The 114,199-nt window shown below is 73.7% G+C and carries 96 protein-coding genes (2 of these 96 running past the window's edge); 35 read left to right on the top strand and 61 right to left on the bottom strand.

What is annotated here, in order from left to right:
* The 3 genes from ACYP53_RS12305 to ACYP53_RS12295 all read left to right on the top strand — a co-directional run.
* Positions 1-1,071 carry the 3' portion of a sensor histidine kinase gene (locus tag ACYP53_RS12305; protein WP_189916155.1) on the top strand. 477 nt of this gene lie to the left of the window's left edge, so 1,071 of the gene's 1,548 nt are visible here — the last part of the coding sequence; its start codon lies off the left edge, out of view; it ends in the stop codon at positions 1,069-1,071.
* Entirely contained in the window at positions 1,068-1,388 is a 321-nt protein-coding gene (locus tag ACYP53_RS12300; protein ID WP_459647388.1) for a hypothetical protein, read from the top strand. The genes ACYP53_RS12305 and ACYP53_RS12300 overlap by 4 nt, the downstream gene beginning before the upstream one ends.
* A 164-nt stretch (positions 1,389-1,552) precedes the next feature.
* Positions 1,553-2,107, top strand: a complete 555-nt coding sequence (locus ACYP53_RS12295; RefSeq protein WP_459647387.1) for a VanZ family protein — start codon at positions 1,553-1,555, stop codon at positions 2,105-2,107.
* Here ACYP53_RS12295 and ACYP53_RS12290 read toward each other — a convergent pair.
* Positions 2,077-2,751 carry a PhzF family phenazine biosynthesis protein gene (locus ACYP53_RS12290; RefSeq protein WP_189916152.1) on the bottom strand — a complete coding sequence of 225 codons (675 nt, stop codon included), beginning with the start codon at positions 2,749-2,751 and terminating at the stop codon, positions 2,077-2,079. The two genes, ACYP53_RS12295 and ACYP53_RS12290, sit on opposite strands and share 31 nt — an antisense overlap.
* A gap of 147 nt (positions 2,752-2,898) precedes the next feature.
* Between ACYP53_RS12290 and ACYP53_RS12285 the strand changes: the two genes are divergently transcribed.
* Positions 2,899-3,459, top strand: coding sequence for a hypothetical protein (locus ACYP53_RS12285; protein ID WP_189916151.1), 561 nt, complete (start codon positions 2,899-2,901; stop codon positions 3,457-3,459).
* A gap of 100 nt (positions 3,460-3,559) precedes the next feature.
* On the opposite strand, the gene ACYP53_RS12280 is transcribed toward ACYP53_RS12285, so the two are convergent.
* Positions 3,560-4,924, bottom strand: coding sequence for a hypothetical protein (locus ACYP53_RS12280; protein ID WP_459647386.1), 1,365 nt, complete (start codon positions 4,922-4,924; stop codon positions 3,560-3,562).
* Between the two features lie 449 nt (positions 4,925-5,373).
* Here ACYP53_RS12280 and ACYP53_RS12275 point away from each other — a divergent pair, with 449 nt between their 5' ends.
* On the top strand, positions 5,374-5,559 hold the full coding sequence (locus ACYP53_RS12275; protein ID WP_189916149.1) for a PspC domain-containing protein: 186 nt from the start codon (positions 5,374-5,376) through the stop codon (positions 5,557-5,559).
* Positions 5,560-5,645: 86 nt separating this feature from the next.
* Here the strand turns inward: ACYP53_RS12275 and ACYP53_RS12270 are convergent, their stop codons facing one another.
* The 3 genes from ACYP53_RS12270 to ACYP53_RS12260 all read right to left on the bottom strand — a co-directional run bounded on the left by ACYP53_RS12270 (position 5,646) and on the right by ACYP53_RS12260 (position 8,500).
* On the bottom strand, positions 5,646-6,014 hold the full coding sequence (locus tag ACYP53_RS12270; RefSeq protein ID WP_229928580.1) for an ATP-binding protein: 369 nt from the start codon (positions 6,012-6,014) through the stop codon (positions 5,646-5,648).
* A 224-nt stretch (positions 6,015-6,238) separates the two neighbouring features.
* A complete protein-coding gene (locus ACYP53_RS12265) occupies positions 6,239-7,396 on the bottom strand; it encodes an adenosine deaminase (RefSeq protein WP_189916148.1) in 1,158 nt (385 codons plus the stop codon).
* 135 nt (positions 7,397-7,531) lie between these two features.
* Positions 7,532-8,500: a LysR family transcriptional regulator gene (locus ACYP53_RS12260; protein WP_459647385.1), complete on the bottom strand. Its 969-nt coding sequence runs from the start codon at positions 8,498-8,500 to the stop codon at positions 7,532-7,534.
* A 92-nt stretch (positions 8,501-8,592) separates the two neighbouring features.
* Here ACYP53_RS12260 and ACYP53_RS12255 point away from each other — a divergent pair, with 92 nt between their 5' ends.
* Complete coding sequence (locus ACYP53_RS12255; RefSeq protein WP_459647384.1) at positions 8,593-9,876, top strand: MFS transporter; 1,284 nt, start codon at positions 8,593-8,595, stop codon at positions 9,874-9,876.
* Between the two features lie 42 nt (positions 9,877-9,918).
* Positions 9,919-10,473, top strand: a complete 555-nt coding sequence (locus tag ACYP53_RS12250; protein ID WP_459647383.1) for a Uma2 family endonuclease — start codon at positions 9,919-9,921, stop codon at positions 10,471-10,473.
* Positions 10,474-10,500: 27 nt separating this feature from the next.
* Here the strand turns inward: ACYP53_RS12250 and ACYP53_RS12245 are convergent, their stop codons facing one another.
* The 8 genes from ACYP53_RS12245 to ACYP53_RS12210 all read right to left on the bottom strand — a co-directional run bounded on the left by ACYP53_RS12245 (position 10,501) and on the right by ACYP53_RS12210 (position 21,056).
* Positions 10,501-11,778, bottom strand: coding sequence for a thymidine phosphorylase (locus ACYP53_RS12245; RefSeq protein WP_189916144.1), 1,278 nt, complete (start codon positions 11,776-11,778; stop codon positions 10,501-10,503).
* Positions 11,779-11,949: 171 nt separating this feature from the next.
* A complete protein-coding gene (locus ACYP53_RS12240; protein ID WP_268256565.1) occupies positions 11,950-12,342 on the bottom strand; it encodes a cytidine deaminase in 393 nt (130 codons plus the stop codon).
* Complete coding sequence (locus ACYP53_RS12235) at positions 12,339-13,631, bottom strand: ABC transporter permease (RefSeq protein ID WP_459647382.1); 1,293 nt, start codon at positions 13,629-13,631, stop codon at positions 12,339-12,341. The genes ACYP53_RS12240 and ACYP53_RS12235 overlap by 4 nt, the downstream gene beginning before the upstream one ends.
* On the bottom strand, positions 13,628-14,791 hold the full coding sequence (locus tag ACYP53_RS12230) for an ABC transporter permease (RefSeq protein ID WP_459647381.1): 1,164 nt from the start codon (positions 14,789-14,791) through the stop codon (positions 13,628-13,630). Before ACYP53_RS12230 ends, ACYP53_RS12235 begins: the two co-directional genes overlap by 4 nt.
* Positions 14,792-14,795: 4 nt before the next feature.
* The gene (locus ACYP53_RS12225; protein ID WP_459647380.1) at positions 14,796-16,376 is read right to left on the bottom strand and encodes an ABC transporter ATP-binding protein; all 1,581 of its coding nucleotides are present in this window, start codon (positions 16,374-16,376) and stop codon (positions 14,796-14,798) included.
* Positions 16,377-16,668: 292 nt separating this feature from the next.
* On the bottom strand, positions 16,669-17,730 hold the full coding sequence (locus ACYP53_RS12220; protein ID WP_189916141.1) for a BMP family lipoprotein: 1,062 nt from the start codon (positions 17,728-17,730) through the stop codon (positions 16,669-16,671).
* 258 nt (positions 17,731-17,988) lie between these two features.
* Complete coding sequence (locus ACYP53_RS12215; protein ID WP_189916140.1) at positions 17,989-19,254, bottom strand: amidohydrolase; 1,266 nt, start codon at positions 19,252-19,254, stop codon at positions 17,989-17,991.
* A gap of 212 nt (positions 19,255-19,466) precedes the next feature.
* Entirely contained in the window at positions 19,467-21,056 is a 1,590-nt protein-coding gene (locus tag ACYP53_RS12210) for an acyl-CoA mutase large subunit family protein (RefSeq protein ID WP_459647379.1), read from the bottom strand.
* A 121-nt stretch (positions 21,057-21,177) separates the two neighbouring features.
* Between ACYP53_RS12210 and ACYP53_RS12205 the strand changes: the two genes are divergently transcribed.
* The 8 genes from ACYP53_RS12205 to ACYP53_RS12170 all read left to right on the top strand — a co-directional run bounded on the left by ACYP53_RS12205 (position 21,178) and on the right by ACYP53_RS12170 (position 29,735).
* On the top strand, positions 21,178-21,918 hold the full coding sequence (locus ACYP53_RS12205) for an SDR family oxidoreductase (RefSeq protein ID WP_189916138.1): 741 nt from the start codon (positions 21,178-21,180) through the stop codon (positions 21,916-21,918).
* Between the two features lie 66 nt (positions 21,919-21,984).
* On the top strand, positions 21,985-23,646 hold the full coding sequence (locus ACYP53_RS12200) for an alpha/beta hydrolase (protein ID WP_459647378.1): 1,662 nt from the start codon (positions 21,985-21,987) through the stop codon (positions 23,644-23,646).
* Positions 23,647-23,967: 321 nt separating this feature from the next.
* Positions 23,968-24,453, top strand: a complete 486-nt coding sequence (locus tag ACYP53_RS12195; RefSeq protein WP_033332396.1) for a 2-oxo-4-hydroxy-4-carboxy-5-ureidoimidazoline decarboxylase — start codon at positions 23,968-23,970, stop codon at positions 24,451-24,453.
* Between the two features lie 298 nt (positions 24,454-24,751).
* Positions 24,752-25,132 carry a succinate dehydrogenase, cytochrome b556 subunit gene (gene sdhC, locus ACYP53_RS12190; RefSeq protein ID WP_189916136.1) on the top strand — a complete coding sequence of 127 codons (381 nt, stop codon included), beginning with the start codon at positions 24,752-24,754 and terminating at the stop codon, positions 25,130-25,132.
* 8 nt (positions 25,133-25,140) lie between these two features.
* Entirely contained in the window at positions 25,141-25,632 is a 492-nt protein-coding gene (gene sdhD / locus ACYP53_RS12185) for a succinate dehydrogenase, hydrophobic membrane anchor protein (RefSeq protein ID WP_189916135.1), read from the top strand.
* 51 nt (positions 25,633-25,683) lie between these two features.
* A complete protein-coding gene (sdhA, locus tag ACYP53_RS12180) occupies positions 25,684-27,426 on the top strand; it encodes a succinate dehydrogenase flavoprotein subunit (protein ID WP_189916134.1) in 1,743 nt (580 codons plus the stop codon).
* On the top strand, positions 27,426-28,199 hold the full coding sequence (locus tag ACYP53_RS12175; protein ID WP_189916133.1) for a succinate dehydrogenase iron-sulfur subunit: 774 nt from the start codon (positions 27,426-27,428) through the stop codon (positions 28,197-28,199). The genes sdhA and ACYP53_RS12175 overlap by 1 nt, the downstream gene beginning before the upstream one ends.
* 345 nt (positions 28,200-28,544) lie before the next feature.
* Complete coding sequence (locus ACYP53_RS12170; RefSeq protein WP_387959312.1) at positions 28,545-29,735, top strand: IS110 family RNA-guided transposase; 1,191 nt, start codon at positions 28,545-28,547, stop codon at positions 29,733-29,735.
* 8 nt (positions 29,736-29,743) lie between these two features.
* Here the strand turns inward: ACYP53_RS12170 and ACYP53_RS12165 are convergent, their stop codons facing one another.
* Positions 29,744-30,001 carry an SCO4848 family membrane protein gene (locus ACYP53_RS12165; protein WP_459647377.1) on the bottom strand — a complete coding sequence of 86 codons (258 nt, stop codon included), beginning with the start codon at positions 29,999-30,001 and terminating at the stop codon, positions 29,744-29,746.
* Positions 30,002-30,143: 142 nt separating this feature from the next.
* On the opposite strand from ACYP53_RS12165, the gene ACYP53_RS12160 reads away from it, so the two are divergent.
* Entirely contained in the window at positions 30,144-31,346 is a 1,203-nt protein-coding gene (locus ACYP53_RS12160) for a D-alanyl-D-alanine carboxypeptidase family protein (RefSeq protein WP_459647376.1), read from the top strand.
* A 27-nt stretch (positions 31,347-31,373) separates the two neighbouring features.
* On the opposite strand, the gene ACYP53_RS12155 is transcribed toward ACYP53_RS12160, so the two are convergent.
* Positions 31,374-32,372 (bottom strand): YihY/virulence factor BrkB family protein, encoded by a 999-nt coding sequence (locus ACYP53_RS12155; RefSeq protein ID WP_189916130.1) that lies wholly within the window; start codon positions 32,370-32,372, stop codon positions 31,374-31,376.
* A 132-nt stretch (positions 32,373-32,504) separates the two neighbouring features.
* Positions 32,505-33,503 carry a glycosyltransferase family 2 protein gene (locus tag ACYP53_RS12150; RefSeq protein ID WP_189916129.1) on the bottom strand — a complete coding sequence of 333 codons (999 nt, stop codon included), beginning with the start codon at positions 33,501-33,503 and terminating at the stop codon, positions 32,505-32,507.
* Positions 33,504-33,639: 136 nt separating this feature from the next.
* Here ACYP53_RS12150 and ACYP53_RS12145 point away from each other — a divergent pair, with 136 nt between their 5' ends.
* A complete protein-coding gene (locus tag ACYP53_RS12145; RefSeq protein ID WP_189916128.1) occupies positions 33,640-37,212 on the top strand; it encodes a bifunctional glycosyltransferase/CDP-glycerol:glycerophosphate glycerophosphotransferase in 3,573 nt (1,190 codons plus the stop codon).
* Between the two features lie 229 nt (positions 37,213-37,441).
* On the top strand, positions 37,442-39,967 hold the full coding sequence (locus tag ACYP53_RS12140) for a CDP-glycerol glycerophosphotransferase family protein (RefSeq protein WP_459647375.1): 2,526 nt from the start codon (positions 37,442-37,444) through the stop codon (positions 39,965-39,967).
* On the opposite strand, the gene ACYP53_RS12135 is transcribed toward ACYP53_RS12140, so the two are convergent.
* The 6 genes from ACYP53_RS12135 to ACYP53_RS12110 all read right to left on the bottom strand — a co-directional run bounded on the left by ACYP53_RS12135 (position 39,952) and on the right by ACYP53_RS12110 (position 45,569).
* A complete protein-coding gene (locus tag ACYP53_RS12135) occupies positions 39,952-40,440 on the bottom strand; it encodes a 2'-5' RNA ligase family protein (RefSeq protein ID WP_229928578.1) in 489 nt (162 codons plus the stop codon). The two genes, ACYP53_RS12140 and ACYP53_RS12135, sit on opposite strands and share 16 nt — an antisense overlap.
* Positions 40,441-40,487: 47 nt before the next feature.
* Positions 40,488-41,483, bottom strand: coding sequence for a tryptophan--tRNA ligase (gene trpS / locus ACYP53_RS12130; protein WP_189916244.1), 996 nt, complete (start codon positions 41,481-41,483; stop codon positions 40,488-40,490).
* Between the two features lie 75 nt (positions 41,484-41,558).
* Positions 41,559-42,884: a hemolysin family protein gene (locus ACYP53_RS12125; protein WP_189916126.1), complete on the bottom strand. Its 1,326-nt coding sequence runs from the start codon at positions 42,882-42,884 to the stop codon at positions 41,559-41,561.
* 112 nt (positions 42,885-42,996) lie between these two features.
* Positions 42,997-43,989, bottom strand: coding sequence for a malate dehydrogenase (locus ACYP53_RS12120; protein ID WP_189916125.1), 993 nt, complete (start codon positions 43,987-43,989; stop codon positions 42,997-42,999).
* Positions 43,990-44,269: 280 nt separating this feature from the next.
* The gene (locus ACYP53_RS12115; protein WP_459647374.1) at positions 44,270-44,695 is read right to left on the bottom strand and encodes a DUF3017 domain-containing protein; all 426 of its coding nucleotides are present in this window, start codon (positions 44,693-44,695) and stop codon (positions 44,270-44,272) included.
* Positions 44,696-44,714: 19 nt separating this feature from the next.
* Positions 44,715-45,569, bottom strand: a complete 855-nt coding sequence (locus tag ACYP53_RS12110; protein WP_189916123.1) for a bifunctional methylenetetrahydrofolate dehydrogenase/methenyltetrahydrofolate cyclohydrolase — start codon at positions 45,567-45,569, stop codon at positions 44,715-44,717.
* Between the two features lie 548 nt (positions 45,570-46,117).
* On the opposite strand from ACYP53_RS12110, the gene ACYP53_RS12105 reads away from it, so the two are divergent.
* Positions 46,118-46,720, top strand: coding sequence for a hypothetical protein (locus ACYP53_RS12105; RefSeq protein ID WP_189916122.1), 603 nt, complete (start codon positions 46,118-46,120; stop codon positions 46,718-46,720).
* Between the two features lie 119 nt (positions 46,721-46,839).
* On the opposite strand, the gene purH is transcribed toward ACYP53_RS12105, so the two are convergent.
* Together purH and purN are read right to left on the bottom strand one after the other, a co-directional pair.
* Complete coding sequence (gene purH / locus ACYP53_RS12100; RefSeq protein ID WP_459647373.1) at positions 46,840-48,417, bottom strand: bifunctional phosphoribosylaminoimidazolecarboxamide formyltransferase/IMP cyclohydrolase; 1,578 nt, start codon at positions 48,415-48,417, stop codon at positions 46,840-46,842.
* Positions 48,414-49,073 carry a phosphoribosylglycinamide formyltransferase gene (purN, locus tag ACYP53_RS12095; RefSeq protein ID WP_189916120.1) on the bottom strand — a complete coding sequence of 220 codons (660 nt, stop codon included), beginning with the start codon at positions 49,071-49,073 and terminating at the stop codon, positions 48,414-48,416. Before purN ends, purH begins: the two co-directional genes overlap by 4 nt.
* Before the next feature lie 561 nt (positions 49,074-49,634).
* On the opposite strand from purN, the gene ACYP53_RS12090 reads away from it, so the two are divergent.
* Positions 49,635-50,318 (top strand): hypothetical protein, encoded by a 684-nt coding sequence (locus tag ACYP53_RS12090; RefSeq protein ID WP_459647372.1) that lies wholly within the window; start codon positions 49,635-49,637, stop codon positions 50,316-50,318.
* 37 nt (positions 50,319-50,355) lie between these two features.
* Here the strand turns inward: ACYP53_RS12090 and ACYP53_RS12085 are convergent, their stop codons facing one another.
* Positions 50,356-51,864: a cell division protein PerM gene (locus ACYP53_RS12085; RefSeq protein ID WP_189916118.1), complete on the bottom strand. Its 1,509-nt coding sequence runs from the start codon at positions 51,862-51,864 to the stop codon at positions 50,356-50,358.
* Between the two features lie 132 nt (positions 51,865-51,996).
* Between ACYP53_RS12085 and ACYP53_RS12080 the strand changes: the two genes are divergently transcribed.
* Positions 51,997-54,321, top strand: a complete 2,325-nt coding sequence (locus tag ACYP53_RS12080) for a LuxR C-terminal-related transcriptional regulator (RefSeq protein WP_459647371.1) — start codon at positions 51,997-51,999, stop codon at positions 54,319-54,321.
* Between the two features lie 61 nt (positions 54,322-54,382).
* Here the strand turns inward: ACYP53_RS12080 and sucD are convergent, their stop codons facing one another.
* The 5 genes from sucD to ACYP53_RS12055 form a co-directional block, all read right to left on the bottom strand.
* Positions 54,383-55,273, bottom strand: a complete 891-nt coding sequence (gene sucD / locus ACYP53_RS12075) for a succinate--CoA ligase subunit alpha (RefSeq protein ID WP_189916116.1) — start codon at positions 55,271-55,273, stop codon at positions 54,383-54,385.
* 19 nt (positions 55,274-55,292) lie between these two features.
* On the bottom strand, positions 55,293-56,465 hold the full coding sequence (sucC, locus tag ACYP53_RS12070; protein WP_189916115.1) for an ADP-forming succinate--CoA ligase subunit beta: 1,173 nt from the start codon (positions 56,463-56,465) through the stop codon (positions 55,293-55,295).
* A gap of 304 nt (positions 56,466-56,769) precedes the next feature.
* A complete protein-coding gene (locus ACYP53_RS12065; protein ID WP_459647370.1) occupies positions 56,770-57,936 on the bottom strand; it encodes a VWA domain-containing protein in 1,167 nt (388 codons plus the stop codon).
* A gap of 39 nt (positions 57,937-57,975) precedes the next feature.
* Positions 57,976-60,438, bottom strand: a complete 2,463-nt coding sequence (locus ACYP53_RS12060; RefSeq protein ID WP_459647369.1) for a DUF5682 family protein — start codon at positions 60,436-60,438, stop codon at positions 57,976-57,978.
* A 141-nt stretch (positions 60,439-60,579) separates the two neighbouring features.
* Positions 60,580-61,662: an ATP-binding protein gene (locus ACYP53_RS12055; protein ID WP_189916112.1), complete on the bottom strand. Its 1,083-nt coding sequence runs from the start codon at positions 61,660-61,662 to the stop codon at positions 60,580-60,582.
* Positions 61,663-61,842: 180 nt separating this feature from the next.
* Here ACYP53_RS12055 and ACYP53_RS12050 point away from each other — a divergent pair, with 180 nt between their 5' ends.
* On the top strand, positions 61,843-63,141 hold the full coding sequence (locus ACYP53_RS12050) for an SWIM zinc finger family protein (protein WP_459647368.1): 1,299 nt from the start codon (positions 61,843-61,845) through the stop codon (positions 63,139-63,141).
* Between the two features lie 87 nt (positions 63,142-63,228).
* On the top strand, positions 63,229-64,827 hold the full coding sequence (locus ACYP53_RS12045; protein WP_459647367.1) for a DUF5691 domain-containing protein: 1,599 nt from the start codon (positions 63,229-63,231) through the stop codon (positions 64,825-64,827).
* A 106-nt stretch (positions 64,828-64,933) separates the two neighbouring features.
* On the opposite strand, the gene ACYP53_RS12040 is transcribed toward ACYP53_RS12045, so the two are convergent.
* On the bottom strand, positions 64,934-65,338 hold the full coding sequence (locus ACYP53_RS12040; protein WP_189916109.1) for a cobalamin B12-binding domain-containing protein: 405 nt from the start codon (positions 65,336-65,338) through the stop codon (positions 64,934-64,936).
* A gap of 324 nt (positions 65,339-65,662) precedes the next feature.
* Here ACYP53_RS12040 and ACYP53_RS12035 point away from each other — a divergent pair, with 324 nt between their 5' ends.
* Positions 65,663-66,457 (top strand): M23 family metallopeptidase, encoded by a 795-nt coding sequence (locus ACYP53_RS12035; RefSeq protein ID WP_459647366.1) that lies wholly within the window; start codon positions 65,663-65,665, stop codon positions 66,455-66,457.
* 58 nt (positions 66,458-66,515) lie between these two features.
* On the opposite strand, the gene pcrA is transcribed toward ACYP53_RS12035, so the two are convergent.
* The 3 genes from pcrA to ACYP53_RS12020 all read right to left on the bottom strand — a co-directional run bounded on the left by pcrA (position 66,516) and on the right by ACYP53_RS12020 (position 71,346).
* Positions 66,516-69,164: a DNA helicase PcrA gene (gene pcrA, locus ACYP53_RS12030; protein WP_189916107.1), complete on the bottom strand. Its 2,649-nt coding sequence runs from the start codon at positions 69,162-69,164 to the stop codon at positions 66,516-66,518.
* Positions 69,165-69,272: 108 nt separating this feature from the next.
* A complete protein-coding gene (locus ACYP53_RS12025; protein WP_229928577.1) occupies positions 69,273-69,977 on the bottom strand; it encodes a LuxR C-terminal-related transcriptional regulator in 705 nt (234 codons plus the stop codon).
* Entirely contained in the window at positions 69,970-71,346 is a 1,377-nt protein-coding gene (locus ACYP53_RS12020) for an ATP-binding protein (protein WP_459647970.1), read from the bottom strand. The genes ACYP53_RS12025 and ACYP53_RS12020 overlap by 8 nt, the downstream gene beginning before the upstream one ends.
* A gap of 218 nt (positions 71,347-71,564) precedes the next feature.
* Between ACYP53_RS12020 and ACYP53_RS12015 the strand changes: the two genes are divergently transcribed.
* Together ACYP53_RS12015 and ACYP53_RS12010 are read left to right on the top strand one after the other, a co-directional pair.
* Positions 71,565-73,013, top strand: a complete 1,449-nt coding sequence (locus ACYP53_RS12015; RefSeq protein ID WP_459647365.1) for a PspC domain-containing protein — start codon at positions 71,565-71,567, stop codon at positions 73,011-73,013.
* On the top strand, positions 73,010-73,219 hold the full coding sequence (locus ACYP53_RS12010) for a hypothetical protein (RefSeq protein ID WP_189916104.1): 210 nt from the start codon (positions 73,010-73,012) through the stop codon (positions 73,217-73,219). Before ACYP53_RS12015 ends, ACYP53_RS12010 begins: the two co-directional genes overlap by 4 nt.
* 33 nt (positions 73,220-73,252) lie before the next feature.
* Here ACYP53_RS12010 and ACYP53_RS12005 read toward each other — a convergent pair whose 3' ends face one another.
* The 7 genes from ACYP53_RS12005 to ACYP53_RS11975 all read right to left on the bottom strand — a co-directional run bounded on the left by ACYP53_RS12005 (position 73,253) and on the right by ACYP53_RS11975 (position 85,983).
* Positions 73,253-74,287 (bottom strand): Rieske 2Fe-2S domain-containing protein, encoded by a 1,035-nt coding sequence (locus ACYP53_RS12005; RefSeq protein WP_189916103.1) that lies wholly within the window; start codon positions 74,285-74,287, stop codon positions 73,253-73,255.
* Positions 74,288-74,511: 224 nt separating this feature from the next.
* Complete coding sequence (gene guaA, locus ACYP53_RS12000; protein WP_189916102.1) at positions 74,512-76,107, bottom strand: glutamine-hydrolyzing GMP synthase; 1,596 nt, start codon at positions 76,105-76,107, stop codon at positions 74,512-74,514.
* Positions 76,108-77,113: 1,006 nt separating this feature from the next.
* Positions 77,114-78,799 (bottom strand): hypothetical protein, encoded by a 1,686-nt coding sequence (locus tag ACYP53_RS11995; RefSeq protein WP_459647364.1) that lies wholly within the window; start codon positions 78,797-78,799, stop codon positions 77,114-77,116.
* Positions 78,800-79,192: 393 nt separating this feature from the next.
* The gene (locus ACYP53_RS11990) at positions 79,193-80,983 is read right to left on the bottom strand and encodes a GMC family oxidoreductase (protein WP_189916100.1); all 1,791 of its coding nucleotides are present in this window, start codon (positions 80,981-80,983) and stop codon (positions 79,193-79,195) included.
* 143 nt (positions 80,984-81,126) lie between these two features.
* On the bottom strand, positions 81,127-82,758 hold the full coding sequence (locus tag ACYP53_RS11985) for a succinic semialdehyde dehydrogenase (RefSeq protein WP_189916099.1): 1,632 nt from the start codon (positions 82,756-82,758) through the stop codon (positions 81,127-81,129).
* A 102-nt stretch (positions 82,759-82,860) separates the two neighbouring features.
* On the bottom strand, positions 82,861-84,675 hold the full coding sequence (locus ACYP53_RS11980; RefSeq protein WP_459647363.1) for a serine/threonine-protein kinase: 1,815 nt from the start codon (positions 84,673-84,675) through the stop codon (positions 82,861-82,863).
* 162 nt (positions 84,676-84,837) lie between these two features.
* Positions 84,838-85,983 (bottom strand): protein kinase family protein, encoded by a 1,146-nt coding sequence (locus ACYP53_RS11975; RefSeq protein ID WP_459647362.1) that lies wholly within the window; start codon positions 85,981-85,983, stop codon positions 84,838-84,840.
* A 57-nt stretch (positions 85,984-86,040) separates the two neighbouring features.
* Between ACYP53_RS11975 and ACYP53_RS11970 the strand changes: the two genes are divergently transcribed.
* Positions 86,041-86,589, top strand: coding sequence for an SHOCT domain-containing protein (locus tag ACYP53_RS11970; RefSeq protein WP_459647361.1), 549 nt, complete (start codon positions 86,041-86,043; stop codon positions 86,587-86,589).
* A 25-nt stretch (positions 86,590-86,614) separates the two neighbouring features.
* Here the strand turns inward: ACYP53_RS11970 and ACYP53_RS11965 are convergent, their stop codons facing one another.
* Positions 86,615-88,621: a serine/threonine-protein kinase gene (locus ACYP53_RS11965; protein WP_459647360.1), complete on the bottom strand. Its 2,007-nt coding sequence runs from the start codon at positions 88,619-88,621 to the stop codon at positions 86,615-86,617.
* Between the two features lie 252 nt (positions 88,622-88,873).
* Here ACYP53_RS11965 and ACYP53_RS11960 point away from each other — a divergent pair, with 252 nt between their 5' ends.
* A complete protein-coding gene (locus ACYP53_RS11960; protein ID WP_189916094.1) occupies positions 88,874-89,437 on the top strand; it encodes a hypothetical protein in 564 nt (187 codons plus the stop codon).
* A gap of 82 nt (positions 89,438-89,519) precedes the next feature.
* Here the strand turns inward: ACYP53_RS11960 and ACYP53_RS11955 are convergent, their stop codons facing one another.
* The 4 genes from ACYP53_RS11955 to ACYP53_RS11940 all read right to left on the bottom strand — a co-directional run bounded on the left by ACYP53_RS11955 (position 89,520) and on the right by ACYP53_RS11940 (position 94,238).
* Positions 89,520-90,647 (bottom strand): GuaB3 family IMP dehydrogenase-related protein, encoded by a 1,128-nt coding sequence (locus ACYP53_RS11955; protein WP_189916093.1) that lies wholly within the window; start codon positions 90,645-90,647, stop codon positions 89,520-89,522.
* A gap of 146 nt (positions 90,648-90,793) precedes the next feature.
* Positions 90,794-92,296 (bottom strand): IMP dehydrogenase, encoded by a 1,503-nt coding sequence (gene guaB / locus ACYP53_RS11950; protein ID WP_189916092.1) that lies wholly within the window; start codon positions 92,294-92,296, stop codon positions 90,794-90,796.
* A gap of 287 nt (positions 92,297-92,583) precedes the next feature.
* Positions 92,584-93,294, bottom strand: coding sequence for an RNA polymerase sigma factor ShbA (shbA, locus tag ACYP53_RS11945; protein ID WP_189916091.1), 711 nt, complete (start codon positions 93,292-93,294; stop codon positions 92,584-92,586).
* A 332-nt stretch (positions 93,295-93,626) separates the two neighbouring features.
* On the bottom strand, positions 93,627-94,238 hold the full coding sequence (locus tag ACYP53_RS11940) for a response regulator transcription factor (RefSeq protein ID WP_014136228.1): 612 nt from the start codon (positions 94,236-94,238) through the stop codon (positions 93,627-93,629).
* Between the two features lie 563 nt (positions 94,239-94,801).
* Between ACYP53_RS11940 and ACYP53_RS11935 the strand changes: the two genes are divergently transcribed.
* Entirely contained in the window at positions 94,802-95,128 is a 327-nt protein-coding gene (locus ACYP53_RS11935) for a WhiB family transcriptional regulator (RefSeq protein ID WP_189916090.1), read from the top strand.
* A gap of 84 nt (positions 95,129-95,212) precedes the next feature.
* On the opposite strand, the gene ACYP53_RS11930 is transcribed toward ACYP53_RS11935, so the two are convergent.
* The 3 genes from ACYP53_RS11930 to groES all read right to left on the bottom strand — a co-directional run bounded on the left by ACYP53_RS11930 (position 95,213) and on the right by groES (position 98,449).
* Positions 95,213-96,211, bottom strand: a complete 999-nt coding sequence (locus ACYP53_RS11930; RefSeq protein ID WP_189916089.1) for a LysR family transcriptional regulator — start codon at positions 96,209-96,211, stop codon at positions 95,213-95,215.
* Positions 96,212-96,397: 186 nt separating this feature from the next.
* A complete protein-coding gene (gene groL / locus ACYP53_RS11925) occupies positions 96,398-98,026 on the bottom strand; it encodes a chaperonin GroEL (RefSeq protein ID WP_189916088.1) in 1,629 nt (542 codons plus the stop codon).
* 117 nt (positions 98,027-98,143) lie between these two features.
* A complete protein-coding gene (gene groES / locus ACYP53_RS11920) occupies positions 98,144-98,449 on the bottom strand; it encodes a co-chaperone GroES (RefSeq protein WP_014136232.1) in 306 nt (101 codons plus the stop codon).
* A gap of 248 nt (positions 98,450-98,697) precedes the next feature.
* Between groES and ACYP53_RS11915 the strand changes: the two genes are divergently transcribed.
* The 3 genes from ACYP53_RS11915 to ACYP53_RS11905 are packed head-to-tail and all read left to right on the top strand — an operon-like array spanning position 98,698 to position 100,558.
* Positions 98,698-99,009, top strand: coding sequence for a hypothetical protein (locus ACYP53_RS11915; RefSeq protein WP_189916087.1), 312 nt, complete (start codon positions 98,698-98,700; stop codon positions 99,007-99,009).
* The gene (locus ACYP53_RS11910) at positions 99,006-99,332 is read left to right on the top strand and encodes a hypothetical protein (protein WP_189916086.1); all 327 of its coding nucleotides are present in this window, start codon (positions 99,006-99,008) and stop codon (positions 99,330-99,332) included. Before ACYP53_RS11915 ends, ACYP53_RS11910 begins: the two co-directional genes overlap by 4 nt.
* A gap of 50 nt (positions 99,333-99,382) precedes the next feature.
* The gene (locus tag ACYP53_RS11905; RefSeq protein WP_189916085.1) at positions 99,383-100,558 is read left to right on the top strand and encodes a class I SAM-dependent methyltransferase; all 1,176 of its coding nucleotides are present in this window, start codon (positions 99,383-99,385) and stop codon (positions 100,556-100,558) included.
* Between the two features lie 14 nt (positions 100,559-100,572).
* Here the strand turns inward: ACYP53_RS11905 and ACYP53_RS11900 are convergent, their stop codons facing one another.
* From ACYP53_RS11900 to tsaB, 5 genes are read right to left on the bottom strand one after another with little or no spacing between them, the layout of a single operon-like run.
* A complete protein-coding gene (locus ACYP53_RS11900; protein ID WP_459647359.1) occupies positions 100,573-101,493 on the bottom strand; it encodes a polysaccharide deacetylase family protein in 921 nt (306 codons plus the stop codon).
* A gap of 38 nt (positions 101,494-101,531) precedes the next feature.
* The gene (locus ACYP53_RS11895) at positions 101,532-101,834 is read right to left on the bottom strand and encodes a hypothetical protein (protein ID WP_189916084.1); all 303 of its coding nucleotides are present in this window, start codon (positions 101,832-101,834) and stop codon (positions 101,532-101,534) included.
* Positions 101,831-102,931, bottom strand: a complete 1,101-nt coding sequence (gene tsaD, locus ACYP53_RS11890) for a tRNA (adenosine(37)-N6)-threonylcarbamoyltransferase complex transferase subunit TsaD (protein ID WP_189916083.1) — start codon at positions 102,929-102,931, stop codon at positions 101,831-101,833. The genes ACYP53_RS11895 and tsaD overlap by 4 nt, the downstream gene beginning before the upstream one ends.
* A complete protein-coding gene (gene rimI / locus ACYP53_RS11885; protein WP_189916241.1) occupies positions 102,924-103,412 on the bottom strand; it encodes a ribosomal protein S18-alanine N-acetyltransferase in 489 nt (162 codons plus the stop codon). The genes tsaD and rimI overlap by 8 nt, the downstream gene beginning before the upstream one ends.
* Before the next feature lie 23 nt (positions 103,413-103,435).
* The gene (gene tsaB, locus ACYP53_RS11880; RefSeq protein WP_189916082.1) at positions 103,436-104,110 is read right to left on the bottom strand and encodes a tRNA (adenosine(37)-N6)-threonylcarbamoyltransferase complex dimerization subunit type 1 TsaB; all 675 of its coding nucleotides are present in this window, start codon (positions 104,108-104,110) and stop codon (positions 103,436-103,438) included.
* A gap of 152 nt (positions 104,111-104,262) precedes the next feature.
* Here tsaB and ACYP53_RS11875 point away from each other — a divergent pair, with 152 nt between their 5' ends.
* Entirely contained in the window at positions 104,263-104,850 is a 588-nt protein-coding gene (locus ACYP53_RS11875; protein ID WP_189916240.1) for a hypothetical protein, read from the top strand.
* Between the two features lie 7 nt (positions 104,851-104,857).
* Here ACYP53_RS11875 and ACYP53_RS11870 read toward each other — a convergent pair whose 3' ends face one another.
* From ACYP53_RS11870 to ACYP53_RS11850, 5 genes are all read right to left on the bottom strand, one after another.
* On the bottom strand, positions 104,858-105,052 hold the full coding sequence (locus ACYP53_RS11870; protein WP_189916254.1) for a hypothetical protein: 195 nt from the start codon (positions 105,050-105,052) through the stop codon (positions 104,858-104,860).
* A 183-nt stretch (positions 105,053-105,235) separates the two neighbouring features.
* Positions 105,236-105,733: a tRNA (adenosine(37)-N6)-threonylcarbamoyltransferase complex ATPase subunit type 1 TsaE gene (tsaE, locus tag ACYP53_RS11865; RefSeq protein ID WP_189916081.1), complete on the bottom strand. Its 498-nt coding sequence runs from the start codon at positions 105,731-105,733 to the stop codon at positions 105,236-105,238.
* Between the two features lie 109 nt (positions 105,734-105,842).
* A complete protein-coding gene (locus ACYP53_RS11860; RefSeq protein ID WP_459647358.1) occupies positions 105,843-107,135 on the bottom strand; it encodes an alpha/beta fold hydrolase in 1,293 nt (430 codons plus the stop codon).
* Positions 107,132-108,331 carry an alanine racemase gene (gene alr, locus ACYP53_RS11855; RefSeq protein WP_459647357.1) on the bottom strand — a complete coding sequence of 400 codons (1,200 nt, stop codon included), beginning with the start codon at positions 108,329-108,331 and terminating at the stop codon, positions 107,132-107,134. Before alr ends, ACYP53_RS11860 begins: the two co-directional genes overlap by 4 nt.
* A 187-nt stretch (positions 108,332-108,518) precedes the next feature.
* The gene (locus ACYP53_RS11850; protein ID WP_459647356.1) at positions 108,519-109,994 is read right to left on the bottom strand and encodes an NAD(P)H-hydrate dehydratase; all 1,476 of its coding nucleotides are present in this window, start codon (positions 109,992-109,994) and stop codon (positions 108,519-108,521) included.
* A gap of 170 nt (positions 109,995-110,164) precedes the next feature.
* On the opposite strand from ACYP53_RS11850, the gene ACYP53_RS11845 reads away from it, so the two are divergent.
* The gene (locus ACYP53_RS11845; protein ID WP_308437565.1) at positions 110,165-110,722 is read left to right on the top strand and encodes a Uma2 family endonuclease; all 558 of its coding nucleotides are present in this window, start codon (positions 110,165-110,167) and stop codon (positions 110,720-110,722) included.
* Between the two features lie 41 nt (positions 110,723-110,763).
* On the opposite strand, the gene glmS is transcribed toward ACYP53_RS11845, so the two are convergent.
* On the bottom strand, positions 110,764-112,620 hold the full coding sequence (glmS, locus tag ACYP53_RS11840) for a glutamine--fructose-6-phosphate transaminase (isomerizing) (protein WP_189916077.1): 1,857 nt from the start codon (positions 112,618-112,620) through the stop codon (positions 110,764-110,766).
* Between the two features lie 99 nt (positions 112,621-112,719).
* Between glmS and coaA the strand changes: the two genes are divergently transcribed.
* Positions 112,720-113,715, top strand: a complete 996-nt coding sequence (gene coaA, locus ACYP53_RS11835) for a type I pantothenate kinase (RefSeq protein ID WP_189916076.1) — start codon at positions 112,720-112,722, stop codon at positions 113,713-113,715.
* A 76-nt stretch (positions 113,716-113,791) separates the two neighbouring features.
* Here coaA and glmM read toward each other — a convergent pair whose 3' ends face one another.
* Positions 113,792-114,199: the final stretch of a phosphoglucosamine mutase gene (gene glmM / locus ACYP53_RS11830; protein ID WP_189916075.1), read on the bottom strand. Its footprint extends 957 nt past the window's final position; only the last 408 of its 1,365 coding nucleotides appear in the window; its start codon lies beyond the right edge, outside the window — the gene reads right to left on this strand; its stop codon occupies positions 113,792-113,794.

The raw sequence follows: 114,199 nt of genomic DNA, 5'->3' as shown, positions 1-114,199 counted from the left end.
CGGCCGTTCGTGATCGGCGGCACCAAGGTGGTGCCGGGCGGCCCGACGGCGTACATGTTCAAGTCGCTGGAGAACGAGCGGGCCGACCTCAACACCCTGGGCTGGTCGCTGGCCATCGCCACCCTGCTCGCGCTGATCGGTTCGGCGCTGCTCGCCCAGGCCGCCTCGGCCACCGTGCTGCGGCCGGTCAAGCGGCTCGGCGACGCCGCCCGGCGGCTCGGCGAGGGCCACCTGGACACCCGGCTCGAAGTCGACGGCTCGGACGAACTCGCCGACCTGGCGCGGACCTTCAACCGCACCGCCGAGCAGCTGCACGAGCAGGTCGAGGAGCTGAGCGCGCGCGAGGCGCAGAGCCGGCGGTTCGTCGCCGACATGTCGCACGAGCTGCGCACCCCGCTGACCGCGATGACGGCGGTCACCGACATCCTGGAGGACGAGGCCGAGTCGCTGGACCCGATGATCGAGCCGGCCGTCCGGCTGGTGGTCAGCGAGACCCGGCGGCTGTCCGACCTGGTCGAGAACCTGATGGAGGTGACCCGCTTCGACGCGGGCACCGCCAAGCTGGTCGCCGACGAGGTGGACGTCGCCGACCTGATCATGTCCTGCATCGACGGCCGGGCCTGGTACGACGCCGTCGAACTGGACGCCCCGCGCGGGGTCCTCGCCGTGGTCGACCCGCGCCGGCTCGACGTGGTCTTCGCCAACCTGATCGGCAACGCGCTCAAGCACGGCGGCTCGCCGGTGCGGGTGAAGGTCCGGCAGACCGGGGAGTCGGTCGTGATCGAGGTCTCCGACAGCGGCCCGGGCATCCCCGAGGACGTGCTGCCGCACGTCTTCGACCGGTTCTACAAGGCGGACCGGGGGCGGGCCCGCTCGGAAGGCAGCGGTCTGGGCCTGTCCATCGCGATGGCCAACGCGCAGATACACGGGGGGACGATCACGGCGGCGAACGGGGAGGTCGGCGCGGTGTTCACCCTGACGCTGCCGCTGACCCCGCCGCCTCCGCCGTCCGCGGGCGTGGCCGAGGGCGGCCCCGCGCGCGACGCCGCCGAGGACAAGGACGCCACGTGACCGCCCCCACCCGCACCACCCTGCGCCGCGCCGCCGGCGTGCTGTTCCTGCTCGCGCTGGCCTCCGGCTGCGGCATCCGGCCGACCGCCGTACCGGTCGACGCGGGCGCCCCGGCCAGCCGCACGGCCTGCCCGACCACCCCGCACATACCGACGGCCCTGGTCACCCCGCCCGGCCCCGCACCGCTGGTGACCCCGGCCCGCGGCGCCGTCAAGGGCACCGCGAGCCCGAGCCCCTCGCCCACCCCGGTGACACCGGGCAGCCCGCCGCCGGACAACGTCTTCGGCGCGGTGCCGACGGCCGCCCCCTGCAAGTAGCCCGGGCCGGCGCGGGGAGCGCCGGGGGCGCGGCCTGGAATGTTCACGCCCGGCGTGGAACCGCCGCGCCACCGGCTCACGTCCTTCCCCCCGTGCAGCGAGATGGCACCAGGACACGCGACGAGCGTTCCGGCGCGGGGACCGAGAGCAGCCCGGCGGCGGTCGTGCACCGATCCCTCCGGTCTGCCGGACTGGCGGGCCTGGCCTGCCACCTGGCGCTGGTGCTCTGGCTGGTCCTGAGACCGCTGCCGGTGGCCTGGGTGTACGACGCCAACCTGACCCCGTTCGCCTCGCTCCGCTCCTCCAGCGCCTGGCAGGTGTTCGGCGAGTTCCTGCTGCTGGCCCCGCTCGGCGTCCTCCTGCCGCTGGCCGGCGGCCGCCTCCGGGCCCCCTGGCTGCCGTCCTTCCTGCGCACCACCGGCGTGTCCGCGCTGCTGGCGACCGGGCTGGAGTTCCTCTCCTCCTGGACGCCCGGGCACGTCCTCAACGTGGACCACATACTGTTCGCCGTGATCGGCGTGGGCGGCGCCCACCTGGCCCTGGTCCCCGGCCTGCGGCACCTGCTGCGGGAGCGGCGGCCGCGGGCCCCCCGGGCGGCCGTGCCGGGCGTCCCGCCGGTGTCCGCCCTCGCCCCGGTGTCCGCCGTCGCCAGGGTGGCGGCCGTCGCGCCCGCCGCCCGCCCGCGCGCCTACGCGGAGCCGACGCCGCCCGGACGCTGAGCCGGCCCCGGCACCACCCGGCCGCCGACCTCGATCAGCCCGCCCGGGCGCGGCCCGGTCAGCAGCAGCGAGCCGCGGCCCTGCGTGACGGTCAGCGCCCGCCCGAGCCGCGCGGTCAGCAACAGGGCGGCCGCACCGGTCGCCTCGTCCTCGTCGATGCCGTCCCCCCGCCCGGGGAAGCCCCGCGCCCGGACGGTGCCCGCCGCCTCGTCCTGCCAGGCCCAGGCGTAGACCCACTCCCCGGGCGGCGGCACCTCCAGCGCCTCCACCTCGGCCGCCGAGCCGTACTCCCGCAGCGTCCGCGGCGGGGCCCACTCCGGCCGGGCCTCGATCAGCGTCAGCCCGTCCGCGCGCCGTACGCCCACCACGCCGGCGGCCGTGACCAGCCGGTCCACGCCGAGCAGCCAGGCCGCGCCCACGCACGGGTGGCCGGCGAAGGGCAGGCGCAGCGTCGGGGTGTAGATGTCGATCTCCCCGCGCTCCGGGTCGTCGACGAACACCGTCTCGCTGAAGCCGAGTTCGCCCGCGATCCACTGCCGGTCCGCGCGCTCGGGCACGGCGGCGCCGTCGCGCACGACGCCGAGCTCGTTCCCGTACCGCCCGTCAGGCCCGCAAAAGACCCGCAGCACCTCATAATCAGTCATTTCCCACCTCGTCAATTGCCGCGGCGGCAGAGCGCAACGACACCGTGATGTAAAGGCGACGACGGATGTCGGCCGTCTCCAGTACTGTGCGCTCTCGTCCCCGAAACGGTTCTGCCGTTGTTTCTTCCCTCTCACAGGAAACCCCCCTTGAACAATCTCGATTTCAGCGCCGAACCGCTCTTCTCCTGGTACGCCGTCCTGCTGGCGGTCAGCGGCGTGCTCATGCTGGGCCTCGGCGCCGTCGCCGGCGGACTGAAGGTCGGCCTGCGGATCCTCAACGTCGTGGTCGGCCTCGGTTTCCTGGGGTACGCCTACTACCTCGTGTTCGTCTTCGAGGGCGGCACGTACTACATCTTCTTCAAGGTGTTCATCCTGCCGGTCGCGATCATCGTCGGCTCGGTGAAGGCGCTCGTGGAGCGCAGCAACGCCAAGCAGCTGCCGGCCCCGCAGGCCGCCGCGTTCGACCCCAACGCCCCGCAGGCGCCGTACAACCCGAACGCGCCGTACAACCCCAACGCCCCGCAGGCGCCGTACCAGCCGGGCGCGCCCGTCCCGCCGGCCGCGCCCCAGGCGGCGCCGCCCGTGCCGCCGCAGGGCGCCGCGGCCTACCAGCCGGCCGTCCCGCCGCAGCCGGTGGCGGACAACCCGTACGCGCAGCCCGCGCCGCCGGCCCAGCCCGGGCAGCCGCAGCCGCCGCAGGCGGGCTGACGGCAGGGCCCAGGCCCGCGCCCGCCGTACGAACGCCGGAAGGCCCGTCCGTCACCCGCTCACGCAGCGGGGACGGACGGGCCTTCCGGCGTGTCCGGGCTCAGATGTGCTTGCGGCGGCGCGCCACGACCAGCGTGCCCACGCCGAGGGCGATCGCGACCGCGCCGGTGATCGCCATCGGCTCCGAGGCGGAGCCGCCGCCGGTGGAGGCCAGCCGGGGGCCCGCTGCCGGGGCCTGGGCCGGGGCAGGGGCGGCGACCACCGGCATGCCGATCGCCACCGGGCTGGGCTCCGCGCTGGTGGCTTGGGTGACCGGGACCACCGGGGCGATGGACGGCCGGGCGGTGGTCGGCGTCGGGGCGGCCGGGGAGGTGGGGGCCGGCGGGGCGGTGGTCGCCGCGGCCTCGATCGTGAAGCCGGCCTTCGGGCTGGACGCCTCGGCGCCGCTCTCGCCGGCGCCGGGCAGGCTGCCCGCCAGCGCCGCCAGGGACTGGGCGCCGGCCGGGGCGTCCTTGGTGAAGGACAGCCGGACGTCGATCGTGCGGGTCTCGCCCTTCGCCAGGAGGATCACGTCGGTGCTCTTGTCGCCGGTCCGCAGCCCGTAGTAGAGCCAGCCCGGGTGCTCCGAGTTGCCGCCGGGGGTGCCCTCCAGCCACTCCCCGCCGACCATCCGGAAGTCGAACCTGACGGCTTCGGAGGGGAGTTCGGTGGCTCCCTGGAACACGATCGCGGGCAGGATCCGGAGGTCCCGGCCGCTGTTGTTCACGAAGACCAGCTTGAACGGCTTCGGCTCGCCGCCCGCGGTGAAGGCGGCGGGCAGTCCGTCGAGCCTGGCGTCGGGGGTGGCGGCGGGCGTGGGGGCCGGGGTGGTCGGCGCGACCGCCGGGGTGATGACCAGGTCCGGGTAGCCGCTCAGCGCGGTGGAGACGCGCTGTTCCGGCGGCAGCGTGGGGTCCGAGACGACGGCGGTGAAGCCCGGCGTCACCCGCCCGGCCGGGGCGTCGGCGGCGACGGTGAGCCGGAGCCGGTAGACGGCCTCGGCACCGGCCGCCAGGTGCGGCACGGCGGGCCGGCCGAGCTCCCAGACGCCGCCGACGCTCGCGGCGTTCACCTTGGCGTCCTGCCACTGCGTACCGCCGGGCGCCTGGTACTCCAGCTTGAACTGGCTCTGCTTGGTGCCGGTGCCGGTGTCCGCGATGACGAAGGTGGCCGCCGCCACGTCCACCGGGTGGTCGGCGGTGTTCTTGAGCGTCCCGGTGAACTCCACCGGCGCGCCGCCCGCCTTCACGGTGCCGGGCAGGCCCGCGAGCGCGACCGTGACCGGCGAGGGCTGGGCCTGGCCGCCCTGGGGCGTCGCGACGGCCCCCGAGGCGGCGGAGACGGCAGGGGCCTCGACGACGGCCACACCGGAGGCCAGTGTGACGGCGGCGGTCGCGGCCAGGAATCTGCGATGCCGAGTGCGCAATTTCAACCCCACGAGAGAATTCGGACAGAGCCCAACGGAACGTGAAATCGCTTGCGAGAGAGGCCATTTCCTGGCGATGGCGCGCCGATGTTCTGCCCCCCGACCAACAGCGACTGCGGCATCATACCGAGCCGTTTCCACGTGCCCGTGACGGGAGGGTGGCGGCCTTCGTCCCGGGCGCCGCGGGCGATCGTCCTCAGGGTGACCCTGAGGGGGACCCCGACGTCCGGCTACGCCTCCCCGGTGACCCGTCGGGGTACGGAATCACCTGGCGGGCGGAGGATTCCGGGGCGTCGACGGCGGAGTATGGACGTACGCCCGCCGGACCGGCCGGACCGGGCCGCCACCGTGCGGACAGATCAGGAGACCATCATGAGCGAGCGAAGCGAGCGAGTCGTCAGAAGGCTCGCATGGGCGAATGCCCCTGCCGAGCGCAGCGAGGTGGGAGCATGAGCGCGCGCCTCGCCCGTCCCCGCCGCAACCGCGTCATCGCCGGCGTCTGCGCCGGGATCGCCGAGCGTTTCGGCCTGACCCCGTGGACTGTCCGGCTGATCTTCCTGCTCTCCTGCCTGCTGCCCGGCCCGCAGTTCCTGCTCTACCTCGCCCTCTGGCTGCTCCTCCCCCAGGAGCCGTGAGCTGCGGAGGGCGCCATGACGACGGGCCGCCCGCCCCCGGTTCATCCCGGGGGCGGGCGGCCCGTCGTGGTGCCGCTTGCCGCTGATCAGCCACCCAGGCCGGGCAGGGGCAGCGCGCCGGTGAGCCCGCCGATCGGGGTCTTGTCGAGACCCGGAACGCTCGGGACGGCGCCGCGCTGCTGGGTGACGCCGGCGACCGGGGCCGCCTCGACCGGGGCGGCGTGACCGACGCTCGGGGCGAGGGTGCCCAGCGTGCCGGTGACCTTGTCGCCGCCGGGCAGCTTGGCCGCGGTGTCGGTGACCGCCCCGGTCACCGCGGGGTTCGTCACCGCGCCGGTGGGCAGCCCGAGGCCGCCGGCCGCCGGGGCGGCGTCGGCGGAGGCGGTGCCGGCGCCGACCGCCGCGATGGCGATGCCGAGCGCCGCGGTGCCTGCGGCCTTGAGAGCCTGCTTCATGGTTCGTCCCCTTGGGTCCTCGTCGGTGGCCGGCCACGTGCGCGGGAGCGACGGCCGGGCGGCCGCCATCGCGCCTGGTCGGTAATGACTGGCACACCGTAGTGAGCCGGTCGCGTGAGAACCAAAGGCCGTTCACTCACTGGAGTGAGTAGTCGGATGAACGCCAACTTCCGTAGCAGAGTTGGACGTTCATCCGACCGCCGGGAACGTGTTCGCCCGGCGGCTCAGTTGCCGCCGGTGCCCGCGCTGAACAGCCACTCCGCCTTCAGCTCGGCGTAGCCCGGCTTGATCACGTCGTTGATCATCGCCAGCCGCTCGTCGAACGGCAGGAACGCGGACTTCATCGCGTTCACCGTGAACCACTCCAGGTCCGCCAGCGTGTAGCCGAAGGCCTCCACCACGTGGCCGAACTCCTGGCTCATGCTGGTGCCGCTCATCAGCCGGTTGTCGGTGTTCACGGTGATCCGGAACTTCAGCCGGCTGAGCAGGCCGATCGGGTGCTCGGCGTACGAAGTGGCCGCACCGGTCTGGATGTTGGAGGTGGGGCACATCTCCAGCGGGATGCGCTTGTCGCGCACGTACGCGGCCAGCCGGCCGAGCTGGACCGAGCCGTCCTCGCCCACCGTGATGTCGTCGACGATCCGCACGCCGTGGCCGAGCCGGTCGGCGCCGCAGCACTGCAGGGCCTCCCAGATCGACGGCAGGCCGAAGGCCTCGCCGGCGTGGATGGTGAAGTGGTTGTTCTCGCCCTTGAGGTAGTCGAAGGCGGCCTGGTGGCGGGTGGGGGGGTAGCCCGCCTCGGCGCCCGCGATGTCGAAGCCGACGACGCCCTGGTCGCGGTGGCGGTTGGCCAGCTCCGCGATCTCCTGCGAGCGGGCGGCGTGCCGCATCGCGGTGATCAGCGTGCCGATGCGGATCCGGTGGCCGGCCGCGCGGGCGTTGGCCTCGCCGAGCCGGAAGCCCTCCTGGACGGCCTCGACGACCTCGTCCAGGGTCAGGCCGGCCTCCAGGTGCTGCTCGGGGGCGTAGCGGACCTCGGCGTACACGACGCCGTCGGCGGCCAGGTCCTCGGCGCAGTCGGCGGCGACCTTGATCAGGGCCTCACGGGTCTGCATCACGGCGCAGGTGTGCGCGAAGGTCTCCAGGTAGCGGACCAGCGACCCGGAGTCGGCGGCCTCGCGGAACCACTCGCCGAGCTCCTTGGGGTCGGTGGTGGGGAGGCCCTGGTAGCCGACGGCGGCGGCCAGCTCGACCACGGTCTCCGGGCGCAGTCCGCCGTCGAGGTGGTCGTGCAGCAGGACCTTCGGTGCGCGGCGGATCTGGTCGGCGGTGGGAATGCGCGGGCCGGTGCCCGCGGTGGTGACGGGGATCTGCTTCTCCATTGCGGAAATATAGCCCCTACGCGCGTAGACCGACCACCGGGCACAGGGCCGGATGGTCCAAACTCCACCCCGGATTCCACCTCCCGGGCCATACGATCCGCCAAACGGCCGCCCGTGCCGCCCGTGCCGCCCGGATCAGTCGTGCTGGAGCAGCCGGCCGCGCCGGGACAGCACGAAGTCCCGGAACGCCGCCGCCGGCGGGGTCAGCGGCCGCCCCGCCGCCCAGGCCAGCCCGACCGCCCGCCGGGTGCGCGGCGCCGTCACCTCCAGCTCCACCACCCCCGGCCGGGGCACCAGGGCCGGCGGCAGCAGCGCCACCCCCAGCCCGGCCGCCACCAGCCCGCGCAGCGTCTCCGCCTCCTCGCCCTCGAACGCCAGCCGCGGCACGAACCCGGCCTCCGCGCAGAAGCCGTCCGTGATCACCCGCAGCCCGTACCCCTGCTCCAGCCCGACGAACGGCTCCTCGGCCACCTCCGCCAGCCGGATCCGCCGCCGCCCGGCCAGCCGGTGGTCCGCCGGGACGACCAGGTGCAGACGCTGCTCCTCCAGCGGGCGGGCCACGAACGCCGGATCGTCCGGCGGCGGCGCCACCAGGCAGAGGTCCAACTCGCCCGCCCGCAGCCGCTCCAGCATCGCCGCGCCGTAGTCCTGCACCAGCTGGAACCGCACCCTCGGGTGCGCCGCGCGGAACCCCCGCAGCAGCGCCGGCACCGCGTCCGGCCCCATCGTGTGCAGGAAGCCGAAGGCCACCAGCCCCACCTCCGGGTCCGCCTCCGCCCGGGCCGCCCGCGCGCCGCGCTCGACCTCCGCCAGCGCCCGCTCCACCGAGGCCAGCAGCAGCCGCCCCGCCCTGGTCAGCCGGACCGTACGGCCCTGACGGGCCAGCAGGTCCACCCCCAGCTCCTCCTCCAGCCGGGCCACCGCGCGCGACAGCGTCGGCTGCGGCACCCCGAGCACCGCGGCCGCCTGCGTCACGTGCTCGAGCCGGGCCACCGCGGCGAACTGCGCCAGCCGCGGCGCCAGCAGGACGGCCGGCTCCTCCGGCCCCAACTCGGCCGCCCGGTAAGGCTGGTCCCCGCCGTCCGCCGGTTCCGTACCCGCCATTCCGCCACCACCTCGACTCATACGCCAGTGCATCGATCATCCCCACTTCATGCATTGGACGCATCAACGGGGGCAGGCCTACGGTCGACGCCATGCAGCCCTCCAGTACCAGGGCATCCGTCCCCGCCCCGGATGCCGCCGCCACCGATCCCGCCGGCCGCCCCGCCGAGGACGACCGCCACCGCCCCGGCCGGCCCGGCTTCCGCCGCGCCAACCTCGCGCTGTTCGCCGCCGGGGTCGCCACCTTCGTCCTGCTCTACTCCACCCAGGGCCTGCTGCCGGTCCTCTCGGCCGACCTCGACCTCACCCCCGGCCAGGCCAGCTGGACGGCCTCCGCCGCCACCCTCGGACTCGCCCTCGGCCTGCTCCCCGCCAGCGCGCTCTCCGACCGGTCCGGCCGCACCGCGGTGATGACGGCCTCCACCCTCGCCGCCTCCGTCCTCGCCCTCGCCCTGCCCCTCGCCCCGGACCTGACCACCCTCGTCGTGCTGCGGGTCGTCCAGGGCGCCGCCCTCGCCGGGCTCCCGGCCACCGCCATGGCCTACCTCGCCGAGGAGGTCCACCCCAGCGCGCTGGCCTCCGCGATGGGCCTGTACGTGGCCGGCAACAGCATCGGCGGCATGGGCGGCCGGCTGCTCTCCGGCTGGACCGCCGCCGCCCTCGGCTGGCGCTGGGGCCTCGCCGCCTCCGCCGCCCTCGCGCTGCTCGCCACGCTCGTCTTCCGGCTGCTGATCCCCGCCGCCCGGCACTTCACCCCCGCCCCGGTGGACCCCCGCGCCCTCACCCGCACCGTCGGACGGCACCTGCGCAACCCGCTGCTGGTCCGGCTGTACGCGCTCGGGCTGCTCTTCATGGCCGTGTTCGGCGCGGTCTACAACACCGTCGGGTACCGGCTGATCTCCGCGCCGTTCCACCTGCCGGAGTCGGTCGCCGCCTCGATCTTCGTGGTCTACCTGGTCGGCACCGGCACCTCCGCCGCGGCCGGACGCCTCTCCGCCCGCCTCGGCCGCCGCGGCGCCCTCTACGTCGCCATCGGGGTGACCTCGGCCGGCCTGCTGCTCTCCCTCGCCGGGTCCCTGGCCTGCGCCCTGCTCGGCCTGGTCCTGATCACCGCCGGCTTCTTCGCCGGCCACGCCACCGCCTCCGCCGCGGTCGGCCGCACCGCCACCGAGGGCCGCGCCCAGGCCTCCGCCCTCTACCTGATCGCCTACTACCTCGGCAACAGCCTCGGCGGCACCCTCGGCGCCGACGCCTACCACGCCACCGGCTGGCCCGGCGCCGCCACCGTCGGCCTCACCGCCATGACCCTCGCCGCCGGAGTCACCCTCTACGCCACCCACCGCGCCCATGCCACGGCGCAACGGACGGTCACCTGAAGCTGACATCGCGTGTCAGGCCCCGCCGATACACTCCGGAACATGAGCATCGATCCTGCTGTGTACGCCCGGCTGCGCGAGATCGCGGAACAGCTACCGCAGGTGCCGGGCATAGGGAAGGTCGAGATCGCCGATGGCGAGATCGTCATGATGATGTCGCCGGTGAAGCGCCACGAGCTCGCGGTCATCCGCCTGGCCCGGCAGCTCAACTCCCAATTGCCCCAGACTCATCCCGGCTACATCGCCCACGGCGGCGCGGACTTGGAGGACGTCGGCCTCGGCCGCCTCCGGAACCCGGACCTGATGGTGTTCCCCGAGGCGGATCTGGACGACGACAAGCCCGCCCTCCTACCCCACGAGATCCTCCTGGTCGTGGAGATCGTCTCCAAGTCCAATCCCGAGAACGACTACCACGGCAAGGTCCGCGACTACTCGGCCATGGGTATTCCGATGTATCTCCTCGTCGACCCCCGCAAGGGCACCGGAATCATCCACGACGGCCCTGGCTACACCTCCCGCGAGAAGTTCAAGTTCGGCGACACGATCACCGTCGGGCCCTGGACCCTCGACACCGGCGTCCTGCGGACGTACGCCTGAGCGCACGTCCGCAGGAGCCGGGCGTGATCAGGCGATGCGGTCCAGCACGATCGGGTTCGGGGTGAACGCCGTGCCGGCCGGGGCGACGGTGATGCCGCCGGCGAGGGCCTCGATGGCGTAGTCGTAGCGCTCGGGGGTGTCGGTGTGGAGGGTCAGCAGGGGCTGGCCGGCCACCACGGTGTCGCCGGGCTTGGCGTGCATCTCGACGCCGGCGCCGGCCTGGACCGGGTCCTCCTTACGGGCGCGGCCGGCGCCCAGGCGCCAGGCGCAGACGCCGACGGCGTAGGCGTCGAGCTCGGTGAGCACGCCGGAGGCGGGCGCGGGGATGACGTGCTGCTCGCGGGCGACCGGGAGCGGGGCGTCGACGTCGCCGCCCTGGGCGGCGATCATGCGGCGCCAGTGGTCCATCGCGGAGCCGTCGCGCAGCGCGTCCGCCGGGTCCTTGCCGTGCACGCCGGCCGCGGCGAGCATCTCGCGGGCCAGCGCGAGGGTGAGCTCGACGACGTCGGCGGGGCCGCCGCCGGCCAGCACCTCGACGGACTCCCGGACCTCCAGCGCGTTGCCGGCGGTGAGGCCGAGCGGGGTGGACATGTCGGTGAGCAGTGCGACGGTGTTGACCCCGGCGGTGGTGCCGAGGCCGACCATGGTGCGGGCGAGCTCGCGGGCGTCGTCGAGGTTCTTCATGAACGCGCCGGAGCCGACCTTGACGTCGAGGACGAGCGCGCCGGTGCCCTCGGCGATCTTCTTGGACATGATCGAGGAGGCGATCAGCGGGATGGCCTCGACGGTGCCGGTGACGTCGCGCAGCGCGTACAGCTTCTTGTCGGCGGGCGCCAGGCCGTCGCCGGCCGCGCAGATGACCGCGCCGGCGCCGCGCAGGACGTCCATCATCTCGTCGTTGGAGAGCAGGGCGCGCCAGCCGGGGATGGACTCCAGCTTGTCCAGGGTGCCGCCGGTGTGGCCGAGGCCGCGGCCGGAGAGCTGCGGGACGGCGGCGCCGCAGGCGGCGACCAGCGGGGCGAGCGGGAGGGTGATCTTGTCGCCGACGCCGCCGGTGGAGTGCTTGTCGCTGGTGGGCAGCGGCAGCGAGGAGAAGTCCATCCGGACGCCGGAGCGGATCATGGCGTCGGTCCAGCGGCTGATCTCGCGCGGCTTCATGCCGTTCAGCAGGATCGCCATGGCCAGCGCGGACATCTGCTCGTCGGCGACCTCGCCGCGGGTGTAGGCGTCGATGACCCAGTCGATCTGAGCGTCGCTCAGCTCTCCGCGGTCGCGCTTGGTCCTGATGACGGAGATGGCGTCCATGCGTGCTCCCAGTGGGGTTTCCAAAAACGTGAAATGCAGCGTGAAATGCGTAGAGTGCCGCGAGATGACCGGGTTCCGGCCCACTCGCGACACTCTACGCGCGTAACAAATGCAGATGCTAGGGCCCATCGGGTGGATCGACGCGCCCGGCCCGAGTCACCCGATGGGCCCTTACAGCCGCTCCGGCCCGAACGCCTCGGGCAGGACCTCGCTCATCGGCTTCACGCCGGAGGCCAGGTCGACCAGCAGCTCGGGCCCGCCGTGCTCGTACAGCAGCTGGCGGCAGCGCCCGCACGGCATCAGCAGCTCACCGGCGCCGTCCACGCAGGTGAACGCGGTCAGCCGCCCGCCGCCGGTGGCGTGCAGCGCGGACACCAGCCCGCACTCGGCGCACAGCGCGAGGCCGTACGAGGCGTTCTCGACGTTGCAGCCGGTGACCACCCGTCCGTCGTCCACCAGCGCGGCCGCGCCGACCGGGAACTTGCTGTACGGGGCGTACGCGTGGCCCATCGCCTCGCGCGCCGCCTCGCGCAGCCGCTCCCAGTCGATCACGGGGGCCGTCACTTGCCCTGGCCCTTGCGGTAGATCTGACCGTCCGCCTTGGGCATCCGCAGCCGCTGCGAGGCCAGCGAGAGCACCACCAGGGTGATCAGGTACGGCGTGGCGACGATCAGCGGACGCTGCACCTCGTCGGTCAGCGAGTACCAGGCGATCAGGCCGCCGGCGACGACGAAGGAGATCACCGTCGAGGTGTACTTGCGCCGGTACAGGTGCCACAGGGCGAGCAGGATCATCGCGATACCGACGATCAGGATCAGCACGTGCACCGACTCCGGGTCGCGCAGCTGGAGGCTGTCGGTGAAGCCGAACAGGCCGGCGCCCATGGCGAGACCGCCGGGCATCCAGTTGCCGAAGATCATCGCGGCGAGGCCGATGAAGCCGCGGCCCAGGGTCTGGCCGTCCTTGTAGAAGTGCGCGGCGACCAGCGAGAGGTACGCGCCGCCGAGGCCCGCGAAGGCGCCGGAGGCGATGACCGCCAGGTACTTGTACTTGTAGACGTTGACGCCCAGCGACTCGGCGGCGGTCGGGTTCTCACCGCAGGAGCGCAGCCGCAGGCCGAACACCGTGCGCCAGAGCGCGAAGTAGCTGACCACGATCAGCGCGCCCGCCAGGAGCACGACCACCGAGATGTTGGTGACCAGGCCGCCGAGCACGCCCGCGATGTCCGAGACCAGGAACCAGTGGTGGTTCTCGATGCTCTTCAGGCCCGAGGACAGCCCGGGGATGGTGATGTACGGCAGCGGATCCGCCGGCGGGGACTGGTTCGCCCCGGCACCGGCCGAGATGTAGTCCTTGTAGTAGATCCGGTTGACGTACGCGCAGATGCCGGGGATCAGCAGGTTGATGCCGACGCCGGAGACGATGTGGTCGACGCCGAAGGTGACGGTGACGACCGCGTGCAGCAGACCGCCGAGCGCGCCGCCGAGCATGCCGGCCAGCAGGCCGACCCACGGGTTGACCAGGTAACCGGCCCAGGCACCGCAGAAGGTGCCGGCGACCATCATGCCTTCGAGACCGATGTTGACCACACCGGCCCGCTCGGACCAGAGACCGCCGAGGCCGGCCATGCCGATCGGCACGGCGGCGCTGAGCGCGGCGGTGACCTGACCGGAGGAGGTCAGCGAGTGGTTGCCGGTGGCCATGCCCACGGCGGAGAACAGGACCAGGGCGCCCGCGATCAGGAGCAGGACCACCGGCCAGGACAGCTTGCGGTTCTTCGCAGGCTTGCCCGATGGCTCTCCTACCGGGAAGACGATCCTCTTCCAGTAGTCGGCCGTGAAGTTCTGGCTCATGCCGCAACCTCCTTGTTGCTGGCCGCGGCGGCCTGGGCGGCGAGCTGGGCGCCGACCTTCTGCTGCTGGCGCTTCAGGCCGTAGCGGCGCACCAGCTCGTACGCGACGACGACGCAGATGACGATGGTGCCCTGCATGACCGCGACGATCTCGGACGGGAAGCCGCCCTGCAGCGGGAGCTGCGAACCGGTGGCGTCCAGGAAGGCGAACAGCACGGCCGCGAAGACCATGCCGAACGGGCTGTTGCGGCCCAGCAGGGCGATCGAGATGCCCAGGAAGCCCAGGCCGGGCTGGAAGCTCTGGCCGTAGTTGAAGGAGTTCTGCATCAGCTCGGGCAGGCCGATCAGACCGGCGATCGCGCCGGAGACGGCCATCGAGATGATCACCATCTTCTTGACGTTCACGCCGGACGCGGTCGCGGCGGACTCCGAGCGGCCGGTGGCGCGCAGGTCGAAGCCGAAGCGGGTGCGGGTCAGGGTGAACTGGAAGACCACGCCGACCAGGATGGCGATGAAGATGAAGCCCCAGAGCGGGCCGCCGGCCGTGTCGAGCGCGAAGAAGTGGCTGGACTCCGAGAGCGGCGCGGTCTGGATCGAGTTGCTGGTGCCGCTCACCTTCGGCGCGAAGATGCCCGGGACGAGCAGCAGGCCGACGATCGCGACCGCGATCGAGTTCAGCATGATGGTCGCGATGACCTCGCTGACGCCGCGGTAGACCTTCAGCAGACCGGCGATGCTCGCGTACAGGCCGCCGACCAGCATGGCGGTGACCAGCAGCAGCGGGATCTGGATGAACGACGGCAGGTCGACCTGCCCGCCGACGTAGGCCGCGAACAGCGCCGCGACCTTGTACTGGCCCTCGACGCCGATGTTGAACAGGTTCATCCGGAACCCGAACGCGGCGGCCGCGGCGGCCAGGTAGTACGTGGTGGACCGGTTGAGGATGTTCACCTGGCCGTCCGACTTGGTGGCGTACGTGATCATCACGTTCCACGCGTCGAACGGGTTCTTGCCCGAGGTCGCCAGCAGGACGGAGCAGATCGCGACGGAGAGCACGACCGCGAGCACCGGCGCCGCCAGTGCGAGCACGATCCGCTCGCCGCTGATCCGCTGCGCGAGGCCGGGCTTGGCGGCCTTGGCGGCGGGGTTGGGACTGGTCATGTGGCTACTCCCCCGCCTGCGAGTCGTCGGCGGTGTCGGTGGGCGGGTGCTCGGCCTCGGCCTCGGTGCCCTCGGCGGCGACGGCCTGCGCCTCGGCGACGGCCTCCGGCTCGGACTCGATGTGGCCGCTGGCCGCACCGGTCATCGCGGTGCCCAGGTCCTCGGCGGTCACGGTGGCCGGGTCTGCGTCGGCGACCAGGCGGCCGCGGTAGATGACCCGGATGGTGTCGGAGAGCCCGATCAGCTCGTCCAGGTCGGCGGAGATCAGCAGGACGGCCAGGCCGGCCCGCTGGGCGACCCGGATGTGCTCCCAGATCTGGGCCTGCGCGCCGACGTCGACGCCGCGGGTGGGGTGCGCGGCGATCAGCAGCTTGGGCTGGTGGCTCATCTCGCGGCCGATGATCAGCTTCTGCTGGTTGCCGCCGGAGAGGGAGGCCGCGGTGACCTCGATGCCGGGGGTGCGGACGTCGAACTCCTCGACGATCCGCAGGGTGTCCGTCCGGGCCGCGCCGGGGTCGAGCAGCACGCCCTTGGAGTTGGGCTCCTCGGTGACGTGGCCGAGGATGCGGTTCTCCCAGAGCGGGGCCTCCAGCAGCAGGCCGTGCTTGTGGCGGTCCTCGGGGATGTACCCGATGCCGGCCTCGCGGCGGGCCCGGGTGAGGGTGCCGGAGAGGTCCTTGCCGTCCAGGGTGACGGTGCCGCCGTCCAGCGGCAGCATGCCCATGATGGCCTCGACCAGCTCGGCCTGACCGTTGCCCTCGACACCCGCGATGCCGAGGATCTCGCCCTTGTGGATGCGCAGCGAGATGTCGTCCAGGACGACGCGCTCGATGCCCTCGGCGTCGGTCTTGGCGATCCGCAGGTCCTTGACGTCGAGCATCTCGGTCGCGGTGACGGTCGACTCGCGGCTCTCCGGGGAGGGCAGCTCGGCGCCGACCATCATCTCAGCGAGCTGGCGGGCGGTGACGGCCTTCGGGTCGGCGTCGCCCACCGTGGTGCCGCGCCGGATGACGCTGATCGCGTCGGCGACCGCCAGCACCTCGTGCAGCTTGTGCGAGATGAAGATGACCGTGACGCCCTCGGACTTGAGCTCGCGCAGGTTGTCGAACAGCGCGTCGACCTCCTGCGGGACGAGGACGGCCGTGGGCTCGTCGAGGATCAGGATCTTGGCGCCGCGGTACAGCACCTTGAGGATCTCGACGCGCTGGCGGTCGGCGACGCCGAGGTCCTCGACCAGGGCGTCCGGGCGGACGCCCAGGCCGTACTGGTCGGAGATCTCCTTGATCTTCGCCTTCGCCTTGGCGCCGATGCCGTGGATCTTCTCGCCGCCGAGGACGACGTTCTCCAGCACCGTGAGGTTGTCGGCCAGCATGAAGTGCTGGTGCACCATGCCGATGCCGCGCGAGATCGCGTCGCCGGGGGTGTTGAACTCGCACTGCTCGCCGTTGATCGCGATGGTGCCCTCGTCCGGCTTCTGCATGCCGTAGAGGATCTTCATCAGCGTCGACTTTCCGGCGCCGTTCTCGCCCATCAGGGCGTGCACGGTGCCGGTGCGGACGGTGAGGTTGATGTCGTGGTTGGCCACGACACCGGGGAAGCGCTTGGTGATGCCGCGCAGTTCGACGGCCGGTGTCGCCGTCCCCGCGCTGGGGGTTCCGTCCTTGCGCAGGGGGACGGGGTCGGATGCGGTGATGGCGGTCTCCTGGTGGTCTGGAGGCGCGTCGTTGCGCTCGGAGGGCCAAGGGGGGAAACGGGGAGACGGAACGGGGCCCGGGGGTACGCCTTGAGCGCACCCTGCCGGGCCCCTCCCGTGAACTGTGTCGATCATCGCGCTGCCGGGCAGGCGGCAGGCGCTGTCGCGTCCGAGACGCGCGGTCCTACTGGACCGGCGCGGTCGGGATGGTGGTGGCGCCGCTCTTGATGGCGTCGGCGGCGGCCTTCAGCTTGTCCTGGATGTCGTCGATCTTGCCACCGGTGGTGGCGAGCGAGACACCGTCGGCCTTCAGGTCGAAGAGCTTGATGCCGGTGAAGGCGCTGCCCTTCTTGACCGAGTCGATGTACGCGAAGACCGCGTTGTCGACGTTCTTGACCATCGAGGTCATGATGCTGTTCTTGTACTTCGCCAGGGCCGGCTGGCTGGCCTGGTCGGAGTCGACACCGATGGCCAGGGCGCCCTGCTTGTTGGCGACGGCCTCGATGGCGCCGTTGCCGGAGGAGCCGGCGGCGGTGTAGATGATGTCCGCGCCCTTGTCGAGCTGGCCCTGCGCGGCCTCCTTGCCCTTGTCGGGCGAGTTGAAGCCGGTGAAGTCCGGAGGCGTGGTCAGGTAGGTGGTCTCGACCACGATGTTCGGGTCGACGGACTTCACACCCGCCTTGTAACCGGCCTCGAACTTCTTGATCAGCTCGGACTGCACACCGCCGATGAAGCCGACGTGCTTGGCCTTCGACTTGTTGGCGGCGGCAACACCGGCCAGGTACGAACCCTCCTGCTCGGCGAAGAGCAGCGAGGTGACGTTGGACGGCTGGTCCTTGTCGTTCGAGTCGATGATCGCGAACTTGACGTTCGGGTTGTCCTTGGCGACCTTGTTGACCGCCGGCTGGTAGACGAAGCCGACCGCGATGATGGTCTTGTAGCCGGCGTCGACCAGGTTCTTGAGGCGGGTCTCCTTGTCGGCCTCGGCCTCACCGGACTTGGCCTCGGCCTCGGTCACCGAGGCGCCCAGGTCGGACTTGGCCTTGTCGAGACCACGCGCGGCGGAGTCGTTGAACGACTGGTCGCCGCGGCCACCGATGTCGTAGGCCATGCCGACCTTGAGCGAGCCGTCGCCCGAGGCGGAAGAAGAGGTGTTGTCGGTGCTCTTTGCGCCGCAAGCGGCGAGCGAGGCCATGCCCAGGGAACCCGAGAGCACAACCGCGGCGAGCTTCATTGAACGGCGCAAGGGAGTTTCTCCTTCTGACACGCAACCGTTTGGCGTGGTCGGACGCCACCGTAACGCGCGTAGAACACGGTTGTGTTACGGGGTGCCAGAGCATTCGGGTTGTTATCAAACCGTGGTCTGAAGCCTGTCCCGAGGCTCTACACCCCTGCACGGATGGTGGTCCGAGGTTGGTTCGGCCCAGTTTACGGAACCGCCACCGAACCCCGAATCCGACAAACCGCCCACGTGTCGGCTCCCCGACCCGTGGGCGGCGCCCGGTCAGTCGCCTTCCACCTCCAGGGCCAGCGCCGCGAACAGCTCGGTGCCGATGCCGATCGCCCGCTCGTCCACGTCGAACCGGCCCTGGTGCAGGTCGCGCACGGCGGTGTCGCCGGGGGCGCGGACACCCAGCCGGGCCAGCGCGCCCGGGGCGTGCTCCAGGTACCAGGAGAAGTCCTCGCCGCCCAGGCTCTGCTCGGTGCCCTCCACGACCGTCGCGGGCTCGTGTCGATCGGTCAGCCCGAACCGGGCGTGCATCGCCGCGTCCAGCAGCGCGACCGAGACCGCCTCGTTGACCACCGGCGGCACGCCGCGGTGGTAGTCCAGCGTCCACTTGGCCCGGTAGGTCTCGGCGAGCTTGGCGATCAGCTCGTGCAGCAGGTCCGGCGCCTCCCGCCAGCCGTCCAGCTCCAGGCAGCGGACGGTGCCCTCCAGCTCGGCGTGCTGCGGGATGACGTTGGGCGCGGAGCCGGAGGCGATCCGGCCCCAGACCAGGCTGACGCCCCAGCGCGGGTCCATCCGGCGGGCGAGCGCGCCGGGGAGCTCGGCGGCCATCCGGGCCACCGCGGTCACCAGGTCGGTGGTCAGGTGCGGGCGGGCGGTGTGCCCGCCGGGGCCGTCCAGGTGCAGCACCAGGCGGTCGCAGGCCGAGGTGATCGCGCCGGTGCGCAGGGCGATCCGGCCGACCTCCACCTTCGGGTCGCAGTGCACCGCGAAGATCCGGCCCACGCCGTCCATCCCGCCGGCCTTGATCACGTCCAGCGCGCCGCCGGGCATGACCTCCTCGGCCGGCTGGAAGACCAGCCGGACCGGGCGGCGCAGCTCGCCGCTGCGGGCGGCCTCGGCCAGCACCAGGCCGGTGCCGAGCACCACCGAGGTGTGCACGTCGTGCCCGCAGGCGTGGGCCCGGCCGGGGACGGTCGAGCGGTACGGCACGTCGGTCTTGGCGTCGTCGATGGGCAGCGCGTCGATGTCGGCGCGGAAGGCCAGGAACTCGGCGCCCGGGGCGGTGCCGGCCGGGACGATGTCGACGATCAGCCCGGTGCCGCCGGGCAGCACCCGGGGTTCGAGGCCGGCGGCGACCAGCCGGTCGCGCAGCAACCCGGTGGTGCGGAACTCCTGGCGGCCCAGCTCCGGATGCCGGTGCAGATCACGGCGGAAGGCGATCAGCTCGGGCTCCAGCCCCCTGACCCGGTCGCGCAGTTCGACAACGGGGCGTGCGGCGGCGAGGGTGGCGCCCGGCTGAGCGGGCTCAGGACGGTTCATCTCCCCAATCGTAGGCCTGTTGGGGGGATTTGGCCCGACTTCCGGAAAATCAGTCCCCGGATGGGCGCATACCGGCCGGACAGGTGGGTATGACATCTCGTTTCAGCCGCCTTCCCCGGATTGCTTGCCCTGTGCAACGATCACCCGGGCCGGCGGTCACGGCCGCCATCGCCTTGACGACTCCCGGCCGTTGACGGCCGTTCAGGCGAATCTCAGAAGCGCTCCACCGGGACGTACGTCCCCCACACCTCCCGCAGCGCGTCGCACACCTCGCCGACGGTCGCCCGGGCGGCCAGCGCCTCCTTCATCGGGTACAGCACGTTCTCCGGCCCCTCGGCCGTCCGGCGCAACGCGTCCAGCGTCCGGGTGACGGCGCCGGCCGAGCGCTCGGCCCGCAGCCGGGCCAGCCGGTCGGCCTGCTGCCGTTCGACCGCCGGGTCCACCCGCAGCGGCCGGTACGGCTCCTCCGTGTCCGACCGGAAGCGGTTGACGCCGACCACGGTCCGCTCGCCGGAGTCGGTCTCCTGCTGGACCCGGTAGGCGGTGCGTTCGATCTCGCCCTTCTGGAAGCCCCGTTCGATCGCGGCCACCGCGCCGCCCTGGTCCTCGATCCGGTCCATCAGCGCCAGGACGGCGGCCTCCACCTCGTCGGTGAGCGACTCGACGGCGTACGAACCCGCGAACGGATCGACGGTGGCGGTCACGTCGGTCTCGTGGGCGAGCACCTGCTGGGTCCGCAGGGCGAGCCGGGCGGCCTTCTCGGTGGGCAGGGCGATCGCCTCGTCGTAGCTGTTCGTGTGCAGCGACTGGGTCCCGCCGAACACCGCGGCGAGCGCCTGCAGGGTGACCCTGGCCAGGTTGACCTCGGGCTGCTGCGCGGTGAGCTGCACCCCGGCGGTCTGGGTGTGGAAGCGCAGCATCTGCGAGCGGGGATCCTCCGCACCGAAGCCATCGCGCATGACTCTGGCCCAAATCCTGCGCGCGGCACGGAACTTGGCCACTTCCTCCAGAAGCGTCGTGCGGGCCACGAAGAAGAACGAGAGCCGCGGCGCGAAGTCGTCCACGGCCATCCCGGCGGCGATCGCGGTGCGGACGTAGGCGATGCCGTTGGCCAGGGTGAAGGCGATCTCCTGCGCGGGACCGGCCCCGGCCTCGGCCATGTGGTAGCCGGAGACGGAGATGGTGTTCCAGCGCGGCATCTCGGCCCGGCAGTACCGGAACACGTCGGCGACCAGCCGCAGCGAGGGCTGCGGCGGGAAGATGTACGTGCCGCGGGCGATGTACTCCTTCAGCACGTCGTTCTGGACCGTCCCGGTGAGCGCCGCCGGCGCCACCCCCTGGGCCTCGCCGACCAGCCGGTAGAGGAGCAGGAGCGGCGCGGCCGGCGCGTTGATCGTCATCGAGGTGGAGACCTCGCCGAGCGGGATGCCGTCGAACAGCACCGCCATGTCCTCGACGCTGTCCACCGCCACCCCCACCCTGCCGACCTCCCCGGCCGCGAGCGGGGCGTCCGAGTCGTGGCCCATCTGGGTGGGCAGGTCGAAGGCGACCGACAGGCCGGTGCCGCCGCCCGCGATCAGCTGCCGGTAGCGGGCGTTGGACTCGGCGGCGGTGCCGAAGCCCGCGTACTGGCGCATCGTCCAGAGCCGGCCGGTGTACATGGTCGGGTGGACGCCCCGGGTGAAGGGGTACTCCCCCGGCCGCCCCAGCCGGACCGCCGGGTCCCAGCCGGCCGGATCCCCGGGGCCGTACAGCGGCTCGACGTCGAATCCCGACTCGGCCCGGCGGGGCGCGGCGGCCATGGGTCCCTCCACGGGGTCGGCGGGCACTGGTCCTCGCGCTCCAGGGTCCCGGCCCGCCCGCCGGGACGCCGAGGCGGTTGAGATGATCGGGTGAACGACCGATGAGCCCCAGGGAGTGGCAATGACCGAGCAGAAGGTGGCCGTGGTCACCGGTGCCAGCAGCGGAATCGGCGCGGCTACCGCCCGCCGGCTGGCGGCCGAGGGCTTCGACGTGGTGCTGACCGCCCGCCGCACCGAGCGGATCGAGGCACTGGCCAAGGAGATCGGCGGCCGCGCCCACACCGTGGACGTCACCGACCGGGCCGCCGTGGACGCCTTCGCCGCCGAGGTCGGCCGGGTGGACGTCCTGGTGAACAACGCCGGCGGCGCGATCGGCGCCGAGACGGTGGAGCACGGCGACCCGGCCGACTGGCGGGCGATGTACGAGGTGAACGTGCTCGGCGTGCTGCACATGACGCAGGCGCTGCTGCCGGCCCTGCGGGCCACCGGCGACGGCACGGTGCTGGTGCTCTCCTCGACCGCCGCGCTGACCGCGTACGAGGGCGGCGGCGGCTACGTCGCCGCCAAGCACGCCGCGCACACCATCGCGGCGACGCTGCGGCTGGAGCTGTGCGGGGAGCCGATCCGGGTGATCGAGATCGCGCCCGGGATGGTGAAGTCCGAGGGCTTCGCGATCACCCGCTTCCGCGGCGACGAGTCCAAGGCGGCCGCCGTGTACGCGGGCGTGGCCGAGCCGCTGACCGCCGAGGACATCGCGGACACCGTGGCGTGGACGGTCACCCGGCCGTCGCACGTGAACATCGACCTGCTGGTGGTCCGCCCCCGGGCGCAGGCCGCCAACCACAAGGTCCACCGCGGCTGATCCGGGCCGGCGGGCGGGCCGGGGGCGATGATCGAACGCGTCACCACCCAGTGGTACACACGTGCGATGAGAACCTTCCGGGCCGCCCGCCCACGAGTCCTGCTGACCGCGGTGGCGGCGGGCACCCTCCTCCTCACCGCCGCCTGCGACGGCGCCGCCCAGCCCGCCCAGGACCGGGCCGCCGGCACCTCCGCGCCCGCCGCCGCGAGCTCCGCGGCCACCCCGGCGCCGACCGCCCCGGCCACCGCCAAGGCCACCGGCGAGGCCGACCCGGCTCTCAAGCCCTTCTACGGCCAGCAGATCGCCTGGGCCGCCTGCCCGGCCGACCCCAAGGCCGCGAAGATCAAGATCGACACCTCCGAGCTGCAGTGCGGCAAGCTGCACGTCCCGCTCGACTACGCCAACCCGGCCACCGACGCGATCGACCTCGCGCTGATCAAGTACCCGGCCGCCAAGCCGAGCCAGCGGGTCGGCTCGCTGATGGTCAACCCCGGCGGTCCCGGCGGCTCCGGCATCGAGATGGTCGAGTACGGCGCCAAGGACTTCATCGGCACCCTGCACAACCGCTTCGACGTGATCGGCTTCGACCCGCGCGGCACCGGCCAGAGCGCCCCGATCGTCTGCTACGACGACAAGCAGCACGACGCCGCCGAGCAGGAGGACGAGCCGCTGGACCCGGCCGAGCGCAAGGCCGCCCACGTCAAGCAGTCCACCGACCACGCCGCCGCCTGCCAGGCCAGGTCCGGCCGGCTGCTGCCCTTCGTCGGCACCCGCAACACCGCCCGCGACCTCGACGTGCTGCGCGCCGTCGTGGGCGACAAGAAGCTCAACTACCTGGGCATCTCCTACGGCACCTACCTCGGCGCCCTCTACGCCGAGGAGTTCCCGAAGAACACCGGCCGACTGGTCCTGGACGGCGCCGTCGACCCCGCCCAGGACACCCTGGACCACGGCGTCGACCAGCAGGTCGGCTTCGAGAAGTCCTTCGAGCGCTTCGCCGCCGACTGCGTGGAGAACCACGCCGCCGAGTGCCCGCTCGGCAAGGACAAGGCCACGGCCGCCAAGAAGGCCGCCGACTTCCTCGACGGCCTCCACGACAACCCGCTGACCGCCAAGGACGGCCGCAAGCTCGGCCGCGACCTGGCCTGGACCGGAACCATCCAGATGCTCTACGGCGACGAGAAGTCCTCCTGGCAGTACCTGCGGGTCGGCCTCGGCATGGCGATGCAGATGAAGCGCGCCGACCTGCTGCTGGCCTTCGCCGACGACTACAACGGCCGCGACGAGAACGGCCACTACAGCCCGATGGAGGAGGCCAACGGCGCGATCGGCTGCGCCGACGCCGCCCGCCCCGCCCCCACCCCCGAGCACGCCAAGGCCGCGGTGGACCGGCTGCTCGCCGAGGCGCCGCTGCTCTCCAGGGGCGTCACGGTGGACGACTACAGCGAGCCCGGCTGCGCCTACTGGCCGTTCAAGACGCAGGAGAAGCCGCACCCGATCCGGGCCGAGGGCAGCGCCCCGATCCTGGTGGTCGGCTCCACCGGCGACCCGGCCACCCCGTACGCCTCCGCCGAGTCGCTGGCCAAGGGCTTCGCGAACGCCACCCTGCTCACCCGGGTCGGCGAGGGACACGGCGCCTTCGGCAAGGGCAACACCTGCATCGACCGGGCCCTGGAGGACTACCTGACCGAGGGCACCATGCCGGCCACGGGCACCCGCTGCGACTGAGCCGACCGCCGGGCCGGGCGCCGAGCCGACCTGGGCCGATTAGCAGAAGAAGGTGGGGAGGGCGCTGACACGCAGGTGTCAACGTCACAACTTGATAGCTCGTCCGGATGAATTCGGCGCGCGCCCTCCCTAACTGATGACGGCTCAACTACCTTGGAGACGCTGCCCCACCGGCGCCGAGCGCCCCGCCGCAGCCCCATACTTCACGTGCTTCACCACCCCACATCACCGGCACCTTCCCGCCCTCACGAGGAGGACCCGCTGGCCAGCGACATCCCGTCACAGCGGCTCGACGTCAGAACAGAGCCGACCCTCCTCGGGTTGCACCGCTTCAACGAAGCCGACGCCGGCGCCGCCGAGGAGGCCCTGCTGGCCTGCTGCGGCAGTCACCGCTGGGCCCTGCGGCTCACCGCGCACCGGCCGTACCCCGACATAGAGTCCCTGCTGGCCGCCGCCAGCGAGGCCTCCTACGACCTCCGCCCGGCCGACCTCGCCGAGGCGCTGGCGGACGAGAGCTGGATGCCGCAGCCGCTGCTCGGCATGCGCGCTCCCGGCAGCCAGGCCGCGCACACCGCCCTGCGGGCGGCGCACGCCGCGTACGAGGCCCGGTTCGGCCACGTGTTCGTGGTCTGCCTGGAGGGCGTCGCCCCGGAGGAGATGCTCGACACCGTGCTCTCCTCCATCCGCACCCGGCTGGCCAACGACCCGGACGAGGAGCGGCTGATCGCGGCCGACGAACTCCGCCGGATCGCCCTCACCCGACTGGAGCACCTGGTCGCCACCCACTCGGAGGCCGGGGCGCACTGACCCCGCGTCGCGCGCCCACGCCGTCCGAGTGAACGAGTCGCCCGTACGGGTGAGGCCGACCCGCCGCGCCCCGCACCCTCCGGTGCGGGGCGCGGTCATTTGCTCACCCAGAGTGACCTGATCCGCCCCGGTTCCCGCCGCACTAGGCCAGAAGTGCCTGATTGATCACACCTGGGGCCCCCGGAGGCGGCACGCGAGAAGGCGTCGATAGGATGCTCGCGGCCGGTGGACCGTACCCGGCCGGGCTGACCGACACCGAAGCCGGCCGAGCCCCCAATCGCTTCCGGAGGGTTTTTCCGTGCCGGCTGGAACGCTGTACCGCGGCCGGGAAGGCATGTGGAGCTGGGTGGCTCATCGAGTCACCGGCGTCCTCATCTTCTTCTTCCTGTTCGCCCACGTCCTTGACACCGCCCTCGTCCGAGTGTCGCCGGAGTCCTACGACACCGTCATCCAGACGTACAAGACTCCTCTCGTGAACCTGATGGAGTACGGCCTCGTGGCCGCCATCCTGTTCCACGCGCTGAACGGCCTGCGGGTCGTCGCGGTGGACTTCTGGTCCAAGGGCCCGAAGTACCAGAAGCAGATGCTCTGGACCGTCGTCGGCGTCTGGGTCCTCCTGATGGCCGGCTCCTTCTACGGGATCCTGCAGCACACGCTGATCTCCTGGTTCGGGAAGTGAGTCGAGACATGACCACGGAATACTCCGACGCCATCGTCGTGCCGTCGAAGCAGGCGCACACCGGCAAGGGCCTCGGCACCGGCAACCCGGCCGACGCGTTCGTCATCGAGCCGCCGCGCAAGCGGACGGCCAAGACCCCGCGCCGCACCCGCACCAACTTCGAGATGCTGGCCTGGCTCTTCATGCGCCTGTCCGGTGTCGTCCTGGTCGCCCTGATCCTCGGCCACCTGATCATCATGCTGATCCTCGACGGTGGCGTCTCCAAGATCGGCTTCGCCTTCGTGGCCGGCCGCTGGGCCTCGCCGTTCTGGCAGGGCTGGGACCTCCTGATGCTGTGGCTCGCCATGCTGCACGGCGCCAACGGCATGCGTCAGGTCATCAACGACTACGCCGAGAAGGACTCGACCCGGCTCTGGCTCAAGGGGCTCATGGGTACCGCCACGGTCTTCACCGTGCTGCTGGGCACCCTGGTGATCTTCACCTTCGACCCCAACATCTGAGCCGCGAGCACCATCGACCATCGGCAGAGGCCAGAGGCGAGTTAACCCCCCATGCAGATTCACCAGTACGACACCGTCATCGTCGGCGCCGGCGGCGCCGGCATGCGCGCGGCCATCGAGTCCACGCAGCGCAGCCGCACCGCCGTCCTGACCAAGCTCTACCCCACCCGGTCCCACACCGGCGCGGCCCAGGGCGGCATGTGCGCCGCCCTCGCCAACGTCGAGGAGGACAACTGGGAGTGGCACACCTTCGACACGGTCAAGGGCGGTGACTACCTGGTCGACCAGGACGCCGCCGAGATCATGTGCAAGGAGGCCATCGACGCCGTCCTCGACCTGGAGAAGATGGGCCTGCCCTTCTCCCGCACCGAGCAGGGCCGCATCGACCAGCGCCGCTTCGGCGGTCACTCCCGCAACCACGGCGAGGCCCCGGTCCGCCGCTCGTGCTACGCGGCCGACCGCACCGGCCACATGATCCTCCAGACGCTGTTCCAGAACTGCGTCAAGCACGGCGTCGAGTTCTTCAACGAGTTCTACGTCCTCGACCTGCTGATCAACGAGGGCAAGACCGCCGGCGTCGTCGCCTACGAGCTGGCCACCGGCGAGATCCACGTCTTCCAGGCCAAGTCGGTCGTGTTCGCCTCCGGCGGCACCGGCAAGATGTTCAAGGTCTCCTCGAACGCCCACACCCTCACCGGTGACGGCCAGGCGGTGGCCTACCGCCGCGGCCTGCCCCTGGAGGACATGGAGTTCTTCCAGTTCCACCCGACGGGCATCTGGCGCATGGGCATCCTGCTCACCGAGGGCGCCCGCGGCGAGGGCGGCATCCTGCGCAACAAGGACGGCGAGCGCTTCATGGAGCGCTACGCCCCCGTCATGAAGGACCTCGCGTCCCGTGACGTCTGCTCCCGCGCGATCTACACCGAGATCCGCGAAGGCCGCGGCTGCGGTCCGGACGGCGACCACGTCTACCTGGACCTCACCCACCTGCCGCCGGAGCAGCTGGACGCCAAGCTCCCGGACATCACCGAGTTCGCGCGCACCTACCTCGGCATCGAGCCCTACACGGACCCGATCCCGATCCAGCCCACCGCGCACTACGCCATGGGCGGCATCCCGACCAACGTCGAGGGTGAGGTCCTGCGCAACAACACGGACATCGTCCCGGGCCTGTACGCGGCCGGCGAGGTCGCCTGCGTGTCCGTACACGGCGCCAACCGCCTGGGCACCAACTCGCTCCTGGACATCAACGTGTTCGGCAAGCGCGCGGGCATCGCCGCCGCCGACTACGCCAACGCCAACGAGTTCGTGGAGCTGCCGGAGAACCCGGAGCGGCTCGTCCAGGACATGGTCGACCAGCTGCGCGAGTCCACCGGCACCGAGTCCGTGGGGCAGATCCGCAAGGAGCTGCAGGAGACCATGGACGCCAACGCGATGGTGTACCGCACCGGCGCCACCCTGAAGCAGGCGGTCGAGGACATCGCCGCACTGCGGGCGCGCTTCAAGAACGTCTCCATCCAGGACAAGGGCTTCCGCTACAACACGGACCTCCTGGAGGCCATCGAGCTGGGCAACCTGCTCGACCTGGCCGAGGTGCTCGCCGTCTCCGCGCTGGCCCGCGAGGAGTCCCGCGGCGGCCACTACCGCGAGGACTTCCCGACCCGTGACGACGTGAAGTTCATGCAGCACACCATGGCGTACCAGGAGGTCGCCGCCGACGGCAGCACCTCCATCCGCCTCGACTACAAGCCGGTCGTCACGACCCGCTACCAGCCGATGGAGCGTAAGTACTGATGAGCACTCCGACCATGGAGAAGCACTCGGCCGCTCTGGACGCGGCCGAGGCCGGCGGTACCCAGCTGATCACCGTCACCTTCCGGATCCGCCGGTTCAACCCGGAGGAGCACCCGGACCCGGTGTGGGTCGACTACCAGCTGGAGATGGACCCGAAGGAGCGCGTCCTGGACGCGCTCAACAAGATCAAGTGGGAGCAGGACGGCACCCTCACCTACCGCCGTTCCTGCGCCCACGGCATCTGCGGCTCCGACGCCATGCGGATCAACGGCCGCAACCGGCTGGCGTGCAAGACCCTGATCAAGGACGTCGACCCGGAGAAGCCGATCACGATCGAGGCCATCAAGGGCCTCACGGTCCTCAAGGACCTGGTCGTGGACATGGACCCGTTCTTCCAGGCGTACAAGGACGTCATGCCGTTCCTCATCACCAAGGGGAACGAGCCGACCCGCGAGCGCCTGCAGTCCGCCGAGGACCGCGAGCGCTTCGACGACACCACCAAGTGCATCCTGTGCGCCGCGTGCACGTCGTCCTGCCCGGTCTTCTGGAACGACGGCCAGTACTTCGGCCCGGCCGCCATCGTCAACGCGCACCGCTTCATCTTCGACTCGCGCGACGAGGGTGCCGAGCAGCGCCTGGAGATCCTCAACGACCGCGAGGGCGTGTGGCGCTGCCGCACCACCTTCAACTGCTCCGAGGCCTGCCCCCGTGGCATCGAGGTCACCAAGGCGATCCAGGAAGTGAAGCGGGCGCTGGTCACCCGCCGCTTCTGACCCCCGCCTGACAGCCCGAAGGCCCCCGCCCGATCCTCGGATCGGCCGGGGGCCTTCGGCGTCGCCCGGACTTGCCAGGGGGGACTGACAGGGGCAACGGGATTCAGTCGGTCCTACGTTGTTGATGGGTTGGACGGGCCAGTCGTATGGTCCTGAGGCCCAGAGACGCCGGGTATGGCTTTCAGTCGGTTGCCCTCGATGGTTCCGGTCACCTGGCCGCCCGGCGCCTCACGACGACTCGGCCGCTGATTAGGAGCTGCGAGCCCCTCGGGTGCATCGCTGAGTAGGACCACGCTGGCGAGGTCGTCCGGAGCACTGAGCACGAGCGAGCGACCGGAGGAACAGGTGGCCCAGATCTGGGCGGGCACGGACATCGGCAAGACCCACCACCACTGCGTGGTGCTGGACGCCGAGGGTAGACGGCTGCTGTCGCGCCGGGTGCTGAACGATGAGCCGGAGCTGATGGCCCTGCTCGCCGACGTCCTCGCCCTGGACGAGGACGTGGTCTGGGCAGTGGACGTCGCAGACGGCATGGCCGCCCTGTGGATCAACATCCTGCTCGGCCACGGCCAGCAGCTCGTCTACATACCCGGCCTGGCGGTCAACCGGGCCTCGGCCGGCTACCGGGGCACCGGCAAGACCGACGCCAAGGACGCGACCGTCATCGCCGACCAGGCCCGCATGCGCCGCGACCTCACGGTGCTGCGGCCGGACGACGAGCACGCCGTCGAACTGCGGATCCTCACCGGCCGGCGAGCCGACCTGAGCGCCGACCGCACCCGCCGGATCAACCGCCTGCGCGGCCAACTCACCGGCATCTTCCCCGCGTTGGAGCGATCCCTCGACCTGGACAACCTGGGGCCGCTGATCCTGCTGACCGGCTACCAGACGCCCGCCGCGCTGCGGCGCGCCGGCCGCACCCGGCTGACGACCTGGCTCCGCAACCGCAAGGTCCGCGGCGCCGAGGCCCTGGCCCAGACCGCCACGGAGGCCGCCGAGCGCCAGCACACCACCGTCCCCGGGGAGAAGATCGCCGCACAGGTGATCCACACCCTGGCCAAGGAGGTGATGGGCCTCAACGAGCAGATCGCCGAGATCGACAAGCTCATTGCGGCCCGGTTTCGCGAACACGACCTCGCCGAGGTGATCGCCAGCATGCCCGGCATCGGCCCGCTGCTGGGCGCGGAGTTCCTGGCCGCCACCGCCGGCGACATGAGCCGGTACGGCAGCCCGGACCGCCTGGCCAGCCTGGCCGGAGTCGCGCCGGTCCCGCGCGACTCCGGCCACGTCAGCGGCAACCTGCACCGGCCACGGCGCTACCACCGCGGCCTGCAACGCGTGTTCTACACCTCCGCGCTGATCAGCATCCGCAGCTGCGAGGCATCCCGCCGCTTCTACGAACGCAAGCGCGCCGAGGGCAAGCGCCACACCCAGGCCGTGCTCGCGCTGGCCCGCCGACGAGTGAATGTCCTGTGGGCCCTGATCCGTGACGGACGGTGCTACCAAGGCGACCTCCCAGTCACATCAGCGGCTTGACAACAGCATTAGGAGGTGGCCGGGGTGCGGCGGGTGGCGCGTAGGCCGCGGAGGCCGATGGTGCCGACGGCGATGCCGAGGGCGAAGGAGGTGACGGCGAGCAGGAGGTGGACCCAGAAGAAGGCGGTGGGCTGGGAGTGGTCGCCGTTGGTGAAGGCCTGGCCGCCGGAGTCCTTCCACAGGTTCTTGACGAAGGTGGTCCAGATGATCATCGACCAGACCCCGAAGGCGGTCAGGAACCAGGAGGTGCGGCGGCTGAGCTTCATGGGTGGTCCTCGGCGGGGGGTGTGAAGGCGGTGTGCGTCCCCAGTATGCGCGGGCCGCCGATCGGCGTACGGCGGGCCCCTCCTGCGGAGGACGGGCCCGGTGCGGCGGACGGCCGGGGCCGGGAATGGGTACGGTCTGCTGGTGCCCACACCCCGTCACACGTTCGCCCGCCTGTGCGCCGCGGTCACCGCGGCCCTCCCGCTCCTGCTCGTCGCCCCGACGGCGGTCGCGGCCCCGCGGCAGCCGCCGCCGACCGCGGTCGGCGGCGAGCGGCTGGGGAGCCCCGGGGTCCAGGTCGCCCCGCTGGCGGGAGCCCCGGCACTGCCGACGGACCTCACCGGCCAGTCCTGGATAGTCTCCGACGCGATGTCAGGTGAGGTGCTGGCGGCCTACAACCCGCACCTCAGGCTGCCTCCGGCCAGCACCCTGAAGATCCTCTTCGCGGACACGGTGCTGCCCAAGTTCGACCGCAACGCGGTGCACCGGGTCGCCGACGAGGAGATCCAGGGGATCGGTCCGGGCAGCAGCCTGGTCGGCATCAAGGAGAACCTGGAGTACCGGGTCGAGGACCTGTGGCGCGGGGTGTTCCTGAGCTCGGGCAACGACGCGGTGCACGTCCTGGCGCACATGAACGGCGGCGTCCCGCAGACCGTCGCCGAGATGCAGGCCCGCGCCGAGGCGCTGCAGGCGAGGGACACCAAGGTGGTCTCCCCGGACGGCTACGACATGGACGGCCAGCTCTCCTCGGCCTACGACCTGTCGCTGTTCGCCCGGGCCGGCCTGCGCAACGCGGACTTCCGGATGTACTGCGCCACCCGGGACGCGATGTTCCCGGGCGCGGTCGACAAGAACACCGGCCAGCGCGGCAGCTTCGGCATCGCCAACACCGACCGGCTGCTGGGCAAGTACCCGGGCCTGATCGGGGTGAAGAACGGCACCACCACCAACGCCGGCTCGACCTTCGTCGGCGCCGCCGAGCGCGACGGGCGCACCCTGCTGGTCACGGTGATGCACCCGACGAGCTACCAGAAGGTGTACGACGAGACGGCGGCCCTGCTGGACTGGGGCTTCGCCGCGGCCGGGAAGGTCCAGCCGGTGGGCAGGCTGGTCGACGAGGTCGCGGGCGGCGAGGCCGAGCCGACCGGGCAGGCCGGTGGCGCGGCGGGGACGCCCGCACCGCCGCCGCACCCCTCCCCCGCCACGGCCGGGCCCGCCGCGGCGCCCGCCGCCGGGGGCGACGGGGACGACGGGCTGGGGCCCGTCGGCTGGTCGGCGGTCGTGCTGGCCGGCGGCGGGGCCGGAGCGGGCGCGCTGGTCCTGCGGCGGCGCCGTTCGGCCGGCTGACCGCCGGTCGAGCGGGCGGGCCCGGCCTCAGTCCTGGGGCCGGGCCCCGCCGTTCCCGGCCTTGCCGTCGGCCTTCGGCGCGGCCTTCCCCGTAGCCTCCGCGGCCGCCTGCTCGGCCAGCGCCTCCGCCTTGTCGGCCGCCTCCAGCAGCGCCCGTCCGTGCGCCCTGGTCCGCTCCCGGGCGGCCGCCGGGTCGGCCGTCGCCGTCCAGGCCACGCAGTACATCAGCAGCCGGCAGACGAAGTTGATCCACAGCAGCAGCGCCACCGGCGTGGCGAAGGCCCCGTACAGGCTGCGCCCGGCGACCGAGCCGAGGTAGGAGGCGAGCAGGACCTTCAGCAGTTCGAAGCCGACGGCGCCGATCAGCGCGCCCCGCAGGACGTCCCGGCGGCGCTGGCCGGTGATCCCGGGGAACGGCGCCAGCAGGTAGGCGAAGAGCAGGGTGTCGCACCCTATGGCGATCAGCACGCCGACCCCGGTCAACAGGTAGCCGCTGCCGAGGCCGATCGCGTCGGCAATCCGTCCGGCCAGGGTCGTCCCGGCGGCGGAGGCGCCGAGCGAGAACAGCGACACCAGGCCGAGGCCGCCCAGCACCACGACGTCCCAGGCCTTGCGCAGCACCGGGTTGCCGTCCTCCTGGGGCAGCTGCCACAGGTCCCGGATCGAGGTGCGCATGGTGTCCACCCAGCCGAGGCCGGAGACCAGCAGCAGCGCCCCGCCGACCAGCCCGACCGCGCCCGCGCTGGACACCAGGGAGGGCAGGTTCAGCGCGTCCGAGAGGCCCGGCAGCTGGTCGGAGATGCGTTTCTGGAGGTCGTTCACCTGGCTGTCGCTGAGGGCCGCGACGGCGACCGCCAGGCCGACGGTGAGCAGCGGGAACAGGGCCAGGAAGCCGAAGAAGGTGACGGCGCCGGCCAGCCGGTTGCCGCGGGCGGCGCTGAAGTACTCGTACACCCGGTACGGGCGGCTGCGCAGCACCCGGGAGACGAGCGGGCCGATGACCGGGAGGCGGGTCAGGAAGTCCACCCGACCGGTTATACCGGCCCGTCCCCCGAACGGCCGTCAGGCGCGGGCCGTTCGCGCCGGATCCGGCCCGCCGGATCCGGCCCGCGGGACCCTGCTCGCGGGCCCCTGCTCGCGGCCTCCGAAGGACCGGGTTCAGCGCTTGACGAGGCGGCGGGCCTTCGCGAGGGCGCGGACGGCCTGGTAGGCGCCGTAGCGGCCGTGGCTGAGGAGTTCGGTGCGCACGCCGTCCACGCCGGCCGGCGGGCGGTAGCCGGCCGGGCGCAGCCGGGCGCAGTGCGCGGCGGCGCGGCGGAAGTACTCGCGGCGGTCGCCGGGCGGGACCCGGCCGGGCTTGGAGACCACGGTGTTGAGGTGGTGCAGCATCCGTCCGTAGACGACCGGGCGCCAGCGGTCCAGGTCGGGGCGGCCGTCGAGGAAGGCGAAGACCAGGTCGTACTGGTCGAAGACGTCGAAGTGCTTGCGGCTGGCGGTGGCCAGGATGTTGCCGCCCTCCTGGCGCTGGCGGTAGTGCACGCCGACCCGGTCGAGCAGGGTGATCCGGGCGGCGGCGAGCAGCGCCGGGTACGTCCAGGGGGTGTCCTCGTAGTAGCCGGCCGGGAAGACCAGCCGCTGCTCGGTGACGAAGTCGCGGCGGTAGGCCTTGTTCCAGACGACCTGGAGGAGGTCGAGCAGGTCGGGGCGGGCGGTGAGGTCGAACACGTCCGGGGAGTCGGCGCCGAAGACGTGCGCGGAGGCGGCCCGGGTGATCCGCCCGTCGACGTAGGTGCGGGCGTAGTCGTAGACCAGGACGTCCGGGTCGCCGGTGGCGGCGAGCCGCCGGTCGACGGCGTCGAGCAGGCCGGGGGTGAGGGTGTCGTCGCTGTCGAGGAAGACCACGTAGTCGCCGGTGGCGACCTCCAGGCCGGCGTTGCGGGCCCGGCCGAGGCCGACGTTCTCCGGCAGGTGCAGCACCCGGACCCGGGGGTCGGCGGCGGCGGCCTCGTCGAGCATCGCGCCGCAGCCGTCCGGGGAGCGGTCGTCCACCGCGATCAGTTCGAGGTCCGGGCCGTCCTGGCGGAGCACCGAGTCGAGGCACTCGGCGAGGTAGTCCTGGACCTTGTACACGGGGACGATGACGCTGAAGCGGGGCACCCGGCCCAGCGTAGTGGCCCCGGGGGCGGCCTCCGGCCCGGAGGTAGGATCGGGTCGCACGTACGCACCGATACGAAGTGCGGTCAGGCCCCCACCGGGCTGCCACGCTCCTTCCCCAGAAAGGCCTGCGTAGCCGATGGCTCCCCGCCTCTCCATCGTCGTTCCGATCTACAACGTCGAGCGTTATCTCGTCGAGTGCCTCGACTCGATCGCCGCCCAGACCTTCACGGACTTCGAGTGCGTCATGGTCGACGACGGTTCGAAGGACGACAGCGCGGCCCTCGCCGAGGCGTACGCGGCCAAGGACTCGCGCTTCCGGCTGGTGCGCCAGGTGAACAAGGGCCTCGGCGCGGCCCGCAACACCGGCATCCGGCACATCGACCCGGACGCCGAGTTCCTGTGCTTCGTGGACAGCGACGACTCGATGCCGCCCAGCGCGTACGAGCTGATGATCAACACGCTGGACGAGACCGGCTCGGACTTCTGCACCGGCAACGTGCTGCGCTTCCGCGCCGTGGGCTACTACCAGTCCGGCGGCCACGTGAAGCCGTTCAAGGAGACCAAGCTCAAGACCCACATCACCGAGATCCCGGCGCTGGTCACCGACCGCACCGCCTGGAACAAGGTGTACCGCCGCTCGTTCTTCGACGCCGCCGGCATCCTGTACCCCGAGGGCATCCTGTACGAGGACGCGCCGGTCAGCGTGCCGCACCACTACCTGGCCAAGAGCGTGGACGTGCTCTCCGAGCCGATCTACCACTGGCGCGAGCGCGAGGTCGGCGAGATGTCGATCACGCAGATGCGCACCAACCCGAAGGGCCTGGTCGACCGGGTCACCTCGGTCGAGCTGGTCCGCGGCTGGCTGAAGAAGCAGACCGAGCCGCGCTTCGCCCAGTACCTGCGCTCCTACGACGAGAACACCCTCGTCGAGGAGATCCCGATGTTCTTCTGGTCCGTCGTGGACGGCGACAAGGAGTACCGGGCCGCCTACGTCCAGAGCGTCAGCCGGCTGCTCCGGGCGATCGGCCCCGAGCAGGTCCGCAAGCTGCGCGCGCCGCTGCGGCTGAAGTACCACCTGACCCTGGCGGGCCGGGTGGACGAGCTGGTCGAGCAGATCAAGTACGAGGGCGAGAGCGGCGGCGGCGTCCAGGCCCGCGGCGTGCTGCGCCCGTACGCCGACTACCCGTTCCTGCGCGGCGGGCGCAAGAGCGTGCCGGCCGGCGTGCTCAAGCTGGACAACTCGCTGGTCATGCGCAGCCGGCTGTACGAGAGCGCCTGGGTGGGCGGGAAGCTGCAGCTGACCGGGCACGCGTACCCGGAGCAGCTGGGCGCGGCCAACAAGCACGACATGGTCCGCACCCTGGTGCTGCGCGAGACCAAGGGCCGCCGGGTGATCGCGGTGCCGATGCGGACCACGTACAGCCCCGAGGCCACCGCGAGCTGCAACCACGACCTGTACAGCTGCGACTGGTCCGGCTTCAGCGTCTCCGTCGACCCGAAGAAGCTCAAGCACCGCGGTCAGTGGAAGGACGGGCACTGGCGCGTCCTGGTGGCCGGTGCCGGCAAGGGCGGGGTGTACAAGGGCCGGATCTCGGCCGGCTGGAGCGACACCGCGCACTACGTGCCGGCGCAGTGGGTCGAGCCGGACGTGCGGATCGTGCCGTGGGTCCGGGACAACTTCCTCTACCTGCGGGTGGAGACGGTCAAGGCCCGGGTGACCGGCCTGGCGGCGCACGCCGGCCGGGTGGAGGTCTCGGGCGCGGCCCGCTCCGGCCCGAGCTTCGCCGGGGCCCGGCTGCGGCTCACCCACGTCGAGTCGGACCGCGAGGTGACCGTCCCGCTGGAGCTGGGCGCGCCGGTCGGCTCGCTGCAGCCATTCACCGCGTCCTTCTCGATCGACGAGCTGACCGCCGTCCGCGAGGCCTGGGCCGAGCTGGACCCGGTCGCCGACGACCGTGCCCGGGACCGCTGGGACACCGCGCTGGTGCTGGCCGACGCCAGTGTCGTCTCGCTGGCCTGGGACGAGCGCAACGCGCCCGAGCAGCTGCACCTGCCGCTGAACCCGCAGGCCCCGGCCGCCGAGCGGCGGGCGCTCTACTCCAAGCCCTCCCCCAGCGGTTTCCTGCAGTTCTCCGACCAGCTGCTGCAGCCGCTGGTGGACGAGGTGTCCTCGCGCGGCGCCGACGGCTTCCTGCTCAGCGGCTCGTTCCCGCTGGCCGGTGCGCACCGCTGGGAGCTGGTGGTCCGCCACAACTGGCGCGAGGAGGAGCACGTCTACCCGGTGGAGATCACGGACGGCCGGTTCCGCACCGCGCTGCCCGCCGTGCCGACGGCCACGTTCGCCGGCCGGGTGCCGTTCGCCAAGGGCACCTGGGACGTCTTCTTCCGCCAGGTCGGCGGGCCGGCCGAGAAGCTGGCCGACGCCTCCGTGCAGGTCTCCCCGGCCTGCTTCGGCGCGCTGCCGCTGGAGGTGGAGTCCCGCGGCAAGCGCATCGTGCTGGAGCGGCGCCACCACGACGGCCTCTCGCTGGAGTCGCACGCGGCGCTGCTGCCCGAGGAGCGCTCCGGCTTCCGCCAGCGCCAGCTGCGCACCGCCGACTACCCGGCCGCCCGCCGGCTGCCGGTGCGCGACACGGTGCTGTACAACGCCGGCAACGGCAGCATGTACGCCGACTCGCCGCGCGCCGTCCACGAGGAGCTGGTCCGCCGCGGTCTGGCGCTGGACCACCTGTGGGGCAGCGACGACATGCAGGTCGAGCTGCCGCAGAGCGCGACGGCGATCCGGCTCTGGAGCCCGGAGTGGTTCGAGGCGCTGGCCACCGCCAAGTACATCGTGACCAGCACCCACCTGCCCGACTTCTTCGTCCGCCGCCCCGGCCAGGTGGTGGTGCAGACCTGGCAGGGCACCCCGCTGAAGCAGGTCGGCTTCGACTTCGAGAAGGTCTGGTTCACCGACTCCAACTACCTCAAGGGCCTGGCCCGGGAGGTCCCGAACTGGAGCCTGCTGGTGGCGGGCAACCGCTGGTCGGCCCCGGTGCTGCGGCGCGCCTTCGACTTCAAGGGCGAGATCCTGGAGAGCGGTTCGCCCCGCAACGACCTGCTGTTCGCGGCGGACCGGGAGAAGACCGCCGAGCAGGTCCGGGAGCGGCTCGGCCTGCCCGAGGGCAAGAAGGTCGTGCTCTACGCGCCGACCTGGCGCGAGGACCGGCGCCGGCCGAACGGCGGCTACCAGATCGACCTGCGGATCGACCTGGAGGCGGCCAAGGCCGCGCTCGGCGACGACCAGGTGCTGCTGGTGCGCCGGCACAACGTGATGTGCGGCCAGATCCCGGGCGCCGGCAACGGCTACGTCTGGGACGTCGGCAGCTACCCCGACATGGCGGAACTGCTGCTGATCGCCGACGTGCTGGTGACGGACTATTCGGCGAGCGTGTTCGACTTCGCGTCGACCGGAAAGCCGATGCTGTTCTTCACCCACGACCTGGAGCACTACCGGGACAACCTGCGCGGTTTCAGCCTCGATTTCGAGGCGGAGGCGCCCGGCCCGCTGCTGGCCACCTCCGAGGAGCTGGTCGCCGCGCTCGGCCGGGTGGACGAGGTCGCGGCGGAGCACGCGGACAAGGCCGCCGCGTTCCGCGAGGCCTACTGCGACCTGGACGACGGCAAGGCCGCCGCGCGGGTGGTCGACGCGATGCTCCGCAAGGAGTAGTCGCCGCGAGCGGTAGACGGGGCGCCCGACACCACCGGTGTCGGGCGCCCTTTCGCGTCCGGCCGTTTTCGAGGCCCGCCCGAATCGAAAAAGAATCGAATATCGCGGGAATCATCGAACCGGAGTTCCCCGGAATCAATTGACCGGGCAATTCGAAAAAGCGTTCAGTTGACCTTGGTGCCATTTCTGGATGGGATATGAATTTCCATTCCGAAGGGCTCCGATCACCATGCCTGTGCTCACCCGGCTCGTCCTGCCGCACGCCGCGCCCCGGGTGACCACCGACCGGCCCGAGGCCGACGAGGACGTGCTGTTCGGGCTGCTGCGCGCCCGGTGGTACGGCCGCGGCCTGGAGCTCACCGGCTTCGCCCGCCCCCGGGGCGTGGACACCGGCCGCCCCGGCTCCGCCTGGACCTGGCTGACCCTGCGCCACGAGGACGGCGCCGGGCCCCCGCTGCACCTGCGCTCCCGGCCCCGCCGGATGCCCGAGGTCACCGACGACAGCGCCCAGCCCGAGCACAACCACGACTGGTCCGGCTTCACCGCCCTGCTGGAGCCCGGACGGCTGCGCCGCGAGGGCCGGTGGCTGCTCGGCGACTGGCGGATCGAGACCACCCTCTTCACCCGCCCGCGCGCCACCCGGCTGCGCCGCCAGTACGGCGCCCTCGCCCCGCACTGGTGCGGCTCCGGCGAGTACCCCCCGGCCCACTGGGTGGACCGCGACGTGCGCCTGCGGCCGTACTTCGAGGACGGCCGGCTGCGGGTACGGCTGGAGCGCCCGGCCGTACGGATCACCCGGGCCGCCCGCACCCCCGGCGGCCTCGACCTGGGCGGCACCGCCGACACCTGCCCGGCCGGCACCGTCCTGCGGCTGCGCCACCGGCAGAGCCCGGCGGTGATCGAACGCCCGCTCACCCGCGGCGGCGACACCTTCACCGCCCACCTGCCGTACCGGCCGTTCACCGCCGGCGGCCGCGGCCGCGGCGGACTGGAGCACTGGGACGCCGAACTGCTGCGCCCCGACGGCGGGACCGACCAGCTCTGCCTCGACGAACGCGGCGGCCCGGTGACCGGCCAGCACCCGCTGCCCGGCGCCCCGGACCGGGTGCTCTACCTCAAGCACCTCGACGACGGCCGCCTCCAGGTCTGTGTCCAGCCCGCGGCCGGCCTGGTCGACCGGATCGCCGTCCGCGCCGACGGCTTCGAGCTGTCCGGCCACTGCCCGGCCCCGGCCGCGGACCGGCTGGACCTGGTGCTGCGGCACGACCGCACCGCGAGCGAGGTCCGCACCCCGGTCGAGACCGGCCCGGACGGCCGCTTCCTGGCCCGGATCCCCGCCACCCGCACCGGCTCGGACGGCGCCGCGCTGCCGCTGCGCAAGGGCCTCTGGGAGGCCGCGCTGGAACCGGCCGACGGCACCGGCCCCGGCCGGCCGCTGCTCGCCGCCCCCGCCGCGCTGCCCGCCGTCCCGGCCGCCACCACGGCCGGCGGCAAGCAGGTGCTGCTGCAGCGCCGCTGGCACGACACCCTGCTGGTGGACTCCACCCCGGTGCTCGGCGCGGGCGAGCGCAGCGCCTGGGCGCAGCACCGCCAGCGCACCGAGCGCTACCCGGCCGCCCGCCGCGAACCGCTCTGCGAGGCGGTGCTGTACGACGTGTTCGGCGGCCGCGGCTACGCCGACTCGCCGCGCGCGGTGCACGCCGAACTGGCGCGCCGCAGAACGCCGTTGGAGCACCTGTGGGCGGTCGACGACGCCCAGGCCGAGCTGCCGGCCGGGGTCACCCCGGTGCGGGTGTGGAGCCCGGAGTGGTACCGGGCGCTGGCCACCTGCCGGTACCTGGTCGGCAACACGCACTTCCCGGACTTCCTGACCCGCCGCCCCGGCCAGGTCGTGGTGCAGACCTGGCACGGCTCACTGCTGAAGCGGATCGCCCACGACGTCCCGAACCCCTGGCTGGCCGACCGCGGCTACCTGGAGGCGCTCGACCGGGAGACCCCGCAGTGGAGCCTGCTGCTCTCCCCCAGCCCGTTCGCCACCCCGATCCTGCGGCGGGCCTTCCGCTACCGCGGCGAGGTGCTGGAGTCCGGCTACCCGCGCAACGACGTGCTCGCCCGCCCGGACGGACGGACCGCCGCGGCCGTGCGCCGCCGGCTCGGCATCCCCGCCGGCAAGCGGATCGTGCTGTACGCGCCGACCTGGCGCGAGGACCAGCAGCGCGGCGACGGCGACGGCTTCCGGCTCGACCTGCGGCTGGACCTCGACCACGCCCGGCGCCTGCTCGGCGCCGACCACGTGCTGCTCGTCCGCCCGCACGCGCACGTGCGCGAGCCCCTCACGGGCGCCGGCGACGGCTTCGTGTACGACTGCGGGGACTACCCCGACCCCCAGGAGCTGCTGCTGGTCGCGGACGTCCTGGTGACCGACTACTCGTCGATCATGTTCGACTTCGCGATCACCGGCCGCCCGGTGTACTTCTTCACCTACGACCTGGAGCACTACCGCGACACCCTGCGCGGCTTCTACTTCGACTTCGAGTCCGACGCCCCCGGCCCGCTGGTGCCGACCTCCGCCGAACTGCTCGGCGCGCTGCGCGAACTCGCCGACGGCGGAGCCCGGTTGCCGTCCGGGTACGCCGCGCGCTACCGGCGCTTCCGGGCCGAGCACTGCGCGCTGGACGACGGCGGAGCGGCCCGCCGGGTGGTCGACCGGATGCTCGCACTGGGGCGCGCCGCCGTCCTTCAGCAGAAGGAGTAGCTCCGCCAGGGCCGCCAGACCTCGTCGGCGTCGAACCGGGAGATGCCGAAGCCCGGCACCACGAAGGACGCCCGGAAGCCGCGCGCCTGCTCGTACGCCTGGTCCAGCACGTCGTCCGGCAGGCCGTGGGCGACCGTCACGTGCGGGTGGTACGGGAAGGCCAGTTCGCGGGCCAGCGGGCCGGAGCGGACGTCCGCCTCCAGCAGCCGGCACTCCTGCGCGCCCTCCTCGACCCGGACGTACACCACCGGGGAGACCGGGCGGAAGGTCCCGCCGCCGCGCAGCAGCATCCGGAACGGCCGGTGCGCGGCCGCCACCGCCGCCAGGTGCTCCTCGATCTTCGGCAGCAGCTCGGCCGGCACCTCGGTCGGCGGCAGCAGGGTGACGTGCGTCGGTATCGACCGGGCCTGCGGGTCGCCGTGCCCGGCCCGGGCGTCCTGGATCGCCGTCCCGTACGGCTCCGGGACGCTCACGGACACGCCGATGGTGAGGAGCTCCCCCGGCAGGTGTGCGAGGGGCGTCACCGCTTGGCGGCCGGGAGGAAGCCGATCCGGTCGTACACCGTCTCCAGCGTCACCGACGCCACCTCGCGGGCCTTGTCGGCGCCGATCGCCAGCACCCGGTCCAGCTCGGCCGGGTCGTCCAGGAAGGTGCGGGTGCGCTCCTGGAAGGGCGTCACCCACTCGGTGAACAGCTCGGCCAGCTCGGTCTTCAGGGCGCCGTACATCTTGCCCTCGAAGTGCGCGACCAGGTCCTCGACCGACCGGCCGCTGAGCGCGGAGTGGATGCGCAGCAGGTTGGAGACGCCCGGCTTCCCCTCCTCGTCGTAGGACACGACGGTGCCGGTGTCGGTGACGGCGCTCTTGAACTTCTTGGCGCTGGCCTTCGGCTCGTCCAGCAGGCTCACCAGGCCCTTGGGCGAGGAGGCCGACTTGCTCATCTTGACGGCCGGGTCCTGGAGGTCCTGGATCTTCGCCGTCTCCTTGAGGATGTACGGCTTCGGCACCGTGAAGGTCGGGCTGTAGCGGGTGTTGAAGCGCTCGGCGATGTCGCGGGTGATCTCCACGTGCTGGCGCTGGTCCTCGCCGACCGGGACGGCGTCCGCCTGGTAGAGCAGGATGTCCGCGATCTGCAGGATCGGGTAGGTGAACAGGCCGACCGTGGTGCTGTCGGCTCCGTACCGGGAGGACTTGTCCTTGAACTGGGTCATCCGGGCGGCCTCGCCGAAGCCGGTGAGGCAGTTCATCACCCAGGCGAGCTGCGCGTGCTCGGGCACGTGCGACTGGACGAAGAGGGTGCAGTGGTCGGGGTCCAGGCCGGCGCCGAGCAGCTGGGCGGCGGAGATCCGGGTGTTCTCGCGCAGCGTCGCCGGGTCCTGCGGCACCGTGATCGCGTGCAGGTCGACGACCATGTAGAAGGCGTCGTTCTCCTTCTGCAGGTCGACCCACTGGCGCACCGCGCCGAGGTAGTTGCCGAGGTGGAACGAGCCGGAGGTGGGCTGGATGCCGGAGAGCACCCGGGGACGCTCCTTGACCGGACCGGTGACCGCTGCGTTGACCATGCGGGCCATTCTTCCAGTTCCACCGGTCGCTCAGGAAACGTCCGCCCCCGGAGGCTCGGCCAGTGTGACGGCACTCACCCTCACCCGGGCGATCCGCCGGCCCTCCACCTTGGCCACCGTCAGCAGCACCACGCCGTCGCCCTCCAGCGGCACCCGCACCTGGTCGCCGTCCCGGGGCAGCCGGCCGAGCGAGGCGACCAGGCAGCCGGCCACCGTCTCGTACGGGCCCTCGGGCAGGGTGACGCCGGTCTCCTCGGCGAAGTCCCCGAGGTTGAGCAGGCCGTCCAGCTCCACGCCGCCGCCGGCCAGCCGGCGGGTGGGCGCGGTCTCCGGCCGGTCGTACTCGTCCCGGATCTCCCCGATCACCTCCTCGACCAGGTCCTCCAGGGTGACGATCCCGGCGGTGCCGCCGTACTCGTCCACCACGATGGCCAGGTGGTGGCCCTCGCGGCGCATCTCGCCCATCGCCTCCAGCACCAGTTTGGTGCCGGGCAGCAGCTTGACCGGGCGGGCCAGGTCGCGGGCCTTGGCGGCCTGTTCGCCGCGCGCGCCGTACAGGTCGCGGACGTGCACGAAGCCGACCACCGCGTCCGCGCTGCCCTCGACCACCGGGTAGCGCGAGTGCGGGGAGGTGTCGGCCTGGTGCCGTACGGCGGCCAGCGGGCGCTCGGCGTCCAGGAAGGTCACCTCGGTGCGCGGGACCATCACCTCGCGCAGCTGGCGCTCCCCGGCGGCGAACACGTCGGCGATCATCGTCCGTTCGTCGCTGCCGAGTTCGGTGTTGGCGGCGACCAGGCCGCGCAGCTCCTCGGAGCTCATCGAGCCCCGGCCGGCCGTCGGATCGCCGCCGAGCAGCCGGACCATCAGGTTGGTGGAGTGGCCGAGCAGCCAGATCACCGGGCGCAGCACGACCGACATCACGTCCACCACCGGGGCGGAAGTCACCGCGATGGACTCGGCGCGCTGCAGGCCGATCCGCTTGGGGGTCAGCTCGCCGAGCACCAGCGACACGTAGCTGATCACCAGGGTGAGGCCGACCAGCGCGACCGCGTCGGCCATCCCCTCGGTCAGGCCGGCCCGGACGAACAGCGGGGCGACCTTCCCGGCCAGGGTGTCCGCGCCGAAGGCGGCGGAGAGGAAGCCCATGCAGGTCACGCCGACCTGGACGGCGGCCAGGAAGCGGTTGGGGTCGGCGGCCAGGTGCGCGGCCCGGGCCGAACGCCGGGTGCCGCGTGCCTCCAGTGTCCGGATCTGGCCCTCGCGCAGCGAGATCAGCGAGATCTCGGCGACGTTGAACAGCCCGCCCAGCAGGATGAAGACGAGGACGAGCGCGGCGTCCCCGAGGGTTTCGTTCACAGCGGGCCAGTGTAGGGCGGCCGGTGCCCGGCGGCGGGCCCCTGTGGCCGGACACGGCGGCGGCCCGCCGCCCCGGGGGAGGGGTGACGGGCCGCCGGAGTGCTCAGCGGGCTCAGATGAGGCCCAGCTCCTGCACCGCGTCGCGCTCCTCGGTCAGCTCCTTGACCGAGGCGTCGATGCGGCCGCGGGAGAAGTCGGAGATCTCCAGGCCCTGGACGATCGAGAACTCGCCGTCCTTGGTGGTGACCGGGAAGGAGGAGATCAGGCCGGCCGGGACGCCGTAGGAGCCGTCGGAGACGACGCCCATCGAGGTCCAGTCGCCCTCGGCGGTGCCGTTGACCCAGGTGTGCACGTGGTCGATGGCGGCGTTGGCGGCCGAGGCGGCCGAGGAGGCGCCACGGGCCTCGATGATGGCGGCGCCGCGCTTGGCGACGGTCGGGATGAACTCGTCCGCCAGCCAGGCCTGGTCGCTGCCGATGGCCTCGAAGGCCGGCTTGCCGGCGATCTCGGCCTGGAAGATGTCCGGGTACTGGGTCGCGGAGTGGTTGCCCCAGATGGTGACGCGCTTGATGTCGGAGACCAGGGCGCCGGTCTTGGCGGACAGCTGGCCGACGGCGCGGTTGTGGTCCAGGCGGGTCATCGCGGTGAAGCGCTCGGCCGGGACGTCCGGGGCGTTGCGCTGGGCGATCAGGGCGTTGGTGTTGGCCGGGTTGCCGACGACCAGGACCTTGATGTCGTCCGCGGCGTGGTCGTTGATCGCCTTGCCCTGCGGGCCGAAGATGCCGCCGTTGGCCTGCAGCAGGTCGCCGCGCTCCATGCCGGCGGTGCGCGGACGGGCGCCGACCAGCAGCGCGACGTTGGCGCCGTCGAAGGCCACGTTCGGGTTGTCGGTGATCGTGATGTCACGCAGCAGCGGGAAGGCGCAGTCGACGAGCTCCATGGCGGTGCCCTCGGCGGCCTTGAGGCCCTGCGGGATCTCCAGGAGGCGCAGGTTCACCGGCACGTCGGCACCGAGCAGGTGGCCCGAGGCGATGCGGAAGAGCAGCGCGTAGCCGATCTGGCCGGCCGCTCCGGTGATGGTGACGTTGACGGGGGTGCGAGTCATTTCTACCTTCTCCAGCAAATCGCCAGGTGCCCCAGGCACACCGGCGCACTGGAGCCGAGGATGGTCTCTCGACATCGAGAGACCCGCGTCAGGTTATCGCAAAGGGAAGCGTACGCCGCGTGTGCGGGCGTGGCTGATGCGTCACAGCGCTGATGCGCCACATCGCTGATGCGCCACGGAGCCGACGCGTCGCAGGGCGGATGTGTCGCGGGAACGCCGCGGCCCCCGCCCGGTGCCCCGGAGCGCGGGGGTCGGGCGGGGGCCGCGGCGTTCGGGCCGGTCAGTGCTTGGGCCGGCCCATCAGCTGGCCGATGTTGTCGAGCAGCGGGATCTGCAGCCACGGGTTCGGCTGCGCGACCAGGGTCAGCAGCACGATCGAGGCTCCCAGGAAGGTCAGCACGATCACGTCGGTGAAGCGGCTGCGCACCGCCAGCATCCCGACCTCGGGCAGCACCAGGCGCAGCACCGCGCCCAGCAGCACACCGCCGCCGAGGATCAGCAGCCCGTACTTGAAGCCGTCCTTGAAGTCGGCGAACCACGTGACCGCGAGTCCGGCGCCGACCACCAGCAGGACCAGCGTTATCGGCCACTGCCGGACCGGCAGGGCGTGCTCGCGCCCGAGGGCCGCGGCCGAGCCCTCGGGCGGCAGGGTGCCGGTGGTCTTGACCGGCCTGCGCCGGGTCCGCGCCGGTCGCGGTTCAGTCATGCTCGCCGTCCCTGGGGTGTCAGATGCCGGCGCGGCGCTCGGCCGCCTCGACGATGTTGTTGAGCAGCATCGCGCGGGTCATCGGGCCCACGCCGCCGGGGTTGGGGGAGATCCAGCCGGCCACCTCGGCCACGCCCGGGTGGACGTCGCCGACGATCTTGCCCTCGCTGCGGCTGACGCCCACGTCCAGCACCGCCGCGCCCGGCTTGACGTCCTCCGGCTTCACCAGGTGCGGCACGCCGGCGGCGGCCACGATGATGTCGGCCTTGCGCAGGTGGGAGCTCAGGTCCCGGGTGCCGGTGTGGCACAGGGTCACCGTGGCGTTCTCGGACCGGCGGGTCAGCAGCAGGCCGATCGAACGGCCGACGGTGATGCCGCGGCCGACCACGACCACCTCGGCGCCGTCGATCTCGACGTCGTGGCGGCGCAGCAGCTCGACGATGCCCAGCGGGGTGCAGGGCAGCGGGCCCTCGATGCCGAGGGCGAGCCGGCCGAGCGAGGTCGGGTGCAGGCCGTCGGCGTCCTTGTCCGGGTCCATCAGCTCCAGGACCGGGTTCTGGTCCAGGCCCTTGGGCAGCGGCAGCTGGACGATGTAGCCGGTGCAGGTCGGGTCGGCGTTGAGCTCGCGGACGACGTTCTCGACGTCCTCCTGGGTGGCGGTGGCGGGCAGCTCGCGCTGGATCGAGGCGATGCCGACCTCGGCGCAGTCCTTGTGCTTGCCGTTCACGTACCAGCGGCTGCCCGGGTCGTCGCCGACCAGGACGGTGCCGAGGCCGGGCGTGACGCCCTTCGCCTTGAGGGCCGCCACGCGGGCGGCGAGTTCGGACTTGATCGCGGCGGCGGTGGCCTTGCCATCGAGAATCTGGGCAGTCATGACACCATTCTCCCGGATCGCGACCGGTCGCCGTACCACGGCCGGACGGGTGGCCGGACAGGTGGCCGGGCAGATGACCGGGCGGGTGGCCGGGCAGGCGACGGTGCGGGTGGCCGGGCAGGTGACCGGACGGGCACGAAGGTCCGCCGGACGTTGCGGTTGCGCCACAGTCTTGGCCCGGCCCGCGGAACCGGCTGGACACGGCGCCGCCGTCCGGATCACGATAAGCGGGCATCTCCGCCGCGACCGGCCCGGTGACGGGCCGACGGATCCCGCGGCGGTGCGTACCCGGGGGAAAGAGCCAGTGAGTCGACCACAGCAGTCCGAGCAGCCCGAACACCGCGGCGCCGTCCCGCCCGCGTCGGGCCCGTCGACGGTCCCGCTCCTCCGGTCCTCACCACGTCGCTGAGCCGACGGCGCCCGGCACCGCCGCCGGGCCGTCACCCCGCTCCGCTACCGTCCCGTCCGGTCGGCGACCCGACTCACCGACCGACACCGGGCCGCCCGCCGTCCCGTCCCCGCGTCCCCGTAACTGCCCGGAGGCATCCATGAGTTACCCGCCCGACCCGAACAACCCGTACGGCCAGCCGCCGGCCGCCCCCGGCTACGGCTACCCGCAGCAGGCCCCGCCGGCCGCGTACGGCTACCCGCAGCAGGCCCCGGTCTACGGCTACGCGCCGGCCGTGCCGCCGTCCATGCCGGGCCTGGTGACGACCGCGCGGGTGCTGCTGTTCGTGGTGGGCGGCGTGCAGGTGATCCTCGCGATCGCCTACCTGATCGGCGCCGCGGCCGCCAAGGACGCCAGCACCACCCTCAGCAGGACCACCACCAGCGACAACCCGTTCAGCGCGATCGGCGACGCCGCCGCGGGCATCGCGGTGGTCTTCGCGATCCTGTTCGCGCTGGCCGCCGCGCTCTCCATCACGCTGGGCGCGAAGTTCGGCAAGGGCGGCAACAGCGTCCGCATCACCACCATCGTCTACGGCTCGATCGCCTCGCTGCTGGGCCTGCTGATCCTGATCGGCGGGATCAACGTCGGCAGCGCCGCGCTGCTGGTCTTCGGCCTGCTGTGGCTGGCGATCTGCATCATCTGGATCAGCGCCATGTGCGTCCGGGACGGCGTCAACTGGTTCAACCGGCCGAGGTACTGACCGGCCCGCGCGACGCGCGAGAGCGGCCCGGCCCCTCCTCGGAGGGGCCGGGCCGCTCTGTCATGCCGTCACGCCGTCAGCGGGCCCGGCGGGCCCGTCCGGTCACGGCCGGACGCGGCTCAGTGGAAGAAGTGCCGCGCGCCGGTGAAGTACATGGTCACGCCGGCCTCGGCGGCCGCCGCGACGACCTCCTCGTCACGGATCGAACCGCCGGGCTGGACGATGGCCTTGACGCCGGCCGCGATCAGGATCGCCGGGCCGTCCGCGAACGGGAAGAAGGCGTCCGAGGCCGCGTACGCGCCCTTGGCCCGCTCGCCGGCCCGCTCGACCGCGAGCTTGCAGGAGTCGACCCGGTTGACCTGGCCCATGCCGACGCCGACCGAGGCGCCGTCCTTGGCCAGCAGGATCGCGTTGGACTTGACGGCCCGGCAGGCCCGCCAGGCGAAGGCCAGCTCGGCCAGCTCGGCCGCGGAGAGCGCCTCACCGGTGGCGAGCGTCCAGTTCGCCGGGTCGTCGCCCTCGGCGTGCACCCGGTCGGTCTCCTGCAGCAGCACGCCGCCGGAGATCGGGCGGACCTCCTGGCGGTTGGCCGGGGCCTCGGGGGCGAGCAGCACCCGCAGGTTCTTCTTGCGGGTCAGCACCTCCAGAGCGCCGTCCTCGTAACCCGGGGCCACGACGACCTCGGTGAAGATCGGGGCGATCTGCTCGGCCAGCTCGACGGTGACCGGGCGGTTGACCGCGATCACGCCGCCGTACGCGGAGACCGGGTCGCACTCGTGCGCCTTGCGGTGCGCCTCGGCGACGTCGGCGCCGGTCCCGATGCCGCACGGGTTGGCGTGCTTGATGATCGCGACGGCCGGCTCGGCGTGGTCGTACGCGGCACGGCGGGCGGCGTCGGTGTCGACGTAGTTGTTGTACGACATCTCCTTGCCGTGCAGCTGCTGCGCGCCGGCCAGGCCGCCGGTGCCGTCGCTGTACAGCGCGGCGCCCTGGTGCGGGTTCTCGCCGTAGCGCAGCACGTTCTGCCGCTCCCAGGTCGAGCCCAGGAACTCCGGGAACCGCTCGTCGCTGGGGGCGTAGCCGGCCTCGAACCAGGAGGCGACGGCCACGTCGTAGGCGGCGGTGTGGGCGAACGCGGCACCGGCCAGGCGCTTGCGGGTGGCCAGGTCGAAGCCGCCGTCCTGCACGGCCTGCAGCACGTCGGCGTAGCGGGCCGGGTCGACCACGACGGCCACCGAGGGGTGGTTCTTGGCGGCGGCGCGCACCATGCTCGGGCCGCCGATGTCGATCTGCTCGACGCACTCGTCCGGGGTGGCGCCCGAGGCGACGGTGGCCTTGAACGGGTAGAGGTTCACCACGACCAGGTCGAAGGGCTCGACGCCCAGCTCGGCCAGCTGCGCGCGGTGCGACTCCAGCCGCAGGTCGGCCAGCACTCCGGCGTGCACGCGCGGGTGCAGGGTCTTCACCCGCCCGTCCAGGCACTCCGGGAAGCCGGTGAGCTCGGAGACCTCGGTCACCGGGACGGCGGCGGCGGCGATCCGGCCCGCGGTGGAACCGGTGGAGACGATGGCGACCCCGGCGGCGTGCAGGCCCTGGGCCAGCTCCTCCAGACCGGTCTTGTCGTACACGCTGATCAGCGCACGACGGATCGGACGGATGTTCTCGGAGACAGGGGGGGTGGTGGAGCTGGCACTCATGCCGGGATCCATACCTTTCGGTCCTCGATGCGGTGACCCTCGCGGGCCAGCCGGCCCACGACGTCGACGAGCAGCTTGCGCTCGACAGTCTTGATGCGCTCGTGCAGCGCGTCGCCGCCATCGGCGTGGTCGGCGTCGACGACCTCGACGACGCCCTGCGCGATGATCGGCCCGGTGTCCACGCCGGCGTCGACCAGGTGGACGGTGCAGCCGGTGACCTTCACGCCGTACGCGAGCGCGTCGGTGACGCCGTGGGCGCCGGGGAAGGCGGGCAGCAGTGCGGGGTGGGTGTTGACGATCCGCCCGGCGAAGGCGGTGATGAACTCGGGGCCGAGGATCTTCATGAAACCGGCCGTGACGACCAGGTCCGGCTCGTACTCGGCGACGGAGGCGGTCAGCGCGCGGTCCCAGGCGGCCCGGTCCGGGAAGTCCTTCACCCGGTGGACGAAGCTCGGCAGGCCGGCCTTCGCGGCGCGCTCCAGGCCGGCGATCGCGTCCCGGTCCGCGCCGACGGCGAGGATCTCGGCGCCGTACGCCTCGTCCGCGACGGCGTCGATCAGCGCCTGCAGGTTGGTGCCGGAGCCGGAGACCAGCACCACCAGGCGGGCCGGTCCGGACGTACGGGGCGGGAAGTGCTGGGCGGGGGCGGCGGCCACTGCGCGATTCTCCGTAGGTCGGGCGCCGTGCGCTGGTACGTCCACCGGTGGTGGGGCCACTACGAACGGCAGGTCGAGCGAGGGGGAACACCAGGAGAACCCGCCGCGACGCGGGCCCCGGGGAACCGATGTGAGCTGCTGACCGTCACCACGATAACGGCTGGTCGGAGGGCCTCCGCACCCTCCTGGCGGCGCTACGCGCGTAGTTGAGACGGGGATCTCCCCGGCCCCGGCACCCGGGTCGCTCCCGGCCGACCGGACCCGACCGGCCCGGAGCCCGGGCCGCCGGTGGAGCGACGGACGGCTGCGGGATCATTGGAGGGCGCGGGCGACCGCGCCGACCGCCAGGCCCCCGGGCCGGGCTCCCCCGGAGCCGCGGCCGATGACTGACCGAGGACTGACGAAGGACCTTCCGAGGCCCGACCCGGGCCCGCACGGACGACCGGCCGACGGACGCCCGACGGGCCTGCCGGGCGACGACGGACGCCCCCGACCGACGAACCGACGACCGACCGACCAGACCGACCAGACCGACCGGACCGACGAGGATTGGCTGAACCCATGAGCAGCGGCGACGACACCGACGAGCGCAACCCCTTCGCGCCGCCGCCGGCGGACGCCCCGGACCAGCCGTGGCAGCCGCGCAGCCCCTGGACCGGCGAGGGCCAGGACGGCGGCGGTCACGGTGGCGGCGGTCAGGGCGGCGGCCCGGGTGGCGAGCGCCCGCAGCTCCCGCCGCCGTGGGGCTCCGGCCAGGGCGACGGCAACCCCGGCCAGCGGCCGCCGGCCCCGCAGCCGCCCCGGCTCGACCCCGCGAACCCGGCCCACCGCCGGGCCCGCAACGCGGCGCTGGCCGGGCCGTTCGCCCTGGTCTGCCTGTTCACCGGCTTCCACTGGATCGCCCTGCTGGTCGGACTGCTGGGCATCGTCTGGGGCATCGGCGCCCTGCGGAGCCCGAAGGGCACCCCGGCGGCGACCGCCGCCGCGGCGGGGCCGTTCGGTCCGGTCGGCCCGGCCGGGCCGGTCCCGATGGCCCCGGCGCCCAACCCGCTCACCCCGGCCGCACTCGCCGGCATCCTGACCGGCGCGATGACCGTCGTCGTCGCCATGTCGGTGATCGGCCTCAACTACCACTACCGCGACTACGTCACCTGCGTGCGGGACTCGCTGACCACGGTCGGCGCCGAGAACTGCGACCGGTACGCACCGCGGTGGTACGTGGACTTCACCGGCAACACCGAGTAGCCGCGGGCGGGCGAGCGAGCGGTCGGGGGCGCGGCCGTCAGTCGGCCGGGCCCCCGTTCAGGCCCCCGTTCAGGCCCTCGTCCAAGCCCTCGTCCGGGTCCGAGGCCCCGGCGGCCGGCCCCGACAGCCGCAGCACCAGGGCGTACGTCCGGGCGCGCAGCCCCAGCGCACCCCGGCGCGCCCGCCACGCGAGCCGGGCGTACGCGCCCTGCCCGGCCGCCGGGCCCCGGTCCGCCGGCTGAAGGCCCGCCGGCTGCTGCTCCGCCGCCGTTCGCTCCGCCGCCTGCCGAGCCGCCGCGCCGAGCACCTGATGCCGCACCAGCAGCGCGCCCGGCACCGCCACCAGCACCACCCAGGCCGCCGCCGCCAGGCCCGTCCACCACGGCACCGGCCCCAGCCGGACCATCCGCCCGCCCGCCAGCGCCCCACCGGACAGCCAGCCCGACAGCACCGCCGCCGCCCCGACCACCAGGGCCGTCGCCACCGCGGCCGCCACCGTCGCGGCCGGCGGCCACGGCTCGGGCCGGTCCTCGACCCCGCCGTCCGGACCCCGCAACCCCGCCGCCGCACGGCCCAGCAGCACCGCCGGCACCACCCCGGCCAGCAACGGCAGCACCAGCACCGCCCATCGCCAGCCGCCCGGCCCGTCGGCCGGCAGCAGGGCGAACAACGGGAAGTCCGGCACCGGCCCCAGCGCCGTCCCGGCCGGGGACACCACCGTCCCGGCCCCCACCGCGAACCCCGGCCCCAGCGCGTACGCCGCACCCCACACCAGCGCGTTCGGCAGCAGCACCAGCGAGAGCAGCGACAACCCCAGCAGCGCGGCGGGCCCGCCCCCGAGCAGCGCCATCCCGCGCCCGCCGCCGGCCACCGCGTCCAGCACCGCCGACACCGCCACCAGCACCCCGCCCGCCGCGACCAGCCCGGCCCCGGCCGCCGACGCCGCCGCCCGCACCACCGGCGCGGCACCGTCCGGACGGTACGGCGGCGGGAGCCGGTCCAGCAGGGAACCGGCGACCGGGGTGGCCCCGGTGCCGGCCGAGCGGACCCCGGCCGCCGTCGCCAGGGCGGCCACCAGCGCCACCACCAGGACGTCCCACACCACCCGGCTGCGGAACAGCCCGGCACCCGCGCAGTGCAACGCCACCACGACCGCCACCGCGCAGTACCCCGCCCACAACGCCACCGGACCGCCCCAGCGCGACCGCAGCCCGCGCCGCGCCGCCACCCCGGCACCCGCCCGGTGGAGCCGCACCACGGCCAGGGCGCCGAGCAGCAACGGAGTGACCGTCAGCGGGGCGTCCGCCTCCCCGCGCAGCACCGGCGCACCGTGCCCGAGCAGCCACAACACCCCCGCCAACCGGGTGGCGGCCGCCGCGCCGTCGTCCGCGTCCGGGGTCACCACCCAGAGCCCGAGCACCGGCACCCCGACCACCGCCAAGCCGACCAGCGCCGTCCGCACCCCCGCCAACAGGTCGGCCAGCGCGGGGCGTCCGCCCAGTTCTCCCGGCGCCTCCAGGATCGGACGGCCCATCAGCTGCGTCATGCGCCTCATGGTGCCAAGGCGACTCGCCATGCTCCGTGAAGCGGCAAACCGCCGCCGTGTCCCAGATTATTGGCTTATGCGCATTTTCAGACCCTGCCCCCAAGCCGCCGGCGCCCCGGCCCGGAGCGTCTGATGACCACGCCGCCCACCGCCGACTCCCCCACCCCCGAGCGCCACCGCGGGCCTGACCGCGGTGGCCAGGACACGGCCCGCCTCCTGCGGAAGCTGACCCCCCGTGAGGCCCAGACCCTCGCCCACCTCGCCGCCGGCCACGACCTCCCCCGCACCGCCGCCGCCCTCGGCGTCACCCCCACCACGGCCCGCAGCTACCTGCTGCGCGCCATGCGGAAGCTCGGCGCCCCCACCCAGGCCGAGGCCATCACCCTCGCCGCAGGCGCCCTCCCCGACGTCCCGGCCGCCCTCGGCCCCACGAACTTCGCCGGCCTCACCCCCTCCTCCCTCGGCCCGGCGACCAGGGCAGGCGGCGACGGCGAGGCCGCCGACACCACCACCGCCGACCAGCGGGAAGGCGCCACCCCGGCCGCCGAGCCGGGCGCCGGCACCCGCCGCGGCCCAACGGCGCGCCGCACCCGAGAAGAGCGCGAGGACCCGGCGCACACGCCCGCGCGCGAAGACCCACCCGCCCTCGCACCAGGGGCCGACCCGGCCGCCGACGCCGCACGAGGGCCCCGCCCGGCCCGGGACCAGCGCACCGGCCCGACGCACCCTGCCCCGGCCCCGCCGACCGCCGACGGGCACGGGCCCTCCGGTGCCGGGCCGGACCAGAGCGAGGCGGAACACGACAGCGCGGCACCCGACCCCCTGGCTGTCCAGGCTCGGGAGGGTCAGCGGCCACAGGCCACCGCGTCCGAGGACACCCGCCCCCCTTCTGCATCGGGCAACCGGCAGCCCCCGGCGGCCGCCGCGCGTACGACCTCATCGCCCGCACCAGCCGCCGACGAGCGGAGCGGGCCCGACCCGGCCGACACCGCGAAGCGCGCCGACGCCGTGCAGGAGCCCCCGGCCGCCACAGCCCCGACGAACCACCAGCCCTCGGCCCCTCTCCACCCCGCCTCGGCGGCGGGCGATCGGCAGCCCCCGGCCGCCGATCGGCGGAGCCAGGCGGGCCCCGGGGGTGCCGAAAGGCGTGGCGGCGGGGCCGGGGACGCCCGAGCCTCCACCATGGCGAAGGGGTCGCGGCGCCCCTCCGGGGTGGCGTCGGCCGGCTCGGGCGGGCCCGGTGACGGGGTGTCCCCGGCCGGGGCCCCGCGTCCCGGCACGGCGAGCGGAGAGCGGCAGCACCCCGCGGGTACGGAAGGGCACGGCGAGATGACGCAGACGGCTCCGGTCGCAGCATCCGCGGGCGGGCGTGCCCGGACGGCCCCGGCCGTGTCCCCGCCACCCGCCGGGCACGGGTCCGTACCCGCCGCCCGTCCGGTGCCGGGTTTCGAGGAGCTGTACGAGACCGCGCACACCCGTCTGGTCCAGCAGGTGTTCCTGCTGACCGCCTGTCGGCACCGGGCGGTGCACTGCGTGCGGCGGGCGTTCGGGGAGGCGCGGCGGGGGTGGCCGGCGGCGGCCGGGTCGGGGGACCCGGAGGGGTGGGTGCGGGTGCGGGCGTGCGAGTTGGCGTTGTCGCCGTGGCACCGGGGCGGCCCGCGGCGGGCGCACGCGTGGGGTCTGCCGCACCGGCGGATCAAGGTGCGGCCGGCGGACGAGTCGCAGGCGGTGCTGCCGGACCACGACCGGCTGACCGACCGGGACCGGGCGCTGTTGAAGGCGCTGAGGCGGCTGTCGCGGCCGCAGCGCCGGGCGCTGGTGCTGCACGACGGGCTGGGGCTGCCAGCGGCGGCGATCGCGGTGGAGGTGGAGTCGACCCTGGCGGCCGCCGAGGGGCGGGTGTGGACGGCCCGGGCGGCGCTGGCGCAGTGGGTGCCGGACCTGGTGGGCCCGGATCCGGCGGCGCCGGGGTTCGCGGACGGGCTGAGCCGGTTGCTGCACCGGGCGGCGGTGCGCGGGTGTCCGGAGCCGCACCGGTCGCCGGTGCCGGTGCTGCGGGCCCGGCACCGGTTGTGGACGGCGAGCCGGACGGGCGCGGCGGCGCTGCTGACGGTGGCGGTGGGCGGGGCGACGCTGGCGACGTTGGCGGGGGTGCGGCCCGCGGTGCTGTTCCGGCCGCCGGCCCCGCCGGCGCCTTCGCTCTGCCTGCCCGCCGCCGAGGTGGCGGAGCCCGGGGTGCCGTTGTTGCCGGGCGGGGTGCCGAACGGCATCAGCAGCCTGTGGTGCAGTCCGGCGCCGGGGCTGGAGGCGGTGCTGGTGGAGCCGCACGCGCAGGCGGCGGCCCGCTGGGGGCTGCCGGGGTCGGCCCGGGGCGCGGACGCCCCGCCGCCGCAGGGGCCGTCGGCCTGTCCGTTGTGGGCGCCGCGGCCGTGCGCGACGGGGCCGAGGACGCGCTGAACGCGGCGAGCGCCCCCGCCCGGGGAGGGCGGGGGCGCTCGTCACGCGCTGAACGCGGGGATCAGGCCTGGGCGGCGATGATCTCGCGGGCCAGGCGGGCGGTCTCGGACGGCGTCTTGCCGACCTTGACACCGGCGGCCTCGAGGGCCTCCTTCTTCGCCTGGGCGGTGCCCGAGGAGCCGGAGACGATGGCGCCGGCGTGGCCCATGGTCTTGCCCTCGGGGGCGGTGAAGCCCGCGACGTAGCCGACGACCGGCTTGGTGACGTGCTCGGCGATGAAGGCCGCGGCACGCTCCTCGGCGTCGCCACCGATCTCACCGATCATGACGATGATCTCGGTGTCCGGGTCCTCCTGGAACGCCTTGAGGGCGTCGATGTGGGTGGTGCCGATGACCGGGTCACCGCCGATGCCCACGGCCGAGGAGAAGCCGATGTCGCGCAGCTCGTACATGAGCTGGTAGGTCAGGGTGCCCGACTTCGAGACCAGGCCGATCTTGCCGGAGCTGGTGATGTCGGCCGGGATGATGCCGGCGTTCGACTGTCCGGGGCTGATCAGGCCGGGGCAGTTCGGGCCGATGATGCGGGTCTTGTTGCCCTTGGCACCGGCGTACGCCCAGAAGGCGGCGGTGTCGTGCACCGGGACGCCCTCGGTGATGACGACGGCCAGGCCGATCTCGGCGTCGATGGCCTCGACGACGGCGGCCTTGGTGAAGGCCGGCGGCACGAAGAGGACCGAGACGTCGGCGCCGGTCTTCTCCATCGCCTCGGCGACGGAGCCGAAGACCGGGATCTCGGTGCCGTCGACGTCGACCGTGGTACCGGCCTTGCGCGGGTTGACACCGCCGACGATCTGGGTGCCGGAGGCGAGCATGCGGCGGGTGTGCTTCATGCCCTCCGCGCCGGTCATGCCCTGGACGATGACCTTGCTGTCCTTGGTAAGGAAGATAGCCATGGTGTGAAAGTCCCCTTCCTTACTTGTTGGCCAGCTCGGCGGCGCGGTCAGCGGCGCCGTCCATGGTGTCCACGCGCTGGACCAGCGGGTGGTTGGCGTCGTCGAGGATCTTGCGACCCAGCTCCGCGTTGTTGCCGTCCAGGCGGACGACCAGCGGCTTGGTGACGTTCTCGCCCTTGCTCTCCAGGAGCGCGAGGGCCTGCACGATGCCGTTGGCGACCGCGTCGCACGCGGTGATGCCGCCGAAGACGTTGACGAAGACCGACTTGACGTCGGGGTCGCCCAGGATGATCTCCAGGCCGTTCGCCATGACCTCGGCGGAGGCGCCGCCGCCGATGTCGAGGAAGTTGGCGGGCTTGACGCCGCCGTGGTTCTCACCGGCGTAGGCGACCACGTCGAGGGTGCTCATGACGAGGCCCGCGCCGTTGCCGATGATGCCGACCTGGCCGTCGAGCTTGACGTAGTTCAGGCCCTTGGCCTTGGCGGCGGCCTCGAGCGGGTTGGCCGCGGCCTTGTCCTCCAGGGCCTCGTGCTCCGGCTGGCGGAACTCGGCGTTCTCGTCCAGGGAGACCTTGCCGTCGAGCGCGATGATCTTGCCGTCACCGGACTTGATCAGCGGGTTGACCTCGACGAGGAGGGCATCCTCCTTGATGAAGACGGTCCACAGCTTCTGCAGGACCTCGGCGACCTGGTCGGCGACCTCGGCCGGGAACTTCGCCGCGGCGACGATCTCGGCGGCCTTCTCCGGGGTGCAGCCCTCGTTGGCGTCGACCGGGATCTTGGCGAGCGCCTCGGGGTTCTGCTCGGCGACGACCTCGATCTCCACGCCGCCCTCGACGCTGGCCATGGCCAGGAAGGTGCGGTTGGTGCGGTCCAGCAGGAACGAGACGTAGTACTCGTCCTTGATGTCCGCGGTCTGGGCCAGCATCACCTTGTGAACGGTGTGGCCCTTGATGTCCATACCGAGGATCGCCTCGGCCTTGGCGACGGCGTCGGCCGGGTCGGCGGCGAGCTTGACGCCGCCGGCCTTGCCACGGCCGCCGACCTTCACCTGAGCCTTGACGACGGCGCGTCCGCCGAAGCGCTCGGCGATGGCGCGAGCGGCTTCGGGGGTCTCGATGACATCACCGTCAAGCACGGGCACGCCGTGCTTGGCGAAGAGGTCCCTCGCCTGGTACTCGAACAGGTCCACGTGTGTTCGTCCTTGTTCGTGGTCGCGGATTGTGTCTCTACGAGCGTGCCACGGCAGGATCTTCGCTGCGGGTCGTCGGGGCGGTGCGGGTACGCAGAGGTACGGCCTTGCGGCCCACACAGCCACGGGCGCACACGTCAATCAACACGCGCGTCACGTCCGTCTGGCAGGTTATCCCCGTGGGACGGGAGTCTTTCGCCCGGGGCCTGCCCGTCTTGGGTGAGAACCGTCACAGACAGGCCGGAGTGTCCCGGTGAACGCCCCGTCCACCGATCGGGTGGATTCGCCTGTACGGGTGAGGCCGTCACAGCCCCGGCTCCGGCACCGGGATCGGACGCTTCTCGATGGCGGCCGCCATGATCCCGGGGAAGGCGTCCGGGGTGCAGGCGAAGGCCGGCGCGCCGAGGGCGGCCAGCGCGGCGGCGTGCGCGTGGTCGTAGGCGGGAGCGCCTTCGTCGGAGAGCGCGAGCAGGGCGATGAACTGGACCCCGGCCGCCTTCATCGCGGCGACCCGCTTGAGCATGCCGTCCCGGATGCCCCCTTCGTAGAGGTCGCTGATCAGCACGACGACGGTCTCGGACGGGCGGGTGATCTTCGACTGGCAGTAGGCCAGCGCGCGGTTGATGTCGGTGCCGCCGCCCAGCTGCGTGGCGAACAGGACGTCGACCGGGTCGGTCAGCTGCTCGGTGAGGTCGACCACCGAGGTGTCGAAGACGACCAGCCGGGTGTCCAGGGTGCGCATCGAGGCGAGCACCGCGCCGAAGACCGCCGAGTGCACGACCGAGGGCGCCATCGAGCCGGACTGGTCGATGCAGAGGATGACGTCCTTCTTCACCGCGCGCTGGGCGCGGGCGTAGCCGACCAGCCGCTCGGGGACGACGGTGCCGTGCTCCGGCAGGTAGTTCTTCAGGTTGGCCCGGATCGTGCGGTCCCAGTCGATGTCGCGGTGCCGGGGGCGATTGACCTTGGCGCTGCGGTCGAGGGCGCCGCCGAGGGTGGCCCGGGTGCGGTCGGCGAGCCGGCGCTCCAGGTCGGCGACCACCTTGCCGACCACGGTCCGGGCGGTCTCCCGGGTGGTCTCCGGCAGCGCGTGCTTGAGCGAGAGCAGGGTGCCGACCAGGTGGACGTCCGGTTCGACGGCCTCCAGCATCTCCGGCTCCAGCAACAGCCGGTCCAGGCCGAGCCGGGTGATCGCGTCCTGCTGCATCAGCTGGACGACGGTGGACGGGAAGTAGGTGCGGATGTCGCCCAGCCAGCGGGCCACCTGCGGGGCCGAGCCGCCCAGCCCGGCGCCGCGGCGGCCGCCGCGGCCCGCCCGGGCGCCCTCCTCGGGCGCGCCGCGGTAGAGCGCGGCGAGGGCGCCGTCCATCGCGGCGTCCCGGCCGCGCAGGGGGTGGCCGGTGCCGTCGGCCTCGCCGCCGAGCACCAGCCGCCACCGGCGCAGCCGTTCGTCGGTCGTGGGCGCTGCCATCTCGTCCTCCTTCAGGGGTCGGCCGGGTCGGCCGGGGTGTCAGGTGTCGCGGCCGGCGGGCTGCCGGGGGATCCGCGGGCGGACGCCGAGCAGCAGGGCCACCACGGGAACGGCGGCGTCGGCGCGGTCCCGGTCCAGTTCGCCGGCCGGGGCGAGGTCCGCCGGGGGTTCGCCGAGCGGGCCGGCCGCGACCCGGCCGCCGATGGTGGTGCGCACACCCGCTTCCAGGGCGGCGAAGGTGCGGCGCAGCAGCGGCAGGACGTCGGTGAAGACCTCGCCGCTCACCCCGGTCAGCCACTCGTCGAGCAGGGCGAGCAGCCGGGGGTCGTGCAGCAGCAGGGCGCCGCCGCCGGTGAGGAAGCCCTCGACCCAGCCGGCCGCGTCCGCCGGGGCGCTGGCGACGGACAGGACCAGCCGCAGTCGGCGGCCGGCCTCCTCGGAGTCGAGCCGGCCCTCGTCCAGCAGCAGTCGGACGGCCCGGCCGCGGAGCAGGCCGGGGGCGCCGGTGGCCGGTCCGCCGGACGGCTCGCGGGCGGCCAGCGAGCGCAGGGCGGCGGCCCAGCGGCCGGTCAGGCCGTCGGGGTCGTACGGATCGTCCCGGTCGGCCTGGCCGTGTTGGCCGTGTTGGCCGGCTTGGTGATCCGGGCCGTCTTGGCCGTTTTGGCCGTCTGGGCCGTCTCGGTGGTCCGGGCCGTCCGGGCTCCAGGCCCGCGGCGCGGCGGAGGTCAGCAGCCCGATCGCGCCGTGCACCTCGTCGAGGCGGGCGCGCATCGCCGTCGCGCCCTCCGCGTCCAGGCCGACGCAGGCGGACGGCAGTCCGACGCAGACCCGCTCGGCCAGGCCCGCCGCCGCCTCGGCGAGCGCGCCGTGGTCGGTGCCGCGCACATCGCCGTAGCGCAGCGCGCGGACCAGGGCGGGCAGCGCGCCCGCGAGGTGCGCGACGTCGGTGTCCAGGGCCGCGCAGTCGGCGAGCACCCGCATCACGGCGGGCAGCGCGCCGGACAGCCCGGCCAGCAGGCAGGACTCCACCAGGCCGGTCAGCTCGGCGAGTTCGACGGCCGCGCGGGCGGTGCCGACGGCCTTGTTGCCGGCCGCCTCCTCGACCGTGGTGCCCCACTGGGCGGCCTCGGCGATCCGGACCGCGAACTCCGGCTGCCAGCACAGCCGCCAGCTCTCCCGGAAGGTGCCGGTCGAGGTGACCGTGGAGCGGGCGGGCACGCCCCAGTCCACGCCCAGCAGCCGAAGCCGGTGCAGCAGCCGGGAGCGGGCCGCGTCGTTCTCCTTGCGCAGGTCGAGGTCGACCTCCTTCGGCGCGGCCTCGGGCTTGAGCCGCAGCGAGCGCTGCAGCCGGGCGAGGTCGCGCTGCAGCGGCACCGCCGGTGCGGTGTCCGGGACCTCGCCGAGCTGGTCGCCGACCACCAGGCGGTCCCGGACGAGCTCCAGGGCGACGTCCGAGCCCTCGCAGAGCACCGCGCGCACGGCGTCCAGGGTCTCGGTCAGCCCGGCGAGCGGGCGGCCGCGCATCACCGCCAGGGTCTCGGCGAGGCGCACCGCCTCGATCACGTGGGCGGAGGAGACCGGGTGGTCCTCGGCGCGCAGCAGGTCGGCGGCCCGGGTGAGCCAGCGCGGCACCGGGTCGCCGTCGGTGGTGAACAGGTGGTGGTACCAGCCGGGGGACTCCACGCCCGCGCCGTAGCCGGTGGCCTGGGAGAGCCTGCGGTGCGTCCACGGCACCCAGGTGATGTCCGTCCGGACCTTCTTCGGCAGCCCGGCGAGCAGCGCCCGGTCGTGCGCGACGGTGGGCATCGTCTCCAGCGCGGGGACGTGGAAGGCCCCGCAGACCACGGCGATCCGCTCGTGCCCGGCCCGGCGGGCGGCGCGGATCTGCTGGCGCATGTACGCCTCGCGCAGCAGGTCCCGGCGGGACTCGCCGAGGCCCTCGGCGCGCAGCGCGCCCATCGCCTCGGCGACGGCGGCGAACGGCGCCAGCGCGTCGGTGCCGGGCGCGCGGTGCTCGACCACGTCCTCCCACCAGCGCTCCGGGTCGTCGTGCCCGGCCGCCTCGGCGAGCAGCGCCACCGGGTCGGCGGGCGGCGCGGCCGGGCCGTCGTGGCCGGCGCCGTCCTCGGCAGCGGCGTCCGCGGCGTCGTCGACGTCGACGTCGACGTCGGGCGCTGGCGCGAAGCCGTACCCGGCGGGCAGGTCGATGAAGCGCACCGGCAGGTCGTGCGCCACGGCGTGCCGGATCGCCACCCACTCCGGGGAGAACTCGGCGTACGGCCAGAAGGCCGCCTTCGCCGGGTCGTCCACCGCGTGGGCGAGCAGCGCGACCGGCGGCACCAGGTCCTTCTCGGCGGCCAGGTGGACGATGCCGTCGGCCTCCGGCGGGCCCTCGATCAGCACCGCGTCCGGCCGCCACCGCGCCAGTGCGGCGGCCACCGCCCGGGCCGAGCCGGGGCCGTGGTGGCGGATGCCGAGCAGGGCGACCTCACCGGCGCTCATGCCCCCACCTCGCTACGCTCGGCGGGCGCTTCGCGCAAGCGGCACCCCTGGACCGTTCGCTCGCTCCGCTCGCTCATGCCCCCACCTCCCCGCGCCCGGCCGGCGCTCCGCGCAACCGGCCGCTCCCGACGGTCCGCTCGCTCATGCGCCCGCCTCGCGGGCGGCCCGGTAGAAGTCCTTCCAGCCGTCGCGCTCGCGCACCACCCCTTCGACGTACTCGCGCCAGACCGCCCGGTCCGCCACCGGGTCACGGACGACGGCGCCGACGATGCCGGTCGTCACGTCCCCGGCGCGCAGCACGCCGTCGCCGAAGTGGGTGGCCAGGGCCAGGCCGTTGGTCACCACCGAGATCGCCTCGGCGGTGGAGAGGGTGCCGCTCGGGGTCTTGACCTTCGTCCGGCCGTCCGCCGTGATCCCGGCCCGCAGCTCGCGGAAGACGGTGACCACCCGCCTGATCTCCTCGGCGCCGCCGGGCAGTTCGGGCAGCTCCAGGGAGCGGCCGAGCTGGTTGACCCGGCGGGTGACGATGTCGACCTCCTCCTCCAGCGAGCCCGGCAGCGGCAGCACCACGGTGTTGAAGCGGCGGCGCAGCGCGCTGGAGAGCTCGTTGACGCCGCGGTCGCGGTCGTTGGCGGTGGCGATCACGTTGAAGCCGCGCACGGCCTGCGTCTCGCTGCCCAACTCCGGTACCGGGAGCGTCTTCTCGGACAGGATGGTGATCAGGCTGTCCTGGACGTCGGCCGGGATCCGGGTCAGCTCCTCGACCCGGGCGATCTTGCCGTCGGCCATCGCCCGCATCAGCGGCGAGGGCACCAGGGCGTCCCGGCTGGGGCCGTCGGTGAGCAGCCGGGCGTAGTTCCAGCCGTACCGGACGGCCTCCTCGGGGGTGCCGGCGGTGCCCTGCACCAGCATCGTGGAGTCGCCGCTGATCGCGGCGGCCAGGTGCTCGGACACCCAGGTCTTCGCGGTGCCGGGCACGCCGAGCAGCAGCAGCGCTCGGTCCGTCGCCAGGGTCGTCACGGCGACCTCGACGACGCGGCGCGGGCCGATGTACTTGGGGCTGACCGGGGTGCCGTCGGGCAGTTCGCCGCCGAGCAGGTACGTCGCCACGGCCCACGGCGACAGTTTCCAGCGCTCGGGGCGCGGACGGTCGTCCTGCGCGGCCAGGGCGGCCAGTTCGCCGGCGAAGGCGTCCTCGGCGTGCTGCCGGAGAACGTCGGTCATGGGGGGCTCCTTCGGGTCGGCCGCGGGGTATACGGATGCCCGGGCGGCAGGGTGATCGGGGGGAGCCAGGTCGGCGGTCCCGGCCTGTGGAACCCACCCTGCACCCCGCCACTGACAACGGCGGGAGGCCTCCGGACGGACAGTCAGCGACTGTCAGTGCCACCGCCTACGGTCGGTCGCATGGAGGAACGCTGGAGCACCGAACACGTCCTGTCCCTGGCGCCTGACGCCTCGTCGCAGAAGGCCGCGGGCAAGCTCTCCTCGCCCGCGCCGTGGTCCGGCACGGGCACCGACGGCACCGCGCTCTGGGGCGAGTGCAGGGGCAGCGGCCGCGCGCCGTACCGCACCGTGGTCGAACTCGCCACGCCCGCCTACCAGTGCAGCTGCCCCAGCCGGAAGTTCCCGTGCAAGCACGCGCTCGGGCTCCTCCTGCTGTGGAGCGGCTCCCCGGAGGCCGTCCCGGCCGCCGCACCGGCCGACTGGGCCGCCGAGTGGCTGGAGGCCCGCCGGGACCGCGCCGAGAAGCGCGCGGCGGCCCCGGCCGACCCGGAGGCCGCCCGCCGCCGGGCCGAGAAGCGCGGCGCCCGGGTCGCGGCCGGCGCGGCCGAGCTGCGGCTGCGGCTGGCCGACCGGATCCGGCACGGCCTGGCCGACCAGTCCACCGCCGGCCCCTGGGAGGAGGTCGCCGCCCGGATGGTCGACGCCCAGGCCCCCGGGCTGGCCACCCGGGTCCGCGAACTCGACACCGTGCCGCAGGAGCGGCTGCTGGAGGAGTACGCGATGCTGCACCTGCTCGCCACCGCCGCCACCCGGATCGACGAGCTGCCCGCCGAGCTGGCCGCGACGGTCCGCACCCGGGTCGGCTACACCGTGGACGCCGCCGAGGTGCTGGCCGGCCCCACCGTCCGGGACCGCTGGCTGGTGCTCGGCAGCCGGGACACTGCCGACGAGCGGCTCACCACCCGCCGGGTCTGGCTGCGCGGCGCCAAGACCGGCCGCCCGGCCCTGCTGCTGGCCTTCGGCCGCCCCGGCCAGGCCCCCGCCCTCGCCCTGCCCACCGGCCACCTGCTGGAGGCCGAACTCGCCTACCACCCCGGCGCCCGCCCGCTGCGCGCCGCCCTCGGCACCCGCTACGGCGCCCCCGAGGCCGGGCCGGCCGGGCCGCCCGCCGGGCTCACCGTCGCCGAGGCGGTGGCCGGCTACGGCGCCGCCGTCGCCGACGACCCGTGGCTGGAGAGCCACCCGGCCGTCCTCGCCGACGTCGTCCCGGTCCGTACCCCGGACGGCTGGTACCTGACGGACGGCCGGCACACCGTGCCCGTCCGCGCCTCGGCCGTCCCGGAGGCGGCGCTGTGGCGGCTGGCCGCGGTCTCCACCGGCCGTCCGCTGGCGGTCTTCGGCGAGTACGGCCACCAGGGCTTCGAGCCGGTCACGGCCTGGCCCGCGGGCCACCGCCCGGTCGGCCTCACCAACGCCTAGAGCGCGTCGGGCCCGTCGTGCGGACCCCTGCCAGGCCCGTGGCCTGATCCGACGAAATCCACGAGACCCGCCCTAGGAGCACCGAGAATGACGATCATCCAGGACCCGTGGGAGACCCTGCGCACCAGCGCCCTGCTCGGCATCGACCGCCGCCCGCTCCCGGCGACCGCCCTGCCGCTCGCCGACGTCGTGGACCCGACGGACCCGGCCACCGCCCTGCTGGAGCTGGCCGCCCTCGCCACCGTCCGGCGCCGGGCGGGCGCGCTGCCCGTACCGGCCGCCGAACCGCCCGGGCCGCCCGCGCCCGAGGACACCCGCCCGGAGCTGCCCGAGCCGGCCGCCCGCCGACTGGCCGTCCTGCTGGCCGGCCGGGCCGGCAGTGGCAGCGGCGGCACCCTGGCCAACCTGGCCGAGCTGCTGCCGCAGTGGCTCGCCACCGCCCGGGCCCGGGGCCTGCGGCCGCCCGCCGCGCTGATACCCGGGCTGCTCGACGCCGCCCGCGCCCGCGGCGAACTCCGCTCCGACGCCGTCGCGCTGGCCGGCCCGCTGGGCCGCTGGCTGGCCGAGCAGAACCCGGACTGGCGGTTCGTGCTGCGCACCACCGTCGAGGAGGCGGCCCGGCAGGACGCCCCCACCGACCACCACCTCTGGCACGAGGGCCTGTTCGCCGAGCGCGTCACCCACCTCACGCTGCTGCGCCGCCGCGACCCGGCCGCCGGGCTGGAGCTGCTGCGGAGCACCTGGTCCACCGAGCGCGCCGAGGACCGCCTGCTGTTCCTGGACGCCCTCCAGGACGGCCTCTCCCCCGCCGACGAGCCGTTCCTGGAGGCCGCCCTCGGCGACCGCAGCAAGAACGTCCGCGCCACCGCCGCCGAACTGCTCTCCACCCTGCCCGGCTCCGCGCTGGCGGGCCGGATGGCCGAGCGGGCGCGCGCCGCCGTCCACCTCGCACCGGCCGGAACGCACCTGCTGGTCACCCCGCCCGCCGAGTGCGACGCGCGGATGCAGCGCGACGGCATCACCCCCAAGTCCCCCACCGGGCGCGGCGAACGGGCCTGGTGGTTCGGCGAGGTGGTGGCCGCGGCACCGCTCCCGCTCTGGCCGGAGAGCACCGGACTGACGCCGGATCAGCTGCTCGCCCTGCGGGTCGGCGACAGCATCGACGAGACCAGCAGCAGCTGGGCCGACGACCTGCGGGAGGCCTGGGCGCGCGCCGCCGTCCGCCAGCACGACGCCGACTGGGCCCGGGCACTGCTCGGCCCGGCCCCGGCACCGCCCGCCCGGGGCGCCGGCCGGGCCCGCGCCCCGCGCACCACCGGCGCCCCGGCCAAGCTGCTGGCCGTCCTGCCGCCCGAGGAGCGGGCCGCCTGGACGGCCGCGTTCATCGAGGTGCACGGGCTGGGCGAGGCGTTCCAGCTGCTCGGCGCCTGCGCGACCCCGTGGACGCCGCCGCTGTCCACCGCCGTGGTGAGCGCCCTGGCCCGGGCAGCCACCTCCGGCGCGTACCCGTGGAGCCACAGCGGGGTGCTCGGGATGACCGAGCGCGCGCTCGCCCCGGAGACGGCGGCCGCGGTGGAGCGGCTGGCCGCCGAGGCCGCCCCGGACTCCGCCTGGGCCGAGACCTTCGCCCGGCTGGCCGGCACCCTGCGCTTCCGGGCCGCGATGCTCGCGGAGCTGGCGGGCTGAGCCACCGTCACGGCAGAGCGGACCGTGCCCCGGGAACGGCGGAGCGGGCCGTTCCCCCGAGGGCGCGGCCCGCTCCGCCGTACGAAGAAGTCGGCTCGGCCGAGGCTCAGCTCGCCCGCAGGTTGGCCTCGACCCAGGCCACCACGTCCCGGGTCGGCGTGCCCGGGGTGAAGATGTCCGCGACGCCCATCGCCTTCAGCTCGGCGATGTCCTCGTCCGGGATGATCCCGCCGCAGAAGACCTTGATGTCCGCCGCGTCGCGCTCCTTCAGCAGCTCAAGCACCCGCGCGCACAGCGTCATGTGGGCACCGGAGAGGATCGACAGCCCGATGCCGTCCGCGTCCTCCTGGATCGCGGTGTCGACGACCTGCTCGGGCGTCTGGTGCAGCCCGGTGTAGATGACCTCCATACCGGCGTCGCGCAGGGCGCGCGCGATGACCTTGGCGCCACGGTCGTGACCGTCGAGCCCCGGCTTGGCGACCACCACACGGATGGGCCCCGACACACTCATCACTGCCTCCTGGACCTCGTCGTCCACCACCCCGCCGGGCCTCGTGGGCCACGGGCGCGGTTAACGGTCAATAACCAACCTGAGGGGAGGTTAGCGCCACCCGGCCCGGTTGACCGTGCCACCTCCCAAGAGGAGGGCAAAGTCACAGCTCCAGGCCTTGCTACCAGCGGGTATACCCACCCTTTCCGCAACCTCCCCACAGACCCCCCGGGCGACCTCTTGACAACCGGAGGTTTTTCCGGGGCGTCGGCCTTCCGGCTACAGTCGCGGCTGTCTGACCTCGCCCGACGACGTGCCCGAGGCCCACCGAGGAGGCAGCCCCCGATGGCTCCCGAAGCAGCCGCCCGTCCGACCCGCGCGGAGCTGCGCCTCGCCGCCCGCGAGCAGTCCCGCGCCCAGCGCCGCGGTGCCGCCAAGGCGGCCACCCGGACGGCGCTGCTGCGGGTCGCGCTGCCGTCGGTGGCCGCGCTCGGCGTGGCGGCCGCGGCGGCGATCACGGTGCAGGGGGAGGCCGACCAGCAGCGCGCCCAGGCCGCCGGACGGGTGCCCTCGCAGGCCACGGCGGACGACGCCCCGGACGGCACGGCGGCCCGGACGGCGGCCCAGGTGGCCGCGGACGGCGGCCGGACCCAGGCCTCGCGCGGCGACGCCCGTCAGCCGCTGGCCGGCACCCAGCCCGCCGAGGCCCCGCCCGCCCCCGCCCCGGCCCCCGAACCGGTCAAGCCGAAGGTGGTCATGCCGGTCGCGCAGCACGGCCTCGGCGAACTGTTCGGCGAGGCGGGCAGCCGCTGGGCCAACCGCCACACCGGCATCGACTTCCCGGTGGACGGCGGCAGCCAGGTCATGGCCGTCGCCGACGGCACGATCCGCACCCAGTGGAACCCGTTCTACGGCTACATGTCGATACTCAAGATGTCCGACGGCACCGAGGCCTGGTACTGCCACCTGCGCTCGTACAAGATCCGCAAGGGGCCGGTGAAGCAGGGCGACGTCATCGCCTTCGTCGGCAGCAGCGGCAACAGCACCGGGCCGCACCTGCACTTCGAGGTCCGGCCGGCCGGCAGCGGGCCGATCGACCCGCTGCCGTGGTTCCTCGCCAACGGCCTGGACCCCCGCTAGGAACCCAGGCCCCGCCGGGAACCCGGGCCCCGCCAGGAGCCCGGAGAACCGGCCCCGGCTACAGCTTCTCGACCGGCGCGTAGCGCAGCAGCAGCTGCTTGCGCCCGTCCGTGCCGAAGTCGACGGTGGCCTGCGCCCGGTCGCCCACGCCCGTCACGGCCACCACCGTGCCCAGCCCGAAGCTGTCGTGGGTGACCCGGTCGCCGACCGCCAGCGAGACTGCGTCGCGCTCCACGACCTTGCCGCCGCGCCGCGCCGACTGCCCCCAGCCCGCCTTCGGCGAGGCCGAGGCCGAGAACCCGGAGCCGGAGCCCGAGCCCGAGGAGCCCGAGGAGGAACGCGAACTCCCGCCCCCGGACGAGGACTTGCCCCAGGAGGAGCCCGAGGAGAAGCCGCGCTGGACGGGCGCCTGCGCCGCCCCGGTGCGCTTCCACTCGACCAGCGTCTCCGGGATCTCCTCCAGGAACCGCGACGCCGGGTTGTACGCCGGCTGCCCCCACGCGCTGCGCAGCACCGAGCGGGTCAGGTACAGCCGCTCGCGCGCCCGGGTGAGCCCGACGTACGCGAGCCGGCGCTCCTCCTCCAGCTCCTTGACCTGGTTGAGCGCCCGCATGTGCGGGAAGATCCCGTCCTCCATGCCGGTCAGGAAGACGACCGGGAACTCCAGGCCCTTGGCGGTGTGCAGGGTCATCATCGTGATGACGCCCCGCCCCTCCTCGTCCTCGTCCGGGATCTGGTCGGAGTCGGCGACCAGCGCGACCCGCTCCAGGAAGTCGGCCAGCGAGCCGACCGGCGGCGCGCCGTCCTCCCCGGCGTCCGGCCGCTCGCCCGGGTCCTGCTCGTACTCGAGGGCGACGGAGGCGAGCTCCTGCAGGTTCTCCACCCGGGTCTCGTCCTGCGGGTCGGTGGAGGACTGGAGCTCGGCCAGGTAGCCGGTCTCCTCCAGGACGGCCTCCAGCACCGCCGCCGGGCCCGCGCCCGACTCGACCACCTGGCGCAGCCCGGCCATCAGGGTGTTGAACTTCTTCACGGCGTTGGCCGAGCGCGCGGCCATCCCGTACGCCTCGTCCACCCGCGCCAGCGCCTGGGCGAAGGAGATCCGCTCCCGCGACGCCAACGCGTCGATCATCGCCTCGGCCCGCTCGCCGATGCCGCGCTTGGGCACGTTGAGGATCCGGCGCAGCGGCACGGTGTCCTCCGGGTTGGAGAGCACCCGCAGGTACGCCAGGACGTCCCGGACCTCCTTGCGCTCGTAGAAGCGCACCCCGCCGACCACCTTGTACGGCAGGCCGACCCGGATGAACACCTCCTCGAACACCCGGGACTGGGCGTTGGTCCGGTAGAAGATCGCGACGTCGCCGGGCTTGGCCTCGCCCTTGTCGGTGAGCCGGTCGATCTCGTCGGCGATGAACTGGGCCTCGCCGTGCTCGTCGTCCGCGACGTAGCCGACGACCTTCTCGCCGTGGTCGCCGGCCGTCCAGAGCTTCTTGTCGCGGCGGTTGGCGTTGCGCTCGATGACGGCGTTGGCCGCGCTCAGGATGGTCTGCGTGGAGCGGTAGTTCTGCTCCAGCAGGATCGTGGTCGCGTTCGGGTAGTCCTCCTCGAACTGGAGGATGTTGCGGATGGTCGCGCCGCGGAAGGCGTAGATCGACTGGTCCGCGTCACCGACCACGCACAGCTCGGCCGGCGGCACCTGGGCGAGGTGCGCGGCGGCCGGGTTCACGAAGTCGCCGTCCGCGGTGCGCTTCGGCGCGGCCCCGACGGACCCGCCACTCAGCTCCCGGACCAGCATGTACTGGGCGTGGTTGGTGTCCTGGTACTCGTCGACCAGGATGTGCCGGAACCGGCGCCGGTAGTGCTCGGCGACGTCGGGGAAGGCCTGCAGCAGGTTCACCGTCGTCATGATGATGTCGTCGAAGTCCAGCGCGTTGGCCTCGCGCAGCCGCCGCTGGTACAGCGCGTACGCCTCGGCGAGCTTCTTCTCCATCGGGTTGGCGGCCTGGTCGGCGAAGGTCTCCTCGTCGATCAGCTCGTTCTTGAGGTTGCTGATCTTGGCCGTGAAGGACTTCGGCGGGAACTGCTTCGGGTCCAGGTCGAGGTCTCGGCAGACCAGCGACATCAGCCGCTGCGAGTCCGCCGAGTCGTAGATCGAGAAGCTGGAGGTGAAACCCAGCTGCTTGGACTCGCGGCGCAGGATCCGCACGCAGGCGCTGTGGAAGGTGGACACCCACATCGCCCGGGCCCGCGGGCCCACCAGCGCCTCGACGCGCTCGCGCATCTCGCCGGCGGCCTTGTTGGTGAAGGTGATCGCCAGGATCTCCCCCGGCTGCACCCCGCGGGCGCCCAGCAGGTACGCGATCCGGTGGGTCAGCACCCGGGTCTTGCCCGACCCGGCGCCGGCCACGATCAGCAGCGGCGACCCCGCGTGCAGCACCGCCTCCCGCTGCGGGTCGTTCATCCCCTCCAGCAGCTGCGCCGGGTCGACCACCGTACGGGCGGCGCCGTTGCGGTACCAGGCGTCCCGCTCCGCCTCGGCGGCATGGTCGGTCTGGAACAGCCCGTCCGGGATCGCCTCCTCGTAGGCGTCGTACGGAGCCTCGTCCTCGTACGGCGGGGGCTCCTCGCCGACGGGCTCGGCGGGCTGCTTCGACCCGGCGGCGGGTACCTCGAAACCGGGGAGCGGAAGGTCGTCAAAGAGGCTACTCATGGCACAACGAGTCTATGGCCACCCACCGACAAGCCCGCCCGGCCCGGAGGAATCCGGACCGGGCGGGGCCGCCGCGCGAAACGAACGCGGAAGCGAACGCGGAAGCGGTCAGACCAGGCGGCGGGCGGTGGCCCAGCGGGTCAGCTCGTGGCGGTTGCTGAGCTGCAGCTTGCGCAGGACGGCGGAGACGTGGCTCTCGACGGTCTTCACCGAGATGAAGAGCTGCTTGGCGATCTCCTTGTAGGCGTAGCCGCGGGCGATCAGGCGCAGGACCTCGCGCTCGCGCTGGGTGAGGCGGTCCAGGTCCTCGTCGATCGGCGGGGTGTCGGTGGCCGCGAAGGCGTCCAGGACGAAGCCGGCCAGGCGGGGCGAGAACACCGCGTCGCCGTCGGCGATCCGGAAGATCGCGTTCACCAGGTCGGTGCCGGTGATGGTCTTGGTGACGTAGCCGCGCGCGCCGCCGCGGATCACCCCGATGACGTCCTCGGCGGCGTCCGACACCGACAGCGCCAGGAACTTCACCCCGCCCTGCTCGCCCATCACGCCGACCGAGCGGCGCAGCACCTCGACGCCGCCGCCGCCGGGCAGGTGGACGTCGAGCAGCACCACGTCGGGCCTGGTCTCGGCGACCACGCGGACGGCCGAGTCCACGTCGTCGGCCTCGCCCACCACGTCGATGCCGGTCACCTCGGTGCGGCCGATCTCCGCCCGGACCCCGGTCCGGAACATCCGGTGGTCGTCCACCAGGACGACCCGTGCAGTGCGCCCCGAGCCTTCGGCCGGGGGGACCCCCATCGGCGCTGCCTCAGTCATCAGTTCTCTCCATCTCCAGCTCGACCTCGGTACCGCCGCCCGCCGCCGGCCGCACCCGAGCGGTGCCGCCGTTGCGCTTCATCCGGCCGATGATCGACTCCCGTACGCCCATCCGGTCCTCCGGCACCGTGTCGGGGTCGAAGCCGGGCCCGTGATCGCGGACGAACACCGACACCGTCCTCCCCTCGACCTCGGCGTAGACCTGGACCGGTCCCCCGCCACCGTACTTGGCCGCGTTGACGGTCGCCTCCCTCGCGGCCTGCATCTGTGCCGCGATCTTCTCGTCCATCGGGCAGTCGCCGACGATCACCAGCTCGACCGGGACGCCGTGCCGGTCCTCGACCTCGGCGACGGCGGCCCGCAGGCTCTCCGCCATGGTGTCCGGCGCGGTCTCCGCGGCGGCCTCCGGCCGGTACAGCCACAGCCGCAGCTCGCGCTCCTGCGAGCGGGCCAGCCGCAGCACCTCCTTGGGGTCCTCGGCCCGGCGCTGGATCAGGGTCAGGGTGTGCAGCACGGAGTCGTGGATGTGCGCGGCGATCTCGGCCCGCTCCTGGGCGCGGATGCGGGCGGTGCGCTCGGCGCCGAGGTCCTGCCACAGCCGCAGGCCGTACGGGCCGAGCAGGACCAGCACCCCGGCGAGCACCGCGAGCGAGGCCTCGACGACCGAGCCGAGCGTGGAGCCGCTGCCCTGCATGGCGAGCAGCGCGATGGTGCCGGCCACCGCGAGCAGCACGCCGGCGCCGACCCGGGTGTAGGCGCCGCGCCGCTTCTCGCCCTCCTCGATGCCGAACCAGCGCTGCCAGCGCGAGTCGTCGGCCTGCCGCCAGACCAGCGCGACGCCGACCCCGATCGCCAGCAGCGGCCAGGTGTACGGCTTGGCGGTCTGCCAGCCGAGCACGTTGAGCAGCGCGATCAGGCCGATCACGACCATGACCAGGGCGGCGAGCTGGCCGAGGCCGCCCTGCCCGGCCTTGGCGGCGGGCGCCGCGGCCCCGCCCTCCGCGGGCGGCGCCACCGGCTCGCCCTGCAGGGTGTGCTGGAGCAGTTGGCGCAGCCGGCCGAGCCAGCCGCCGGACGGCCCCTTGCTCACCCGGCCGCCCTGCAGCCCGGGCGCGGCCGGGACGAACACGCCGTTGAGGTACATCCACTGGGCGCCGCCGCGGGCCGAGGGCTCGCCGATGCCGATCGGCACCACGAACCAGAACGCGGCGTAGAGCAGCGCGCCGATGCCCTGCGCGAAGAACAGCAGGACGAACGCGATCCGCACCCAGCGCACCGGCAGCCCGAGGTGCACCGCCAGGCCGTGCGCGACGCCGCCGAGCATCCGGCCCTGCGGGCTGCGGTAGAGCCGGCGGTACGGCGGCTTCACGCCGTCGGACGCGTTCGGGTCGGCGCCCGCCGACGACGGGGCGTCGGGGGCGGTGGGTCGGGGGTCGGTACCGGGGGCTGCCACGGCAACGATGGTTCCACGCGCGCCCCCGCGGGCGCATCAGGGTGTGTCCCTAGCCCGTATCAGGGACAAGTCAGGGTACGGGCAGGGGTACTCCCGGTTGGGCCGGACCGGCACCTGCCGGAAGGATGGTGCCCATGACCGAGGACCACCGCATCGAGGAGGCCGGGCCCGCCGCCCCGCCGGAGCCGGACCGCCCGCCGCTGACCAGGGCCGAGCACCACCGCGTGGTGGCCGGCGTCTGCGGCGGCCTCGGCCGGCACCTGGACATCGACCCGGTGGTCTTCCGGGTGGTCGTCGTGGTGCTCTGCCTCTCCGGCGGCCTCGGGCTGTTCCTGTACGGCCTGGCCTGGCTGATCGTCCCGACGGACGAGGAGTCCAAGGGCCGCGGCGGGCGCACCGAGCTGCAGCGGGTGCTCACCGGCCGGGTGGACGGCCAGTCGGTCGGCGCGGTGCTGCTGACCGTGATCGGCACCGGGGTGTTCTTCTCCTCGATGGGCGACGGGGACCAGATGTTCCCGCTGCTGCTGCTCGCCGGCCTGGTCTTCCTGGCGGTGCGCTACGACCCGGAGCGCCGACGCGGCCGGGGGCGGGGGCGCCGGCACGGCGGCCCGTACGACCGCAACTTCCCCGGGGCCGAGTCCGGTTCCGGTTCCGGGGCGGGCTCCGGCGCTGCGGGCTACGTCTGGCCGCGGCCGGAGCAGGACGAGGCGGCGCGCGCCGGCCGGGCTGCCGGGACGGTCCCCGCGGACGGCCCGGCGCCGAGTGCCGGCGGCTACCTGTGGGACCCGCGCCACCCCGAGCGCAACCCGTACGGCGCCACCTCCGCGAGCCCGACCCCGCCGTTCGGCACCCCGGTGCCGCCGGCCGGCGGCCCGGCCCAGCCCTGGTGGCAGCGCGCCGACCTGCCCGAGGGCGACCCGCTGCGCAAGGAGCGCCCGAAGCGCCGCTCCGAGCCCGCCGCCGTACGGCGCCCCCGGGAGCGCTCGGCGCTCGGCTTCTTCGGCTTCCTGCTGGCGATCGGCGCGGGCGCCGCGGTCTGGGCCGCCTCCGCGGACCACCACGACCCGACCGTGCTGGGCGCGACGGTGCTGGCCACCGCGCTGCTGGTGGTCGGCCTGACGCTGCTGGTCGGCGCGAAGTTCGGCCGGGCCCGCAAGCTGGCGGCGACCGGTCTGCTGCTCACCCTGGCGCTGGCCTTCGTCGGCCACTCGCCGGACTCGATGCGCAACGCGGCCGGCGAGCGCCAGTGGACGGTCACCGCGGTGACCGACCTGCACGACCGCTACAACCTCGGGGCCGGGCAGCTCCGCCTGGACCTGTCCGGGCTCGACCCGGCCGGGGGGACCCTCGCCACCAAGGCCGACCTCGGAGCCGGCGAGATGACCGTGACCGTGCCGGACGACGTGACCGTGCACCTGGTCGCCCGGGTCGGGCTCGGCGACGTCAGCGTCCCCGGCGACCGCAGCGACAGCACCGGACGGCACACCTATCTGATCGGCCCGGCCGGCGGCCGGGCGTCCAAGGGCACGCTCAACCTCGAACTCGGCATCGGGCTCGGCGACATCAAGGTGGTCCAGCAGTGAGGAAGCACCGGCTCGACCTGTTCTCGCTGATCGCGGGCGGACTGTTCACCGTGCTCGCGGTGCTCTACCTGGTCGCGGCGCTCAACGACCAGTCGGTGAACGGACGGATCGTCATCCCCGTCACCTTCATCGTGCTCGGCGTCGGCGGCCTGGCCGGCGCGGTCGTGGCGGTGGCCCGGCGCGGCCGTCCCGACCGCGAGGAGTGATCCGGCCGGGCGGTGAGCCGGGGCGGTCGGGCCTCAGCCCTGCTGCGGGCCCAGGGTCAGCTTGTCGCCGTCCTTGGTGACGGCGTACTTCGGCAGCGGCTTGACCGCAGGACCGTTCACCACCGCGCCGGTGGCGGCGTCGAAGCGGGAGCCGTGGCAGGGGCAGTACAGCTGGCCGTTCTTCGGGGCGTCCACGGCGCAGCCGGAGTGGGTGCACACCGAGGAGAGGCCGCAGTACTGGCCGGCCTTGGGCTGCACGATGTAGACGGCGTCGCCGGTGGCCGGGTCCTTGACCTGCGCGGAGCCGCCGACCGGCACGCTCGCGGCGGCCACCGTCGGGGCCGGTGCCTGGGCGTTGGCGACCGGGGGGTTGGAGACCGGGGCCGCCGACTGCCTGGGCACGGCCGACCGGTCCCGGCCGAAGGTGCGGGTCAGCGAGCCGCTGAGCAGCCCGGCGCCGCCGATCGCGACGGCCGCGATCCCGCCGTCCACCAGCGCCCGGCGCTTGACGTGGTCCTCGCCCAGCCCGCGCGCCCGGTCCCGGTCGGCCCGGCGGGCGAGGTAGCCGTCCACCGAGAGGTACGGGGTGCCGGCCAGCAGCAGCGGGGTCCAGGCCATCAGGTAGCCGAGGTCGTTGCCGAGGTAGTACGGCGAGACGCTCCAGCTGACGGTCAGCCAGAGGCTGAGGTTGAGGAGCGCGCCGCCGAGCGCCGCGACCCGGCCCCAGAGGCCGAGCAGGGTGCCGAGGCCGACCGCCAGCTCGCCGAAGGCGATGGCCAGCGCGAACAGGGTCGGGTGGTCGAGGGCGGGGCCGAGCAGGAAGGAGATCGGACTGCCGCCGGACTTGGCCGCCTGGGTCTGCGAGACGAAGGAGGCCGGGTCGCCCGCCCCGGCCAGGAAGTGCGCGTCGGAGAGCTTGTCGAGCGCGGCGTACACGAACGTGACGCCGAGGAAGAGCCGCAGCGGGAGCAGCGCGTACTTCGACGCGAGCGCCCTTCGCTGCGCCGCCCGGTCGGCCCGGCCGGTCGCTCCCCCGCCGGCCGGCACCGCGTTGCTGGCCTCCGACATCCCGTACACCTTCCCTCTCGCCTGCCACTCCCTGACAGGTCCGGTCCGCATTCTGCCCGGTCCTGCCAGCTTTCGGTGGGAGGTCCCACCCGGAGGGCGGCTCCCGCACCGCGAACGGTCGCGCCGCCGCTCCCTCCAGTACGGGAACGACGGCGCGACCGTTCAGGCCCTGGGGCGCGCCCGGCGGGATCCGCCGGACCGGCCCTGACGGCCGGGGGGAGTGATCACTCCCACTCGATGGTGCCCGGCGGCTTGCTGGTGACGTCGACGACGACGCGGTTGACGTCGCGGACCTCGTTGGTGATCCGGGTGGAGATCCGGGCCAGCACGTCGTACGGCAGGCGCGACCAGTCGGCGGTCATGGCGTCCTCGGAGGAGACCGGGCGCAGCACGATCGGGTGACCGTAGGTGCGGCCGTCGCCCTGCACGCCCACGCTGCGCACGTCGGCGAGCAGCACGACCGGGCACTGCCAGATCTCGCGGTCCAGACCGGCCGCGGTCAGCTCCTCGCGGGCGATCGCGTCGGCGTCGCGGAGCAGGTCCAGACGCTCCTTGGTGACCTCGCCGACGATCCGGATACCCAGGCCGGGGCCCGGGAACGGCTGGCGCTGGACGATCTCCTCCGGCAGGCCCAGCTCCTGGCCGACCATCCGGACCTCGTCCTTGAACAGCTTGCGCAGCGGCTCGACCAGCTGGAACTGGAGGTCCTCGGGCAGGCCGCCGACGTTGTGGTGGGACTTGATGTTGGCGGTGCCGGTGCCGCCGCCGGACTCCACCACGTCCGGGTACAGGGTGCCCTGGACCAGGAAGTCGACCGACTCGCCGTGCTCGCCGGCCTCGGCGATGATCTCGGCCTGGGCCTGCTCGAAGACCCGGATGAACTCCCGGCCGATGATCTTGCGCTTCTCCTCGGGGTCGGTGACCCCCTTCAGCGCGTCCAGGAAGCGGTCGGCGGCGTCGACGACCTTCAGCTGCACGCCGGTGGCGGCCACGAAGTCCTTCTCGACCTGCTCGGTCTCGCCCTTGCGCATCAGGCCGTGGTCGACGTAGACGCAGGTCAGACGGTCGCCGATGGCCTTGTTGACCAGGGCGGCCGCGACCGCGGAGTCCACGCCGCCGGACAGGCCGCAGATCGCGCGCTTGGTGCCGACCTGCTCGCGGATCAGGGCGATCTGCTCCTCGACCACGCTGCCGGTGGTCCAGGTGGGGGCGATGCCGGCGCCGCGGTAGAGGAAGTGCTCCAGGATCTGCTGGCCGTGGTCGGAGTGCAGCACCTCGGGGTGGTACTGGACGCCGTACAGCCGGGCCTCGTCGTTCTCGAAGGCCGCGACCGGGACCACGTCGGTGGACGCGGTGACGGTGAAGCCCTCCGGCGCGGCGGAGCAGGCGTCGCCGTGCGACATCCAGACCGAGTGCTTCGCCGGGACGCCCTCGAACAGGGTCGAGCCGGTCCGGGAGACGGTCAGCGGGGTGCGGCCGTACTCGCGGGAACCGGTGTTGTCCACGGTGCCGCCGAGGGTCACGGCCATCAGCTGGAAGCCGTAGCACATGCCGAAGACCGGGACACCGGCCTCGAAGATCGCGCGGTCGATCTGCGGCGCGCCCTCTTCGTAGACCGACGACGGGCCGCCGGAGAGGATGATCGCCTTGGGGTTCTTGGCGAGCATCTCGGCGACCGGCATGCTGCTCGGCACGATCTCGCTGTAGACCCGTGCCTCACGCACCCGACGGGCGATGAGCTGGGCGTACTGGGCACCGAAGTCGACCACCAGGACGGGGTCGTTGTCCGGCGCGGACTGGACGGGAATTGCAGAGGACACAGACGGCCTTCCGGCAGCGGTATCGGGGTGTCACGCGGAGCCGCCTCCCCCTGCGGGGCTGCGGTGGCGACGGGCGTGGGGTGTCTGGACACCGATTCTACCGGGCTGTCCGGTTTCACTCGTCTGCCCGTCCAAAGGACCGTGACCGCGCGGGCCCGCGGTTCGTTGCTTCACACGACCGCACGGCCCCGCCGCGTCCGCCAGACGCGCCGACCGACCCCCGCGGGGGCACCGCCGTACGGCTGCAGGACCACGCGTGGAGCTTCACCCCAGTCCACCGGCGCATGTGGCGCCGCCCGCCCGGAACACCGGGAGCGCGGCTCCGTGGGACCGTGCGCGGGTGCCGAGGCCGGTCAGCAGGGGACAGCGAACCCGGCCGCGACTGGGCCGCGAGGTGGGACGGCCGGAGTCCGGGGACGCCCGGGACCGGCCGTCGCACCCCCGGCCCGATCCGGGTCACACCCGGCGTACGCCCCCGTCCGGCTCGCGCCGCTACGCGCGTCCCCGTGCGCCGAGACCCCGCAGACCACTACGCACCGTGATCATCGACACCCGTGCCGACGGCAAATGGACCGGGTCGAACTGCGCCGAATCGGTTGCAGAGCGAGCCCTCCGTCCAGGACGATGCTCGGTGTAGGCGGTTCTCCCGGCGACCTGACGGCTCACCGAGGGGTCCGCCGACGATGGCTCCGCGGCCGCCGCCCAGGGAGGTGGCAGCGGTTTTCACTTCACGCTCCGTAAGCGAGCGACCGGCGCGGACCCGCGTGACGGCCGCCGCCCCAGGAGCGTGCGCGCCCCGCACCACCGTGCGCGCCCCGGCGCCACCGGCCACCCGCGCCGGAGCGGCGGGGGCGCGACCCGAAGCCAACCGACACGACGGCGCTCCTCCCCCGGCGCCGTCACCCCAGCACCGGCGCGGCCCTGACGCCGAGTGCTGAGCGACAAAGGGCCCCGTTCCCCCGCGGGGCCCTTTGCCCTGTCCGGACCTCTCCGCCCTCCGGCGGCGCTACGGGTGCTCGCGCCAGACGCTCGGGTCGACCGGCGCCTCGGCCCGCGGCGGCGGCAGGTCGGCGGGCAGCGGCGTCCCGGCGGCCGGCGTGGCCGGCGCCTCGTGCGAGGCCAGCACCTCGCTCACCCCCGAGCCCGGCACGGGCGGCTCCTCCCCCGGCCCGTCCCGCATCTCGTCCCGCTCGTCCCGCTTCTCCAGCGACGGCCCACCGGACACCGGAGCGCCCTGCGGCGGCACGCCCGGGACCGGCACGCCGTGCGGCGGCGTCGGACCGTACGGCACCTCCGGCGGCACCGGCGCGTACGGGTACGCGGCGGCGCCGGCGCCCTGGGGCGCGCCGTACGGCACACCGCCCTGCCCGGCCCCGGCGTACCCGGCGCCCGCTCCCCCGACCCGGGCGGCCGCCAGCAGCGGCGGCACCAGCAGGGCGCCGACCACCGCCCAGACCGCGTTGGCCGCCAGGACGGTGAGGAAGGTCAGCCCGACCGAGTTCTCCTGGGACACCTCCAGGTCGGAGGCCCCTCTCCAGCCCGCCGTGGACGAGGTCCGGGTCATCATCGCCCCGGCCACCGTCATCAGCAGGGTGAGCACCCCGGTGTGCACCACCGCCAGGCGGAGCCGGTCGGCCGCGTCCAGCCGGCGCCGGTACGCCGTCCAGCCGAGCAGGCCGGCCGCGACGAGCGCCAGCAGCCCCACCCAGCGCCAGTCGGCGCCCACCTGGTCGTGCAGGTCGAAGAAGGAGAACTCCACGTCCTCGCTGCGGTCGCCCCAGGAGGAGTCGGCGCCGGTCAGGCCGCTGTGGGCCTGGACGGTCGCGCCCGAGCCGAAGCCGAGCAGGGAGAGGCCGAGGTTCGGCAGGAAGGCCAGCGACAGCCCGATCTGCCCGCCGCTGGTGCTGTTCGCCGCGACCAGCACGAAGGCCGTCGCCGCGGACAGGCCCACCGACACCGCCAGCACCTGGCCCGCGGTCAGCGCCGCCACCGCCCAGCCGCGCACCGACCGGCTGCGCCAGGCGGCCCAGCGCAGCGCGTCGGTGCCGTGGACGAGGAAGGCGAGCAGGCCGGACAGCAGCACCGTCCAGCCGACCGCCTCCAGCCAGCCCGCGCCCGCGGTGAGCACCGGCCGGGCCAGGTCCCGGCCGGTACTGCCGGTGTAGTCGGGGTAGCCGTAGTCGTCCCGCGGCCGCCAGGTCGTGCCGCCGACCGCCCAGAGCACCGTGGTCACCCCGGCCAGCACCAGCGCGGTGCGCAGCGCCTCACCGGCCGCCTGGCCCCGGGTCAGCTGGCCCTCCACCGCCTTGCGCCGGCGCAGCCCGGCCCGCAGGCCGGACCAGAGCGCCAGGCACCACAGCACGGTGACGGTCATCGGCGCCACCCGGAGGACGATGTCCATCCGTTCGGCGCTGCCCCGGCTGAGCGGGCTCTGGTACCCGACCTTGAACGGCGCGCCGAGCGCGTTCAGCGCCATCGACAGGGTCGCGCCGAAGCGGTCCCCGAAGTCGGGCGAGCGGAACCGGTACTCGTACTGGTAGTCGCTCGGGAGGGCCGCGATCAGCGCCGCCAGCAGCAGCACGAGGGTCGGCGCGACGGCCGCCCGGAGCGCCGGCCGCCAGTCGGCCCCGGTCAGCAGGCGGTGGACGGGCGGCGGCTGGGTGTACGGCTGCCCGGCGCCCCAGCTGCCCACGGTCGGCGGGGCGGGCAGCGCCCCGCCCGGGCCGGGCGGCGGAGGCGGGTACCCGGGCGGGCCCGCGGGCGGCGCGACGGGCGGCGCGACGGGCGGTCCGGCCGGAGGCGCGACGGGCAGTCCGGCCGGAGGCGCCGGTGGGGGTGCGGGAGGAGGTGCGGGCGGTCCGGACGGAGGCGCGGGCGGTGCGAGCGGCCGCCCGCAGGAGCCGCAGGCCGCCACCCCCTCCGCCGAAGTCGCGCCGCAGGATGCGCAGTTGGTCATGGACCGGTCCCCCCGCTCGACGAGTCCCTGGGCCGCCCCAGGGAGCCCGTTTATCCCATCGGTCTCGAACGGATGTCAACCGGGAACCCCGGCAGGCGGGTTGGCCCCCGGAACCGGCTCCGACCGGCCTCAGTCCCGCTTCTTCGGGACCTCCGGGACGGGCAGCAGCGGCAGCCGCAGCGCACCGAACGCGCCCTCCGGCACGGCCGGCCGCACCGGCGCCACCGGGGTGACCCGCCGGTACCGCTCGTCCTGTGCCGGGCGCCGGTCCGCCTCGCCCTTGTTCGGCCACATCGACATGGCGCGCTCGGCCTGCGCGGTGATGGTGAGCGAGGGGTTGACGCCGAGGTTGGCGGAGACGGCCGCGCCGTCCACCACGCTGATCCCCGGGTAGCCGTACAGCCGGTGGTACGGGTCGACCACGCCGGTCTCGGGGGCGTCGCCGATCGGACAGCCGCCGAGGAAGTGCGCGGTCATCGGGATGTCGAAGATCTCGCCGACGGTGCTGCCCGCGAAGCCGTTGATCTCGTCGGCCAGCGCCTGGGCGCCCTGCTCGGCGGCCGGGATCCAGGTCGGGTTGGGGGCGCCGTGGCCCTGGCTGGAGGTGAGCCGGTCCTTGCCGAGCGGGCCCTTCTTCAGCGAGACGGTGATCGAGTTGTCCAGCGACTGCATCACCAGGCCGATGATCGTCTTCTCGGACCAGCCGCGCTGGTTCATCGAGCGGGCGAAGGTCACCGGGTGGAGCACCGAGTTGCCCAGGTAGCGCAGCCAGCGCGGGCCCCGCCCACCGCCCTTGACCTGGGCGATCGACAGCGCGCCCATCGCGTTGGAGCCCTTGCCGTAGCGGACCGGCTCGATGTGGGTGTTGGCGTCCGGGTGGATCGAGGAGGTGATCGCGACGCCCTTGGTGAAGTCCGCCTTGGTGCCGTAGCGCCGGTCGGTGGTCTGGGCGCCCACCAGGGCCTCGGAGTTGGTGCGGGTGAGCTCGCCGAGCCGGGCCGAGATCCGGGGCAGGTGGCCGTCCGCGCGCATCCGGTGCAGCAGCGACTGGGTGCCGTAGGTGCCGGCCGCGACGACGACCCGGGCGGCGGTGACGGTCCGCGCGCCCGCCTTCACCCGGTCGGTCTTCGACCGCGCGTCGGTGCGGCGCACGTCCACCGCGTAGCCCTCGCCCTGCTCCCGGATCCGGGCCACCGTGGTGAGCGGGTGGATCTCCGCGCCGCCCCGCTCGGCCAGGTACAGGTAGTTCTCGGTGAGCATGTTCTTGGCGCCGTGCCGGCAGCCGGTCATGCACTCGCCGCACTCCACGCAGGCCTTGCGGGCCGGGCCCGCGCCGCCGAAGTACGGGTCGGCGACCTCGTCGCCCGGCGCCGCCTTGGCCGTCCCGTCGGTGTCCTTGCCGTCGCCGAAGAACACCCCGACCGGCGCCATGTGGAAGGTGTCGCCGACGCCCATCTTCTCGGCGGCCGCCTTGAGGTGCACGTCGGAGGGGGTGACGGTCGGGTTGAGCCGGACCCCGAGCATCCGCTGCGCCTGGTCGTAGAACGGCGCCAACTCCTCCTGCCAGTCGGTGATGTGGCGCCACTGGCGGTCCTCGAAGAAGGCCTTCGGCGGCACGTAGAGGGTGTTGGCGTAGTTGAGCGAACCGCCGCCGACCCCGGCGCCGGCCAGGATCAGCACGTTGGCCAGCAGGTGGATCCGCTGGATGCCGTACAGCCCGAGCTGCGGCGCCCACAGGTAGTTCGGCAGGTCCCAGGAGTTCCTGGGCAGTTCGTCCCGGTCGAAGCGCCGCCCGGCCTCCAGGACGGCGACCCGGTAGCCCTTCTCGGTCAGCCGCAGCGCCGCGACCGAACCGCCGAAGCCGGACCCGACCACGACCACGTCGTAGTCGAACTCCGCCGCACCGCCGGACTCCACCATCTGCCACTGCTCCTTCGCCGGGATGAAACTGCCTGGGAGAACCGCGGGATCGGGCCCCCGCGCTGCCGGGAGCCCGCGATGCCGCCGGGCCACGCGACACCGCCGGGCCCCGCGGACCGCCTGGGTCCGGTCGCCGCCGGGGCCTACTTGAAGCGCAGCGCCTTGAGCGCGCGCAGCCCGCCGGTCATCACGGCGGCGAACTGCTTGTCGTCCAGGCCGAACGACGGCGCGATCGGCATCAGCCGCTGGGTCGCGATGGTCTGCGCCTCGGTGAAGCGCAGGATGCCCTCGGCACCGTGCCGGCGGCCCAGCCCGGAGTCGCCCATGCCGCCCATCGGCGAGGCGACCGAACCGTACGCGGCCGCGTAGGCCTCGTTGACGTTGACCGTCCCGGTGCGCAGCCGGGCCGCGACCGCCCGCCCGCGCCGGGGGTTCCTGGTCCAGACGCTGGAGTTCAGGCCGTACGGCGTGGAGTTGGCGGCGGCCACCGCCTCCTCCTCGGTGTCGAAGCGGTAGACGGAGACGACCGGGCCGAAGGTCTCCTCGGCGCAGACCGCCATGTCGGGGGTGACGCCGTCGAGGACGGTCGGCTCGAAGAAGAACGGGCCGAGGTCCGGCCGGGCGCGGCCGCCGGCCACCACGGTGGCGCCGGCCTTGACGGCCTCCTCCACGTGCCGGGTCGTGGTCTCCAGCTGGCGGACGGAGACCAGCGAGCCCATGTCCGCGCCGTACGCGAGGCCGCCGCCCAGGCGCAGCGCCCGGGTGCGGGCGGCGAAGCGCTCCAGGAACTCGTCGGCCACCGAGCGGTGCACCAGCAGCCGCTCGATCGAGATGCACAGCTGCCCGGCTGAGGAGAAGCAGGCCCGTACGGCGCCCGCGGCGGCGGCGTCCAGGTCGGCGTCGGAGAGCACCAGCATGGCGTTCTTGCCGCCGAGTTCGAGCGAGGCGCCGACCAGCCGGGCGGCGGCGCGCTGGGCGACGTCGCGGCCGGTGCGGGTGGAGCCGGTGAACGAGACGTAGTCGGCGTGCTCCACCACGGCGGGGCCGATCACCGGCCCGTCGCCGATCACGACCTGCCACAGGTCGGCCGGCAGCCCGGCCTCGACCAGCAGCTCACGCGCCCACAGGGCGGTCAGCGCGGTCTGGGTGTCGGGCTTGTTGACCACCGCGTTGCCGGCCACGAAGGCGGGCAGGGCGTCGCCGACGGACAGCTCCAGCGGGTAGTTCCACGGCGAGATGTGGCCGATCACGCCCTTGGGGCGGCGGGCCTCGACCGCGTGGGTGAGCACCGGCAGCGCGCCGCCGCGCCGCTTGTCCTTGAGGTACCCGGGCGCGGACCGCCCGTAGTGCCGGGCGGCCATGGCGACGGCCAGCACCTCCTCGAAGGCGTGCAGCCGGGCCTTGCCGGTCTCCGCCTGGATCAGGTCCAGCACCTCGTCCTGCCGCTTGAGCAGCAGGTCGTGGAAGCGCAGCAGGACGGCGGCCCGCCGGCGGACCGGCAGCGCGGCCCAGGCGGACTGGGCGCGGCGGGCCAGCTGGAAGGCGACCTCGACGTCGGCGGGGGTGGACTGCGGCAGGCTGGCCAGCCGCTCGCCGGTCAGCGGGGCGACGGTCTCCACCAGGTCGGGCTCGCCGGTGGCGGTGACGCCGGCGGCCAGCCGGGCGACCAGGGACGGCGGGACGGCCGCCGCGACGGTGCGGCCGCCGCCGGGGGCCGCCGGGTTGCCGGCGCCGGGGTGTTCGGTGGCCACTGCATCTGCTGTGAGGTCCGACATACGGCGCAGCCTAGGCCTTCGGCGGCCGGTCCGGTACCCGTCGGTAACAAGAATCTGCCGCAGTCGGGCGAAAGCGGGCGCGCCGCCCGCGCACGCCCGCCGTCAGCGGGTCGGCGTGAAGTAGTGGAGCACCGCGTTGAAGCGCTGTTCGGCCTCGTTCCACTCGTTGCCCCGCTCCGGACTGGACGAGTAGATCGCGTAGCTGGTGCCGTCGTCGTCGATGAACTCGGCCTCGATCGCCCGGCGCCGTCCGCCGCCCTGGGCCGCGTAACTGAACTCCCAGACGGCCGCCTCGTGGCCGTTCACCGCGACGCTGGTCAGCTTGTGCTGCTTGTAGTCCTTCAGCGACTTGGAGACGGAGCCCTCCATCTGCCGCATGTGGTCCAGCGGCTTGACCGACTGCCCCACGGTGACGGCGAACTGCAGGTAGTGCGCCTTGTTGTCGGGGCTGTAGTAGATCTGGTTGTCGGACGTGGCGCTGCGCTGCCAGGCCGGGGTGCCCGAGGGCAGCGGGAAGCGGAAGCCGGCCGGGTCGTCGACCCAGTGGTAGCCGCTGGGCGCCGCCGGGGCGCTGGCGCCGTTGCCGGGCTCCGGTGCGGACGACTCGACCGGTGCGGTCGGCGACGGGCCGTCCGGGCCCTCCCCGCCCACCAGGAACCGGGTGGTGAGGAAGGTCCCCGCGGCCGCCAGCAGTCCGACGGCCAGCGCGACGGCGACGATCTTGGCGGTGCTGCGGCGCTTGGCCGGTCCGCGCGCGGGCGTGCTGGAGTGCGCCACCGGCGTGACCGGCCCGGTGTGCGCCTGTGCGGCGGCCGACCCGCCCCCGGAGGTCTCCTGAACGGCCGCGACGGCAGGCACGACGGGGACCACCGGAACGACGGGAACGACGGGGACGGCCGGAGTGGCCGCAGCGGCCTGCGCCTCGGTCGGCCCCTCGGAGCCCTCGAAGCCCTCAGCCCCTTCGGCCCCCTCGGCCGGCACCGGCCCGACCACCAGGGCGCCCTCGCTACGGTCCACCACCGGCACCGACTGGGTGGGCGCGCGCAGCGGCGCGACCGCCTTGAAGCCCATCGTGTGCCCGGCCTGCACCTCGGCCAGCATCCGGGCCGCCTCGTCCGCGGTCGGCCGGTCGGCCGGGTCCTTGGCCATCAGCGCGGCCAGCACCGGCCCCAGCGGCCCGGCCCGGCGCGACTCCGGCAGCGGCTCGTCGACCACCGCGGCCAGCGTGGTGATCGGCGAGTCCCGGCGGAACGGCGACTGGCCCTCGACGGCGGCGTACAGCGTCGCCCCGAGGCCCCACAGGTCGGAGGCCGGCCCGGGCCGCTCGCCCTGGGCGCGCTCCGGCGCCAGGTAGTCCGGCGAGCCGACCAGGTCGCCCGGCCGGGTCAGCTCGGTCGAGCCCTCGTACTTGGCGATGCCGAAGTCCAGCAGCACCACCCGCCCGGTGCCGCGCTCCAGCAGCACGTTGGCGGGCTTCACGTCCCGGTGCAGCACGCCCAGCTGGTGGCCGCGGTGCAGCGCGGCGAGCACCTGGCTGCCGACCTCGGCGGCGGCGCGCGGCTGCAGGGTGCCGTCCTGGCTGATCACGTCGGCCAGCGAGCGGCCGTCGACCAGCTCCATGACGATCCACGGCCGGCCGTCCTGCTCCAGCACGTCGTGCACGGTGATCACGCCCGGGTGCTTGATCCGCGCGGCCGCGCTGGCCTCGCGCTTCATCCGGGTGTGCAGGATCTGCAGGTCCTCCTCGGGCAGGTGGTTGACGGTCAGCTCCTTGACCGCGACCTCACGGTCGAGCATCCGGTCCCAGGCCCGCCAGACGGTGCCCATGCCGCCACGGCCGAGCCGCTCACCGAGCTCGTACCGCCCGGCCAGCAGCCGCTCCGCCTCGGCCGCATCCGGCCCGTCCTGCACACCCATCTGCGACCGCTCCCCCACACGTTCCGCCTGCCGTCACCGCGACGGAGGTCCTGGTGCAGACCACTGTTCGAACAAATCCCACGCACACATTAGGCGTACCCCGCCGCCCCCGGTAATCTCGCCCACCCCCCCGGACCGGCCACCCCGGATCCGGGCGGGCCGTCAGCCCGCGAACAACACCACCGCCGCTATTCCCAGCGCCAGCAGGACAAAGACCCCGCCCACCAGCAACGGGCCCAGGAGGGCCGGGGCTATCCGCGGCGGTTTCGCCGCGCCCCCGAGCCCGTTACCGCTGCCCTTACCGGCACCCTTACCGACGCCCTTACCGGCCCCGGCATTCCCGGAATCCGCGCCCTTTCCGCCGCGCCGACCGCCCCGGCGCGGCCGCAGCGGCACCAGCGGCGCCTCCGGCTTCAGGGTCACCGCCCGCGCCACCCGCTCCTCGTCCACCGGCTCCGGCGCGCCGGCCAGCAGCTCCGCCAGCTCCCGGCCCACCGCCTCCGCGGTCGGCCGCAGCACCGGGTCCGGCTGCAGCAGCCGCTCGACCAGCGGCCCCAGCGGCCCGCAGACCGCCGAGTGCTCGCGCCGCCCGTCCCGTACGGCCGTCACCAGCTCCGGCACACCGCCCTCCGGGTACGGCGAGCGGCCGGCGACCAGCCGGTGCAGCAGCACCCCGAGCGCCCAGCAGTCGCCCGCCGGGCCGCCGTCCAGCGGCCAGCGCTCCGCCACCGGGCCGACCATGGTGGCCCGCACGTCGTACCGCCGCCGCCCACCGGGCCCGCCGAGCTCCTCGGCCAGCGCCTCCTCCGCCACCCCGGCGAGCAGCCCGCCGAGCATCGCGGCGCCGTCCTCGCAGACCAGCACCGAGCCGGCGGTCACGTTGCCGTGGCTGAGCCCGGCCGCGTGCAGCGTCCGCAGCGCGGCGGCCAGGTCGGCCGCCAGCTCGGCCGCCCGGTACGGCGGCAGCGGCCCGGCGGTGAGGAGTTCGGCCGCCGTCAGCCCGGGCGGCCGCTCCTCCACCGTCCACAGCAGATCGTGCTCGACGAAGGCGCCGACCCCGCGCAGCAGCCGGGGGTGCGCGGCCGGGGCGGCCGAACCGACCGCCGCCACCCTCCGCACCAGCCGGTCCGCCTGGGCGGGCACCGCGTCCTCCGGGTCCTGACCCGCGGTCAGCAGCGCGGGCAGTTCCAGGGCGCGCAGCAGGACCGATTCACCGGTCCGCTCGTCCACCGCGTGGGCACGCAGGAGTTCGGGACGGTCCGTCAGCCGGTACCGTCCCGCCAGCACTTGCCCGGGGCCGCCTCGCATGCCAGTTCCTCTCGCTCACCGAGCAGCCTACTGAGCGGCTCCTTTACGCTCGGTCCCATGGAATGGACCGATCTGATCGACACCGCCTTCAGGGTGGCGGGAAACAACAACCAAGCCAACCGGGCGGAGGCCGTCCGTACGGTCGAGGCCTCCGTGATCGACGGCGAGAAGCCGGTCGCCTCCACCGCCGGGCGCCATCCCGACCACTTCCGCAAGGGGGTGCTCGTCCTGACCACCCACCGGCTGCTCTTCCTGAAGGACGGGAAGCCGCCGATACCGGTTCCGCTCACCGCCGTCACCGACGCCACGGTGGCCCGCACCAAGCTCAATGGTGACGTGCTGACGGTCGTCGCGCTGACCGGCGCGCACCGCTTCGAGGACGTGGTCAAGGCCGACGTCTTCGCCGAGCAGGTACGGGAGTCGGCCCGGCTCGCCCGCACCGCCCCCGCCACCGCCCTGGAGAAGCCCGCCGCACCGGCCGCCGCCGGCCCGCTCGTCGACGGCGAGCAGCTCATCGGCCAGCTGGAGCGGCTGGCCGCCCTGCACGCTACCGGTGCGCTCACCGAGGACGAGTTCAGCCGCGCCAAACAGCGTCTGATCGGCTGAGCCCACCGCCCACCCGCCCGCCGCGCTACGGCGCGGGCTGGAAACTGTTGAAGACGACGTCCCGGACCGGGGCCTGCGCCGCCCACTCCGCGTCCGGGACGATCCAGTAGATCGAGTACCCGTACTTGGCCGGGGTCCCGGTCACGAAGCCGCGGTTGAGGGAGTGCGTCTTGGGCGTGCCGTTGGTCCACTCCCAGTCCGCCGCGTTGGTCCACTGCCGGTAGCTGATCGCCGACAGGTTCAGCCGCTGGTAGTTGGTCACCTGGCCGCGCACGTTGGGCTCGGACTCCTGCCAGTCGGCCACGGCGCTCTCGCCCGGCGAGGTCGTCCACTCGATCCGCAGCTGGCTGCCGCTGGCGTTCTTGAAGATCCGCCGGTTGGCGTCCGACCCGGAGGGCTGCAGCCAGTCCGGCAGGACGACCGAGAAACCGCTCGGGTCCTTGTACTCGTGGTACCCGGCCGGCACCGCGCCGCCCGGCGCGGGCTGCGCCGGCGTCTGGGCGGGGGCCGGGGGCTGCACGGGCGCCGCGGGCGTGGTGGCGGCGGGCTGCGCGGGGGCCGGCGCGGCGGGCGTGCCGGTCTCGGCGCCCGGCGTCCCGGTGGCCGTCGCGGCGGGCGCGGGGGCGGGCTCCGTGGCCGGGGCCGGGGCGCTCTGGCTCGGCGTGGTGTCCGTGGTCGCCACGACCGGCGCGGTGGCGCCCGAGCCGTGGGTGGAACCGCCCTTCGCGTCGGAGTCCCCGCCGACGGCCTGGATCACCGCGACCACGCCGGCGATCAGCAGCAGCACCACGACCACGGTCGCGATGGCCAGCCGCCGCCGGCCGGTGCGCGGGTCGGCCCCGGCGGCCTGGGTCGCCCCCAGCGTCCACTCGCTGGTGACCGGCCTGATCGGCTCGGGCGACGGCTCCACCGCCTGCGCCGCCGGTGCCGCGGGCTCCGCCACGGCCTCCTCGGGCGGCACCTCGTCGCGGGCGCGGCTGCCCACCCGGACCGTCCCCAGCAGCCCGCCCACCGTCCGCTTGCGGCCGCCCTCGGGCTTCTCCGGCGACGGCGACGGCGTCGACTCCGGCGCCGTCGCCGGCTCGGCCTTCGACTCGCTCTTCGGTTCGGCCTGCGGTTCGCCCTTCGTCTTCGACTCGGCCGCGCCGACCGCCGCCTCCACCGACATCGCGTGCTCGGTGGTCGACTCGGCCTTCACGGTCGCCTCCGCGACCACCCGCTTGAGCATCGACCGGGTCTGCGAGGCGTCCAGCCGCTCGGCCGGGTCCTTCGCCAGCAGCCCCTCGATCACCGGCCCCAGCGACCCGGCGTTCACCGGCGTGGCCAGGTCCTCGGTCATCACCGCGGTCAGGGTGGCCAGCGCCGAGCCGCGGTCGTACGGCGGCCGGCCCTCGACCATCGCGTACAGCGTGCCGCCCAGCGACCACAGGTCGGCCGGCGGCCCGGGCTTCTGCCCGCGGGCCCGCTCCGGGGATATGTACGAGGGCGCGCCGACCAGCATGCCGGTGGAGGTGACGGACGCGTCGCCCTCCACGCTCGCGATGCCGAAGTCGGTCAGCACGACCCGGCCGTCCTCGCCGATCAGCACGTTGGACGGCTTGACGTCCCGGTGCAGGATGCCCAGCGCGTGCGCGGCGCTCAGCACGCCCAGCACGTCGAGCGCGATCTCGGCGGCCCGGGCGGGCGCGAGCGGCCCGTCCTCGCGGATGACGTCGGCCAGCGAGCGGGACTCGACCAGCTCCATGACGATCCACGGCCGGTCGTCCTCGTCGACCACGTCGAAGACGGTGACGGCGGAGCTGTGCCGGATCCGGGCGGTCGCCTTGGCCTCGCGCAGCGTCCGGACGATCAGCCGGTGCTTCTCCTCCTCCTCGACGCTGGCGTTCATCCGCAGTTCCTTGACCGCGACGGTCCGGCCCAGCATCTCGTCCTCGGCCCGCCAGACGGTGCCCATCCCGCCGCGTCCGAGCACGCCGTTCAGGCGGTAGCGGCCGGCGAGGAGGCGGCCGGTGGAACCCTGCGCCTGGGTCATTCGGAACGTTCCCCCATGTGCTGCTGGCGGTCGTGGTGACGGCGCGTCGGACCGGCCGGGCCCGAACGCCCAAGCCTCCATCATCCCCTGTCCCGGGGCCCCTCGACCACCCGCCCCCCGTCCCAACCTGGGACGAACCGGAACCGGGGCGGCGCTCCGTGCCCGATCTGTGATCGAAAACTCGCCAAGATCCGCCCGAAGGACTGCTACCGTTCGGCAGCTCATCGTCTTTTCCGGGGGGATTCGACGCCCATGTCCGCACCCGCACCGGGCACTGACGGCCCATCCGCCCGGCCGCACACCGCCCAGCACTACTCGCTCGCACCCGCCCCGGCCTCCCCCGAGGGCTACGTCGCGCCCGGCATGCCCGGCGCCCCGGTCACCGGCTACGAGCCCGTCGAGCCCGCGCCCCGGACCGCCCCCCGCCGCCGCACCGCCCTCGCCGTCGCCCTCGCCGCCCTCGCCGTGCTGGTCGGCGGCCTGGCCTACGGCTGCGCCCCGCTGCGGGCCGCCGACAGCCTCGGCTGGCTGGCCATCGCCCCGGCCGGCCTGGTCGCCCTCCCGCTCGGACGCCTCGGTGGCCGGAACCGGCTGCTCCCGCCCCTCGGCGCCCTCCTCGCGGCCGGCGCGCTCCTCCTCGGCCAGCTGACCGAACACCTCCGCCGGGTGCACGCCGACGGCCCCGGCCCCCGCGGCCTCCTGCACGACACCCTGGCCACCTGGCGCGCCGACCTCCGCCCCCTCGACGCCGCCTTCTACGCCATCGCCGTCATCGGCGGCTTCCTCCTCACCCGCCGCGCCGCCGACCGCGGTTGACCCCTCCCGGACGACACCGCCCGCCCCCGGACAGCCCGAAGGCCCCCGCCGTACCCGGCGGGGGCCTTCCTCAGCACGCGGCTCAGCGGTGGTCGAGCGCCGGGTTGACGGTCACCTCGACCCGCTGGAACTCCTTGAGCTCGGTGTAGCCCGTGGTGGCCATCGCACGGCGCAGCGCACCGAAGAGGTTCATGGTGCCGTCCGGGGTGTGCGACGGACCGGTCAGGATCTCCTCGGTGGTGCCGACGGTGCCGAGGTCCACCCGCTTGCCGCGCGGCAGCTCCTCGTGGACGGCCTCCATGCCCCAGTGGAAGCCCTTGCCCGGGGCGTCGGTGGCACGGGCCAGCGCGGCACCGATCATCACCGCGTCGGCGCCGCAGGCGACGGCCTTCGGGATGTCGCCGCTGTAGCCGACGCCGCCGTCCGCGATCACGTGCACGTAGCGGCCGCCGGACTCGTCCATGTAGTCACGGCGGGCGGCCGCGACGTCGGCGACGGCGGTGGCCATCGGCACCTGGATGCCGAGCACGGTGCGGGTGGTGTGGGCGGCGCCGCCGCCGAAGCCGACGAGCACGCCGGCCGCGCCGGTCCGCATCAGGTGCAGGGCCGCGGTGTACGTGGCGCAGCCGCCGACGATCACCGGGACGTCCAGCTCGTAGATGAACTGCTTGAGGTTGAGCGGCTCGGCGGCGCCGGAGACGTGCTCGGCCGAGACCGTGGTGCCGCGGATGACGAAGACGTCGACGCCGGCGTCCACGACGGCCTTGGAGAACTCGGCGGTGCGCTGCGGCGAGAGCGCGGCGGCGGTGACCACGCCGGAGTCGCGGACCTCCTGGATGCGCTGCTTGATCAGCTCGGCCCGGATCGGCGCGGCGTAGATCTCCTGCAGCCGGCGGGTGGCCAGGGAGGCGTCGGTGATCGAGGCGATCTCGTCGAGCAGCGGCTGCGGGTCCTCGTAGCGGGTCCAGAGGCCTTCGAGGTTCAGCACGCCCAGGCCGCCGAGGCGGCCGATGGCGATGGCCTGCTGCGGCGAGACCACGCTGTCCATCGGGGCGGCCAGGAACGGCAGCTCGAAGCGGTAGGCGTCGATCTGCCAGGCGATCGAGACCTCCTTCGGGTCCCGGGTACGGCGGCTGGGGACGACGGCGATGTCGTCGAATGCGTATGCCCGGCGGCCGCGCTTGCCTCGCCCGATCTCGATCTCAGTCACTTCGAGCCCTTCTGCTGTATTGCCCATGCCGACCGGGTCACCCCGGCCGCACCCCAGTATCCCGTACCGGGGGGGGCCGCCCCGACGGCCCGGCCCCCGGACACGCGGAAGGGCCCGCCGGAGCGGGCCCTTCCGTGTTCAGCGCGTCAGCGGGTCGAGTAGTTCGGCGCCTCGACGGTCATCTGGATGTCGTGCGGGTGGCTCTCCTTGAGGCCCGCCGAGGTGATCCGGACGAAGCGGCCCTTGCTCTCCATCTCGGCGATGGTGCCGGCGCCGACGTAGCCCATGGTCTGGCGCAGACCGCCGACCAGCTGGTGCAGCACGGCCGACAGCGGGCCGCGGTACTGCACCTGGCCCTCGATGCCCTCGGGGACGAGCTTGTCGTCCGAGGCCACCTCGGCCTGGAAGTAGCGGTCCTTGGAGTAGGAGCGGCCCTGGCCGCGGGACTGCATGGCGCCCAGCGAGCCCATGCCGCGGTAGGACTTGAACTGCTTGCCGTTGATGAACAGCAGCTCGCCCGGGGACTCCTCGCAGCCGGCCAGCAGCGAGCCGAGCATCACGGTGTCGGCGCCGGCGGCCAGCGCCTTGCCGATGTCGCCGGAGTACTGCAGGCCGCCGTCGCCGATGACCGGCACGCCGGCCGCCTGGCAGGCCTGGGCGGCCTCGTAGATGGCGGTGATCTGCGGGACGCCGATGCCGGCGACCACGCGGGTGGTGCAGATGGAGCCGGGGCCGACGCCGACCTTGACGCCGTCCACGCCGGCGTCGATCAGCGCCTGGGCGCCGTCGCGGGTGGCGACGTTGCCGCCGACCACGTCGACGCCGACGGCCGACTTGATCTTGGCGATCCAGGCCAGCGCGTTGTGGCTGTGGCCGTGCGAGGTGTCCACCACCAGGAAGTCCACGCCGGCCTCGACCAGGGCCTGGGCCCGGTCGAACGCCTCGGCGCTGGCGCCGACGGCGGCGCCGACCAGCAGCCGGCCCTCGGCGTCCTTGGCGGCGTTCGGGTACTGCTCGGCCTTGACGAAGTCCTTGACGGTGATCAGGCCCTTGATCCGGCCCTCGTCGTCGACCAGCGGCAGCTTCTCGATCTTGTGGCGGCGCAGCAGCGCCATCGCGTCGACGCCGGAGATGCCGACCTTGCCGGTGATCAGCGGCATCGGGGTCATGATCTCGCGGACCTGGCGGCTGCGGTCCGACTCGAAGGCCATGTCACGGTTGGTGACGATGCCGAGCAGCTTGCCGGCCTCGTCGGCGATCGGCACGCCGGAGATGCGGAACTTGGCGCACAGGGCGTCGGCCTCGGCGAGCGTGGTGTCGGGGCCGACCGTGATCGGGTCGGTGACCATGCCGGACTCGGAGCGCTTCACCAGGTCGACCTGGTTGGCCTGGTCCTCGACCGACAGGTTGCGGTGCAGCACGCCGACGCCGCCCTGGCGCGCCATCGCGATGGCCATCCGCGACTCGGTGACCTTGTCCATCGCCGCGGAGAGCAGCGGGATGTTGACGCGCACGTTCCGGGAGACCCGCGAGGAGGTGTCGACCCCGTTCGGCAGCACCTCGGAGGCCCCGGGCAGCAGCAGGACGTCATCGAACGTGAGCCCGAGCATGGCGAACTTCTCGGGTACGCCTGCGGCGTTGTAAGACATTTGGGGGGTACCTTCCGTGGCCGGCCTTATCCGCTCACGCCCTGAGGGTGGGGGCGCTGTCATCGCTCACTCGCGCAGACCGCCGAAGCCGGGTGCAATGGGAGGATCCTCCAAGGGGACCCCGCGCGCACCCGTGAAACTTTGGCTACCCGCCCAGGCGCCGATACCCCATGGTACTGGCACCGCGAATGTGTCCTCGTGTGCCCTTGACAACACCCCCGCCCCGCCGCTCATTCCGCGGCGTCGGCCGGCCCCGCGGACGGCGGGGGCGGGGAAAGGGGACCAGGTCAGGAGGACTCTTCCGCGAGCGCCCGCAGCCGGCTGAGCGCCCGGTGCTGGGCCACCCGGACGGCCCCCGGCGACATCCCGAGCACCTCGCCGGTCTCCTCCGCCGACAGTCCGGCGGCGACCCGCAGCAGCACCAGCTCGCGCTGACGGGCCGGCAGGTTGGACAGCAGCTCCTTGGCCCAGGCCGCGTCGCTGCTCAGCAGCGCCTGCTCCTCCGGGCCGAGCGCCTCGTCCGGCACCTCCGGCAGGTCGTCCTGCGGGACGACGGTCGAGCCGGGCCCGCGCATCGCGGCCCGCTGCAGATCGGCGATCTTGTGCGCGGCGATGCCGTACACGAAGGCCTCGAACGGCCGCCCCTGGTCCTTGTACCTGGGCAGCGCGCAGAGCACCGCGACGCAGACCTCCTGGGCGACGTCGTCCACGTGGTGCCGGGCCCCACCGGGCAGCCGGACCAGCTTGGCGCGGCAGTAGCGCTGCGCCAGCGGGTGGACGTAGGCGAGCAGGGCGTCGATGGCCGGCCCTTCGCCGCGCACCGCGGCCGCGACCAGCTCGCCCACCAGCGGCGAGCCGCCCGAACCGAGCACCGGCGGGCGGACCGGACCGGTCTCCGCCGCGCCCGATCCGGCGTACGACGGGTCGTGACCCGGACCGGAGGGCTCGGCCTCCACCGGGTCCACCTGGCCGGCCGCGCCGGCGACGTCGTCGCGCATCGGTCCATGGTGCCTGGTCGAGCGGGAAAACGCGGCACCGCGTCCGGAGTTGTGCACCGGAACGTTATGCGCTGGCGCACCGTGGGGCGTGCCGCGCACCACCGGCCCCTCCTGCACCGTGCCGCCTCCCGCCCCGCCGTCGGTGGTCCCGTCCGTCTCGCCGTCCGCCGAGTGTCCTGCGGCTGCGTGGTTCGCCGCAGTGCCTGTCCGCTGGTCCCCGAGGTGCTCCACTCCTCCATGGTGCAACCTCGGGACCGTAACGTCACACACCCGTGCGGCACCCGCACCGACGATCACCGGCGGCGCGCCGCACCCGGCGGCGCCGGCGGTGGTCAGCGGACCAGGCCCCAGCGGAAACCCAGCGCCACCGCGTGCGCCCGGTCGGAGGCCCCGAGCTTCTTGAACAGCCGCCGGGCGTGGGTCTTGACGGTGTCCTCGGACAGGAACAGCTCGCGCCCGATCTCGGCGTTGCTGCGGCCGTGGCTCATCCCCTCCAGCACCTGGATCTCACGCGCCGTCAACGTCGGCGCGGCGCCCATGTCGGGGCTGCGCAGCCGGCGCGGGGCGAGCCGCCAGGTCGGGTCGGCGAGGGCCTGGGTGACGGTGGCCCGCAGCTCGGCGCGCGAGGCGTCCTTGTGCAGGTACCCGCGGGCGCCCGCGGCCACCGCGAGCGCGACCCCGTCGAGGTCCTCGGCGACGGTGAGCATGATGATCCGCGCGCCCGGGTCGGCGGACAGCAGCCGCCGGACCGTCTCGACCCCGCCGAGGCCGGGCATCCGGACGTCCATCAGAACGAGATCGGAGCGGTCGGCCACCCAGCGGCGGAGGACCTCCTCCCCGTTCGTCGCGGTGGTGACCCGGTCCACACCGGGTACGGTCGCGACCGCGCGGCGAAGCGCCTCGCGGGCGAGCGGGGAATCGTCGCAAACGAGAACGGAAGTCATGACCGTCGTCCTCCGCAGCTGATCCGCGTCACGTTGAGCCTCCTGGCTGGTACGAACCTCTACGACACGGCCGATCGGCGACAGACTCCGTGCTGATCGCCCCGACTTGCCCGCGATCGTTCCCGATGTCCGGCGCCCGCTAACCGCCTCCGCACTTCCAACGACCGTCACTCGAATGAGTTACGGCCTTCAGGGCCATCTCCACCACTGTACGTGGCCAACCCATTACCGATCAGCCGCATCGCGGTGCACACGCCGCACTTTTCCGCAGCTCGCGCGCGGTGGGCGCGCGACCCGCACACCGTTTCGGCGCGTCGTGCGCCCCGTCGGCCACCCGATTGCCACGCCCGCGCCCGCCGGAGGCCCTTGCCCACTTTGCCCGTTTTTATAGCTTTCGTATGGTCATTGACTGTTGTGCCAGTGTGTGGGTGACTTGTCCATGGAGTTGCCTTAAGTCATATTTCCAGGTGTCCACACCAGTGCATAGAAGCCCCGCCGTGCCGCTCGGCAGCAGCCCGCCGAACGCCCGGCCGACGGCCGACAGCCTCTGAAGGGAATGAGCCATGGCAGATTTCTCCCGCCTCCCCGGTCCCAACGCGGACCTCTGGGACTGGCAGCTCTCCGCAGCCTGCCGTGGCGTGGACAGCTCGCTCTTCTTCCACCCCGAGGGCGAGCGCGGAGCCGCGCGCAGTTCGCGCGAGGCCAGCGCCAAGGAGGTCTGCATGCGCTGCCCCGTCATCGCCGAGTGCGCGGCGCACGCGCTGGCGGTCCGCGAGCCGTACGGCGTCTGGGGCGGGATGACCGAGGACGAGCGCGAGGAGATGCTGGGCCGCTCGCGGCACCGGCTGGTGGAGGTCCCGCTGACCCCGCCGGCGATCGCGCGGCACTGACCCGCCTCCTCGGCGCGCCGTGAAGAAACGTTTCCTCACGGCGTCGCGGCCTGGGCGCCGCGGGCACGGGCCCCGCAGGCACCGTCAGCGGGCGGCGGCCGCCCCCGCCAGCCGCTCCAGCATCAGGGCCACGGCCGGCACCTCGGCCAGGTCCGACAGGGTCAGCGCGACCACCTGGCGCACCGCCGGCGCCCCGGAGGCCGTCCGCACCGGCACCGTCGACACGCCGTCAGGGCGCACCGACTGCAGCGCCAGCCGGGGCAGCACGGCCACCCCCAGCCCGGCCGCGACCAGGCCGACCACCGCCGGGTAGTCGTCCGTCGCGAAGTCGATCCGGGGCTCGAAGCCGGCCCCGGCGCACAGCTCCACCAGGTGCCCCCGGCACTGCGGGCAGCCGGCGATCCACTGCTCCCCCGCCAGCTCGGCCAGCCCCACCGGGCCGCCCCGCCCGGCCAGCGGGTGGGCGGCGGGCAGCACGCCCACCAGCGGGTCGTCCAGCAGCGGGGTGACCACCAGATCGGACCAGTCGGTCCCGGCGGTCAGCTGCTGGGCCTCCAGGTTGGCCTCGGCCCGCGCCTCGCGCGGCGTGCCGTGCGCCGGGGCCGGCAGCGCGGCGGCGCCGTCGGACTGCGGGTAGCGGAAGGCCAGCGCGATCTCGCACTCGCCGCCGCGCAGCATCGCCAGCGACTCCGGCGGCTCCGCCTCGACCAGCGACACGCGCACCCCCGGATGGCCGTCCCGCAGCCGGGCGACCGCGGGCGGCACCAGGGTGGAACTCGCGGTCGGGAAGGAGACCAGCCGCACCCGTCCGGCCCGCAGCCCGGCGATCGCGGCCACCTCCTCCTCGGCGGCGGAGAGCCCCGCCAGGATCCCGGTGGCATGCTTGAGCAGCACCCGCCCGGCCTCGCTGAGCTGCATCCCGCGGCCCGAACGGACCACCAGCGGGGTGTCCACGGACTTCTCCAGGGCCTTCATCTGCTGGCTGATGGCGGGCTGGGTACACCCCAGCTCGCGGGCGGCGGCGGAGAAGGAGCCGGTGCGGGCGACGGCACGCAGGACGCGCAGGTGGCGGGCCTCGATCATGCCTTAGTTATAAGGCAATCTTTGCGTTCTGCAAAATTCTACTGATAGTTGAAGCCCCTGACGACCCGGCAACGGACGAACAACCGCCCCGAGCCGCGTCACGGGCGAGCGGGCGAATGACAGCCGGAGGCCCGGCCCGCTGCCCCTCGCGGGGCGCGGACCGGGCCTCCGGTCACTGATCAGGCGTCAGTGGGAGTGGCCGTGGCCACCGTGGGAGTGACCGCTGTCGGCCTCCTCCTCCTTCTTCTCCACCACGAGGGTCTCGGTGGTGAGCAGCAGGGAGGCGATCGAGGCGGCGTTCTCCAGGGCGGAACGGGTGACCTTGACCGGGTCGATGACGCCGGCCTTCAGCAGGTCGCCGTACTCGCCGGTGGCCGCGTTGTAGCCGTGACCGGCCTCCAGCTCGGCGACCTTGTGGGTGATGACGTAGCCCTCGAGGCCGGCGTTCTGGGCGATCCAGCGCAGCGGCTCGTGCAGCGCCTTGCGGACGACCGCGACACCGGTCGCCTCGTCACCCGACAGGCCCAGGCCACCGTCCAGCACCTTGGCGGCGTGGACCAGGGAGGCGCCACCGCCGGCGACGATGCCCTCCTCGACCGCGGCGCGGGTCGCCGAGATGGCGTCCTCCAGGCGGTGCTTGCGCTCCTTCAGCTCCACCTCGGTGGCGGCGCCGACCTTGATGACGCAGACGCCGCCGGCCAGCTTGGCCAGGCGCTCCTGCAGCTTCTCGCGGTCCCAGTCGGAGTCGGTCGCGGCGATCTCGCCCTTGATCTGGGCGACGCGGCCGGCCACGGCCTCGGCGTCACCGGCACCGTCGACGACGGTGGTCTCGTCCTTGGTGATGGTCACGCGGCGGGCGGTGCCCAGCACGTCCAGGCCGACCTGGTCGAGCTTGAGGCCGACCTCCTCGGAGATGACCGTGCCGCCGGTCAGGGTGGCCAGGTCGCCGAGGATCGCCTTGCGGCGGTCGCCGAAGCCCGGGGCCTTGACGGCGACGGCGTTGAAGGTGCCGCGGATCTTGTTCACGACCAGGGTCGACAGCGCCTCGCCGTCGACGTCCTCGGCGATGATCAGCAGCGGCTTCGAGGCACCGCCCTGCAGGATCTTCTCCAGCAGCGGCAGCAGCTCCTGGATGGAGGAGATCTTGCCCTGGTTGATCAGGATGTACGGGTCCTCCAGGACCGCCTCCTGCCGCTCCGCGTCGGTGACGAAGTACGGCGACAGGTAGCCCTTGTCGAACTGCATGCCCTCGGTGAAGTCCAGCTCCACGCCGAAGGTGTTCGACTCCTCGACGGTGATGACACCGTCCTTGCCGACCTTGTCGATCGCCTCGGCGATCAGCTCGCCGACCTGGGTGTCCTGCGCGGAGAGGGACGCGACGGCGGCGACGTCGTCCTTGCCCTCGATCTCGCGGGCCACGGACAGCAGGTGCTCGGAGACGGCGGCGACGGCCTTGTCGATGCCCTTCTTCAGGGCGGCCGGGCCGGCACCGGCGGCGACGTTGCGCAGACCCTCGTTGACCAGGGCCTGGGCCAGCACGGTGGCGGTGGTGGTGCCGTCGCCCGCGACGTCGTTGGTCTTGGTGGCGACCTCCTTGACGAGCTGCGCGCCAAGGTTCTCGTACGGGTCGTCCAGCTCGACCTCACGGGCGATGGTGACACCGTCGTTGGTGATGGTCGGGGCGCCGAACTTCTTGTCGATGACGACGTTGCGGCCCTTGGGGCCGATGGTCACCTTGACGGTGTCGGCCAGCTTGTTGACACCGCGCTCCAGCGAGCGGCGGGCGTCCTCGTCGAACTGCAGGATCTTCGCCATGTTCCCTATTCCCTCGGGGCTGCGACCGGGCCACCGGCCGCCGAACTACGTGAACCAACAACCACGCCCCGGGCCCCTGTCACTTGGGACACGGATCCGGGGCGGGTCAGGAACGACTTACTTCTCGATGATCGCGAGAACGTCGCGAGCGGAGAGCACCAGGTACTCCTCGCCCTGGTACTTCACCTCGGTGCCGCCGTACTTCGAGTACAGGACGATGTCACCCACGGCGACGTCGAGCGGCAGACGCTGGCCGTCCTCGAAGCGGCCCGGGCCGACGGCCAGGACGACGCCCTCCTGGGGCTTCTCCTTGGCGGTGTCCGGGATAACCAGGCCGGAGGCCGTGGTGGTCTCGGCGTCGAGCGGCTGGACCACGATGCGGTCCTCGAGCGGCTTGATGGCAACCTTGCTGCTGGTGGTCACGTCCGAGCTCCCCTTCGGAGATTACGGGGTTTTCTAACGGGTAGGGCGAGCCTGCGAGCCTGCCGTCGCGGGGGTCAGACACGCGTCTTCGCGTTAGCACTCCCCCGGTGGGGAGTGCCAAGGACGACCATAGGCCCGTGTTAGCACTCAGTCAACCAGAGTGCCAACGGCGCGCCCGGGAGATCCCGGATCACGGATGAGTACCCGTACTCATGTGCGGCTCGCCGCCCGCTCGGCACACTCGTGCCATGACCGACACCCCGACGCGCGTCGGCCCGTCCGACGCGAAGGACGCCGCGCTCGCACTGCTGCTCCTGCCACTGCTGGGCGCCCTCCCGCTGGTCGCCTTCCAGGCCGGCGGCGCGATCGCCGAGGCCGCCGGCTCCGACACCGGGGGCGACTTCCTGTGCGCCGTGCTCTCCGCCGTGGTCATCGGCTGGGGCGCGCCCGTCGCCGTCGCCGTCCGCAGCGGCCGGGACGGCTACCAGTGGCTGCCGCTCTCCGCGCTCGTCGCGCCCTTCGCGCTGCCCGTCCTGCTCTGTCTGGGAGCCCTCCGATGAACGCCACCGGCGTCGGCCCGTCCCGGCTCAAGGACGCGTCCCTCGCGCTGCTGGCGCTGCCCCTGCTGGGCGCCGTGCTCCCGGTCGCCGTGTTCTTCCTCATCGGCAGCTTCGCCAACGGTCCCGGCGCCGGCGACGACGGGAGCGGCTGGGGCTGGGGCGTCCTGGGCGTCGCGGTCATGGCCGCCCCGGTGGTCGCCCTGGTGGCGAGCCTCGTGGTGGTCGTCCGCAGCCGGCGGTCCGGCTACCGGTTCGTCCCGGTCGCCGCCGGGATCGCGCCGTTCGTCCTGCCCGCGCTGTTCTCCTCGGGCGTCCTGTGGTGAGCACGTCCCGGTGGCCGGTCGACTGACCCTCGACCGGCGAGAATGATCCCGTGGACACCGAGAACCTCCAGCCGCTGCTGACGCCCGAGGGCCAGGCCCTGCTCGCCGAGTTGCGCGAGTTCACCCCCGAGGAGGAGCTGGCGCTGGCCACCCGGTTGCGGCGGGAGCACCCGGCGGAGCTGGTGTCGGCGGCCTTCGGGCAGGCGCGGCTGCGGCAGCGGGCCCGGGCGAAGTTCGGGGCGGACGCCGACCTGATGTACTTCACGCCCAACGGGGTCGAGCAGTCCACCCGGCGCAGCGTGGCCGAGTGGCGGGCGCGGCGGTTCGCCGAGCTGGGCGTCCGGCGGCTGGCGGACCTGTGCTGCGGTATCGGCGGGGACGTGCTGGCGCTGGCCCGGGCGGGCATCGAGGTGCTGGCCGTCGACAAGGACCCGGCGGCCTGCGCCGCCACCGCCGCGAACGCCGCCGCGCTGGGCCTGGCCGAGCTGGTCGAGGTGCGCTGCGCGGACGTCGCCGAGGTGGACGTGGCCGGCTACGACGCGGTGTTCACCGACCCGGCCCGGCGGACCTCGCGCGGCCGGGTGTTCGACCCGGAGGCGTACGCCCCGCCGCTGTCCTGGGCGGTCGAGGCGGGCCGGCGGACCCCGATCGGGGCGCTGAAGGTCGCCCCGGGCATCCCGCACGAGGCCGTCCCGGAGGACGCCGAGGCCGAGTGGGTCTCCGACCACGGCGACGTCAAGGAGGCGGTGCTCTGGTTCGGCACCAAGGCCGCCCGCCCGCACCGCGCCACGCTGCTGCCGGAGGGCGCCAGCCTGGTCGGCGGCGACCTGCCCGACCCGCCGGCCGGCCCGGTGGGGCGCTACCTGTACGAGCCGGACGGCGCGGTGATCCGGGCCCACCTGGTGGCCGAGGTGGCCGAACGGGTCGGCGGCCGGCTGATCGACCCGAAGATCGCCTACCTGACCTCGGACGAGCTGGTCGCCACCCCGTACGCGCACGCCTTCGAGCTGACCGACGTGCTGCCCTTCCACATCAAGAAGCTGAAGGCGCTGCTGCGCGAGCGGGCGGTCGGCACCGTGGTGATCAAGAAGCGCGGGATGGCGATCACCCCGGAGGAGCTGCGCCGCCAGCTCAAGCCCTCCGGGCCGAACTCCGTCACGGTGATCCTCAGCCGCACCGACCACGGCCCGCTGATGATGCTGGGGCAGCCGGTCCGGGCCTCCTAGCCTCGTAGCGGCGGCTACGAGGCGGGGGCCTGGATGTAGTCCTCCAGCCGGGCCACCGAGAAGCCCTGCTCCTGGATCCGGGCCAGCATGTCGCCGAACATCTGGGTCATCGTGGCGCCCTTGAGCTCCTTGGGGCCGCGGAAGTGCGCCAGGATGATGTCGCCGGGCTTCAGCTTCTTGTCCGCCGCCTGGTACTGCATGTCGTGGATCTGCATCGACTCGCGCCAGAGCACGATCGCGCGCGGGCCGCACTCCTGCACCGAGGTGTTGAGCGTCGGCGTGTTGGCGCCGTCGCCGAACGGCGGGCGGAACAGCAGCGGGGCGGTGCCGTACTGCTGGGTGAGCGCGGCCTGGTCGTCGCAGATCTCGGCCTTCTGCTTCTCCGGCGACAGCTTGCTCATCACCGGGTGGTCCACGGTGTGGTTGTGGATGTGGTTGCCCAGCGCCTGGAGCGGCTTGAAGTAGCCGTAGTCGTTCTTGACGATGTCCTTCGTCAGGAACATCGAGATCGGCACCTTGAGGTCGGTCAGCATCTCGACGAACTTCGGGTCCTTCTCGGCGCCGTCGTCGATGGTGATGAAGACGACCTTGTCGGTGGTCTTCACCTCGCTGAACACCGGTACCGGGCCGGTCCGTTCGAGCTTGACGGGCTTGTCGGCGGGCGCCGCCGGGGCGGGTGGGAGCGGGGTGAGGTTCCACTTCGCCCAGGCGGCCGCGTTGGCGCCCGCCGGGGCGGTGGCCCCGGGGGTGGCGGCGGCGCTGGTGGGGGCGGCTCCGGTGGGTTTGGGCGCGACGGGCGCCGCCGTGGTGGCGGCGGGGGCGGCGCCGCCGCCGTTGTCGCCGCACGCGGTGGCGAAGGCCAGCAGGGCCAGCGCCCCCGCCGCGTACGCCCTGGTCCTGCCCAGCCCGTTCCTGCTCAGCCCGTACCTGCTCACCGCACCGCGCTCCCGGTTCCCGTCCAGCTTTCTCTCAGCTATGCACGGTAGCGGCCGGGGCGGCGGTTCCCGGCCAGGTCCTGTTCGACGTGCTGGCTGGTGAACGACCACCGGTGCACCGGACGGCCGAGCAGTCCGGCCGGCGGGTCGGCGACGGGCGCCGGTTCGCCGCTCCACCAGGTGATCAGCAGCACCCGCTCGCCCGGGGCGGAGAGCAGTTCGAGGCGTTCCAGCCCGGCCGTGCCGCGCACCGCGGGCAGCACGGACTCCCGTACCCAGGCGGCGAGTTCGGCGCCCCGGCCGTCCGCCGCCCGGGCCTCCCACATCGCGGCGACGGTCATCCGTTGCCGCCGGCGAGGGCGTCGTAGGCCTGGCCGTGGACGTCGCCGTGCCCGGCGGCGGGGACGTGGACGTCGGTCACCGGCAGCGAGGAGTCGGCGGACAGGTCGAAGGCGGAGGGGGCGCGGTCGCGCCACACCATCTCGGCGCCGAGGGCGGCGACCATCGCGCCGTTGTCGGTGCACAGGCCCGGCCGGGGCACCCGGAGCCGGATGCCGGCCCGGTCGCAGCGCTGCTGGGCCATCTCGCGCAGCCGCGAGTTGGCCGCCACGCCGCCGCCGATCATCAGGTGGTCGACGCCGTTGTCCTTGCACGCCTTGACGGCCTTGCGGGTGAGCACGTCGGTGACGGCCTCCTGGAAGGACGCCGCCACGTCGGCGATCGGCACCTCCTCGCCGGCCCGGCGCTTGGCCTCCACCCAGCGGGCGACGGCGGTCTTCAGGCCGGAGAAGGAGAAGTCGTACGCGGGGTCGTTCCGGCCGGAGAGGCCGCGCGGGAAGGCGATCGCCTTGGGGTCGCCGTCGCGGGCCGTGCGGTCGACGACCGGGCCGCCGGGGAAGCCGAGGCCGAGCACCCGGGCGACCTTGTCGAAGGCCTCGCCGGCCGCGTCGTCGATGGTGGCGCCGAGCGGGCGGACGTCGGTGGTGATGTCCTCGCTGAGCAGCAGCGAGGAGTGCCCGCCGGAGACCAGCAGGGCCATCGTCGGCGAGGGCAGCCGGCCGTGCTCCAGCTGGTCGACGCAGATGTGCGAGGCGAGGTGGTTGACCCCGTACAGCGGCTTGTCGAGCGCCCAGGCGTACGCCTTGGCGGCGCTGACGCCGACCAGCAGCGCGCCGGCCAGGCCGGGGCCCGCGGTGACCGCGATGCCGTCGAGGTCGCCGGCCTTGATCCCGGCGGTGTCCAGGGCGCGCTGGATGGTCGGGACCATCGCCTCCAGGTGCGCGCGGCTGGCGATCTCCGGGACGACGCCGCCGAAGCGGGCGTGGTCGTTGACGCTGGAGGCGACCGCGTCGGCCAGCAGCGTGGTGCCGCGCACGATGCCGACGCCGGTCTCGTCGCAGGAGGTCTCGATGCCGAGGACGAGCGGTTCGTCAGCCATGGCGGGTGTCCTCAATGTCCTTCGGGTCAGTGCTGTCGGTACTGGGGTGGTCGAGGCGCATCACCAGCGCGTCGACGTTGGCGGGCTGGTAGTAGCCGCGCCGGATGCCCACCGGTTCGAAGCCGTGGCGCTCGTACAGCCGCTGGGCGCGCGGGTTGTCCACCCGCACCTCCAGCAGCAGTTCGGCGCAGCCGCGCCGGGCGGACTCCCGGATCAGGTCGGTGAGCAGTGCCGTGCCGAGGCCGGCGCCCTGGTGGCGCCCGTCGACCGCGATGGTCTGGACGTCGCCCTCGCCGGCGACGGCCATCAGCCCGGCGTAGCCGACGATCGTGCCGTCCGCGGCGGTGGCGACGGTGTAGTGGCGGGTGCCGCCGGCGTGGGCCTCGGCCAGCTCGGACCAGAACATCCCGCTGGACCAGGCGTCCTCGGGGAAGAGCCGCTGCTCCAGCTCCATCACCGGCGCGATGTCCCACCAGCGCATCGGGCGCAGGGTGGTGCCGTCGTTCACGCCGGGAGCACCGCCTTGCCCCCTAGAACAGTCTTGTAGGCCGCGGGGACCTGGGCGTCCGGGCGGCGCAGGTACAGCGGGACGTTCGGCAGCAGCTCGCGCCCGGCGGCCAGCTCGGCGGCGGCGAAGCCGGCCAGGGCGCCGGCCGACACGTGCGCGGGGCCGTCCGCGCCCGGGAAGGCGTCGGGGTAGAGCAGCGCGCCGGCGCCGACGGACCGCGGGTGCGGGGTCAGCTCGGCCGGGCGGTCCACGCCGGGGCCCTCGGTGCGGCGGCCCTCGGCGTCGTAGGAGGCCCAGTAGACCTCCTTGCGGCGCGCGTCGGTGGCCACCGTGAACGGCTGCCCGGCGAGGCCCTCGGCACGGGCCTGGAAGGCGATCGCGTCCAGGGTGCAGACGCCGTGCACCGGCAGCCCGAGGGCGTGGCCGAGCGCGGCAGCGGTCACCAGGCCGACCCGCAGGCCGGTGTACGGGCCCGGGCCGACCCCGACCGCGATGCCGGTGAGCCGGCGCTTGTCCACCCCGGCCGTCCGCAGCACCCCGTCGATCGCGGGCAGCAGCAGTTCGCCGTGGCGCCTGGCGTCGACCTGGTGGGTCTCGGCCAGGACGGCGGTGCCGTCGTGGACGGCGGCGGTGACGGCGGGGGTAGCGGTGTCGAACGCGAGCAGCAGCACGGGTCAAGGTTAGACCGACGTTGGGCCGACCGGCCGACCGGCAGGACGTGCCAACCGGGAACACACATCCGAGGCGCTGCGACCCGGACGGACGGACCTGGCACGATAAGGCAGTACGAAAAGGGACGGCAGCGGGAGCGCACGTGGCGAAGATGGGTCCTGGAGTGGTGGTCACGGGGCTGACCCTGGGGGCCCTGGCGGTGGTGAGCCTGCTGGCCTTCCAGGCCAACGGCGCCCAGGACCGGGCCGGCGTGGCCAAGCCCGCCGTGACCACCGCGGCGGCCGGCACGCCGACCACGGCGGCGCCGAGCGCCTCGGCCACGCCGACCGTCCCGCCGCCGCCGGTCACCACGGGCACCGGCCCGCGGGTGGTCTACTCGGTGAGCAGCCACTACGTCTGGCTGGTCGACCCGAAGAAGACGCCGCAGGTCGCGGCCGCCTTCCAGGTCGCCCCGGGCACGGTCGAGCCGACCCCGGGCAGCTACGCGGTGTACAGCCGTACGCCGACCGGCACCGGCACGGACGGCCGGCAGATCGAGCACGTGGTGCGCTTCGCGCAGCAGAACGGCGTGGTGTTCGGCTTCAGCGCGGCGGTGGACGGCACGACCTCGACCACCGACCCGAAGACCCCGACCGCCGACCCGAAGGCCAAGACCGGCGGCATCCGCAGCGGCCGCGCCGAGGGTCAGCTGCTCTGGGACTTCGCGCCGAAGGACACCAAGGTGGTCGTGGTCGCCTGAGGCGGCCTCACGCGGCCCGGGGCGCCCGCGCCTCGGGCTCCTCGGCCTGCCCGGGCCCGGGTTCGGGCGGGGTGGACACCGCCTCGGCGGCCGCGCAGGCGGCCAGCAGCGCCCGCATCGGCTCCCCCGGAGCACAGCGGGCGGGCTCTCCGGCCCCGGCGGCGCGCACGGCGCGTTCCGGGGCGGGGGTGGTGCTCGACATGGCGCCTCCCTAGTTAGGCAGACCTAACCGCAGCAACCATCCCACCACGCCCGGTGCCCCGGCCGCAACATCTTGCCGACAGCCTGTCGGCAAGTCTCCGCGACCCGCCGCCGGAACCGGCGGTGGCGTACCCCCGGCCCGACGCCGGCGGTCCCGGGAATTCGAAGACGGGCCCCTGGACCGCTACGCCAGCTCCGCCAGCTCCACGGCCGCCCAGCGCGGGCCGATGCCGGTCAGCACCACCCGGCGCGGGTCCTGGTCGTCCCCGGCGGCGGTGTCGCCCAGGGCACGCTCGATCCGGACCTCCAGCCGGTCCTCGGACAGCCGCTCGACCTTGCCCTCGCCCCACTCGACCACGACCACCGACTCCGGCAGCGAGACGTCCAGGTCGAGGTCCTCCATCTCGTCCAGGTCCCCGCCGAGCCGGTACGCGTCGACGTGCACCAGGGCCGGGCCGCCGACCAGCGAGGGGTGCACCCGGGCGATCACGAAGGTCGGCGAGGTCACCGCGCCGCGGACCTGGAGCCCCTCCCCCAGGCCGCGGGTCAGCGTGGTCTTCCCCGCCCCCAGCTCGCCGGAGAGCAGCACCAGGTCACCCGGCCGAAGCAGCGTGGCCAGCTCCCGGCCGAGCCGGCCCATCCGCTCCGGGGTGGGGACGGTGAGAGTGGCGTGCGAGCCCATGCGCGTGTCTTGCCCTTCGGTCCGTACCGGCGCGCCGACCGCCGGCCGCCACCGCTACCGTGCCACATCGCCGCCCCCGGGTGCGCCGGGCGGGTGCCGGGACGGGACGTCAGGCGGGGTCGACGGCGGGTTCGGCGGTGCTGTCCGCGACCGGTTCGGCGGCGGGCCCGCGGGCCAGGTCGAGGACGGCCGGGGGCAGCGGCGCGGCCCCGGCGAAGTCGGCGGCCCGGCGCAGCAGCAACGCCAGCTCGCGGTCGACCAGCTCCGGGCGCTCCAGCATCACCAGGTGCCCGGCGCCCTCGGCCAGCACCAGCTCGGCCCCGGGCAGCCGCTCGGCCATCGCCTCGCTGTGCGCCGAGGGCGTCAGCAGGTCCTTCGTCCCGGCCAGCACCAGCGCCGGCAGGCCGCGCAGCGCGGCCAGCGCCTCGTACTTCTCGTGCGCGCCGAAGACCGGGTAGAACTCGGCGACCACGTCGATCGGGGTGGCGTCCAGCAGCTGCTCGGCGAACCGCACCACGCCGGGGTCGACGTCCCGGCCGCCGAAGGAGAACCGCCGGTAGAAGACGGCGGTGACGTCCGAGCCCAGCCGCCTGGTCGCCTCCACCAGGTCGACCTGGCGGCCCAGCAGCTTCACCATCCCGGGCGCGACCTTCTTGAACAGCTTCGCGCCGGCCTTCGGCAGGCCGAGGCTCACCTCGTTCCAGTCACCGGCGAGCGTCCCGATCAGGGCGACCCCGGCGACCCGGTCCCGGAACAGCTCCGGGTGCTGGTCGGCCAGCGCCATCACGGTCATGCCGCCCATCGAGTGCCCCACCAGCACCAGCGGACCGGTCGGCGCGACGGCGTCGATCACCGCCTTGAGGTCACCGCCCAGCTGGTCGATGCCGGCCGGCTCGCCCGCCAGGTACGAGCGGGAGCGCTCGGAGCGGCCGTGGCTGCGCTGGTCCCAGAAGACCAGCCGCATGCCCTCGCGCAGCGCGGCCCGCTGGAAGTGCCAGCTGTCCTGGTTGAGGCAGTAGCCGTGGCAGAACACCACGGTCAGCGGTGCGGTGTGATCCGCCCGCTCGCCTCCGGGGCGGGGTTCGCCGAGGTGCCCGGGCCCGTCCGGGCCCCAGCCGGTGCCGTCCAGCTCCACGTACAGCTCGGTGCCGTCCGGCGCGGCCACCGTCCGCGGGCGCCCGCGCAGCGAGCCGTACGGCGCGCCGGCGTCCAGTTCGGCCCGGGCCCGGCGGCGCATCGCCCGGCCGACGGTCAGCCGCTCGATCGCCACCCCGGCGGCCGCACCGGCCGCCAGCACGCCGACCGAGATCCCGATCACGCCCGCCCGGCTCACCCCGGAGGCCGCGCCGGCCGCCTTGGCGACCGCCGCGACCGCTCCCTCCCCGGTCGGCGCCTCGGTCATGCCGACGGCACCCCGGTGTGGCTGCCGTCCAGGTAGCGCCGGGGCACCCGGGCACCGATCCGGGTGACGATCTCGTACGAGATGGTGCCGCAGGCCCGGGCCCAGTCCTCGGCGGTCGGCTCACCGCGCTCGCCGTTGCCGAACAGCAGCGCCTCGTCACCGATCCCGGGGGTGTCCCCGCCCAGGTCCACGACGAACTGGTCCATCGCGACCCGGCCGGCCACCGTGCGCCACTTGCCGCCGATCTGCACCGGGCCGGTGCCGCTGCCGTGCCGGGGGACGCCGTCGCCGTAACCGATCGGGACCAGGCCCAGGGTGGTCGGGCCGGGCGTCGTGTAGTGGTGGCCGTAGCTGACCCCGTGCCCGCCGGGGACGTGCTTGACCAGCGCCAGCCGCGCGGACAGCGCCATCACCGGGCGCAGCCCGAAGTCGGCCGGCGAGCCCACCTCGGGCACCGGCGACAGCCCGTACGCGGCCAGGCCGGTGCGGACCAGGTCGAAGTGCGCCTCCGGCAGCAGCAGGGTGGCCGGCGAGTTCGCCAGGTGCCGCACCTCGGGGCGCAGCCCGGCCGACTCGGCCACGGCCAGCGCGGCGCGGTAGGAGTCCAGCTGGGCCCGGATCGACGGGTGGCCGGGCTCGTCGGCGGCCGCGAAGTGCGACCAGACGCCGACCACGGTGAGCAGGCCCTCGGTCTCGGCGCGCCGGGCGGCCGCGACCAGCTGCGGCCAGTCGTGCGGCTGGCAGCCGTTGCGGCCGAGGCCGGTGTCGGCCTTCAGGTGCACGCGTGCCGGGATGCCGGTCTCGCGGACGGCCGGGAGCAGTTCGTCCAGCGCCCACTGGCCGCTGACCGAGATGTCCAGGCCCGCGCGCAGCGCCTCGCACCACGGCCCGCCGGGCGTCCACAGCCAGCACAGGATGCGGGCCTGCTCCGGGCGGATGCCCGCGGCCCGCAGCGCCAGCGCCTCGTCGGGCGTCGCGCAGCCGAGCCAGCCGATCCCGTTGGCGACCGCTTCCCGGGCACACTCGACCGCGCCGTGGCCATAGGCGTCCGCCTTGACCGCGAGCATCACCGCCGAGCTGCCGACGCGCTCGCGCAGCGCCGCGAGGTTGCCGCGCAGGGCGCCGAGATCGATGGTCGCCTCGGCCCGTACGCCGTCGGTCAGGGTGGCTGTGCCGGTCGTGTTCGCAGTTGTCATCAGGGTCAGTCTCCCAGACGTCCCGGAGTCCTCGCCGAACGGCCCGTCGGCGCGGCGGCCGACGGCCGGGGCCCGCCCGCCGTCCGGGCCCGCCGACGGACCGCTCGACGCCTTCTGTTCGGACGCCGCGGCCGGAGTCCACGGTTCCGTTCGGGCGCCGCCACCCGGGCCCCGCGCGGCCGCCGTCCTAAGGTTCCCGGACGGCCCGCCACACCGTCGGCAGCGCCTCCGCCACCGCGAGCGCCGTCACCGGCGCGCCCGGGTCGCCCGCCGCCTCGCGGCCGGCCAGACCGTGCAGGTAGGCGGCCACCGAGGCGGCGTCCAGCGGCGGCAGGCCCGCCGCCAGCAGGGAGCCGGCCAGACCGGCCAGCACGTCGCCGCTGCCGGCGGTGGCCAGCCAGGAGGTGCCGGTGGGGTTCACCCGGACGGCGCCGCCCGGATCGGCGACCACCGTGGTGGAGCCCTTCAGCAGCACGGTCGCGCGGTAGGCGGCCGCGAGCCGGCGGGCGGTGGCCAGCCGGGCGGCGGCCAGGTCGTCGGCGGCCGGCGGCGGGGTGCCCTCGGCGCCGGCGAGCAGCCGGGCGGCCTCGCCGGTGTGCGGGGTGAGCAGGGTGGGCGCGGTGCGGCCGGCCAGCGCGTCCGGGCCGAGCCGGCCCAGCTCGGTCAGCCCGTCCGCGTCCACCAGCACCGGGACGTCGCTCGCCAGCGCCTCGGCCAGCGTCTGGCGCGCCCCCTCGCCGCCGCCCGGCCCGACCACCCAGGCCTGCACCCGCCCGGCCCCGGCCGGCCCGCCCTCGGTGACCAGCGTCTCCGGGAAGCGCCGCACCACCTCCTCCGCCGCGGCGCCCACGTACCGGACGGCGCCCGCGCCACCGCGCAGCGCCCCGGCGACCGCCAGCAGCGCCGCCCCCGGGTACGTCGCCGAGCCGGCCGCCACCCCGACCACGCCGCGCCGGTACTTGTCGCTCTCCGCGCCGGGCACCGGCAGCAGCGCCGCCACGTCCGCGTGCTGCAGGGCCGTCACGTCCGCCTCCGGCAGCTCCAGCCCGATACCGACCAGCTGCACGGCGCCCGCGTACGAGGCCCCCGGGTCGACCAGCAGCCCGGGCTTGTACGTGCCGAAGCAGACCGTGACGTCCGCGCGCAGCGCCGCGCCCGGCACCTCGCCGGTGTCGGCGTCCACGCCGCTGGGCAGGTCCACCGCGACCACCACGCCGCGCCGCGCCGCCCGCGCGTACGGCTCCGCCGCGGGGCGCAGCCCGCCCCGGCCGCCGATGCCGACGATCCCGTCCAGCACCAGGTCCGCGCACGAGAAGTCGGCCAGTCCGACGTCCTGCTCCGCCGTCACCCGGCCGCCGGACGCCCGCAGCGCGGCCAGCCCGCCCCGGTGCGCCCGCTCCGGTGCCAGCAGCACCGCCGTCACCCGGGCCCCGCGCCGGGCCAGCGCGGCCCCGGCGTACAGGGCGTCACCCCCGTTGTCCCCACTGCCCGCCAGCACCACCACCCGGCTGCCGTACACCCGCCCCCGACGCCTGGTCAGCAACCGGGCGCACGTCACCGCCAGCCCGGCGGCCGCCCGCTGCATCAGCGTGCCCTCCGGCAGCCGCGCCATCAGCGCGCCCTCGGCGGCCCGAACGGTTTCCACAGGGTGTGCATGACGCATGACGGAACTCCTCCATCGGTCGGCTACCGCCGACGCTAGCCCGCGTCACCACCCCACGGGACCCGGGCCTGCGGCACACTTTCGAGTGACACCCACTTCGATCCCCCACCGGCTCCGGTCCGTACGCCTACTTTGTCGCTCGGCACAGACCAGCAGGAGGGAGAAGGGCCATGGTCGCCATGCCGGCAGTCGAGCACCCGCTGGGCGAGGACAGCCTCCTCCAGGCGTTTCTGAAGCTGGACACCCCGCTGGGCAGCAAGGCCGAATTCATCGAAGGAGCGATCGTCGTGACACCGCCACCAGACGGACAGCACGAGGGCGCGGTCTCGAAGCTCGCCAAGCAATTCTTCCGGAGCGCCGCGATCGATCTGGACATCGCCGGTGTCAAGGGCTTGATCACACCGAAGGGTCGGTTCATCCCCGATGGCACGGTCGTCCCAGCCGACCACTTCGACCATCTGGATTCCTGGGCCCCGACGGAGGGCGTCCTACTCGTCTTCGAGGTCACCTCGATCGACCCGCACAAGGACCGCGAGCCCAAGCGCAGGGGCTACGCCGCAGCGGGAATCCCCTGTTACCTGCTGATCGATCGCACCGACGGAATGATCACCCTGTTCACCAACCCCCAGGGCGAGGACTACGTCACTCAAACCAGGGTCGAGTTCGGTAAGCCGATCGACCTCCCCGCCCCGTTCTCCTTCACGCTCGACACGGCGCCCCTGCGGTAGGACGCAGCCACCGCAGGGACGCCGTGCCGGACGGCGAGCGACTACTCGACGGTGACCGACTTCGCCAGGTTGCGCGGCTGGTCGACCTCGTGGCCCTTGGCCGTGGCCAGCTCGCAGGCGAAGACCTGCAGCGGGACGGTGGAGACCAGCGGCTGGAGCAGGGTCGGGGTGACCGGGATGCGGATCAGGTGGTCCGCGTACGGCGCGACGGTCTCGTCGCCCTCCTCCGCGATGACGATCGTGCGGGCACCGCGGGCCCGGATCTCCTGGATGTTGGAGACGATCTTGTCGTGCAGGATCGACCGGCCGCGCGGCGAGGGCACGACCACCACGACCGGCAGCCCCTCCTCGATCAGCGCGATCGGGCCGTGCTTGAGCTCGCCCGCCGCGAAGCCCTCGGCGTGCATGTACGCCAGCTCCTTGAGCTTGAGCGCGCCCTCCAGGGCCACCGGGAAGCCGACGTGGCGGCCGAGGAACAGCACCGAGCGGGCGTCGGCCAGCGAGCGGGCCAGCTCGCGCACCGGCTCCATGGTCTCCAGGACCTGCTCCAGCTGCTTGGGCGCGTCGCCGAGCTCCTTGATGACGGCGAAGATCTCGTCGCCCCACTTGGTGCCGCGCACCTGGCCCAGGTAGAGGGCGACCAGGTAGCAGGCGACCAGCTGGGTCAGGAACGCCTTGGTGGAGGCGACCGCGACCTCGGGGCCGGCGTGCGTGTACAGCACGGCGTCCGACTCGCGCGGGATGGTGGAGCCGTTGGTGTTGCAGATCGCCAGCACCTTGGCGCCCTGCTCGCGGGCGTGCCGCAGGGCCATCAGGGTGTCCATGGTCTCGCCGGACTGCGAGATGGCGATGACCAGCGTGCCCGGGCCCATGATCGGGTCGCGGTAGCGGAACTCCGAGGCGACCTCGACCTCGCAGGGGATGCGGGTCCAGTGCTCGATCGCGTACTTGGCGATCATGCCCGCGTGGAACGCGGTGCCGCAGGCGACGATGACGACCTTGTCGACCGACCGCAGGTCGGCGTCGGAGATCCGCAGCTCGTCGAGGGTGAGCCGGCCGTCGGTGCCGATCCGGCCGAGGAGGGTGTCGGCGACGGCCTTCGGCTGCTCGGCGATCTCCTTGAGCATGAAGTAGTCGTAGCCGCCCTTCTCGGCGGCGGAGGCGTCCCAGTCGACGTGGTACTCGCGCACGTCGGCCGGGGTGCCGTCGAAGTTGGTGACGGTCACGCCCTCCCGGCGCAGCTCGACGACCTGGTCCTGGCCCAGCTCGATCGCCTCGCGGGTGTGCGCGATGAAGGCGGCGACGTCCGAGGCGAGGAAGTTCTCGCCCTCACCGCGGCCGACGACCAGCGGCGAGTTGCGACGGGCGCCCACGACGACGTCCGGGGCGTCGGCGTGCACCGCGACGAGGGTGAAGGCGCCCTCCAGCTGACGGCACACCACGCGCATGGCCTCGGCGAGGTCGCCCTGGTAGGCCTCGCCCAGCAGGTGGGCGACGACCTCGGTGTCGGTCTCGGACCGGAGGGTGTGGCCGCGCTCGGCGATCTCGGCGCGCAGCTGGGCGAAGTTCTCGATGATGCCGTTGTGCACCACGGCGACACGCTGGTCGTCGTCCAGGTGCGGGTGGGCGTTGGCGTCCGTCGGGCCGCCGTGGGTGGCCCAGCGCGTGTGGCCGATGCCGGTGGTGCCGCCGGGCAGAGGGTTCTCGGCGAGCGACTTCTGGAGGTTGGCGAGCTTCCCGGCCCGCTTGTCCGTGGACAGGCTCCACTGCCCGTCCGAGTCCTGAACCTGCACCGCGACACCGGCCGAGTCGTAACCCCGGTACTCCAGGCGCTGCAGGCCTGCGATTACTACGTCGAGGGCGGACTGCGCGCCCACGTATCCAACAATTCCGCACATGCGTGCCAGCATAAGGGCGGTTCTGTGGCCGTATTCCCCCCTCCCGCGAACGCTGCGTGACCGACACCACAACCACCGTGAACGCCGCTACGGCTCACAATGGAGCATGTGCTGACCGAACTCTGTACGCGGGGCGCCGCCACGCCCGGCCCGTCACCGTCCCCCTACGTTGACCTCAGCCGGGCCGAGTGGAGCGCGCTGCGCGAGCGTACGCCGCTGCCGCTGACGGCCGAGGAGGTCGAGCGGCTGCGCGGCCTCGGCACCGCCCTCGACCTCGACGAGGTCCGTGACGTCTACCTGCCGCTGTCCCGGCTGCTGAACCTGTACATCCACGCCACGCACGAGCTGCGCGGCACCCTGGGCACCTTCCTGGACACCCCGGACACCGAGCGCACCCGGACCCCGTTCATCATCGGCGTGGCCGGCTCCGTGGCCGTCGGCAAGTCCACCACCGCGCGCCTCCTCCAGGCGCTGCTCGCCCGCTGGCCGGAGCACCCCCGGGTCGAACTGGTCACCACCGACGGCTTCCTGCTCCCCAACGCCGAGCTGCGCCGCCGCGGCCTGATGGCCCGCAAGGGCTTCCCCGAGTCGTACGACCGCCGGGCGCTGATGCGCTTCGTCGCGGACGTGAAGGCGGGCAAGGAGAGCGTCAGCGCGCCGGTCTACTCGCACCTGGTGTACGACATCGTGCCGGACCAGCGGCTGACCGTGGAGCGCCCGGACATCCTGATCGTCGAGGGCCTGAACGTGCTCCAGCCGGCCCTGCCCGGCAGCGACGGCCGCACCCGCCTCGCGGTGGCCGACTACTTCGACTTCTCGATCTACGTCGACGCCCGTACCGACGACATCGAGCACTGGTACCTGGACCGGTTCCGCAAGCTGCGGCAGACCGCCTTCCAGGACCCGAACTCCTACTTCCGCCGCTTCACCGAGGTGCCGGAGGAGGAGGCGATGGAGTACGGCCGACAGGTCTGGCGCACCATCAACAAGCCCAACCTGCTGGAGAACGTGCTGCCGACCCGCGGCCGGGCCACCCTGATCCTGCAGAAGGGCGCGGACCACAAGGTCCGCCGGGCGCTGCTGCGCAAGCTCTGAACCACGACGTGACGAAGGCCCCCGCCGAGCTCGGCGGGGGCCTTCGTCACACGGTGGGCGGCGCGCCCGGCCGGCCTCAGCCCAGGTGGGTGCTGACGGCCTCGGCGAGCTTGCGCGCGACCGCGTCGGCCTGCGCCGCGTCGGCGGCCTCGACCATCACCCGGACCAGCGGCTCGGTGCCCGACGGGCGCAGCAGCACCCGGCCGGTGGAGCCCAGTTCGGCCTCGGCCCCGGCGACGGCCGCGGCCAGCTCGGTGCTGGTCCTCACCCGGGACTTGTCGACGCCCTTGACGTTGATCAGGACCTGCGGCAGCCGGGTCATCACGGCGGCCAGGTCGGCCAGCGGCTGCTTGGTGGCGGCCAGCCGGGCGCCCAGCATCAGGCCGGTCAGGGTGCCGTCGCCGGTGGTGGCGTGGTCCAGCAGGATGACGTGGCCGGACTGCTCACCGCCCAGGGCGAAGCCGTGCTCCTTCATGGCCTCCAG

This window comes from Kitasatospora sp. Ki12 (assembly GCF_054601375.1).
This window is presented reverse-complemented; position numbering and strand designations above follow the sequence as displayed.

Excerpts from the sequence above, each read along its gene's own strand:
- ACYP53_RS12080 (WP_459647371.1), top strand. The coding sequence starts at position 51,997 with ATGACCACGCCGCCCACCGCCGACTCCCCCACCCCCGAGCGCCACCGC.
- sucD (WP_189916116.1), bottom strand. The coding sequence starts at position 55,273 with ATGGCTATCTTCCTTACCAAGGACAGCAAGGTCATCGTCCAGGGCATG.
- ACYP53_RS11845 (WP_308437565.1), top strand. The coding sequence starts at position 110,165 with ATGGTCGCCATGCCGGCAGTCGAGCACCCGCTGGGCGAGGACAGCCTC.
- ACYP53_RS12275 (WP_189916149.1), top strand. The coding sequence starts at position 5,374 with ATGAGCGCGCGCCTCGCCCGTCCCCGCCGCAACCGCGTCATCGCCGGC.
- ACYP53_RS12255 (WP_459647384.1), top strand. The coding sequence starts at position 8,593 with ATGCAGCCCTCCAGTACCAGGGCATCCGTCCCCGCCCCGGATGCCGCC.
- ACYP53_RS12055 (WP_189916112.1), bottom strand. The coding sequence starts at position 61,662 with ATGACCGACGTTCTCCGGCAGCACGCCGAGGACGCCTTCGCCGGCGAA.
- ACYP53_RS12210 (WP_459647379.1), bottom strand. The coding sequence starts at position 21,056 with ATGGCCGCCGCGCCCCGCCGGGCCGAGTCGGGATTCGACGTCGAGCCG.
- guaB (WP_189916092.1), bottom strand. The coding sequence starts at position 92,296 with ATGTCTTACAACGCCGCAGGCGTACCCGAGAAGTTCGCCATGCTCGGG.
- ACYP53_RS11875 (WP_189916240.1), top strand. The coding sequence starts at position 104,263 with ATGGGTCCTGGAGTGGTGGTCACGGGGCTGACCCTGGGGGCCCTGGCG.
- ACYP53_RS12090 (WP_459647372.1), top strand. The coding sequence starts at position 49,635 with ATGAGCAGCGGCGACGACACCGACGAGCGCAACCCCTTCGCGCCGCCG.
- pcrA (WP_189916107.1), bottom strand. The coding sequence starts at position 69,164 with ATGAGTAGCCTCTTTGACGACCTTCCGCTCCCCGGTTTCGAGGTACCC.
- ACYP53_RS12205 (WP_189916138.1), top strand. The coding sequence starts at position 21,178 with ATGACCGAGCAGAAGGTGGCCGTGGTCACCGGTGCCAGCAGCGGAATC.
- shbA (WP_189916091.1), bottom strand. The coding sequence starts at position 93,294 with ATGCGCGACGACGTCGCCGGCGCGGCCGGCCAGGTGGACCCGGTGGAG.
- rimI (WP_189916241.1), bottom strand. The coding sequence starts at position 103,412 with ATGCGCTGGTGGGACATCGCGCCGGTGATGGAGCTGGAGCAGCGGCTC.
- ACYP53_RS12165 (WP_459647377.1), bottom strand. The coding sequence starts at position 30,001 with ATGAAGCTCAGCCGCCGCACCTCCTGGTTCCTGACCGCCTTCGGGGTC.
- ACYP53_RS11940 (WP_014136228.1), bottom strand. The coding sequence starts at position 94,238 with ATGACTTCCGTTCTCGTTTGCGACGATTCCCCGCTCGCCCGCGAGGCG.
- ACYP53_RS11910 (WP_189916086.1), top strand. The coding sequence starts at position 99,006 with ATGAACGCCACCGGCGTCGGCCCGTCCCGGCTCAAGGACGCGTCCCTC.
- ACYP53_RS12270 (WP_229928580.1), bottom strand. The coding sequence starts at position 6,014 with ATGAAGCAGGCTCTCAAGGCCGCAGGCACCGCGGCGCTCGGCATCGCC.
- ACYP53_RS11935 (WP_189916090.1), top strand. The coding sequence starts at position 94,802 with ATGGCAGATTTCTCCCGCCTCCCCGGTCCCAACGCGGACCTCTGGGAC.
- ACYP53_RS12115 (WP_459647374.1), bottom strand. The coding sequence starts at position 44,695 with ATGACTGAACCGCGACCGGCGCGGACCCGGCGCAGGCCGGTCAAGACC.
- ACYP53_RS12230 (WP_459647381.1), bottom strand. The coding sequence starts at position 14,791 with ATGACCAGTCCCAACCCCGCCGCCAAGGCCGCCAAGCCCGGCCTCGCG.
- ACYP53_RS12290 (WP_189916152.1), bottom strand. The coding sequence starts at position 2,751 with ATGACTGATTATGAGGTGCTGCGGGTCTTTTGCGGGCCTGACGGGCGG.
- sdhA (WP_189916134.1), top strand. The coding sequence starts at position 25,684 with ATGCAGATTCACCAGTACGACACCGTCATCGTCGGCGCCGGCGGCGCC.
- ACYP53_RS12045 (WP_459647367.1), top strand. The coding sequence starts at position 63,229 with ATGACGATCATCCAGGACCCGTGGGAGACCCTGCGCACCAGCGCCCTG.
- ACYP53_RS12250 (WP_459647383.1), top strand. The coding sequence starts at position 9,919 with ATGAGCATCGATCCTGCTGTGTACGCCCGGCTGCGCGAGATCGCGGAA.
- ACYP53_RS11985 (WP_189916099.1), bottom strand. The coding sequence starts at position 82,758 with ATGTCGGACCTCACAGCAGATGCAGTGGCCACCGAACACCCCGGCGCC.
- ACYP53_RS11860 (WP_459647358.1), bottom strand. The coding sequence starts at position 107,135 with ATGACCGAGGCGCCGACCGGGGAGGGAGCGGTCGCGGCGGTCGCCAAG.
- alr (WP_459647357.1), bottom strand. The coding sequence starts at position 108,331 with ATGACAACTGCGAACACGACCGGCACAGCCACCCTGACCGACGGCGTA.
- ACYP53_RS12040 (WP_189916109.1), bottom strand. The coding sequence starts at position 65,338 with ATGAGTGTGTCGGGGCCCATCCGTGTGGTGGTCGCCAAGCCGGGGCTC.
- ACYP53_RS11895 (WP_189916084.1), bottom strand. The coding sequence starts at position 101,834 with ATGACCGTCGCCGCGATGTGGGAGGCCCGGGCGGCGGACGGCCGGGGC.
- ACYP53_RS12120 (WP_189916125.1), bottom strand. The coding sequence starts at position 43,989 with ATGACTCGCACCCCCGTCAACGTCACCATCACCGGAGCGGCCGGCCAG.
- ACYP53_RS12015 (WP_459647365.1), top strand. The coding sequence starts at position 71,565 with ATGACCGAGGACCACCGCATCGAGGAGGCCGGGCCCGCCGCCCCGCCG.
- tsaE (WP_189916081.1), bottom strand. The coding sequence starts at position 105,733 with ATGGGCTCGCACGCCACTCTCACCGTCCCCACCCCGGAGCGGATGGGC.
- ACYP53_RS11975 (WP_459647362.1), bottom strand. The coding sequence starts at position 85,983 with ATGCGAGGCGGCCCCGGGCAAGTGCTGGCGGGACGGTACCGGCTGACG.
- ACYP53_RS11850 (WP_459647356.1), bottom strand. The coding sequence starts at position 109,994 with ATGCGTCATGCACACCCTGTGGAAACCGTTCGGGCCGCCGAGGGCGCG.
- ACYP53_RS12175 (WP_189916133.1), top strand. The coding sequence starts at position 27,426 with ATGAGCACTCCGACCATGGAGAAGCACTCGGCCGCTCTGGACGCGGCC.
- tsaD (WP_189916083.1), bottom strand. The coding sequence starts at position 102,931 with ATGGCTGACGAACCGCTCGTCCTCGGCATCGAGACCTCCTGCGACGAG.
- ACYP53_RS11970 (WP_459647361.1), top strand. The coding sequence starts at position 86,041 with ATGGAATGGACCGATCTGATCGACACCGCCTTCAGGGTGGCGGGAAAC.
- ACYP53_RS12085 (WP_189916118.1), bottom strand. The coding sequence starts at position 51,864 with ATGACGCAGCTGATGGGCCGTCCGATCCTGGAGGCGCCGGGAGAACTG.
- ACYP53_RS12215 (WP_189916140.1), bottom strand. The coding sequence starts at position 19,254 with ATGAACCGTCCTGAGCCCGCTCAGCCGGGCGCCACCCTCGCCGCCGCA.
- ACYP53_RS12105 (WP_189916122.1), top strand. The coding sequence starts at position 46,118 with ATGAGTTACCCGCCCGACCCGAACAACCCGTACGGCCAGCCGCCGGCC.
- ACYP53_RS12260 (WP_459647385.1), bottom strand. The coding sequence starts at position 8,500 with ATGGCGGGTACGGAACCGGCGGACGGCGGGGACCAGCCTTACCGGGCG.
- ACYP53_RS11960 (WP_189916094.1), top strand. The coding sequence starts at position 88,874 with ATGTCCGCACCCGCACCGGGCACTGACGGCCCATCCGCCCGGCCGCAC.
- ACYP53_RS12145 (WP_189916128.1), top strand. The coding sequence starts at position 33,640 with ATGGCTCCCCGCCTCTCCATCGTCGTTCCGATCTACAACGTCGAGCGT.
- ACYP53_RS12060 (WP_459647369.1), bottom strand. The coding sequence starts at position 60,438 with ATGAGCGCCGGTGAGGTCGCCCTGCTCGGCATCCGCCACCACGGCCCC.
- ACYP53_RS12050 (WP_459647368.1), top strand. The coding sequence starts at position 61,843 with ATGGAGGAACGCTGGAGCACCGAACACGTCCTGTCCCTGGCGCCTGAC.
- ACYP53_RS11990 (WP_189916100.1), bottom strand. The coding sequence starts at position 80,983 with ATGGTGGAGTCCGGCGGTGCGGCGGAGTTCGACTACGACGTGGTCGTG.
- coaA (WP_189916076.1), top strand. The coding sequence starts at position 112,720 with ATGGAGCATGTGCTGACCGAACTCTGTACGCGGGGCGCCGCCACGCCC.
- ACYP53_RS12235 (WP_459647382.1), bottom strand. The coding sequence starts at position 13,631 with ATGAGCCAGAACTTCACGGCCGACTACTGGAAGAGGATCGTCTTCCCG.
- purH (WP_459647373.1), bottom strand. The coding sequence starts at position 48,417 with ATGAGTGCCAGCTCCACCACCCCCCCTGTCTCCGAGAACATCCGTCCG.
- sdhD (WP_189916135.1), top strand. The coding sequence starts at position 25,141 with ATGACCACGGAATACTCCGACGCCATCGTCGTGCCGTCGAAGCAGGCG.
- ACYP53_RS12065 (WP_459647370.1), bottom strand. The coding sequence starts at position 57,936 with ATGGCAGCGCCCACGACCGACGAACGGCTGCGCCGGTGGCGGCTGGTG.
- ACYP53_RS12140 (WP_459647375.1), top strand. The coding sequence starts at position 37,442 with ATGCCTGTGCTCACCCGGCTCGTCCTGCCGCACGCCGCGCCCCGGGTG.
- ACYP53_RS11965 (WP_459647360.1), bottom strand. The coding sequence starts at position 88,621 with ATGACCCAGGCGCAGGGTTCCACCGGCCGCCTCCTCGCCGGCCGCTAC.
- ACYP53_RS12035 (WP_459647366.1), top strand. The coding sequence starts at position 65,663 with ATGGCTCCCGAAGCAGCCGCCCGTCCGACCCGCGCGGAGCTGCGCCTC.
- ACYP53_RS11980 (WP_459647363.1), bottom strand. The coding sequence starts at position 84,675 with ATGGGTGTGCAGGACGGGCCGGATGCGGCCGAGGCGGAGCGGCTGCTG.
- ACYP53_RS12005 (WP_189916103.1), bottom strand. The coding sequence starts at position 74,287 with ATGTCGGAGGCCAGCAACGCGGTGCCGGCCGGCGGGGGAGCGACCGGC.
- ACYP53_RS12025 (WP_229928577.1), bottom strand. The coding sequence starts at position 69,977 with ATGACTGAGGCAGCGCCGATGGGGGTCCCCCCGGCCGAAGGCTCGGGG.
- ACYP53_RS12265 (WP_189916148.1), bottom strand. The coding sequence starts at position 7,396 with ATGGAGAAGCAGATCCCCGTCACCACCGCGGGCACCGGCCCGCGCATT.
- ACYP53_RS11930 (WP_189916089.1), bottom strand. The coding sequence starts at position 96,211 with ATGATCGAGGCCCGCCACCTGCGCGTCCTGCGTGCCGTCGCCCGCACC.
- ACYP53_RS12110 (WP_189916123.1), bottom strand. The coding sequence starts at position 45,569 with ATGACTGCCCAGATTCTCGATGGCAAGGCCACCGCCGCCGCGATCAAG.
- glmS (WP_189916077.1), bottom strand. The coding sequence starts at position 112,620 with ATGTGCGGAATTGTTGGATACGTGGGCGCGCAGTCCGCCCTCGACGTA.
- ACYP53_RS11915 (WP_189916087.1), top strand. The coding sequence starts at position 98,698 with ATGACCGACACCCCGACGCGCGTCGGCCCGTCCGACGCGAAGGACGCC.
- ACYP53_RS12245 (WP_189916144.1), bottom strand. The coding sequence starts at position 11,778 with ATGGACGCCATCTCCGTCATCAGGACCAAGCGCGACCGCGGAGAGCTG.
- groL (WP_189916088.1), bottom strand. The coding sequence starts at position 98,026 with ATGGCGAAGATCCTGCAGTTCGACGAGGACGCCCGCCGCTCGCTGGAG.
- ACYP53_RS11870 (WP_189916254.1), bottom strand. The coding sequence starts at position 105,052 with ATGTCGAGCACCACCCCCGCCCCGGAACGCGCCGTGCGCGCCGCCGGG.
- ACYP53_RS12200 (WP_459647378.1), top strand. The coding sequence starts at position 21,985 with ATGAGAACCTTCCGGGCCGCCCGCCCACGAGTCCTGCTGACCGCGGTG.